The organism is Rhodococcus sp. 4CII, from assembly GCF_014256275.1.
Lineage (GTDB): Bacteria > Actinomycetota > Actinomycetes > Mycobacteriales > Mycobacteriaceae > Rhodococcus_F > Rhodococcus_F wratislaviensis_A.
In genome coordinates this window covers 3,137,051-3,252,393 of the sequence record NZ_JACCFE010000002.1, presented here as the reverse complement: position 1 = coordinate 3,252,393, position 115,343 = coordinate 3,137,051, and the positions used below count along the sequence as shown (strand labels likewise).

Genomic DNA, 115,343 nt, shown 5'->3' with positions numbered 1-115,343 from the left:
TTGGTAGTGGCTGTAACCAGAAAGGCGCACAGGGCCGTAGTAACCTTCGGACATAATGATGACCCGCCAGGATCGCTGCCCATGTTGAATGCCCTGCTCACCACGTATCTCCGTCCGTACAAGCGGGAGCTCACCGCGGTCGTCCTGTTCCAGTTGGTCGCCACCGCCGCTGCCCTGTACCTGCCGAGCCTGAACGCCGATCTCATCGACAACGGTGTCACCAAGGGCGACACCGCGTACATCCTGTCGACCGGTCTCACGATGCTGCTCGTCACCGTCGTGCAGATCATCTGCTCGATCGGTTCGGTGTTCTTCGGCGCCCGCGCCGCAATGGGTTTCGGGCGCGACGTGCGCCGCGCCGTCATGCATCAGGTCGGGAGCTTCTCGTCCCGTGAGTTCGGCCGCTTCGGCGCGCCGTCCCTGATCACCCGCAACACGAACGACGTGCAGCAGGTACAGATGCTCGTCGTCATGAGCTGCACGATCCTCGTGATGGCGCCGATCATGTGCGTCGGCGGTGTCGTGATGTCGATCCGGGAGGACGCCGGGCTCGCCTGGATCCTGGCGGTCACCGTGCCGGTACTCGCGCTGTCCATGGGTTTCGTGATCTCACGGATGGTGCCCGCGTTCCGGGAGATGCAGACCCGCATCGACGGGGTCAACCGGGTGCTCCGTGAGCAGATCACCGGTATCCGGGTGGTGCGGGCGTTCGTCCGCGAACGCTCCGAGATGCAGCGGTTCGGCGACGCGAACGAGCAGCTCACCCAGACCGCCCTGCGGGTCGGCAGGCTGACTGCCGTGATGTTCCCCCTCGTGATGGTCATCGCGAACATCACCAGCGTCGCCGTCATCTGGTTCGGTGGTCACGAGATCAACAGCGGCACGATGCAGGTCGGCTCGCTCACCGCGATGCTCAGCTACATCATGCAGATCCTGATGTCGGTGATGATGGCTTCGTTCATCGCGATGATGGCGCCCCGCGCCACCGTCTGTGCCGAACGCATCGGCGAGGTACTCGACACCGATTCCACCGTGGTCCCGCCGACCGACGCGATCACCGTGCTGGAGAACCCCGGCGTGGTGGAACTGCGCGACGCCGGGTTCAAATTCCCCGGCGCCGACGAACCCGTGTTGCGCGACATCAGCTTCCGCGCCGAACCGGGCAAGACGACCGCGATCATCGGCGGCACCGGTTCCGGCAAGACGACGCTGCTGTCGCTGATCCCGCGCCTCATCGACGCGACATCGGGTGCGGTCACCGTGTCCGACACGGATGTGCGCGGCATCGACCTCGACGTCCTGCGGGCCGGCATCGGACTCGTTCCGCAGCGGCCCTACCTGTTCTCGGGCACCGTCGCCACCAACCTCCGGTACGGCAAACCCGACGCCACCGACGACGAACTGTGGCGGGCCCTGGAGATCGCGCAGGCCGCCGATTTCGTCCGCGCCATGCCAGAGGGTCTGGACACCCCGATCGCGCAGGGCGGCACCACCGTCTCCGGCGGTCAGCGGCAGCGGCTCGCCATTGCGCGGGCGCTGGTCCGTCGGCCGTCGATCTACCTGTTCGACGACTCCTTCTCCGCCCTCGATCTCACCACCGACGCCCGGCTGCGCGCGGCGCTGAAACCCGAGACGTCGGACGCGTGCGTCATCGTCGTCGCCCAGCGGGTCTCGACCATCGTGGAGGCCGAGCAGATCGTGGTCCTCGAGGACGGCGCGGTCGTCGGAATCGGAACGCACGACCAACTGCTCGAGACGTGTCCGTGTTACGTCGAGATCGTCGAGTCCCAACGATCGGTCCAGGAAGCACTATGAGCGATCGCGCAACTACCACCACCGCCGAAAGGCCCGCCGGCCCGCGCATTCCGGGACCGGTCGCTCCGGGTGCCCCGGGGTCCAAGCCGAACGACCTGTGGCCGTCCATGAAGCGGCTGCTGCGGCGGCTGCGACCCCACCGCATCGCCGTCGGCGTCGTCTTTCTCGTCGCTGCCATCTCGGTGGTGCTCACCTCAATCGCGCCGCGCATGCTCGGTCAGGGCACGAACCTGATCTTCGACGGCATCATCGGCGCCCAGTTGCCCGCCGGGATGTCGAAGGACCAGGCCGTCGCCGCGCTGCGGGCCGACGGTCAGAACACGTTCGCCGACATGGTGTCCGGCATGGCCGTCGTGCCCGGTGTCGGTATCGACTTCAGCGCGCTCGGCCGGGTGCTGGCGATCGTGCTGGCCCTGTACCTGGGGTCGGCGGTGTTCATGTGGGTGTCGGGTTTCCTGCTGAACATCATCGTGCAGGGCGTCGTCAAGAACCTGCGCGCCGAGGTCGAGCGAAAGATCCACCGACTTCCGCTGCGCTACTTCGATTCCCACTCCCGCGGCGACCTGCTGAGTCGCGTCACCAACGACATCGACAACGTCTCGCAGTCGCTGCAGCAGACGATGAGTCAGCTGATCGTGTCGGCGATGACGGTGATCGGCATCCTCGTGATGATGATCGTCATCTCGCCGCTGCTCGCGTTGATCGCGGTGCTGACGGTGCCGCTGTCGATCCTGGTGACGGCGCAGATCGCGAAGCGGTCCAAGACCCACTTCGTGTCGCAGTGGAAGTCGACCGGAGCGCTCAACTCGCACGTGGAAGAGGCGTATACGGGCCACGAACTGGTCACCGTGTTCGGCCGCAGCCGCGAGGTGGAGGAGCGGTTCGAGGAGCAGAACGAGTCGCTCTACCAGGCCAGTTACCGGGCCCAGTTCATCTCCGGCCTGATCATGCCGGCGATCATGTTCCTCGGAAACCTCAACTTCGTGGCCATCGCCGTTCTCGGCGGGATGCGGGTGGCGTCCGGCACCATGAGCCTCGGCGACGTGCAGGCGTTCATCCAGTACTCACGCCAGTTCACCCAGCCCCTCACCCAGATCGGGGCCATGGTCAATCTCATGCAGTCGGGCGTGGCGTCCGCCGAGCGGGTGTTCGCCATCCTCGACGAGGACGAGGAGGAGCCCGACCTCACGGAAACGCCGACCCCGGCGAACCCGATGGGGCGGGTGGAGTTCGCCGACGTGTCCTTCGGCTACTCGCCGGAGCAGCCGCTGATCGAGAACCTGTCGCTGGTCGCGGAACCCGGGCAGATGGTCGCCATCGTCGGACCCACCGGCGCGGGCAAGACCACCCTCGTCAACCTGATCCTGCGGTTCTACGAACTCGACGGCGGCAGGATCCTCCTCGACGGCGTCGACATCGCCGAGATGTCGCGCGACGACCTGCGGTCCCGCATCGGGATGGTGCTGCAGGACGCGTGGCTGTTCGGCGGCACCATCCGCGACAACATCGCGTACGGACGTCCCGACGCCACCGAGGAGGAGATCCAGGCGGCCGCCCGGATCAGCTACGTCGACCGGTTCGTCCACTCGCTGCCCGACGGCTACGACACCGTCATCGACGAAGAGGGCAGCAACATCAGTGCCGGTGAGAAGCAGCTGATCACCATCGCTCGCGCGTTCATCTCGCAGCCCTCGATCCTGATCCTCGACGAGGCGACCAGTTCCGTCGACACCCGCACCGAGTTGCTGGTGCAGCACGCGACCGCGGTCTTGCGCAGCGATCGCACGAGTTTCGTGATCGCACACCGGTTGTCGACCATCCGGGACGCCGACCTCATCGTCGTCATGGAAGACGGCCGCATCGTCGAGCAGGGCAGCCACGAGGACCTGCTCCTCACCCGCGGCGCGTACTACCGTCTGTACAACAGTCAGTTCGTCAGTGCGTGACTATCCGTGAGTACTTGTTGACCGCGGGACGTTGAACAAGTACTCACAGGCACGCAGTGCTGCCTCCGGCTTCGAAGGTGGCGCTGTCGCAGTAGGCGGAGCGCGGATAGTACGGACCCATCGTGCTGGCGGGGTCGGTGTGATTGTTCTGCGACGCCTGGACCGACTGCGGGTAGAAGGCGTCGGACGGCAGCATGTACCGCAGGAAGAGGACCTTCTTCGCGACGTCGGTGGAACCCCAGGGGATGACGGTGACGGTGGGGTCGGCCGCGGCGCGGGTGGGGATGTCCTGTGGGGCGGCAACGACGTAGGTGTAGTTGCCGTCGCTGTCGGTGCGGGTCTGGAAGTCGGCGGCGCAGGCGACGACGGGATATGGCGTCGCCTGGTCGTTCTGGCACATCGACCAGTACCGCACCTGGCGGCCGGGCGTCGTGACGGGTTGGCCGGCACGGGTATCGGGGAAGGTGGGCGCCCGGCCCTGCACGACGACGATACGTCCGGGCCGGTACGTCAGGCCTGCCCCGACGTACTTGTTGTCGCCGTTCGGGAACAGGCCCGACGTGCTCGCGGGGTTCACGAACGTCGCCTCGGGGACGTTGCCGGGAAATGCGTCGGACGCGGCGCCGGCGATGATCTGATCGAATCCGGCTTCCGCGATCTGTCCGAGGGGGCCGTTGTCGGAGGCGGTGGGGTCGAATTCGGTCCCGCAGGTCGGCACCGGCGACGTTCGGCCCGCGGACGTCAGTGTCACGTCGGGCAGTGGGACGCCGCCCGACGGCGATGCCGGGTCGTCGGGCACGTACACCCGGATGATGAGGAAGCCGACGGGCACCGACTGCGCATCGACTCCGGCCGGGAGGGCCTGAATCTGGTTGCGCGCGTGATCGGCCGGTCCGGTCACGACCGTCGCGTGCCACCGCTTCTGCGCGTTGGGTAGGGAACCGGCGGCCGCGTCGGTGAACGGGTTTCCGTTGCCCGGGTCGGGCCCGATCTGGTTGTCGCGCAACGTGTCGACGGTGTCGAAGTTCGTCCCGTATGTGTTGAGCGAGAAGTAGCGGGCTGCCGGGTAGGTGCCGTTCAGTTCGATGGTGTCGCCGGGCCCCAGGGCGTAGGGCAGCACCCAGTACGTCGCGTTGGCGTCCGGGAAGGCCACGTTGAGCACGGTCGAGTTGGACATGAACTGCCACGCGCACGGCGCCGTCGGAGCGGGCGCCGCAGATGCGACCGACCCCGCGCCCGTCCACAGCAGCAGGAGACACACGGCGGCAACGACTTTCCCTGCCATGGTGGTCAGAACACCTCACCGAAAGCGGTCAGCTTCTCGATACCCTCACGGTCGATCTCGCCCGGAGTGTAGCGGTTGATCAGCTGGATGTAGGCGAGGTAACGCGCCATCGCGTCGGCACTCTGCTGAGCGAACGCCGGCGGTAAGGGAGCGGCCAGCTGGCTCGGCAGATACTGCGTCATCAGCTGGGCGGCCATCGCGGGGCCACGCGGGTCGTGATCGAAGGTGTTGTCGAGTTCCGCCCGGCCGCGCTCGGTCGCGTAGTCGTAGAACTCGTACTGGAACGACGCGGGGTCGAGGAAGGATTTGGGCCCCAACCACTTCGAATACACCGCGACCTTCGCCTCGGGGGTGCGGAGCACGTAGATGTGGGTGGGGGAGTTGTTCCAGTTGACCCCCTGCGGTGCGTGCTCGTTGGTGGCGAGGACGACGTGGTCGCGGCCGGCCGCGGCGTTGCTCCGCAGCAGCGGCAGGAGGTCGACGCGTTCGGCGTAGGTGGCGAACAGGTCCCCGGACATCCAGTTCCGGTCGCCGTGACCGAGCGTCGCAAGCAGTGGCACCACGTCGACGCTCGACGTGAGCTGGGCGCGCGGGGTGTCGGTGTCGCCGGTGAATCGTCCGGTCGGGTCGGCGACGATCAGAGGGATGTGGAACGCCTCGTCGTAGGCGGTGGACAGCTTGCCTGCCACGAAGCCGTGCGCCCCGGCGTACTCGCCGTGATCGGAAGTCATGACGAACACCGTGTTCGCCGCGACGTCTGCCGGCAGCGAGTTGATCACCGTGCCGATGTGATGATCGACCATCGACAGCACGTTGGTGTAACTGTCCAGGGCCCGCTCCCAGTACGTGTAGGGCGCGAACGCGATGTGCCGGTCGGGATCGGTGCCCTGACCGTAGGGCTGGAGATAGTAGTTCGACAGATTCTGGACGTCGTCCGTGACGCCACCCCACACCAGGGCCTGGAATTCCCGCGCGAAAACCTGGGTGCTCGGTTTCGACTGCAGCGCCCTCTCGGGTTCCCAGTTCGGCGGCACCGACGGAAATCCCAGGCGCGGGGGATCGCTCTCGCCGGTGGTCACCGACCAGGCCCGGGCGGGGCTGAGCGGGGGAACGTTGTTCGCGTACAGCGACTGGTAGCGTTCGGCTTCCGTTCCGGCCCAGAAGAACTGCTGATCATGGGGGTTGACGAAGCTCGCTGTGAGACAGAACGGCCCGTCGCCGGGTTTTCGCGTCGACAACCAGGCCGCCGCCTGGTCGGCGATGTGCCCGTCGAATTCGAAACCCTCACCGTTCAATCCGATGATGTCGGGCATGGTCAGTCCGTCGAACCCGTACTCCTCCAGATAGCCGGGGGCGAGCCCCGAGTCCTCGTCGGGCGACGGCGACAGATGCCATTTGCCGACGTACGGCGTGACGTACCCGGCCTGCCGCAGCAACTTGCCGTACGTCGGAAAGTCGCGTCCCATCGCGGGCGACGGAACGGGGGAGGCCCGATTACCGGTCCGCGTCTGCAACATCCAGTTCTGTAGCGGATACAGCCCGGTGACGAAGCATGCGCGGCCCGGACTGCACGCCACCCCGGCCGTATAGTGCTGCGTGAACTTCACCCCGGGCGCCCACAGCCTGTGGAGGTTCGGCATGAACCGCTGCAGGAACTGGTCCGCGGTGCTGATCCCGGCCGGAAAGACCTGGGGAAACCGCATCTCGTCGACGACGATGAACACGATGTTGGGCTGCACGTAATTGTTCGGCTGGCGGCGCAGCGGCGTCTCCGACGCGTCCGCTCGGCGGTCGAAGAGACCCGACATCACAGTCACCCCACCCGCGACCGCCGCACCCGAGAGAAACGTTCGCCTGTCGATCCGATGTCCTGACTTCTCGTCGGTCATGGCGGTTCCTCCGGTCGAAGGGATGGATCGTCTCACTCTCTGTACCCACTTTCGAACGAAGTAGTGATGTGTCGACGGAAATGTCGCGCGTGATTGGATACACCCGTGAATGCCGTAGTCCCGACCCCGCCCGATCCGTTCTTCACCGTCGGCACCCGACTCGACGGCCGGCTGGGGCGCACCGGGACCATTCACACCCCGCACGGCGACATCGCGACGCCGTCGTTCGTGGCCGTCGGCACCAAGGCCACCGTCAAGGCCGTGCTGCCGGAGAGCATGAAGGAACTGGGCGCGCAGTCGCTGCTCGCCAACGCGTACCACCTGTACCTGCAGCCGGGCCCGGACATCGTGGACGAGGCGGGCGGCCTCGGCAAGTTCATGAACTGGGACGGCCCGACGTTCACCGACAGCGGCGGATTCCAGGTGATGTCGCTGGGTGTCGGATTCAAGAAGGTCCTCGCGATGGAAGCGGTCGGGGTGCGCTCCGACGACGTCATCGCCAAGGGCAAGGAACGGCTCGCGACCGTCGACGACGACGGCGTCACCTTCAAATCGCACCTGGACGGGTCGCGGCACCGGTTCACCCCCGAGGTGTCGATGCAGATCCAGCACCAACTCGGCGCCGACATCATGTTCGCGTTCGACGAGCTCACCACCCTGTTGAACACCCGCGGCTACCAGGAGCAGTCGGTGGAGCGGACCCAGGCGTGGGCGGTGCGCTGCGTCGCCGAGCACGAGAAGCTCACCGCGGAACGCTCGCACCGCCCGTATCAGGCGCTGTTCGGGGTGGTCCAGGGCGCGCAGTACGAGGACCTGCGGCGGCAGGCGTGCCGGGGTCTGGAGTCGATCACGGGCGAGAGCGGCCGCGGTTTCGACGGGTACGGCATCGGCGGGGCGCTGGAGAAGCAAAACCTGGGCACCATCGTCCGCTGGTGCAACGAGGAACTGCCCGAGCACAAGCCGCGGCACATGCTCGGCATCAGCGAGCCGGACGACTTCTTCGTGGCCATCGAGAACGGCGCCGACACGTTCGACTGCGTCAATCCGTCACGCGTGGCGCGCAACGCGGCGATCTATCACCCGGGCGGCCGGTTCAACATCAACACCAGCCGCTTCCGTCGTGATTTCACACCGATCGACGAGAACTGCGACTGCTACACGTGCGCGAATTACACCAGCGCGTACATCCACCATCTGTTCAAGGCCAAGGAGATGCTGGCGTCGACGCTGTGCACCATCCACAACGAGCGCTTCACCGTGCGGTTGGTCGATCAGATCCGCGAGAGCATCGACGGCGGCTACTTCGACGACTTCAAGGCCGACACGTTGGGCCGCTTCTACCGCACGTGAGTGGGAATGCGTCCTCGGGGACACATTCCCAACTCACGTGGGGTCAGAGCTGGTAGGTGGGCTCGCGCTTCTTCACATAGGCGATGACGCGGTAGGTGATCGGCATGACCAGCACCTCCACCAGGGTCTTCCACAGGAATCCGACGATTACGTAGTTGACGAAATCGCTCCACGTGTCGATGCCGATCGCGCCGGCGGCGATGGAGCAGAAGATCAGGGTGTCGGCGAACTCGCCGACGATCGTCGAGCCGATGAGCCGCGCCCACAGGTGCTTTTCCTTGGTGCGCTCCTTGATCAGTACCAGCGTCACCGAGTTCAGCATCTGCCCGACGAGGTAACCGGACAGCCCGGCGATCAGCAGCCGCGGGTACACGCCGACGACGGTCCGCAGCGCTTCCTGGTTCTCGTAGAAGTCGGCGGACGGCAGTTCGATGAGGAGCCAGAAGCAGAACGCGGCCAGGATCAGGGCGCCGAAGCCCAGGTAGATCGCGCGACGCGTCGACTTGAACCCGTACACCTCGCTGAGGACGTCGCCGAGGATGTAGGCCAGCGGGAACAGGAAGAACCCGCCGTCCGTGATGATCGGCAGGATCTGCAGCGGCCCGAGCGTCAGCGACGAGTCGGCGAAGAATGCGACGCCTTTCGTCGCGCAGATATTCGAGATGAGCAGCGTCGCGGTGAAGAGCGCGACGAACGTGGGGTAGTACCCGCGGCTGACGTGCGCGAACGTCGCGTGGTCGTCTGGTTTGGTCTGCTGATCTGAGGCTGTCACGCCGCAATCCAAGCACCTGCAGGTGGAGGGGCGCGAATCAAGAACGGGTGAACGTACCTTTTGTCCGATCTGACGCGACGAAAGGTACGTTCACCCGCAGAGTTCGGACTAGCCCTGGACGACGCGCGTGCCGCCGGCCAGTTCGTCGTGCTTGCCCTGCTTGGTGGGGCTGCCGTTGATCGTCACGCCGATGACGACGGCGGCGACGACACCGAGCAGACCGAACAGGAACCCGAGGAACGGGAACCCGCCGAGCGCGCACAGCACGTAGAAGCCGTTCCGGGTCAGCGACTGCTGCTGGGTGGGCAGTCCGCCGTTCGGGCCCTCGACGCGCAGGCCCAGGAGCTGCTTGCCGAGGGTCTGACCCCGCGTCGTCTCGAAGAACACGAAGTAACCCACCGCGGCGGCCGCGGTGAGGATCGCCCCGAGAACGCTGCCGAGGAACGTGCCGAGCACCAGCGAGATGACGGTGGTGACCACGGCCAGCGGAATGCCGACGATCAGGCCGTCGATCACCCGCGCCCCGAGGCGCGGAAGGAGGTCGCCGGGCCGGGACGGGTCGAACCCGAAGTCGGGCTGAGTGAACGGCTGGGTGCCGAACTCCTGCGCCGAATCGAACTGCGGCTGTGCGCCGAACTGCTGCTGTCCCGCCCCGTTGTAGTGCGGCTGCCCGTACTGCTGCCCACCGAACGGCTGTTGTCCCTGGTTGGGATCGAATCCGCCAGAAGTCATGTGTTCCCCCTCGAATCGCGAGTCCTGAATGTCTCGGATGACGCCTGAGCACAATACGCAAGGGGTGGGAGTGACTCGAGTGACGGGAGTAGCAAAACGGGTGGGCGTGCTTCCGTCCCCGAGGACAGGAGCACGCCCACCCGTGGGGCGCGAACGGTCAGGCCGCGACGTAACGACCGGTGAGCACGCGGTAGGCGTAGGTCGACGCGATGATCGTGATCGGGATCGAGACGAGAAGTCCGACACCGCAGAGGACTGCACCGACGATGTTGATGCCGACGAGGGCCAGGGCCAGCAGCAGCACCGGGCCGACGTTCTGCGAGATCACGCGGAAACTCGACTTGATGCCGGTGATCGCGTCCTCGTTCTGGTCGATGACGAACTGCAGCGTCCACCAGGTCAGGAAGATCACGATGAGACCGGGGATGATGAGCAGGACGAAACCGATGGTGGAGGCCACACCGATGATGACGCTGGCGATGATGATCGCCCCGACGTTGGTGAACTGGAAGAACGAACCGAATGCCGGCTTGTTGCCGTCCACCTCGTGCAACGCGCCGCGGACGAGTGCGGCGTTGATCAGGTAGCCGACGATGGTGGTGACGATCGTGCCGATGATGCGCCACACCGAGAACGCCGCACTCATGTCGGACGACGTGCTGAACCCACCGAAGACGAGGTTCAACACCACCTCGATGACGACGGCGATCAGGAGAATGCCGATCCAGATGAGGGCGTTGTCCTTGAACTTGTTCCAGCCGTAGCCGATCGCGTCGCCGACCGAGAACTGTCCCGGCGTCTGCCCGGGGGCGCCGTAATTCGACATCGGCGGGGGCGGCGGATATCCGCCGGGCGGTGGACCCTGCGGCGGGGGCGGGTAATTACCCTGCGGCGGATAATTTCCGCCGGGCGGGGGTCCTTGCGGCGGGGGCGGGTAATTGCCGGGCGGCGGCGGATAGTTACCGCCGGGCGGCGGGGGATATCCGCCGGGCGGTGGACCCTGCGGCGGCGGAGGGTAATTCCCCGGCGGCGGCGGATAACCACCGGGCGGCGGGGGAGGGTTGCCCTGCGGGGGGTATCCGCCCTGGTCACCGCCTTGGGGTTTGTCGTTCGGGTCGTATCCACCAGTCGTCATGTGATCCCCTCAGCAAGAGTTGAGCGCTCGCGCGTGACAGTGCGAATAAACACTACGTGGACAATCCTTTACTCGCCTCCCTTTGGTCTGCTTCTTCTCCTGCGGTTTTGATGCTTTACGCTGGTTATCGTGACTAATTCTGGGGGATCGGACGATTCGAATCCGTACAACGGGCAGACACCACCGAGTTACGGTGAGGTGCCGGGATTGCCACGTGACGGTTACGGGGTCGACGAATCCGGTTATCCCACCTATTCGGCGCCCACCGAGAAGTACCCCGACTACCAGCAGCCGGGCGCGTACGGAACTCCCCCGAATCCGTATGCGGCGCCGAATCAGTACGGCGGCGACCAGTACGGCGCACCGACCCAGTACGGGGCGCAGGGACAGTACGGCGGTCCCGGTCCGCAGTACGGCGCCCCGAATCCGTACGGCGCGCCCTACCCGCAGTCGCGTGGGACGAACGGTCTCGCGATCGCGTCGCTGATCACGTCGATCGTCGGCGGGTGCTTCTACGGGGTCGGCTCCATCGTCGGCATCATTCTCGGCATCGTTGCGCTGGGCCAGATCAAGCAGTCCGGGCAGGAGGGCCGCGGCCTCGCAATCGCCGGAATCGCCATCGGCGGTGCCTACGTCGTCGGCTGGATCCTGTTCTTTGTCATCATGTTGATCGCGGCGGCGTCGGGGGCCTGACCACCCACGGTTCGCGCGGCAGACGGGCGGGCTCGAAGCGGTCGAGGAGGCTGCCGAGATCCACGACCTCGCCCGGTGCCGCGAGGCCGAGCGATGTCGCCAGCAGACCGAGGACGTCGCCGGGGGTGCGTCCCAACGCTTTCAGGTCGGTGAGGGTGACGGCGCCGTCGCGTTTCGCGAGCCGCTTGCCGTCCTCGTTGAGTGCGAGCGCGACGTGCGCGTAGGTGGGGGCGGTCGACCCGAGCAGTCCCGCGAGGTACGCCTGGCGGGGCGCGGACGACAGCAGGTCGTCGCCGCGCACCACCTGATCGATTCCCTGGGCGGCGTCGTCGACCACCACGGCCAGGTTGTAGGCGGGCGTTCCGTCTCCGCGGCGCAGCACGAGGTCGTCCACCGTGCCGGAATAGCTTCCGTGCAGGACGTCGTCGATCGTGAACGACGTGACGTCGGCGCGCAGTCGCAGTGCGGGTGGGCGTCCGCCGGCGAGCCGGTCCGCGCGTTCGTCCGGTGTCAGGTTGCGGCAGGTCCCCGGGTAGGCGCCCTGGGGGGCGTGCGGGGCCGAGGCCGCCTTCTGGATTTCCCTTCTCGTGCAGAAGCATTCGTAGGTGAGACCGGCGTCGTGGAGGTGCGCGATGGCATCCGCGTATCGCGGGATCCGGTGCGACTGCGACACGACGTCGCCGTCCCAGTCGAGGCCGAGTTCGGTCAGGTCGGCCAACTGCTGGTCCCGGGCGCCCTCGCGGACGCGGTCGAGGTCTTCGACGCGCAGCAGGAACCGTCGGCCGGTCGACCGCGCGAACAGCCATGCCAGCACGGCCGTCCGCAGGTTGCCGAGGTGCAGGTCGCCGGACGGACTGGGGGCGAACCGTCCCGCACCCTCCGCCGAATGTGACAGCGGTTCACTCTGACGAGACGGATGTGACATCGGGCGACGGGTTCAGCTGGCCAGTTCGATCGACGACGACGGCGCGGCGTCGGCGCCCTGCAGAATCATGCCGATCTGGATGTCGAGCGCGTGCTCGAGGTACTCCGGTGGGTACAGCGCCGGACTGCCGAGGGCGTCGAGGGCCAGGCCGTCGACGGTGGCGAGCAGAAGCGCCGCACGGGTTTCCGCTTCGGGTGTGCCGATCCCGATCAGCACGGCGGACAGTCCGGTGCGGATGGTGAACAACGTCTGGCGTCGGATCTCGGCGAGCGACGGGGAGGTCGCGGCCCGGACGGCGAAAGCCGCCAGTACGTGGGCCTCCCGCGACCTCGCCTCGTCCAGCGGCAGGAGCTGGGACATCGCCGCGAACAGGGCCGGCGCGGGATCGCCGCCGCGGTCGATCTCCGACAGCCGGGTGAGCACGGTGTCGACGAGAGTGCGCAGCGCGAACGCGAACATCTCGTCCTTCGTGGAGAAGTGGTGCTGGACGGCACCGATGGACACACCCGCCCTCTTGGCGACCTCACGTACGCTGGCACCCTCGAGACCGGACTCGGCCGCGACGTCGAACAGGGCTGCGGCCAGGTGCTCGGGGCTGGTGGACGAGTATCGGCGTTCGCGCATGCCCCGAACATTACTTACGTATTGATTCAATACGTGCGTCAGATGCCCGTGTCGCTCGAGTGACGGGTGTGTTTCCGGTTATCGGCGGACGTACGTCAGGAAAATCACCCCGCTCTCGAAGGCCCGGCTGTCCGCGAGCCGGAACCGCTGGGGTGCGAATTCGCCGTCGAACAGGGGAACGCCGGTGCCGATCGCGACGGGGTTGAGTCCTCCCGCGGGCTCACCTTCCGCGCGGTCGACGCGGAGGCCGAGGTACCGAAGGGGACGGCATCCAACTACTTCACCAACCGCGACGACCTGTTCGACCACGTGGCAGGCGGATTCACGAACGCATGGGGCCCGACCCGCGGTACTCGAGGACACCGTTCGTCGACCGCAGAACCTGGCACTCGTGATCGAGTACATGCAGGGACTGTTCGGCAGGATCACCCGCGACCGGTCGGGATACCTCGCGCTGCACGAGTTGCGCCTCGAGGCGGTCCGGCGTCCGAGTTGCGGGCCACGGTGACCCGCACGATCTCCGAGAATCTGGAGCGCGGCATCGGGTTTCCTCTCGACTCGGGGCTCCCCGACGCTCTCATCGCCGATCTCGTGACGCGCGCCCTCGCTATGCCGGACGCCTGAGCGCGTAGTCGTCCACGTACGCCGTCCGCGGCAGCAAGACAGCTTCGCCGCACAACTGATCGAGCTACATCTCAGGGCACAGGGATGACGGCGCGCGGCAGGTCGGCCCGCAACTCCACGTCGGTGACGAAGTCCCCGTCGCCGGGCTCGTAGCGTCGCTGCGGATCGAAGTCCTCCACCCGGAAGCTGCCCAACGTGGGGGAGTGCGTGGTGACCGCGAGCGCCCCGCCGTCCAGGTCGAACTGCAGGAGCCGCTGAAAACCGGTCTCGCGGCGGCCGTCGACGGCGAAGTACTGGTAGTCGGCCAGCAGTTCCACAACCTTCCGGTCCGTGTCGCCCACCTTCCGGTCGGTGACCGTGGTCTGCCCGTCGACATGCCCGGCGAGCACCAGGAACACCGTCTCGAACGGAACGACGAGCCGGTTCCAGATCTGCTGTCCCGCACTGCCCCCGATGTCACCGAACCCGCTCATCCGCAGCGAGCCGTCCTCGTCCAGGTAGTAGTGGCTGCCGATCACCACGTTGCGGTTCGGATGGTCGGCGAGCACATTCTCGGCCCACTTCAGGACGTGCTCGGGTGGGTTGTAACCGATGTAGAGCAGCAGGAATTTCGCGCCGGCGATGTCGAGCAGATCGTAGTGCGCCGAATTGTCCGTGTCCGTGACGGATTCGCCCCAGTACGGCTGATCGCGGAACCGCCACGGCCCGAAGAACTCGTTGTAGAGGGCGTGGTTCTTCTCGTGCTCGCCCGGGATGAGCCGTCCGCCGGCGTTCCACAGATTGTCGTGGTTGCCGGGCAGCACACCATAGGGAATGCCGGCGTCCTCGAGTGTGGCCATCGCCTTGTCCGCGACCTCGAACTCGGACCGGGCCCGGGAGTCGGGTGCTCCCGGGCGGATCCAGCTCTGGACGAGGTCGCCGGTGTGCATGGAGTAGGCGATCTTGCGTGCGCCGGCGTTGTCGGCGGTCCACCGGGTCATGTCGAAATACACCTCGGGCCGATCGCGTGACACGTACTGGGTGTCCGAGATGTGCTGCAGCGCGAAGTCGTACGTGCTCGGGTCGGCGAACTGCTGATCGGCCGTTCTGTTGGCCTCGCGAAAACTCCGGTCCCGCCGGGGACCGTCGACGACGAGGATCTGCGCGGAGTCCGCATCCTCGATCGTCGTGGTCAGCGTGACCGGGCCGCCCGGGGCGGACGGCTGCGCCGTCGCGACAGGCTCACCCCAGCGCTGCCGGTCTTCGTCCCACACGTGCATCGCGAGGTCGTCCAGATTCAGCGACCGGCCCTGCCACGTCACGTCGGCCCCGGAGGTGTCCGCAGAAAACCGGATCTCGTATCGCATGTAGGGGTACTCGTCGAAGTCGCGGCTGGTGGCCGACGTGCCGTCCGACTCGTCGCCCGGAATCCGCTGCGAGGGGGTGGCCTCGCCGGTGGTCCCGGCGAACATCACCGCCGACGTGAGCGGCACCGAGGTGGTGAGGCCGCAGGCCGGCAGTCCCGACGCGCCGCGGGGCGCGGGATCGGCGAGGGCGACCATGTCGCCCCCGAGCAGCGCCGCGGCGAGCGTCACCGCAGCGAGTGCGGCAAACCGTCCCGGCACGCTCATGATCCGAGGTTACAAGCGCGGCCGGGGCGGTGCCGACCGTCAGGCCTTGCGGCCGAGGAAGGCCAGGACCCGGGTCTGCTCGTCGGCGTCCGCGGGCACGTCCACGGCCGGGCCGCACACGCCGGCCGTGCGGATGCTGTCGCCCAACTGCTCGGCGACGCCGCCGACCCAGGTCAGGTCGTCGGCGGGAATGGTTTCGTCGAGACCGGTGGCCCGGGCCAGGTCCCAGCCGTGGACCACCAGATCGAAGCAGTGGAAGCTGTCGACCGTCTTTCCGAGTTCGGTGCGGCCGAAGTGCCCGTCGTATTCGCGGCCGGCGAGAGCGGGATCGTCCAGGATCTTCTGCATCTCATCGCGGGTGGACGCCCACGCGGCAGCCGGATCGTCGTCGACGGACGGGCCTTCCGGCAGTTCGAGATCCACGACGGTGACGATGTAGCGCTGCGTGTCGATCACGTGCCGCACGACGTCGCGGGCCGTCCAGCCATCGCACGGGGACGCGTCGTCCCAGCGATCGGCGGGCACGGAATCGACCCGGTTCGTGAACTTGGCGGCGAGATCGCGGTAATGGGCGGCGGGGGTTTCGGTTGTCGAGGTCATGCTGCCGATTCTTCTCCCGTCCACTGCCCGGGCGCTTGAACATTTCCGACATCGACGACGGAATCCGTCCCGTGCCAGTCGGGTGCCTCGCCGGCGAGGAGCGCGGACGGGGTCAGCGACGAGATCCGGCGGCATTCCCGCGACAGGTGTGCCTGGTCGCTGTACCCGGCGGTGGCGGCGAGTTCGGCGAGTCCGGTCCGCGTCCCGGATTGCGCCAGCGCCATGAACCGCTGCAGTCGCAGGATGCCGCGCAGTGTCGCGGGCCCGTACCCGAACGCGGCGTTGCACCGCCTCTGCAGTTGCCGCTCGGTGACCGAGGCGGCGTCGGCGAGGGCACCGACGTTCCAGGAGTGCCGGGCGAGGGCCTGCCGGACGTTGCCGATCAGCGGGTCGGCCTCGGGCCCGCGATCCCGCCACACCCGCACGGCGTTCTCGAACAGGGCGACGCGTTCCGCACAGCCGGACGCGTTGTCGAGACGGTCGGTCAGGGTCCGTTCCCACGTGGACCCCAGGACGTCCCCCAGCCCGACCCGGATGTTGCGGACCTCGGCGGCCGACGTGCGCAGCAGCGGCGCGCCGGCGCCGGGACGGAAACGGACACCGACGGAGTCGGTACCCGGAGGCAGCGTGAACGACCAGGCCGCGGTTTCGGGACCGCACACCCGGATCCCTACTCCCCGGATCCACAGAATGTCCATGCACGCGTCAGGCACCAGCAGATGTTCGCCCTCCGCGCGCGCCGACCATCCGCACACGAGGGTGTCGGTGAGGTCGGACGACGGCGAGGTCGGCGCGTACCAGCCCATGTCATGGAGCGTAATCACCGATACCGACACGTGCGGTCCGGGCACATCACCCGAAGTGCCCGCACCAGCACGCAACTCGAGGTGAACTGTATGCACGGGTCCGCAGAGGTTCCCCGGAGGCCCGCCACTTCGCCGTCACAGAGAACGAGGACTCCATGAGACGAACATGGGCGCTGGCAGCGATCGTCGCCGTCAGCCTGACCTTCTCGAGTTGCGCCTACGACCGCACCGACTCCGGCGACACGGGAGGAAACGCCCCGGTGTCGCCGACACCGACATCCCCGCCCGTCGCGCCCGGCACGCCGGTGCTCAAGATGGGGTCGACCACACTCGGCGACGTGATGGTCGACAACGGGGGCATGACCGTCTACGTGTACGACAAGGACGAGGTGGGTTCCGGCGCCAGTTCGTGCCGCGACACGTGCCTGCAGTCGTGGCCGCCGGTCACCTCGGTCACCGACAACCCGACGGTGCAGGGACTGCAGGAAGTCGTCATCGACACCATCCCCGCCGCGGACGGCACCCATCAGCTCACCGTGAACGGCCGTCCCGTGTACCGCTACAAGGACGACAACAAACCGGGCGACGCGTACGGGCAGGCGGTCGGCAGCGTGTGGTGGACCCTCGACTCCGCCGGCAACCCGGTCACGACAACTGCGGGCGGCGAGTAGGCCGGTCGACTCTCCGGTGGACGGTGGCGGTCAGCGCCGCCGACAGCGCTGCAGCGAACCACAGGGCGTCCAGCCCGATCCAGCGGTGCGCGAGTGTGCCCGTCACCGCCCCCACCACGAGGCCTGCCCACAACGCGAAGTGCCGCAGCCACGCCCACCGCGACCCGCCGAACAGTGCGCCGGCCAGCCGGTGTCCCATCTTCACGAGGGCACCCGTCATGTAGGTGAGGCCGACGGTGACCTCGCCGTCGCGCTGGAAGAACGAGTTCTCGGCGCCCATCGCGAGCAGCATCGCGCCGACGGCCACGATGCTCGCACCGAACGTCGCCGCCACCGAGCCGGCGATCAGCAGTCCCGACACCACCGCGAGCACCGTCGTCCGGACGGGCAGGCCCCGTCGGTCGGACAGGTGCACGACCACGGCACCCAGGACGCACCCGAGCACGAACGTGCCGATCACCGTCGCTGCCGTCAGGGCGGGCGCCCATCCGGCGTCCGCGAAGTCGACGCTGAACCGGGTGAGGTTGCCGCTCATGAAGGCGACGAAGAACCCGCCGAGCGTGATGAACCCCAGCGCGTCGACGTACCCGGCCAGCGTGGACAGCACCACCGCCAGGACGAGCATCCGCCTGCTGTCGTCGATCGGCACCCCCACATCAAACACCGCGGCGAACGACAGTGGCCCCCGATCCGAAGATCGGGGGCCACTGTCGGTGTACCGGGGTGAGCTCTTGCTAGGAGGTGCCGAGCGCGGGGGCGAGGGTGCTGGCCCAGGATTCGTGCAGCCGGTCCTGCCAGTAGTTCCACGTGTGGAGGCCCTCGTCGGCGATGTGCGTCTGCAGGTTGGCGCCTGCGGCCTTCGCCGCCGGGACGAACGTCCTACTGCTCAGACCCGAGGCGGTCTCGAGGGGAACCGTCTGCGAGAACTTGACCGGGTCGAACGATTTGCTGTCCGGGTCGACGGTGGGATCGCCTGCCGCCGAACCCGCACCGGACGAGATGTAGACGGACTTGCCGCGCAGTGCGCCGACGTTGAGCAGCGGGTCGTTGCGCAGCCACGTGGCCGACGGCCAGAAGCCCCACATGTTCAGCGCGTCGCCGCCCATCTGGGCGACCGAGACCTGGATGCCCTGGGCGAAGCCGGGCGAGCTGGCCGTCGGGTACCCGCTGTAGGAGGCGACGGCCTTGTAGAAGTCGGGGTGGTGGGTGGCGAGGTTCAGCGCCGAGGTGCCGCTCATCGACAGCCCGGCGACCGCGTTGTTCACTCCGTCGCTGCCGAACTGCGACGCCATCACCGGGGGCAGTTCCTGGGTCAAAAAGGTCTCCCACTTGACCCGGCCGAGCTTGGGGTCGTCGCGAAGCCAATCCGAGTAGAACGTGCCGCCGCCGCCGAACGGGATGGCAACGTTGACGTGCTTGCCGGCGAAGAAATTCTCCACGTCGGTCTCGATCAGCCAGCCGTTGTTGTCGTCCGGTGCGCGCAGGCCGTCGAGCAGGTACAGGGTCGGCGCAGGACCGCCGCCGGCCGCCTTCAGCACCTTGACCGGAATGTTCTTGTTCATCGACGGTGAATACACCGAGATCACGGCCGAGTCGGCATGCGCGATGCCGGTTCCGGCCAAGACGGACACGAGGCCCGATGCCAATACTGCGACGAGGCCCACGATCAGCGCGCGGGTGCGACGAATCGCCATACCAATGTCCTTTTATCTCGAATCGGCACACAGCACAGCGAACGCTGCACCGAAGACGATAACAGGGAGATAACGGATTGCGCCTGCTGTGGCCTGGTCTTCCGCTGCAGAGGGGTTTGCGTTCACGACGAAAGAAGCCCCTGCGAACCGCTTCTCGGCAGTTCACAGGGGCTTCCTGTGGCGGAGGATAGGGGATTTGAACCCCTGAGGGCGTTAACCCAACCCGCGTTCCAGGCGAGCGCCATAGGCCACTAGGCGAATCCTCCGTGGAGGAGCATACCCAACGACGGCTGCTCACCGTTAAACGGCCAGGTAGTCGCCAGTTCTACGACCACTTCAGCTGGTCGACGGCGTACTCGGCGAGGGGCACGGAACGGTCGCAGGACGTGTCCGGGTTCGCGGTGGCGTCGAGTCCGAACTTCGTCTCGATCGACAGGGTGCCGGCGTCGGTGCTGACCTCGAGGATGCACTGGTACTTGCTCTCGGCGAGGGCCCGGCCCTCGAGTCCGCCGACGGTGATGGTGCGCAACGGGTCGACCGGTTCCGGCGCGCTCGTCGTGGTGACGGTCACCGTGTTCAGGGCCTCGGGTTTGCCCCACGTGCACGCTCGACGTTCGGGACTGTCGGTGGCGGTGCCTTCGCCGGCGCCCGCCGTCAGGAGCGGCGCGAGCGTCGCATCGTCCGCGAGCGTGCACGGCTCGGCCGCGTCCCAGCTCACCGCGGCCGAGGCGGCCGAGGTGTCGTCGCCTCCGCCGCAGGCCGACAGTGCCGCCACGGCGACGGCGAGTACCGCCGCGTGTGCTGTCCTTCTCAGTTTCATCCCGATCCTTTGCCGACGGTGGCCGAATGCGGGGGCGACCGTAGCACTGGCCGTGGTCAGACGCTCGGCGTCGGCCGCGACCCGGGGTGGATCCCAGCCGCGGCCCGGGGCCGTCTACACTCTGTGGTGGATCCCGCGCGGCGCGCATCCTGTGAACTCCCCCAGGGCCGGAAGGCAGCAAGGGTCAACGGGCTCTGCCGGGTGCGCGGGGTCCCCTATCTTTCGCATACCCGACCCACGATGTCGGTGAGAGGCCGCTCCTGATGACCAACCAGACCCAGATCGGGTTGATGAGCCATGAGGAACTACTTTCGGAGCACGAGCGCCAGACTGCGAGTTACGCGCAGCTGAAGACCGAGAAGCTCACGCTCGACCTCACCCGCGGCAAGCCCTCGCCCGAGCAGCTGGATCTGTCGGCGGCGCTGTTGTCCTTGCCCGGTGACGGCGACTTCCGTGACGGCAACGGCACCGACACCCGCAACTACGGCGGGCTCGCCGGTCTGCCGGAACTGCGCGCCATCTTCGGTGAACTGCTCGGCATCCCCGTCGAGAACCTGCTCGCCGGCAACAACGCCAGCCTCGAGATCATGCACGACAACGTCGTGTTCGCACTGCTGCACGGCACCCCCGACTCCTCGCGCCCCTGGTCGCAGGAGGAGAAGGTCAAGTTCCTGTGCCCGGCGCCCGGCTACGACCGCCACTTCGGGATCACCGAGACCTACGGCATCGAGATGATTCCGGTGCCGATGCGCCCCGACGGCCCCGACGTCGCCGTCATCGCCGAGCTGGTGGCGAACGATCCGCAGATCAAGGGTCTGTGGGCCGTCCCCAACTACTCCAACCCCACGGGCGCGGTGTACTCGGAAGAGGTCACGCGGGCACTGGCGTCGATGCCGACCGCCGCCCCCGACTTCCGGCTGTTCTGGGACAACGCCTACGCCGTCCACCCGCTGGTTGGTGAGACGGCGCCGTCGCTGGACATCCTCGGGATGGCGGCGGAGGCGGGGCACCCCAACCGGCCGCTCGTGTTCGCGTCGACGTCGAAGATCACGTTCGCCGGTGCGGGCGTCAGCTTCTTCGGTTCCTCGACCGCGAACCTGGCCTGGTACCAGAAGTTCCTCGGCAAGAAGAGCATCGGTCCCGACAAGCTGAACCAGCTGCGGCACCTGCGGTTCTTCGGTGACGCCGATGGCGTGCGCGCCCACATGGAGAAGCACCGCGAGATCCTGGCGCCCAAGTTCGCGCTCGTCCTGAAGATCCTCGAGGACCGTCTCGGGGCGTCCAAGGTGGCGTCGTGGACGGAGCCGAAGGGCGGATACTTCATCAGCCTGGACGTCGTCGAGGGCACCGCGAAGCGCGTCATCGCTCTGGCGAAGGAGGCTGGGATCGCGCTCACTGCCGCCGGATCGGCGTTCCCGTACGGAATCGACCCGGAGGACAAGAACATCCGGCTCGCGCCGAGCTTCCCCTCGATGGACGATTTGGACAAGTCGATGAACGGTGTCGCGACGTGCGTGCTGCTCGCGGCCACCGAATCGCGCCTGGATCTTCCGAAGTCCTAGCGTCGCCGTCCGGCCGCTCACCATCGGGTGGGCGGCCGGACGTGTCTCTACATCCGGGCGTAGCGGGCCATCACGAAGCTGTACAGCCCGTACGCGGCGACGCCCAGTCCGGCGAGGACCAGCAGGAACTGCCCGAACGGCGCCGAGCCCAGGGTCTTCACGGCGCCGTCGATGCCGGTGGCCTTGGACGGGTCGGAGTTGAAGACCGCCACGATGACCAGCACACCCGCGCCGGCGATGACGAGCCCCTTGGCCACGTACCCGACCACGCCGAGGGGTTCGACGAACCTCGACGGGGTGCCCTTCAGGTCGTCCAGGAAGTTCTTCGCCGCCCCCTTGTAGATGTGGTAGATGCCGACGCCGATGGCGACCAGGGCGACGACGATCAAGACGAATTTTCCGCCGCCGGACTGCATCAGCCGGGCGCTGAGCCCGGCGTTCTGCTCGCCGCTGGACTTGCCGCCGCCGCGTGCGAACTGGACGGCCGAGAACGCGAACGCGAAGTAGACGACGGCCAGGCTGAACGCCTTGACGCGGTCCATCGCCGACGTTCCGTCGTTCTTCGTGTCGGACTGTTCGGAGGGGTGCGGCCCGACGATCGTCTCGGCGAGCCGCCACAGCGCCATCGCGACGAACGCGATCGCCGCCACCCACAACGCGAATCGGCCACCGGGTTTGGAGGCCAGCGTGCCCAGCGCCCCGGACTGGTCGGCGTTGCCACCGCTGCCGAACGCCAGCTGGATGATGATGTACGCGATCAGCAGATGTACGAACCCGCTCATTACGTGCCCGGCGCGGGCTACCCGTTCGAAGGTGGTGCTGTCGGTTGCACGATCCACGGCTCCGCTGATACCGCTGGCTCGGTTGGCTTCGTTCTGGGCCATCGGGTGTCCTTCGGGTCGTGCGATGGACCGGAGTCCCTTGACCGTAGTCGCGTACCCGGTATCGGCCGCGCCGACACCGGGTACGCGCTATCGCACTGCGCTTGTGACGCGGTCGATCAGGTCGGCGACGGTACGCGGCCAGCTCTGGTCGGACGCGGCGGTGTTGCGGGAACCGGGAGCGTACCGACCGGTAATGCAGTGATGTTGATAACTCTGTGAATAAACCGCGCGTCGAGGTGAAGGGAGCACCCGCCCGATCGCGGGATGGCAGGATCGAGCCCATGGCACGCACGCTGAATCTGGTAGGGGACCCGGACGCCGACGCACTCCTGGCGAATGATCCGCTGGCGCTGCTCATCGGGATGTGCTCGATCAGCAGGTTCCGATGGAGACGGCGTTCGCGGGCCCGAAGAAGCTGGATGACCGGCTCGGCGGGCTCGAGGTGCACCGCATCGCCGAGATGGATCCGGAGGAGTTCGCCGCCGTCTGCTCGCAGACCCCCGCCGTGCACCGATTCCCCGGATCGATGGCCACCCGCATCCAGTCGTTGTGCGCGTTCCTCGTCGAGAACTACGACGGCAGCGTCGAGGCGGTGTGGACGAGCGGCGACCCCGACGGCAAAGAGGTACTGAAGCGCCTGAAGGCGCTGCCAGGGTACGGCGATCAGAAGGCCCGGATCTTCCTGGCGCTGCTCGGCAAGCAGATCGGGGTGGAGCCGAAGGGCTGGCGGGAGGCCGCCGGCGACTACGGCACCGAGGGATCCCGTCGGTCGATCGCGGACGTCGTCGACGACAAGAGTCTCCACGAGGTCCGTGAGTTCAAGAAGGCCGCGAAGGCCGAGGCGAAGAAGGCCGCGGCAGCGAAGAAGAAGTAGCGGGTCTACGGCAGCGCCGAAGACCCGCTACTCGGGATCGGACGGCTTCTGCTTCTGTTCGGCGTCGAGTTGTCGCCGGCGTTCGGCCTCGTGCATCCACGGAAACACGCTGTTGCCCTGGCCGCCGCCGTGGGGGCCGTGCCCGAGCACGCCGTGTTCGTAGGCCGATTCGGCGTGCAGCGCGAGGTCGATGCCGGAGGACTCGTCCTCCCGGCTCACCCGGAAACCGAAGGTGCGGTCGATCAGTTTGCCCAGCGCGAACGTCACGCCGAACGCGTACAGGGCGACGACCACCACGGCGAGTAACTGCTTGCCGAGCTGGGCGAACCCGCCCCCGTACAGCAGGCCTTCCGGTCCGCCGGTCATCACCTCGGTGGCCAGCAGGCCGATCAGGATCGTGCCGACGATGCCGCCCATGAGGTGGACACCCACGACGTCGAGCGAGTCGTCGTACCCGAGGCGGAACTTCCAGCCGACCGCGAACGAGCAGACCACACCGGCCACCGCACCGACGACCACCGCGCCGACCATGCTCACGGTGCCGCAGGACGGGGTGATCGCGACCAGGCCCGCGACGACACCGGACGCCGCGCCGAACGTGGTGGGATGGCCGTCGCGCTTCTGCTCGACGAGCAGCCAGCCGAGCAGGCCGGTGCATCCCGCGACGAGGGTGTTCAGGAAGATCGCGGCGGCGGTTCCGTCGGCGGCGAGCGCGGAGCCCGCGTTGAAACCGAACCAGCCGAACCACAGCAGGCCGACGCCCAGCAGCACCAGCGGCAGGTTGTGGGGGCGCATCGACTCGGATTTGAATCCGAGCCGCGGGCCCAGGACCAGCGCCAAGGCCAGGCCGGACGCACCCGAGACGATCTCGACGACCAGCCCGCCCGCGTAGTCGAGGGCGCCGAACTGCGCGATCCAGCCCTGCGGGTTCCACACCCAGTGCGCGACTGGTGCGTAGACGACGAGTGCCCAGACGGGTACGAAGATCATCCAGGCCGAGAATTTGGCGCGGTCGGCGATCGCGCCGCTGATCAGCGCGGCCGTGATGATCGCGAACGTCAGCTGGAACGTGGCGAACAGGATCTCGGGGACCTGCCCGTGGACGGTGGTCGGGTCGATGCCCGCCATCCCCAGGTGCTCCAGCCCTCCGATCAGGCCGCCGCCGATGTCTTGGCCGAAGATGAGTGAGTACCCGGCCACCAGCCAGGCGACCGTGACCAACGCGATCGACACGAAGCTCATCATGATCATGTTCAGTACGCCGGTGGAACGGACCATCCCGCCGTAGAACAGAGCGAGCCCCGGGGTCATCAGCAGGACCAGCGCGGTACTGATCAGAAGCCAGGCGGTAGCTCCGGCATCGATTGCAGGCACGACATTCTCCTCACACACCCGGACGAAACCAGGCGCGGAAAATCACGATGACCGCGGGCGGTTTCCACTGTGATGCCGATGCGTTGCGAACGTGTTACGCAATTCGATCAGGCCGGATTTCTGCCTGTGAGTAGCGGCCCGACCGGGTGCTTCGACCACCGGGACCGAGCTGTCGGGGCCCGCCGGTAGTCTTTCCGCGTGGCCCTGTACCGGAAGTACCGACCCGCATCCTTCGCCGAGGTGGTGGGGCAGGAGCACGTCACCGAACCACTGAGCACCGCCCTCGACGCCGGACGGATCAACCACGCGTATCTGTTCTCCGGTCCCCGCGGCTGTGGCAAGACGTCGTCTGCCCGCATCCTCGCCCGATCGCTGAACTGTGTGGAAGGTCCCACCTCGACGCCCTGCGGCCAGTGCCCCTCGTGTGTGGCGCTCGGCCCCGGCGGGTCGGGCAACCTCGACGTCACCGAACTCGACGCGGCCAGCCACGGTGGCGTCGACGACACCCGTGAGCTGCGTGACCGCGCGTTCTACGCGCCCGCCGAGTCGCGGTACCGGGTGTTCATCGTCGACGAGGCGCACATGGTCACCACGGCCGGGTTCAACGCTCTCCTCAAGATCGTGGAGGAGCCGCCGGAACACCTCATCTTCATCTTCGCCACCACCGAACCCGAAAAGGTGCTGCCGACCATCCGTTCGCGCACCCATCACTACCCGTTCCGCCTACTGGCCCCGGCGACCATGCGGGGACTGCTGGAGAAGATCTGCCGGCAGGAGAGCGTTCCGGTCGCGGACCCGGTATATCCGCTGGTCATCCGCGCGGGTGGCGGTTCGCCGCGTGACTCGCTGAGCATCCTCGACCAGCTCCTCGCCGGTGCCGGAGACGAGGGTGTCACCTACCCCCGCGCGCTCGCGCTGCTCGGTGTCACCGACGTCGCACTGATCGACGACGCCGTGGACGCGCTGGCCGCCGGCGACGGCGCAGCGCTGTTCGGGACGGTCGACCGGGTGATGGACGCCGGGCACGACCCACGCCGCTTCGCCGTCGACCTGCTCGAGCGGTTGCGCGACCTCATCCTGATGCAGGCGGTGCCCGACGCCGCCGAACGCGGCCTGGTCGACGCACCCGGCGACGTGCTCGAGCACATGAGGGCGCAGGTTCAGCGGATCGGTCCCGCCACGCTCACCCGCTACGCCGAGGTGATGCACGCGGGTCTGGGCGAGATGCGCGGCGCCACCGCTCCCCGGCTCCTGCTCGAGGTGATGTGCGCCCGGATGCTGCTGCCCTCGGCGTCCGATGCGGAGTCCGCCGTGTTGCAGCGAATCGAACGCGTCGAACGCGGACTTCCGCCCGCCGGCGCAGCGCCGGCCGTCGACGGGGCCCGTCCCGCTGTGGCGCCGACTCGTGCGCCCGAACGTCCCGCGGAGCCGGAACCGGAAGCGAAGTTCCAGCGCCCGTCGATGCGCCAGGCCGCGGCCGCCACCATGCCCCCGCCGCCCGAGCCGGAACCCGAACCGATGCCGCGGCCCGCCCCGGAACCCGAGCCGACGCCCGAGCCTGTGCCGACTCCCGAACCGGAGCCGACGCCTGTACCCGCGCCCGAGCCCGAGCCGGCGCCTGTTCCCGTCCCGGAGCCGACGCCGCAGCCTGTGCCGACGCCCGAACCCGAGCCGGAACCGCCGCTCGCCCCCGAGGTCGACGCGGAGCCTGCCGCATCGGAACACATGGATGCTGCCGCATCGGAACACATGGATGCTGCCGCATCGGAACACATGGATGCTGCCGCATCGGCCGGCCCCGACGCGACCGCCTTGCGGGAGTCCTGGAATTCGCTGCGCGAGAAGGTGAGTCAGCGGAACAAGATCCTGCCTGCGATGTTGTCTGCCGCGACGGTGCACGACGTGCAGGGCAACCGCCTGATCCTGGCGCACCCCGTTCCCAATCTGGGCGCGCGCATCGCTTCGCCGCACAATGCCCGGGTGATCGCCGAGGTCCTGTCCGAGATGTTCGGCGGCTCCTGGGAAGTGGAGTATCAGGCCGGTGCTCCGTCGGCGCCGCCCCCGCCGGTGGCGAAGGTCGCCGCGGCACCGACGAAACCAGCCGGCGCCCCCCGGTTCTCCCGGCCCAGTCAGGAGAGGGCGGCGCAGCGCCCGACGCAGGAGCAGTCCGACACGCGACCCTCCGATTCGGGCGCGGCGCAGGCTCGTCCGTCGTCCGAGCCCGACGACGACATCCCGCCGCCGGAAGCACCCGACTACCCGGACGATCCCGGTCCCGTCGATTACGAGGCCGTGTCGTCGACGCCGCCCGTCTCCACACCGGAGGACGAGGAAGAGATGTTCGCCGAGGCGGCCGAGCCCGTCGACCCCGCCACCCGCCGCGACCCGGAAGATGTGGCGTTCGAACTGCTCAAGGACATGCTCGGGGCCAAAAAGCTCGAGGGCTGAACTCAGGCGCAGCTTCGCCGGTCCCGCAGCATCGGGACGGCCGGGGATCACAGTGAGATCCGCCGGTCGTGATCGCCTGGGTCACGATCCAGGATCGCTTCGGTCCTTCCTCTGGTTTTGCAACACGTTCTAAGGTGGACGTGCCGGGGTATGCCCCGTGCAGAGCGCCGTGTGCACGGTCGGCGTCGACGCAAATAAGGAAGGAACACTTCACAGTGACCACAGAGGCATTCATTTATGAAGCCATCCGCACCCCGCGTGGCCGCGGAAAGAAGACCGGTTCGCTGCACTCGGTCAAGCCGATCTCGCTGGTCACCGGCCTGATCGACGAGCTCCGCGCCCGCTTCCCCGACCTCGACGAAGATCGCATCTCGGACCTGATCCTCGGTGTCGTCACCCCCGTCGGCGACCAGGGCATGGACATCGCCCGCGTCGCGGTCAACGACGCCGGACTGCCCGACACCGTCGGCGGCGTCCAGCTCAACCGTTTCTGTGCGTCCGGCCTCGAGGCCGTCAACACCGCAGCGCAGAAAGTGCGCTCCGGCTGGGACGAACTCGTCATCGCCGGTGGCGTCGAGTCGATGTCCCGCGTGCCGATGGGCTCCGACGGCGGACCGTGGGCGCTTGACCCGGCCACCAACTACGACAACTACTTCGTTCCGCAGGGTGTGGGCGCCGACCTGATCGCCACCATCGAGGGCTTCTCCCGCGAGGACGTCGACGCGTACGCCGTCCGCTCGCAGGACCTCGCCGCGAAGGCATGGACCGGCGGCTACTTCGCCAAGTCCGTCGTCCCGGTGAAGGACATCAACGGCCTCACCGTCCTCGACCAGGACGAGCACATGCGTCCCGGCACCACCCTCGAGAACCTCGCGGGCCTCAACCCGTCCTTCGCCGGTGTCGGCGAGATGGGCGGCTTCGACGCCGTCTCGCTGCAGAAGTACCACTGGGTCGAGAAGATCAACCACGTCCACCACGGCGGCAACAGCTCCGGCATCGTCGACGGCGCCGCACTGGTTCTCGTCGGATCCGAGCAGGCCGGCAAGGACATGAGCCTGACCCCCCGCGCCCGCGTCGTCGCGACGGCCACCAGCGGCGCCGACTCCACGATCATGCTCACCGGCCCGACGCCGGCGTCGAAGAAGGTGCTCGCCGCCGCCGGTCTGACCGTCGACGACATCGACCTGTTCGAGATCAACGAGGCGTTCGCGTCCGTGGTGCTCAAGTTCCAGAAGGACCTGAACATCCCCGACGAGAAGCTCAACGTCAACGGCGGTGCCATCGCGATGGGTCACCCGCTCGGAGCCACCGGCGCCATGATCACCGGCACCATGATCGACGAGCTCGAGCGTCGTAACGCCCGGTACGCCCTCATCACCCTGTGCATCGGCGGCGGTATGGGCGTCGCCACCATCATCGAGCGCGTCTGACCGCCCGGACCATCAGGAGACTTGAAGCAGTGAGCGAGCAGAACATCATCAACTGGGAGCAGGACGCCGAGGGCATCGTCGTGCTCACCATCGACGATCCCAACCAGGGCGCGAACACCATGAACGACGCCTATATCTCCTCGATGAAGGCGACCGTCGACCGCCTCGTCGACGAGAAGGAGTCCATCACCGGTGTCGTCATCACGTCCGGCAAGAAGACGTTCTTCGCCGGCGGTGACCTGAAGAACATGATCAAGGTCGGCCCGGAGAACGCCGACGAGATCTACAGCCACAGCGTCGCGATCAAGTCGGACCTGCGCCGCCTCGAGACGCTCGGCAAGCCGGTCGTCGCCGCCATCAACGGAGCCGCGCTCGGCGGCGGACTCGAGATCGCCCTCGCCACGCATCACCGCGTCGCCGCGGACGTGAAGGGCGTCAAGATCGGTCTGCCCGAGGTCACGCTCGGCCTGCTGCCCGGCGGTGGTGGCGTCGTCCGCACCGTCCGCATGCTCGGCCTGCAGAACGCGCTCATGCAGGTGCTGCTCCAGGGTCAGCAGCGGGGACCGGTGCAGGCCAAGGAGGTCGGGCTCGTCGACGAGGTCGTGTCCTCCGTCGAGGAGCTCGTGCCCGCCGCGAAGGCGTGGATCAAGGCCAACCCCGAGGGCGGCGTCCAGCCGTGGGACAAGAAGGGCTACCGGATTCCCGGCGGCACCCCCTCCACCCCGGCATTCGCCGCCAACCTGCCTGCGTTCCCCGCGAACCTGCGCAAGCAGCTCAAGGGCGCCCCGATGCCGGCGCCGCGCGCCATCATGGCCGCCGCCGTCGAGGGCTCGCAGGTCGACATCGACAACGCGCTCGTCATCGAGGCCCGCTACTTCACGTCGCTGGTCACCGGCCAGGTCGCGAAGAACATGATCCAGGCGTTCTTCTTCGACCTGCAGGCCATCAACTCCGGGGCCTCCCGTCCCGAGGGCATCGAAAAGACCCCCATCACCAAGGTCGGTGTGCTCGGCGCCGGCATGATGGGCGCAGGTATCGCCTACGTGTCCGCGAAGGCCGGCTTCGACGTCGTCCTCAAGGACGTCACCATCGAGGCCGCGAACAAGGGCAAGGCCTACTCCGAGGGCATCGAGGCCAAGGCACTTTCGCGGGGCAAGACCACCGAGGAGAAGTCGAAGGCGCTGCTCGACCGCATCACGCCGACCGCCGACCCCGCTGATTTCGCCGGAGTCGACTTTGTCATCGAGGCCGTGTTCGAGTCGCAGGACCTCAAGCACAAGGTGTTCCAGGAGATCGAGGACATCGTCGACCCGCAGGCCCTGCTCGGTTCCAACACGTCGACCCTGCCGATCACCGGCCTCGCGACCGGTGTGAAGCGCCAAGAGGACTTCATCGGAATTCACTTCTTCTCGCCCGTCGACAAGATGCCGCTCGTCGAGATCATCCGCGGCGAGAAGACGTCCGACGAGGCCCTCGCCCGCGTCTTCGACTACGTGCAGGCCATCCGCAAGACGCCGATCGTCGTCAACGACTCGCGCGGCTTCTTCACCTCCCGCGTCATCGGCACGTTCATCAACGAGGCCATCGCCATGCTCGCGGAGGGCATCGAGCCCGCCACCATCGAGCAGGCAGGCATGCAGGCCGGTTACCCGGCGGCACCGCTGCAGCTGTCGGACGAGCTGAACCTGACGCTGATGCAGAAGATCCGCAAGGAAACCGCGGAAGCTGCGAAGGCCGAAGGTAAGGAACTGCCCGCCGATCCGGCAGGCGACGTCATCAACACCATGGTCGACAAGTTCGACCGCAAGGGCAAACTCGGCGGCGCCGGCTTCTACGACTACGCCGACGGCAAGCGCACCGGCCTGTGGTCCGGGCTGCGGGAGAACTTCGGTTCCAAGGAACTCGAAGTCCCGTTCCAGGACCTCATCGAACGCATGCTGTTCATCGAGGCCATCGAGACGCAGAAATGCTTCGACGAGGGCGTGCTCCTCACCACCGCCGACGCCAACATCGGCTCCATCATGGGAATCGGCTTCCCCGCCTGGACCGGCGGTGTGTCGCAGTACATCAAGGGCTACGAAGGCGGCCAGGCCGGCTTCGTCAAGCGCGCCGAAGAACTCGCCGCCAAGTACGGTGAGCGCTTCACCCCGCCGGCGTCGCTGAAGTCGTAGGCGGCTCCGCCGCCCGTGCGCCTTTTTGGTAGCTGCAACAGCCAAAAAGGCGCACGGGGCGAGTTATCCACAACTTCGCGGTTATCCACAGGCAAAGTGGATAACCGCGTTTTTGTCGGTTTCGGAGTCGGATGCGCATCGCACGATCCGCCGTATGACCGATATCGATCTCCCCGACTTCCAGCGCCTCGTCGACAGCCAGTTCGGGATCGTCACGCAGTCCCAACTCGAGCCCTTCGGCTTCTCTCGGAGCAGGGTTCGTCATCTCCTGGACTCGGGGCAGTGGCGCCGTGTTCTCCAAGGCGTCTACGCCGTCACCAACGGCCCGTTGACGCGCGACATGATCCTTTCCGCGGCTCTTCTCTACGGTGGCGGGCATTCGATGCTCAGCCACATCACAGCCGCTGAGGAATGGGGGATGGTTGTTCCCCGAGACGGCGAGTCGATCCACATCACGGTGCCGTACGGGAAGTCGTCACGGTGCCAGAGCGCTACGGGCATGCGTCCGTCACGTAAGCCGGGCAATCCGATCGCTTTGTCCACTCCGCTGCATCCCGGCGTCGTCGTACATCGATCCAGGGCACACGAATACATTGCCGTCGACACCGATCCGCCCCGCACGTCGCGAGCCGACACCGCACTCGACCTCGCGATCGCCGAGCCGACGGCGCGGGACGCCTACACCCGGCTCATCGCTCTCGTGACCAACGCCCGGATCCCACTGCGTGACATCCGGCGGCGTATGGAGGAGCGACGCCCGCGTCGATACCGGAAGGTGCTCATGGACGCGGTACGAATGCTGGCCGACGGAGTGCAGTCGGTGCTCGAATACCGCTACGCCGTCGATGTCGAGGACGCGCACGGACTCCCACGGGCGCGCCGCCAGTCACCCGTGGTCGTGGACGGACGCACCCTCTTCGAGGACTGCGACTACTCCGATCGCGGTGTACCGCTCATCGTGCGACTCGACGGTCGCCGCGCGCATGTCATGGCGGAGGTTGCATTCCGGGACCGTCGACGCGACAACGCCGCGGAACTGCAGGGGCGGCCGCGACTGGTCTACGGATTCGACGAGGTGACGAAGAATCCCTGTGAGGTGGCCCGTGAAGTGGAGGCCGTGCTGGTGCGGGAGGGCTGGATCAGGCTCGGTGAGAGGCCGTGCCCGGCCTGTGCGCCTTTCTGGTCGTCCTAGCTACCAAAAAGGCGCACGGGCGCGAAGCGCCTACTGCCACCACGGCCGGAGCGGGACATGCGCCTCGCCCTTGGGTCCGAGCTTGACGGCGAGGACCTGGTGCAGCTGAACGACGTTGCGTTCGAAGCCGAGTCGCGATCCGGCCATGTAGAGGCCCCACACGCGGGCGGTTCCCTCGCCGACCTCTTCGACGCAGGCGTCCCAGTTGTCGACGAGGTTCTGGCACCACCCGGCGAGGGTGAGCGCGTAGTGCTCGCGCAGGTTCTCTTCGTGCCGGACTTCGAGGCCCACGTTCTGGATCTCGCTGATGATGCGTCCGGAGCCCGTGAGTTCGCCGTCGGGGAAGACGTACCGGTCGATGAAGCCGCCGGCTCGGGCCTGGCTCTGATTGTCGGGGCGGGTGATGCAGTGGTTGAGCAGCCGGCCGCCTTCTCGGAGTTTGCTCTGCAGCAGACCGAAGTAGGCGGGGTAGTTGCCGACGCCGATGTGCTCGGTGAGGCCGATCGAGGAGATGGCGTCGAATCCGGTTTCGGGGACGTCGCGGTAGTCGGAGAACCGGACCTCGGCGAGGTCGGACAGTCCCTCGTCGGCGATGGCCTTCTGCGCCCATTCGGCCTGCTCGCGGGACAGGGTGGCGCCGATGACCTTGACGCCGCGGCGGGCGGCGTACCGGACCATCGATCCCCAGCCGCAACCGATGTCGAGGAGTCGGTCGCCGGGCTGGAGGCCGAGCTTCTCGAAGACGAGGCGGTATTTGTTGTCCTGCGCCTCCTCGAGGGTCTGTTCGGTGTTCTCGTAGCAGGCGCACGTGTAGGTCATGGAGGGGCCGAGGACGTACTCGTAGAACGTGTTCGAGACGTCGTAGTGGTGGTGGATCACCTCGGCGTCGCGGGACTTGGAGTGCCGCAACCCTTCCGCGACCCGCCGCCACCGCGGAAGGTGTTCCTGCGGGGGAGGGGCGATGGGACGCAGCAGGTCCCAGCCGAGCGAGCGCGTGATGGCGGCGAGGGTGAGCGCGGACGGACGACGGAAGTGCAGTTCGTCGCCCATGACCCGGAGGATCTCGTAGGGGTCGCCGGGGTGCACACCCTTCGCCTCGAGGTCGCCGGACACGTAGGCGCGGGCCATGCCGAGGTCGCCGGGGGCGGTCGCCAGATAGGTGGTGCCGCGGGTCGTCTTGAGGTGGAGTCCGTAGGGGGCGTCCTCCGGGCCTGCGGCGCTGCCGTCGTAGGCGGAGAACCGCAGGGGGAGCATGCCATCGGACAGAGTTTCGAGAATCTCTGCGATGGTGAGCTTGTGGTCTTGGGAGCGTGAAGCTTTCAGGGTCGTCATCGACGTTGCACCGCCTTGGAGAAAAGGTCCAGTAATCGTGATTTAGGGTCGTAGCGTTTTTTCAGTTCCGTATATCGATCGCCGCCGTAGTAGAGGCGCTCGAAGTCTTCTCGTGAATAGTACGAATCCGAGTAGAGGGACTTGTGTCCGTCGAAGTCGCTGACCTTGTCCTCGATCAGCCGATTCGCCGCCCCCTCGGGCCGGCCCGGAACGATGGGTACCGACGACCAGAATCCGATGTTCACGTACGTGCGTTTCGGTTCGAGGGGGTACAGGGGCCACGGGCGCTGCGACGACGCGCCCGCGGGGGCGGGTTCCCGCAACCGCAACGGGCACAGCCACAGCGGCTCGATCGGGATCTCGTCGAGGAACCAGCGGACGAAGTCGGCGGTGCGCTCGATGGGCACCTCGACGTCCTGGACGACGCGTTCGCGCGGCGGGTTGCCCTTGCGCTTCTCGATCCGGTCGCCGATGTCGTATTTGTGGTCGAGGGCGATGAGCTTCCAGTAGAAGCTGCTGCGGAGGAGGCTCTTGGGCCACATTCGGCGGATGGTGGGGTTCTGGGCGCCGAACGCGCGTGAGCACCAGAACCAGTCGGTGTCCCAGCGCCACAGGTAGTCTCGAATGGTGAGTTTGTCCGTTTTGGGATGGTTTACCGATGCGTGCTGGATCGACCGGTAGAAGATGTTCGATCCGGTGTAGTCGCTGACGGGGCCGCCCTCGTCGGTCTGGTGGCCCAGCGTGAGGTAGCTCTCGGATTCGGTGAAGACGACGCCGTCCAGGTAGTCGACGGGAATGCCGTCGTGCTGGCGCTCGGTGACGATGCGATCCATCGCCGACTGCAGGTCGTCGAGGGAGTCGAACCGCAGGTGACGCAGTGCCACATACCGTTTGACGGGTTCGAGTTGGATGCGCAGGCGGGTGGAGTAGCCGAGAGTGCCGTAGGAGTTGGGGAAACCCCAGAACAGGTCGGAGTTCTCGCCTTCCGGTGTTGCGGTGACGATGTCGCCGCTGCCCGTGAGGACGTCGATCTCGAGCACCGACTCGTGGGGGAGTCCGCTGCGGAACGACGTCGACTCGATGCCGAGACCGGTGACCGCGCCGCCGAGGGTGATCGTCTTGAGCTGCGGAACCACCAGCGGCGCCAGCCCGTACGGCAGGGTGGCGTCGACGAGGTCCTCGTACGTGCACATTCCGGCGACGTCCGCGGTCCGGGCCTGCGGGTCGACGGAGATGACGCCGCCGAGTCCGGAGACGTCGAGGCCGGGTGCGGTGGTCTGGGCCCGCGCGCGGAACAGGTTGGACGTCTTCTTCGCGAGGCGCACGGTCGCGTCCGCGGGAATTGCCCGGTAGGACGCGAGGAGCCGTTCGACGCCGGCGCGGTGAGCGTCGGTCCCCGTGACGGGCAGAGTGCGATGCGCACGGAAGGGGCGTCCACCCTCCCGCATGCTTTTCAGTAGTTCAACCGAAGAGGCAGCCACACCTTGACGCTATCCCTCTCCCGGGGTTCAAGCCACGCATATCGGCCCGCTCATCCGAAGATTCACACAAATGTCTCATCAATCCGCGGGTCGCGACCACCGTGAGGTGACCTACCTCACAATGGATTGCCACGTCGTCGCCCGGACTCGCGCACGGCAGGCAGGATGGGAGGTGGAAGCAGTTTCGTACAAATCGTACAAGAGGAGTCAGAACAGTGGGCCAGGTCAGCGCGAGCAGTTCGATCACCGTCGCAGCCACACCGGAGAAGACGCTCGCGGCGTTGGCGGACTACGAGACGGTGCGCCCGCGCATTCTCTCGGAGCAGTACCTGGACTACCGAGTCCTCGAGGGCGGGCAGGGCGGCGGCACCGTCGCGCAGTGGACGCTGAAGGCCACCGAGAAGCGGTCCCGTGACATCAAGGCCACGGTCACCGTGGCGGGCAACACGATCACGGAGACGGACGCGAATTCGTCGCTCGTCACCACGTGGGTCGTCGCCCCGAGCGGCAGCGGTTCGACGGTCACCACGACCACCGAATGGAAGGGCGCCGGCGGAATCGGCGGCTTCTTCGAGAAGACGTTCGCCCCGCTGGGTCTCAAGAAGATTCAGGGGCAGGTTCTGGCGAACCTCGAGCGCGAACTGGCCTGACGCAACCGGCTCCGCTCCGGCGTCGTCGACGTGACCACTCGGTGGCGGCGTCGGCGCCGGACCGCACCGACGGTCACGGTCTACGCTGGCAGGGGAAACAGCAGAAAGGACCACGTCAGTGCAACCAGGTGGACAACCCGACATGTCGCAGCTCCTCGCGCAGGCTCAGCAGATGCAGCAGCAGCTGATGGCCGCCCAGCAGGAGATGGCCGAGGCCGAGGTCACCGGGCAGGCCGGTGGCGGACTCGTGATCGCGACGGTCAAGGGGACAGGTGAAGTGGTCGGTCTGAAGATCGATCCGAAGGTCGTCGATCCGGACGACGTCGAGACTCTGCAGGACCTCGTGATCGGTGCGATCGAGGACGCGTCGAGCAAGGCGCAGGACATCGCGGCGCAGAAGCTGGGTCCGCTCGCGGGTGGATTCGGTGGGGGAGGCCTGCCCGGTCTCCCCGGTTTCTAGAGGCACGGCGTGTACGAAGGTCCGGTTCAGGATCTGATCGACGAACTCGGCAAGCTGCCCGGCGTCGGGCCGAAGAGCGCTCAGCGCATCGCGTTCCACCTGCTGAGTGTCGAACCGCCGGAGATCGACCGGCTCAAGAATGCGCTGCAGCGGGTGCGTGACGGGGTCCAGTTCTGCGTGGTGTGCGGCACCGTCTCCGACAAGGAGCATTGCCGCATCTGCGCCGATCCGCGCCGCGACCGCACGGTGATCTGTGTGGTCGAGGAGCCGAAAGACGTCCAGGCCGTGGAACGCACCCGTGAGTTCAAGGGCCGCTATCACGTCCTCGGCGGCGCGCTGGATCCGTTGTCCGGGGTGGGGCCCGATCAGCTCCGCATCCGGGAGTTGCTCGCGCGCATCGGCAATCAGGAGGACGGCGTCGACGTCTCCGAGGTGATCATCGCGACCGACCCCAACACGGAGGGGGAGGCCACCGCGACGTATCTGGTGCGCATGCTGCGGGACTTTCCCGGGCTGACGGTGAGCCGGCTCGCGTCGGGTCTGCCGATGGGCGGCGACCTCGAGTTCGCCGACGAGCTCACCCTGGGCCGGGCGTTGTCGGGGAGACGCACGCTGTGACGTCGGAGCCGGGCACGGCCGCGCCGGTGAAGCGGACGGCCGAACAGTCGCGGTCGCTGATCGTCGACGCGGCCGGCCGGGCATTCGCGACGCGCCCCTACCGGGAGATCACGCTCAAGGACATCGCCGAGGACGCCGGGGTCAGCGCACCGCTGATCATCAAGTACTTCGGGTCGAAGGAGCAGCTGTTCGACGCGCTCGTCGATTTCCGGTCCGCCGCGGAGGTGCTGTTCAGCGGCCCGCTGGACGGCCTCGGGGAGCGGATGGTGTCGATGTTCGCGCGGCCGCTCGAACCGTACAAGCCGTTGTCGTTGAGCATTCTGTTCATGAGCGGGCCGAGCGAGGAGGCCAGCCGGAAGCTGCGTGCCAACTATTCGACGCAGATGATCGACACGCTGGCCGAACGACTGCCCGGGCCGGGCGGCCGGCTGCGCGCGGAACTGGTGATGTCGATGCTGACGGGTCTCGCCGTCATGCGCCGCAAGATGATGCAGGAGCACGCGACGGGCACCCCGGACGAGGTGGTGGCGCAGTACGCCCCGCTGGTGCAGGAGTTGCTCGACGGCTGAGGGCGAATCGTCCGGCTTGCGGGGTAAATGGTTGTTCACCTAATGTGGTGAACAACCATTTACCAGTTGCGCGAGGGGTGACGCTTGACGATTTCGTTGCCGCGCCCACTGTCGGCGCTCGCGGATCAGCCGGTCGCACCGCCGGACTCGGCCGGCGGATCGCGTTACCTCTTCCCGATTCTCGCGTTCGCGGGCGTGTTCCAGGCCGTGTTGCAGACGGTCATGGTGCCCCTTCTGCCCAGCATGCCGACGTTCACCGGCGCGAGCCAGACGTCCGTGTCCTGGCTGATCACCACCACCCTCCTGGTCGGCGCGGTCGTCACCCCGATCTTCGGCCGCCTCGCCGACATGTTCGGCAAGAAGCGGATGCTTCTCGTCGCGTTCGTCTTCATGACGGTCGGCGCGCTGATCTGCGCCGTGACGTCCGACATCGCGTTCCTGATCTTCGCGCGCGGACTGCAGGGGGCCGGCGCCGCCGTCATCCCGGTCGGAATCTCGATCCTCCGTGACGAATTGCCGCGCGAGAAGGTCCACGGTGCCATCGCCATGATGAGCTCGACGCTCGGAATCGGCACCGCCCTCGGGCTGCCGTTCGCGGCCTCCGTCGCCGAGTACTCCAACTGGCACGTCCTCTTCTGGGTCATCGCGGGAATCGGCCTCGCCGTCACCACGGCCGCGGCGCTGTTCATCCGCGAGTCCGAGGTGCGGTCCGGCGGACGGTTCGACGGGGTCGGCGCCGTCGGCCTCACCGCGGCCCTCGTCTGCCTGCTCGTCCCGATCACACAGGGCAGCTCCTGGGGGTGGGGAAGTCCAGCGGTGCTGGGGATGTTCGCGTCCTCGCTGTTCCTGTTCGCGCTGTGGGGTTACCAGCAGCTGCGCAACGTCAATCCGCTCGTGGACCTGCGGGTGTCGGCGCGACGGTCCGTGCTGCTGCCCCATGTCACGGCGCTGCTCGTCGGTTTCGCGTTCTACGGGAACGCCCTCATCACCACGCAACTACTGCAGGCGCCCCGCGGCGACGCCGGCTACGGCCTCACGATCCTCCAGGCCGCGGTGTGCCAGCTGCCGACGAGCCTGTCGATGATCGTTTTCGCGCAGGTCGGTGCCCGGGTGTCCGAACGCTACGGGTCGAAGGTGACGATCCTGTCGGGCGCGATCTGCCTCGTCCTCGGCTACGCGCTGCACACCGTGCCGCACAAGGAACTGTGGATGGTGATCGCGGCCCTCGGCGTCGCTGCGATCGGCACCGCGCTGGTGTACAGCACGCTGCCGATGCTGATCGTCCGGGCCGTGCCGTCCACGCAGATGGCCGCGGCCAACGGCGTCAACGTGCTGCTCAGGACGATGGGCACGACGATGTGCAGCGCGGTGGTCGCAACCGTACTGGCGGCGAGCATGGTCGGCGGGGTCGCCTCGGCCGCCGGATTCTCGATCGCCTACGGGGTGTGCGCGGCGCTGGCGGTGCTGGTGTTCGTCGTATCACTCGCGCTGCCCGGGCAGCGCGAACGCCGGGAAAAATTCCGCGGAACCTCTTGTGACGTAGATCACTCGTGCGTATAGTCAGTGATGCGGATCGAGGAAATGTACCTGTGAGCAGAGAAAACTCGAGAAGCAGAGATCCGGCCGAGAATGCAGAAGCATTCCCGGCCGAACCCCTGTCTGGGGGTAGTCACTTCTCCATCGATTCCGCGATCTCCTTGATGGCCGACAGTCGCCGATCCCATTCGGCGCCGATCCGCTCCAGCGTCCGCGCCGTCTTGTTGAGTTCCGCGCCCAGCGCGCGGTAGCGAACCTCGCGGCCCACCTTCACCGACTCCACCAGGCCGCACGCCTGCAGTGCGTTCAGGTGCTTCGCGATGGCCTGCCGCGACACCGGAAGTCGGGTGGCCAGCGACGACGCCGACTGGTCGGCCCGGCCGAGTTCGGTGAGAATCTCCCAGCGGGTCTCGTCCGACAGGGCCGCGAACACCGAGGCCAGTTCGGAGTGGGTGCTCATGCCTTCACGCCGTGCAGGTAGGCGACCAGTTCGTCCAGTTCGGCATGCCAGCCCTGGATGTTGCCCTCGCGGGCCCGCTTCTGGTCGGCGACGTCGCGGTCGAGGGTGTCGAATCCGGTCTCGACGACGGTCAATTCGGTGCCGGAGTCGTGCTCCGACAGCGTGAACCGCACCAGGGTGGAGTTGCCGATCACTGGGTCGGCGTCGATGTCGGCCGCCCAGCGGAAACCGAACGCGTTCGGTTCGTCGACCTCCGTGACCACGGCGCGGGCGGTGCCGTGCTCGTCCCACGTGAAGGCCGCCTTGCCGCCCACGCTGAGGTCGAGGGACGTGCGCTGTCCGAACCACTGGCTGATCTTGTCGGGATCCGTGATCGCCGCCCACACCGCCGATCTCGGGGCATTCACGACAACGGTCCGGGTGATGCTGCTCGATGCGTCCATGGTGGGCCACCTTCTCGACGACGATTGATGTGCAACTTCATGGTTGCACTCTCGTCGAGTTTCTGCAACCCCCTGGTTGCACTGATGCGTGAGTGCGAAAGCGTGCCCGAGGACGCCTTTCGACTCACCTGGGTTATGCATAGCGGCCGGCAACGCTCTCCGCCGCGGCCGGATTCTGTACGAGGACGTCGACTGCAGCCCGACCGGTGTCCCGCTGATCGTCCGGCTCGACGGGCAGCAGTACCTAGACGCGCAGGCGCTCCCGGCGCAGCTGATCGACCTCCGGGAGGTCGAGGGGGGCGAGTTCGTCGACGCCCAGCGCCCGCATCAGCAGCAGGTCGGCGAGTTCGGGGTTGCGGGCGAGGACGGGTCCGTGCATGTACGTGCCGATCACGGAACCCTGGACGACGCCTTCGAGCCCGTCCCCGACACCGTTGCCGACGCCGTGCGTGACCCGGGCGAGGCCGCGGGCGTCGGCGCCGAGTGTGGTTCCGCCACGGTGGTTTTCGAATCCCGACAGCGGCTGCGTCAACCCGTCGATCAGAGGGGTGGTGACGACCTCGCCGATGGATCGCGTCGCCTGCGGGGACGTGGTGACGTCGAGCATCGACACGCCGTCGACGCGTTCGCCACTGGACGTCTCGTACCAGTTGCCGAGCACCTGGATCGCGGCACAGATCGCGAGGACGGGGGCGCCGCGTTCGGCGGCCTTCTGCAGTCCCGGGTACTGGGTGAGGTGGCGGGTCGCGAGCCGCTGCGCCGAGTCCTCCGCGCCGCCGAGCGTATACACGTCGAGGGAATCGGGAACCGGGTCGTTCAGGGTGATCTCGACGATCTCCGCGTCGTACCCGCGCATGCGCAGCCGCTGCCGGAGGATGAGGGCGTTGCCGCCGTCGCCGTAGGTGCCCATCACGTCGGGCAGCACCAGGCCGATGCGGACGGTCGACTCAGGCATTGCGGGCCTCCTTCGCGATGGCGGTGTTCAGGTCGCGGAAGGCGGTGTAGTTGGCGAGCACCTCGACGCGTCCGGGCGGGCAGGACGCGATGGCCCGCAACGGGTTCGGGTCGAGCGTGTGCTCGACGCCGGCGTAGGTGAGGCGCACGGCCAGGTCGGTGCCGCGTTCACCTGCCGCCACCACCTTGACGCCCTCGAAATGCTCGAACCGGACGTCCCACAGCCAGGACAGGTCCTCGCCGTCGGGGACCTGCCCGTTGACGGCGATCACGAGTCCGTCGACGGTGGGGTCGATCATCGACAGCGCCTCCTGCCAGCCGGCGGGATTCTTTGCGAGCAGCATGTGCACGGAGTGCGACCCGACCTCCACGGTGCTGTAGCGACCCGCGACCTCCTGGACGGTGGCCGCGGCGGCGACCGCGTCCTCCGCCTTCGCGCCCATCGCGACGGCCGCCGCGACGGCCTGCGCGGCGTTACCGCGGTTGGCGCGTCCGGGCAGGGCGAGGGTCATCGGGATCTTCAGGCCGTCGGGCCCGTACAGGTTTTCGTCGTCCAGCCACCAGTCGGGGGTCGGCCGCGCGAAGTCGGAACCGGTGCTGCGCCAGTGCGAGCCCTCCCACACGATGGGTTCACCGGTGCGCGGACAGCTGGCGGCGTCGCTGGCCCACCCGCCGCCGGCGGCGACCCAGACGACGTTCTTCGCGTCGTAGGCCACGGAGGTGACGAGCACGTCGTCACAGTTGGCGATGACGACGGACTCCGGGTGCGCGGCGACGCAGGCGCGGAGTTTGCGTTCGATCATGTTGATTTCGCCGACCCGGTCGAGTTGGTCGCGGCTGAGGTTGAGCAGAACCAGGGCTTCGGGGTTGACGGCGTCGCTGACGTGCGGGACGTGCAGTTCGTCGACCTCGAGCGCGGCGAGGGGCGCGTGCACGCGGGTGCTCAGCGCCGCGACGATGCCGGCATCCATGTTGGCGCCGTCCGCCTGCGTCGCGACCTCACCGAGGGTGGAGAGCGCCGCCGCGGTCATCCGGGTGGTAGTGGACTTGCCGTTGGTGCCGGTGATCACCGCGGTGCGTCGGTTGGCGCCGAGCTGCTCCATCAGTGTCGGGTCGATCTTCAGGGCGATCAATCCGCCGATCATCGAGCCCTTGCCGCGGCCTGCCTTCTGCGACGCCCAGGAGGCCGCGGCCGCCGCGCGCAGGGCGACCTTGCCGCGCGTCGTGATCCCAGTTCCAGTACTCACTCCGCGAGTTTTGCACAGGCTCCGGTCAGACGCCGACTCGCGCGGGGGCAGGTGGGTGCGGAAGTGTGCGCGGACGCACATTGCCACTCACCTGGGTGGCGGCGGCACCGGCGATGACCACGGCCCCGCCGATCAGCGACAGGACGCTCGGCTCCTCGTGCAGCACCAGCCAGGACGCCCCGATCCCGACGATGGGAACCAGCAAGGAGAACGGCGCGACCATGCCGGCGGGGTAGCGGCTGAGCAGTGCCGTCCACAGCCCGGAGCCGGCGATGGTGCCGAGGATCACGATGTAGGCGAGGCCCGCGAGGGCGAGCGGGCCGTTGCCGTTCAGCGACGAGGTCAGGGAAGTCCACCCCGCGGTCGGGCCCTCCACGACGAAGGACAGCGCCAGCATCGGCAGCGGCGGAATGACGCACATCCACAGCATCAGGCGCATCGGCTGATCCGACGCGGCCTTGCGATTGCCGATGTTGCCCACCGCCCACGACAGTCCCGCGAGCAATGTCAGGGCCACCGGCAGCAGGGCGGCGTGCTGGGCGCGGTCCCAGCCGATGAGCGCCATCCCGGCCATCGCCACGAGCAGTCCGCCCACCTGCGTGGGCCGGAGGCGCTCCCGCAGCAGGACCGCGCCGAGGACCACGGTGAACGGTGCCGACGACTGCAGTACCAGCGACGCCAGTCCGGTCGGCATCCCCACGTGCATGCCCCAGAACAGGAACGCGAACTGGCCGACCCCGAACCCGAGGCCGTACACCAGCAGCCATTTCAGCGGCACCTGCGGCCGGGGGACGAACAGGATCACCGGGATTGCGATGACGAAGAACCGCAGCGCGGCGAAGAAGAACGGCGGGAAGTGATCGAGGCCCGCGCGAATGGCGAGGAAGTTGAGCCCCCACAGGACGACGACGGTGAGTCCGAGCATCCGGTCACGTGAGGTCATGCCTTCCATCGTGAGGGCCGGAAACAATCAGGACAAGCACATAAAAGTGCATCATCGATGTAGTTTTGCTACATGGATGCCACCCGGTTACGCGTCCTGCGCGAGCTGGCGGACCGCGGGACGGTGGCGGCGACCGCGCGGGCGTTGTCGATGACGCCGTCGGCGGTGTCGCAGCAGCTCAAGATCCTCTCGCGGGAGGCTGGGGTGACGCTGCTCGAACCCGCCGGCCGACGGCTGCGGCTCACCGATGCCGGTCAGGCCCTCGTCGTCCGCGCCGACGACGTCGTGGCCGCCCTCGACCGCGCGGCGGCGGAGATGACCGCCTACCGCGGTTCGCCGCGCGGCCGGGTGCGGGTGGCGCTGTTCCCGTCCGGTGCCGCGCTGCTGCTGCCGGGACTGCTGGACGCGCTCGCGGGCAGCGGAGTGGACGTGCAGGCGCGCGACGAGGATCTCCCGGCCGCCGCGGTGCCTGCCCTGCTCGCCGATTACGACGTCGTCCTGACCCATCGCGACGAACGGGCCCCGGACACGTCGTCGCCCAGGGTGACGGCGGAACCGCTGATGCGCGAACCCATCGACCTGATCCTGCCGCCCGGTCATCCGCTCGCCGGACAGGATGCGGTCCGGCCGGACCAGTTGGCGGACGAGCGGTGGATCAGCGTGCGCGGCGGATTTCCCGTCGACGACGTGCTGATGTCGGTGGCCGCCGCGACCGGTGTGCAACCGCACGTGGCGATGCGCATCAACGACTTCCGCGTCATCGAGGAACTCGTCGCCGGCGGTCACGGCGTGGCCCTGCTGGCCCGGCATGCGGTGACCAGCCGCGCGGTGGTGCAGCTGCCGCTGGCCGGGGTGCGCGCGGCCCGGATCTACGAGCTGGCCCGGCGACCCGCCGCCGACGACGTTCCCGCCGTCGCCACGGTGCTGCAGGCGTTCCGGGACGTCGCGGCCCGCATCGGGGACTGAACGGGCCGCACACGGAAGAAGGCCCGCCGGGTGGGCGGGCCTTCCGGGGAAACGGGTGCTCAGCTGCTCAGTGCCTTCGCCTTCAGCGTCTCGTACTCCGCCTGCGTGATGGTGCCGGAATCGAGGAGTGCCTTCGCGTCGGCGATCTGCTCGGCCGAGGACTTGCCCGCGACGGAGCGGATGTAGCTGTCCTGCGCCTGCTTCGCCTCCTGTGCGGCGGCCATCGACCGCTCGGCCATGCCCTTGCTCCGGGTGATGAGATACACGAGCGCGGTCAGCAGCGGGACGAAGAACAGGAAGACGATCCAGATGGCCTTCACCCAGCCCGACGTCGTATGGTCGCGGAACAGGTCGGTGATGATGGAGAACAACAGGATCAGGTAGGCCACGAAGCCGAAGGTGACGATGATCACCCAGAGAAAGTCCCAGAAAGAGTCCATTGCAGCGCTCCATTCACAGTCGAATTCACTCTGCGCTGACTATCGCACCGGCTGCCGCGGCCCGCGTCATCCGAAACAGGTGAAATGCGGCGACCGATGTGACATCGGTGCAGCGTGACCAGACCGCGGTGACATTGGGCCACACCCCGCAACACACCCCCGCGAAACACCGAACGGCCGCGACACCGGTAGGTGCCGCGGCCGTTCGGGTGGGGACTACTTGCCGGCTTCGACCGCCCGGCGCATGCCGCGCTCGACCGCACCGATGATGTACGGACGCAGCTCCACGGCAGGGATGACGGCGTCGACGGAACCGACCCGCTGTGCCCGCTGGATGTTGTGCACGGCCTCGAACTCGGCCGCGACCTCACCGAGCTTCTCGTTGCGCACCGCAGCCTGCTGGGCTGCCAGCTCGACCCGCAGGTGAGCCTGCTGGGCGTCGTTCTGGGCGCCCGCCAGGTTGGCCTCGAGCTCCCGGATCGACGGGTCGGCTGCCACTCGCGAGTTGACCTCACGGGTGAACACGACGGCCGCGGCGGGGGCACCACCGAGGACGGACGCGAACGAGCCCTCGACCGCGAGGACCTCCATGTTGTCGTTCAGTGCTCCGGAGAACACCACGAACGCGCCACCGTGGTAGCGGGAGACGACGCAGAACACGATCGGGCCGTCGAAATTGACGATGGCGCGGCCGATTTCGGCACCGTACTCGAGCTGGATGTGGCGGAGCGAGTCCGGGGACCCGTCGAAGCCGGACAGGTTGGCCAGCACCACGAGCGGACGGCTTCCGCTGGCGGCGTTGATCGCCCGGGCCGTCTTCTTCGACGACTGCGGGAACAGGGTGCCCGCGGTCCACTGGTCGGGACCGTTGGCCGGCGACCATCCCTTGCGGGCGATGGCCCGCGACTCGATGCCGATGACGCTCACCGGGTAGCCGCCGAGGTGTGCGTCGAACACGACGGACGTGTCGGCGTCCGCCATGTCGGCCCACCGCTCCAGCACCGCGTGGTCCTGGTCGACGAGCGAACGCATCACCGTGCGAATGTCGAACGGCTTCTTGCGTTCCGGGTTCGTCTCCGAGGAGAAGATGTCGCCGACCGTGGTGAAGTCGCTGGACGGGTGGACGTGCGGGAAGGACCGCACGTCGCGCCCGATCGGGTCGCTGGTCTGCGCCCGGCGCGGGAAGCGTTCCCCGGCAACGACGTACGCGTGGTCGTAGTGCGCGAACAGGATCTCGCACGCGGCGGGCAGGTTCGGCGCCCAGTACTGCGCCTCACCGTTGGGGCCCATCACGCGGTCGTAACCACCGATGCCGAAGTTGTCCTCGGCCGAGACGCCACCCGAGTAGTCGAGCGAATTCTTGCCGGTGAGCACCATGGCGCTGTCCGGCGTCATCACCAGGATGCCCTTGGTGTGCATCAGCATCGTGGCTTCGGCGTTCCAGTAGGGCTGCGCACCGACGTTGATGCCGGCCACGATCACGTTGACCTCGCCACCGTCCTGCGTGAACGTGATGAGGCGACGCAGACCGCGGGACACCCAGTCCATGTTCTCGGTGCCGCTGTCCATGGAGATCGTCGCGCCGGAAGACAGCGCGAACCACTCGACCGGGACACCCAGCTTCTCGGCCAGGTCGACACCGGCGACGAGGCGGGCGCACTCGGCTTCCGCGACGGTGCCGAGGGCCTTCGTCGGGTCACCGAACAGTGCGACGCGGGTCATGCCCTCGGGGTGCCGGTCGGTGCGGGCGGTGACCAGACCGACGACGAGGCCGGCCTTGTTCTGCCCGTACGGACGCTCGACGGGTACCAACTGGCCCGACTCGTCCAGGTCGTGCTCGACGAAGCTGCCGTCGCGGCCGGTGAGCAGCGGGATCAGCTCGTACGGGTAGACGGTGCCGCGAGCACGGGAGCTGCGGACCTTCTGGGTGTACGCGTCGAGCGGCTGCAGCGGCTCGGTCGGCGGTTCGGTGACCTTGACGACCACGCCCGCGCCGGTGCGGTAGGAGAAGCGGAGAGCCTTCTCCCGCGACTCCGTGCCGGGCTCACCCTGGAGCCGGGCGATGACGGTGATCTCCTCGAGGCCGGCGCCCGCGGTGAGCGGTGCCGCGACCCGGGCGAACGCCTCGAGGTCCTCGACCGGGACGTCGATCTTCGGCCACACGTACAGCACGACGCGGTTGGCGTCGAGCTTGCGCTTGCTGCCGCGGGTGGCCTGCGCCCGGCGGATGCCGTCGAGGCACGACTGCAGCACGCGTTCCGCGGCGGGAACACCGACGACCTGGCCGTCCTCGTTGCGGACCGGCGTGATGTCGCGGACCTCGGCGAGCGCGATGAGGCGTTCGTCGGTGGGGTTGTCGCGCGAGACCAGGTTGAACAGGAACGTCTCGGCGACCGCGGGGAGGCGGGTGCCGTCGAAGTTCTTCAGGCGCCACAGGTCGAGTCGCTGGCCGGTGAGCGGGTGCATGTCCCGGATCAGCGTTTCCTCCGCCAGGACACCCGCGTCCGGACGGAATGTGAACTTGCGGACATCGACGTCGGTGCCGCCGAAGACGGAGACCGTGACGCGGCGGCAGGTGGCGGCCAGCGGCAGGGACGCCAGGGCCTTCCGCAGGTCGGCGGACATGGTGTCCGGGTCGGCGGGCGGTGCCGTCCACGACAGGTACAGGTCGAGGACGAGGTTCTCCGGGTTCACCGCGGCGACAGCGTTGATCTCGTCGAGTGCACCGGGCAGCTCGGCGTAGTCGGCGACGGCGGAGACGAGGTTCAGACGCTCCCCGCGCAGGTCGAAGTTGCCGGTGACGAAACGGCGTCCGTCGCGGTCGAAGGACGTGACGTCCTCGAGCGTGCGGATGTCGTAGTAGCGGCGGGTGACGACCTCGAGCAGCGGCCCGACGGTGTTGCTCTTGCGCGCGATCCGCTGTCCGAGGAGTTCGGTCAGCGACTGCGGGGTGGCGACCAGGGCCTCGAGACGTTCCTGGTAGTCCGGGGCGCCGGGGTTCTCGGCGAGGTACTCGAGGCTGCCGCGGACACCGTCGTACACCTGCTCGCGGGCCTTGCGGATCTGCGGCTCGTCGAAGTACCGGAACCGTACGTTGCGGGCGACGTTGCCGATCACCGGGTAACGGACCTGGGTGGCGATGATGAGCCGGTCCAGAACCTCGCCGAGTCCGCTGGGTGCGCGGACCGAAGCGTTGCCGTCGTTCAGCCACCGGTCGAGCAGGGCGGCGATGACGGGAACCTGGTTGTCCATGCGCTGCTGCGCGAGGAACAGGCGGTAGACCGCCTCTTCCAGCTCGGCGGTGCGCTCGAGGTCGGTGACGTCGTAGTGACGCAGCGCCCGCGACAACCGAGTCGTGAACGACTCCGGCAGGCCCTCGAGTTCGACGTCGAGGGTGTGGAGGTAGGTGTGGAAGTGCTCGCGCGGGCTGTGGACGCGCTCGTCACCGTCCTCCTCGGCTGCGGTGGGGCGGTTACGTCCGATCTCGCAGATGTCCGCGAACGTGTTCAGCAGGGCGAGTTCCGCCTGCACGAGGTCCGGGTCGCCCGCGATCTCGGCGCGCAGCTTCTCGTAATCGGCGAGGAGCACTCCGGCCCGCTTCGCGCTGACGTCGTAACCGGTGAGCAGCGCGGCGAGCGCGTCGATCTGCTCGAGGGCGTCGGCCCGGGTGTTGCCGTGCGACGCGGGTGCGCCGAGCTCGAACTGGACGCGGGGCGCCTTCGGAGCGGTGGACTCCTCGGAGCTCTCCTCGACGCGCAGCAGCGCGGTACCGGCGTCGACCTGGGAGTTGACCATGGCGAGAACTTCCCGCACCCGGCCTGCGACGGGGGCGCGGACCGCGGTCTCCATCTTCATGCTTTCGAGCACGACCAGCGTGGCGCCGACCTCGACCTCGTCGCCGACGGACACGGGCACCGCGACCACGACTGCGGGAGCGGGGGCGCGGACGACACCGGCCTCGTCCTGGCTGATCTGGTGGCTGATGCCGTCGACCTCGACGAGGTACTGGGCGCGGCCTGCGACGGAGACGACGTGGTGACGGCGGTCGGCGATCACCAGGCGGCTCTCGAACTCGCTGAGCCGGTCGACCTCGACCTCGGTCTCGGGGGCGTCCCCGTCGACGCGGTAGCTGTGGGCGCCGACCTGCGTGACGGTGAGGCCGTAGGCCTGACCCTGGTAGCTGAGCTCCACCTTGCGGCCGATGGCGTGACCCGCGCGGGGGCGTCCACCGCGAGCGGACGAGAGGAACGCCTCCCGCTCGAGTTTCTCCTCGGCGTCGTAGACGTCGATGGCGGCGGCGATCAGGGCGACGTCCGCGGTCCGGGTCGGGACGTTCGAGGTGCCGGCGTCGGTGCGGTCCAGCCAGCCGGTGTCCGCAGACGCGGAGATGACCTCTTCGCGGTCCAGCAGGTCCAGCAGGAACGACTTGGTGGTGGTGCCGCCCTGCAGCACGACGGTGGTCTCGCGGAGAGCGGTGCGCAGACGCGCGAGCGCCTCGGAGCGGTCGCGTCCCCAGGCGATGACCTTGGCGACCATCGAGTCGTAGTCGGGCGGGATGACGTCGCCCTGGGCGATGCCGGTGTCGACGCGGAGTCCGCTGCCGAGGGGGAACTTGAGCAGTTGCACGGCGCCGGGCGCGGGGGCGAAGCCGTTGGCGGCGTCCTCCGCGTTGAGGCGGGCTTCGACGGCGTGACCGAACTCGGGCGGGCAGTCGCCGACGAGCGGCTCACCGCTGGCGACGAGGATCTGCAGCTTCACCAGGTCGATGCCCGTGGTGGCCTCGGTGATGGGGTGTTCGACCTGGAGGCGGGTGTTGACCTCGAGGAACGTGAACGTCTTCTGCTCGGGCTGGTACAGGTACTCGACGGTGCCCGCGCCGCGGTAACCGGCGGCGCGCACGAGCTCGGCGGAGACGGCACGCAGGTGGTTCGACTGGTCGGCGGTGAGGAGCGGCGAGCTCGACTCCTCGATGACCTTCTGGTTCTTGCGCTGGATGGAGCAGTCGCGAACACCGGGAGCCCAGACGTTGCCGAAGTTGTCGGCGATCACCTGTACCTCGACGTGGCGTGCGTCGGTGACCAGACGTTCGATGAACACGACCGGGTCGCCGAAGGACCGCTGGGCCTCACCCTGGGTGCGCTCGAGCGCGACTTCGAGTTCGTCCTCGGACCAGACCTTGCGGATGCCGCGGCCGCCGCCACCGGAGCGGGCCTTGATGATGAGCGGGTAGCCGATGGCCTGGGCGTGGCGGCGGGCGTCGGCGCGCGTGGAGACGGGGCCACCGCTCCACGGTGCGACCGGGACGTCCACCTTCTCGGCGAGGAGCTTGGCCTCGACCTTGTCGCCCAGCAGGCGCATCGCCTCGGCGGGCGGGCCGATGAACGTGATGCCCAGCTGCTCGCACACCTCGACGAACGCGGGGTCCTCGGCGACGAAGCCCCAGCCCACCCACACGGCGTCGGCCTTGCTCTCGCGCAGCGCGCGGGCCAGCTCGGCGTGATCGAGGTAGGCGGTGCCGGTCTTGACTGTGCGCAAGCACACACCTTCGTCGGCTTGGCGAACGAACATCGCGCGGCGTTCTGCCTCGGTGTGAAGGGCGATCGTCCGGATGCCGTAGTTGTGTTCGGCGTTCAATTCGCGCACGGCACGAATCAGGCGGACCGCCGCCTCGCCGCGGTTGACTATCGCTATTCGCTTGAACATCTGTTATCGCTCCGTTTCCGTAAAACTCATTGATCCGCAGAGTGTTTCGATGGCCAAGGCCATGTCCGCCGAGGACTGGGTGCCGCCTTCGCGGACACGTGCACCCCTGCACAACCCACTCGAACTAACACCAGGGGCGCCCCGAACGCGATCGTCGAACCTGCGTCATTGCAGGACCGATGCTCGGGGAATGCGAGCATAACGTCGAAAATTTGTACCCGCGCGTAACTTCCGCGAGGCCCCGATCGGCTTGTCAAGTCTTCAAGGACTTGCGTGTCGACCCTACGAGAGAGTAAGAAGGCTGAATTTCCGTCGAGCTGGGCGTCCGCCGACGAGGTGTCTGCAACCCGTTGTCACAGAGTCGCTTTCGTCCGGTTTGTCGAGATGTTCTCGGGGAAGCGAACTTTCACGCAGAAGTTACTGGCGGTTTACCTTCGGGTCCGCGGACGCCGGTTCGGTTGCGTGCGCCACCGCGCCCCGCACGCCCACGTGCGCTTCGCGGTGCATCCGGTCGACCATGTGCGGGTAGTGCAGTTCGAACGCCGGACGCTCGGAGCGGATGCGCGGCAACTCGGTGAAGTTGTGCCGCGGCGGCGGGCAGCTGGTTGCCCACTCGAGCGAGTTGCCGAAACCCCACGGGTCGTCCACCGTGACCACCTCGCCGTACCGGTAGCTCTTGAAGACGTTCCAGACGAACGGCACCGTCGACGCGCCCAGGACGAACGCGAACACCGTCGAGACCGAGTTGAGGACGGTGAACCCGTCCGAGGGCAGGTAGTCGGCGTAGCGACGGGGCATCCCCTCGGCGCCGAGCCAGTGCTGGACGAGGAACGTGCCGTGGAAACCGGTGAACGTGGTCCAGAAGTGCCACTTGCCGAGCCGTTCGTCCAGCATTCGCCCGGTCATCTTCGGGAACCAGAAGTAGATGCCGGCGTAGGTGGCGAACACGATCGTCCCGAACAGGACGTAGTGGAAGTGGGCGATCACGAAGTAGCTGTCCGTGACGTGGAAGTCCAGCGGCGGGCTCGCGAGGATGACGCCGGTGAGGCCGCCGAAGATGAATGTGATCAGGAAGCCGAGCGAGAACAGCATGGGCGTCTCGAACGTCAGCTGCCCCTTCCACATGGTGCCGATCCAGTTGAAGATCTTCACACCCGTCGGGACGGCGATCAGGAACGTCATGAACGAGAAGAACGGCAACAGGACCGCGCCGGTGGCGTACATGTGGTGCGCCCACACCGCGATCGACAGGGCCGCGATGGCGATCGTAGCGTAGACGAGACCGCTGTACCCGAACAGCGGCTTGCGGCTGAACACCGGGAAGATCTCCGACACGATGCCGAAGAACGGCAGCGCGACGATGTACACCTCCGGGTGGCCGAAGAACCAGAACAGATGCTGCCACAGCAACACACCACCCGTCGCCGGGTCGTAAAGGTTGGCGCCGAGGTGACGGTCGACGAACAGGCCCATCAGCGCTGCAGTGAGGATGGGGAACGCCACCAGGATGAGGATGCTGGTGATGAAGATGTTCCACGTGAAGATCGGCATCCGGAACATGATCATGCCCGGGGCGCGCAGGCAGATGACGGTGGTGATCATGTTGACGCCGCCGAGGATGGTGCCGAGACCGGACAGTGCCAGCCCCATGATCCAGAGGTCGGCGCCGACACCCGGCGAATGCAATGTGCTCGTCAGCGGCGAGTACGCCGTCCAGCCGAAGTCCGCGGCGCCACCCGGCGTGATGAACCCGGCGATCGCGATGGTGCCGCCGAACAGGAACGCCCAGTAGCTGAACGCGTTGAGGCGGGGAAACGCCACGTCGGGGGCGCCGATCTGCAGCGGCAGGATGTAGTTGGCGAACCCGAACACGATCGGCGTCGCATACAGCAGCAGCATGATCGTGCCGTGCATCGTGAACAACTGGTTGTACTGCTCGTTCGACAGGAATTGCAGCCCCGGGACCGCGAGTTCGCCGCGGATCAGCAGGGCCATCAAGCCACCGGCCATGAAGAACGCGAACGACGTGATCAGGTACAGAATGCCCAGGTCCTTGGGGTCCGTCGTCGTGATCATCTTGTAGAAGAAGCCACCCTTGCGGCGGCGCCGGGCCGGATACGGACGGACCGGGAGATGCTGTGGAATTGCCAGATTCACGACGCCCCCCGAAGGGTCCGAGGCGGTTCGGGTCCGGTGTGGACTCCGTTACCAGGGTAGTCACCCGGAGCCGGAGAAGGAGCCTTTTTCCGGGCCGGATACGACGCTGCCGCAGGTGCGCGGGGTGCGCGCCTGCGGCAGCGGGGGAGCGAGAGCGGTCAGTGCGCCCGGTTGACCGCCGAGACGACGGCGCGCAGCGACGCGGTGGTGATCGACGTCGCGATGCCGACACCCCAGACCACGGTGTTCCGTCCGTCGGGAGCGGTCACGGCGCACTCGACGTAAGCGGCCGCCTGGGCATCGTCGCCGGCCGACATGGCGTGCTCGGAGTAGTCGAGCACACGCACGTCGAAGTCGATCGTCGCGAGGGCGTCGACGAACGCGGCGAGCGGGCCGTTACCCGAACCCGAGATCTCGTGCTCCTTGCCGTTCACCTTCACCGTCGCGGTGATGGAGTCGGTGCCGCCGTCCTCCTCGGCCGCCGTGACCTTCTGCTTCATCCGCTCGAGCGGAGTGATCGGCGCCAGGTACTCCTCGTGGAAGACGTCCCACATCTCCTTGGGCGACACCTCGCCGCCCTCGCCGTCCGTGATCCGCTGGACGGCCTGCGAGAACTCGATCTGCAGGCGGCGCGGCAGCACCAGCCCGTGATCGGCCTTCATGATGTACGCGACGCCGCCCTTGCCGGACTGCGAGTTGACGCGGATGACGGCCTCGTACGTGCGGCCCACGTCCTTCGGGTCGATCGGCAGGTACGGAACCGCCCACAGGATGTCGTCGACGTCGGCGTCCTGGGAGTCGGCGTCGAACTTCATCGCGTCGAGGCCCTTGTTGATCGCGTCCTGGTGGCTGCCGGAGAACGCGGTGTACACGAGGTCGCCGCCGTACGGGTGACGCTCGTGGACGGGCAGCTGGTTGCAGTACTCGACGGTGCGGCGGATCTCGTCGATGTTGGAGAAGTCGATCTGCGGGTCGACGCCCCGGGTGAACATGTTGAGCCCGAGCGTGACCAGGCACACGTTGCCGGTGCGCTCACCGTTGCCGAACAGGCAGCCCTCGATGCGGTCGGCGCCGGCCTGGTAGCCGAGTTCGGCTGCGGCCACGCCCGTGCCGCGGTCGTTGTGGGGGTGCAGCGACAGGATGACCGAGTCGCGACGCGCCAGGTTGCGGTGCATCCACTCGATGGAGTCGGCGTACACGTTCGGCGTCGCCATCTCGACGGTGGCGGGCAGGTTGAGGATCACCGGGTTCTGCGGCGTCGGCTGCAGCACCTCCGTGACGGCGTCGCACACCTCCTTGGCGTACTCCAGTTCGGTGCCCGTGTACGACTCGGGGGAGTACTCCCAGCGCCACTGCGTGTCCGGGTACTTCTTCGCCTCTTCGAGGGCCAGGGTCGCCGCGTCGGTCGCGATCTTCTTGATTACGTCGCGCTCGGCCTTGAACACCACCCGGCGCTGCAGGATGGACGTCGAATTGTAGAAGTGGACGATCACCTTGTTGGCGCCCTCGCAGGCCTCGAACGTGCGCTTGATCAGCTCCGGCCGGGACTGCGTCAGCACCTGGATGGTGACGTCGTCGGGGATCGCTCCGTCTTCGATGATCTCGCGGACGAAGTCGAAGTCCGTCTGACTCGCGGACGGGAACCCGACCTCGATCTCCTTGTAGCCCATCCGCACCAGCAGTTCGAACATGCGGCGCTTGCGGGCGGGGCTCATCGGGTCGATCAGCGCCTGATTGCCGTCGCGGAGGTCGACGGCGCACCACTGCGGGGCGCGGTCGATGACCTTGTCGGGCCACGTGCGATCCGGCAGCGACACCGGCTCCACTTCCTCGGAGAAGGAGCGGTAGCGGAACGTCGGCATCGACGAATTCTTCTGCGTGTTCCATTCCGGCTGATCGGAGGGAGCAGGCTTGGAAGGCGGCGTGATGGTGCGCGTTCCGGAGGTAAAGGCGTCAGCGGGGGACATGGGATTGATCTCCAGGTTCGATGTGGACTTTCTGAGTCCAACGGCTGTGTCGACCGGCGCACGAAAAACCCCGCGACGGGAAGCCAGTCTGGATCAGACCCCGTCGCGGCAACCAAGGAGGAGTGCGCGCTGCATACTCAGCACTGTACTCCGGGCGTCGTCGTTCGCGTGCCGGGGTTCGAAGTACGAGTGAGGAGAGACCGGTGGGCCGCAGCGCGACGGTGGTATCTCCGCTGGTCATCGCCCTTTTTGTGGTACTCCTGGTGGCGTGTTCCGGCACGGTCGAGGGGTCGCCGGGCGTCGTCGGAGTCGGTGAGCCGATCTACGGCAGGCCGGTCAGCGAACACACCCGGGCGGAACTGGCCGTCGCCGCCGCGGCCCGCGGGATCGCGCCGTGCGGGCTGCTCGACGAGGATCTGGTGGGGTCGTTCGGACAGGTCACCGCCTTCGGGCTCGTCGGCGACCTCTCGACGTGCCACGCCGAGTTGGTGCCTCCGCGTGGCACCCCCGCCAACCCCGTCTGGGTGGAGGTGACGGTGGGCGAGCGCGAACCCACCGAGCGCACCGGAGCCGGGACGGCGACGGACGGCATCGAGGTGCGGCCCGCGGTCGGCGCGCTCCCGGGGACGTGCACCCTCTACTTCTCGCTGCCCACGGTGCCGGGACCGCAGGTCGGTGTCGCGGCGCGCTGGGGCCATGTGTCGTATCTCGACGGGGCGGGCGGGACGGGTGATTCCGCCGCCGGCGACGACTGCGCCGAGGCGCGCACGGTGCTCGGATCCGTGACGGACCGACTGCGTTCCCCGGCCCGAACAGGCTCGGATATCCCTCTCGCGCAGCAGGATCCGTGCCGCGTGGTCGAGAAGATGTCCGAGCGGGGCATCGAGACGTTCGCGCCGGGCAGCCGCCCCTACGAATGCCTGCTGACACTCCGAGGCGGCACCGACGCGTCCGTGCAACTGGCGTTGTCGCCGGAACCGCCACGCATCGGCGGACCCGAGGCGGTCGAACTCGACGGCAAGCCGTTCACCTTCTTCCGGGACGCGCTCTCGTGCCACTACTACTTCTATCCGGGTGCCGTGTTCGACACCAACCTGCCGTCGAGCCCGGTCGGTGAACGGGACAAACGCAGCAATCGGCTCACGGCGTCGGTCGCGGCGTCCGCGCCCAGCTGCGGCGACGCGGAAACCCTGGTGCTCGCGTCGGCCGAGATGTTCGACTACTGACATGAACACACAGGTCGATGTCGCCCGGGCCTACCTGGACGCGTTGCTCAGCCACGACGGAAACGCGGTGCCCATCGAACCGCGGGCGGTCCGGTACGAGGTGGGCCTGAAGACGGCATTCTCCGGAAATCACCTGCGCCGAAGCCTGTCCGGCGGCCCCCAGTACCGGCTGATCCGGGCGATCCGCGACTGCGTGTGGTCGGTCGACGGCGACGACGTCACCGCCGACTACCTCCTCGATGCCGGACTGTTCGGCCGCACCCTCGTCACGGTCCGGGTTGTCGAGACGTTCCGGATTCCCCCGGACGATCTGCGAATCCACCGCATCGACGCGAGAATCCACCTCCGCACGTGAGTGGCACTGTGTGCTCCGGCACGCATTGCCACTCACCTGGCGTCAGCTCAGCGTTTCGTGCGCCGCGGGAACGGAACCCAACCGCCCGGCCTGGAAGTCCTCGAACGCCTGCATCACCTCGGCCCGGGTGTTCATGACGAACGGTCCGGCCATCGCGACTGGCTCCCGGATCGGCTTGCCGCCGAGGACGAATACCTCGAACGACTCGGTCCGCGAGTCCTGGGTGTCGGCCGCGGCGATCGTCAGGGTGTCGCCGCGCCCGTAGACCGCGGTCTGGCCCATCCGGATCGGCCTGCGCTCCGGGCCGACGAGTCCCTCGCCCGCGAGAACGTAAGCGAGCGCGTTGAATTCGGGGTTCCACGGCAGCTTCAGGCTCGCGCCCGGCGCGACCGTCGCGTGGACGAGACTGATCGGCGTGTACGTGGACCCGGGACCATGGTGGCCGTCGACGTCACCGGCGATCACGCGAACGAGAGCGCCGCCGTCCGCCGACGACAGCAGGGCCACCTTCTGCCCCGTGATGTCCTGGTAGCGGGGCGCGGCCATCTTGTTGTCGCGCGGCAGGTTGACCCACAGTTGGACGCCGTGGAACAGGCCGCCGCTCAGCACCAGGTGCTCGGGCGGGGTCTCGATGTGCAGGATGCCGCCACCCGCGGTCATCCACTGCGTGTCGCCGCCGCCGATGGTCCCGCCGCCGCCGTTGGAATCCTGGTGTTCCATGATCCCGTCGATCATGTAGGTGACGGTCTCGAAGCCGCGGTGCGGATGCCACGGCGTGCCCTTGGGTTCGCCGGGTGCGTAGTCGACCTCACCCATCTGGTCCATGTGGATGAACGGGTCGAGGGCGGACAGGTCGATGCCGGCGAACGCGCGGCGCACCGGGAAGCCCTCGCCCTCGTATCCGACCGGTGCTGTGGTGAGCGACCGGATCGGGCGGTCGACGGCGCCGGGGGCAGGTGCGTCGATACGCGGCAGGGCAAGGATGTTGTCGACCGTCACGGCAGGCATGGGGTGTCTCCTCGTACTCAGGTAATTGATTCTTCAACTACTTCATGGTGTGTAACACCCGCTCGGGAAATAAATTCCCGTGCGCCTTTTTGGTAGCGGCAGCAACCAGAAAGGCGCACGGGCGCGAAGCGCCTACTAGTTGAGGACGTTCTCGTGATCGGGGCAGTACCGGGTGATCGCGCCGATGATGTACGGGTAGACGCCGTCGTTGGTGAGCATCGGCACCCACTCCTCACGCACCTGGTCGAGGGTCTTGCCCGCGTCGAGCGCAGTGCAGATCTCGCCGGCCTGATGCACCGCCAGGTCGTCGTCGGTGACGGTCTGGCCGTTCGCGCGCAGGTAGGTCAGGTAGTCGGCGGCGGTCTGCGGGTCGTCGGCGACGGCGAACACGCGGCTTCCGGGGGCCGTCGCAGCGGTGGTCCGCGCCGCCACGGAGGCGGAAGCGGAGGTCGTCTCGGATGCTGCGGTGTCGGTGTCGCCACCGCACGCGGTGAGGATCGCCGCGGAGCAGACGGTGAGGGCGGTCAGAGCAAGGGTGCGGCGCATGGGGCGTGAGATTCCTTTCGAGGCCTGTGACGGCGACGATCGTATCGTCCGCGCGGCCGCGGGTCCCGGCGGCGAGCAACCGGGGGTGACCCGGTAATTCCGCTGCCCGGCGGCGGTGGGTGCCGGTAGTGTGGCCAGTCCGAGCAGGATCCCAATCGAGGAGGTGAGACCCGTGTCCGTTCGTCCAGGTCGGGTGCTCTCACTCCGCGACCGCGCGGTCTTACCGACATAAGGTGACCGGGAGAGCGCCCATCGGCATTCCGAAAGGCTCTCCCATGTCAGTGTCTCTGTCACCGTCCCTCGAATTCGTCCTCGTCACGAGGCTGCGCGCCGCCGGTTGTGTGTTCGCCGAGGACGAGGCCCGGTTGATCGTCTCGGCCGCCCGGACGTCGGACGAACTTTCCTCGATGCTGGACCGTCGCGTCGCCGGCGTGCCCCTCGAGCACGTCCTCGGCTGGGCCGAGTTCTGCGGGCTGCGGATCGAGGTGGATCCGCGGGTGTTCGTGCCCCGCCGCCGCACCGCGTTCCTCGTCGAGCAGGCCGCCGCCCTCGCGCCGCCGAACGCTGTCGTGGTCGACCTGTGCTGCGGTTCGGGGGCGGTCGGGGCCGCGCTGGCCGACGCCCTCGATCGGATGGAGTTGTATGCGGTCGACATCGACCCCGTCGCCGTTCGGTGCGCACGGCGCAACGTTCCGGACCCCGGCCGGGTCTTCGAGGGCGATCTGTACGCGCCGTTGCCGACCTCGTTGACGGGACGCGTCGACATCCTGGTCGCCAACGCGCCGTACGTCCCCACCGAGGCGATCCGGTTGATGCCGCCGGAGGCGCGGCTCCACGAACCGCGGGTCTCGCTCGACGGCGGCACGGACGGCCTCGACATCCAGCGCCGGGTGACCGCCGGGGCGCGGAGTTGGCTCGCGCCCGGCGGGCATCTCCTCATCGAGACCAGCGAGAGGCAGGCGCCGCGCACCGCCGCGGCATTCGCGGATGCGGGGTTGACGACCCGGGTCGAGAGTTCGGACGAGATGGGCGCCACCGTCGTCGTCGGCACCAACCCCAGGTGAGTGGCAAAGCGTCACGGAGCACTCGTTGCCACTCACGTGGGCAGGACGTGAGATGCACCTCATCGCCTGTCTGGAGGGACCCGCCCCCTCGTATTCTGTGTGCTCGTGTCGGTAGGTGCGCAGGATCGAGGAACCGGGTCGCGGGACCCCGGTGTGCCGATCCCTGCGCCGGCCCCGGCACGATCGTTGCTTCTCGGGGTGCCCCGGCAGGGGCGCCGGTGGCCGGGTGTGGTGCGTGCCGGGGTGGCCGTCGCGTTGCCGGCGCTCGCCGGAGTCGCGCTCGGACATCCGGCGGTCGCCGCGACCGCGACGTTGGGTGCGTTCGCCGTCGTCTACGGCGAGGGCCGTGCCTACCGGGTGCGGTGGCGTGTGGTGTCGATCGCGGCCGCGGTGATGGTGCTGCTGGCCGGTGTGGGCGCCGCGGTCGGCGCTTTCGTGCACGACGCGACAGCGGCGGGCGGCTCCGCGCTGTGGTGGATGGCGCTGGTCCTGGCGATGACCGTCGTCGTCGCGGTCTGTGCTTTCGTCGTCGACGGACTGCGACTCGGGGCGCCGGGTGCCTTCCTTCCCCTGCTCACCGTGGAGATCTCGTCCGCGCTGCCCGCGCTCGGTGTCGCCGTGACGGAGGTGCTGGCCTGGTCGGCGGTGGGGGCGGCGTCGGCGTTGATCGTGTCGATGGCGGGTGCGGTGGTGCGTCCGCGCACCCCCGAGCGTGTCGCTGTCGGGACCGCGGTCGCTGCCGTCGACGCCGCGCTCTCCGGCACGCGGTCGCCGACGGCCCGCCGGGACGCGGTGCGGTCGCTGCACGCCGCGTGGCAGTGCCTCCACGACGCCGCCCTCGTCGGCCGTGACCACCCGCTGACTCGCTCGTTGCGGTCGGCGCATCTGCGCTTCGCGGCCGCAGTGACCGGCCGCGAATCCGATCACGCCTCGCCTGTCGACGACCTCCGACCGCAGGTGCCGCTGGCGCGGTCGTCCATCCGCTACCGGCTCGCGCGGGCGGCCCATCTGCGGGGGCGGTCCTGGACCATCGTCGCGCGACTGCTGGTTGCGTGCCCGGCGGCCGGTCTCCTGGCGCTGGGGCTGGGTGTCGGACGGCCCGACTGGGCGGTGATCACCGCGGCGATGATCCTGCATCAGGGTCCGGACCGTGTGCTCGGAACGTATCGCGGGCTGCACCGGTTCGTCGGAACGGTGCTCGGTCTGGTTCTCTTCGCGGCGCTGGCGTCGCTCGATCTGTCGGCGGCCGCGCTGGTGCTCGTCGTGGCGGTTCTGATGGCGGGGATCGAGGCGTTCCTCGTCCGCAACTACGGGCTGGCGATGATGTTCATCACCCCGCTCGCTCTCGTGCTCGGCGGCCTCGGGACCCACGTCGACCTCATGGTCGTCACCCGGGACCGGCTTCTCGAAACCGTGCTCGGCGTGGCGGTGGCGATTGCGGTGCTGTGGGCAGTGCTTCCGGGTTCGTACCGCCGGATCCTGCGGGACGCGGACGAACAGGTCGCCACCGCGATCGGGCGGATCGGCGACGCCCGCGACCCGGTTGCCGTCGCCGAACTCGGCCGCGATCTGGAGTTCGATCTGCACGCGTCCACGACGGCCGCGATCATCGCCGCCCACACCGATCCGGTCTGGACCCGCACCCGCTGGCCCGAGCACCACCACCTTCACGAACTGGGCTACCGAATCCTCACCCGGCACTTCGGACCTCGTCTTTAGCCGGTATTCGCCGGATCCCCGCTGTTAGGGTTCATCGATGGGTCCTGTGACGGGTATCGGAACAGCAATTCGGGCCTCGTTGGCCGCCGCCCTGTGCGTCGGCATGCTGGCCGCGTGCGCGTCGGACGAGGAGCCGCAGAGCGACCCCGCGGCCACGTGCGCGGACGTTCCCAACGGCACCCCGATCACCGCGGCGCCGCCGCCGGGTCCGGCGCCGGCCACCCAGAATCTCGCGACCAACCCCGAGATCGCGACGGTGTACCGCTCCGGGATGACGCCCGTCGATACGGCGTCGTACGCGGTGTCGACGGCCAACCCGGTGTCGACGCAGGCCGCGTGCGAGGTGCTGCGGGACGGGGGAACGGCCGCGGACGCGCTGATCGTGGCCCAGACGGTGCTCGGTCTCGTCGAACCGCAGTCCTCCGGGATCGGCGGCGGGGCGTTCCTGCTGTACTACGACGCCGGGCAGGACAGTGTCGAGGCGTACGACGGGCGCGAGGTCGCGCCGATGGCGGCGACGGAGAACTACCTGCGCTGGATCAGCGACACCGACCGCACCGAGCCCAGGCCCGACGCCCGCGCGAGCGGACGGTCCATCGGAGTTCCGGGCGTGGTGCGGATGCTCGAGATGGCACACCGCGAACACGGACGGGACCAGTGGCGGGACCTGTTCGACCCGGCCATCGCAATCGCCGACCAGGGCCTGGAGATCAGCCCCCGGATGGCCGGGCAGATCGCCGAGTCCGCGCCCGACCTGGCCGTCGACGAGGCGTCGAAGGCGTACTTCCTCAATCCGGACGGCAGTCCGAAGCCGGCCGGGACCAAGCTGACGAACCCCGCCCTGGCCAAGACCCTCGGGGCGATCGCGGCGGGCGGCGCCGACGCCTTCTACACCGGTGCCATTGCCCAGGGCATCGTCGATGCGACGGCCACGGCGACGGGCGGTCGCACCCCCGGCCAGATGACCCTCGACGACCTCGCCGCGTACCAGGCGAAGAAGCGGACACCGCTGTGCACGCCGTACCGGGACCACGAGATCTGCGGCATGCCGAACCCCTCGTCCGGTGGCACGGCGGTCGCGGCGACGCTGGGCATCCTGTCGCACTTCGACCTGTCGCAGTACGGTCCGGCGAACCTCGACGACAACGGCGGAAAGCCGACGGCGGAGGCAGTCCATCTCATCTCGGAGGCGGAGCGCCTGGCGTACGCAGACCGGGACAAATACGTTGCGGACTCGGATTTCGTTCCGATGCCCGGCAATTCCGTCGACACGCTGCTGAACGAGGACTACCTGAAGCAGCGGGCCGCCCTCATCGACCCTGGCAAGAGCATGGGCACCGCGCAACCCGGCAACTTCGGGCCCGTTCCGCTGGGCGTGCAACCGCAGGACAAGGAACACGGCACCAGCCACATCTCGATCGCCGACAAGTACGGCAACGTGGCGTCGATGACGACGACGGTGGAATCGGCGTTCGGGTCGTTCCACATGACGGACGGCTTCGTGCTCAACAATCAGCTCACCGACTTCTCGGCTCAGCCGGTCGGACCGGACGGCGCACCGCTCGCGAACCGGGTCGAACCGGGTAAGCGTCCGCGGAGTTCGATGGCGCCGACGCTCGTCTTCGACCGCGGCAGCGACGGTTCGCGCGGAGACGTCCAGTACGTGACGGGTTCCCCGGGCGGTTCGGTGATCATCCAGTTCGTCGTGAAAACGCTCGTGGGAATGCTGGATTGGGGTCTGAACCCGCAGCAGGCCGTGTCGGCGGTCGACTTCGGGGCAGCGAACACCCCGGTCACCGGTGTCGGCGGTGAGCATCCGAACATCGATGCGGTCGACGACGGTGCCGGCGACCCGCTGGTCGCGCAACTCCGGGCGATGGGACACCAGGTGTCGGTCGCCCCGCAGTCCAGTGGGCTCAGTGCGCTGCAGCGCCGGGACTCGGGGTGGGTCGGCGGCGCGGACCCGCGACGGGAGGGCGCCGTGATGGGTGACGGCACGGGATAGCCGGTTCGATGATTCAGACCCCGGCGGGCGGGGAACCCGACGACCATGGCGAAATATCGAGTGATCGATCCGCAGGGCAGCGTCGTCGACACGAAGGAGATTCCGAGCGCCGGCGACGCGCACGCGTGGTTCGTCGACGTCCGCGCAGATAATTCCGAACTCGGCTGGCGGATGGAGGTCGACGAGGACGGCACCTGGGCGTTCTTCGACGACACCGAGGGTGCCACGGAGCGATAGAGACGCATCGTGCACGCCAGCGGCCCACGCAAAGTGGGTGTCGAGGAGGAATTCCACCTCATCGATCTGAAGACCCGGCGCCTGACCACCCGCGCGCCGGAGTTGCTGGCACGACTTCCCGACGACGCGTACGTCGACGAACTGCAGCAGTGCGTCGTCGAAGTGAACAGTGGCGCGTACACCGACCTCGGCGAGTTGCGCGGCGACCTGGACAAGCACCGGGCGCTGCTCATCGCCGCGGCGGAGGGGATCGGCATCGGCGTGGCGGCGGCGGGCTCGATGCCGTTGGCCCTGCCCGCCGAAATGCACGTGACCGGGTCGCGGCGTTACCGGCGCATGCTCGCGGACTATCAGATGCTCGCCCGGGAACAGCTGATCTGCGGCACCCAGTTTCACGTCGACCTGCCCGATCGCGACGACGCCGTGCAGGTCGCCCACCGGGTGGCCCCGTACATGCCCGTGCTGCTGGCGCTGAGCGCGAGTTCCCCGTTCCGGTCGGACGGCACGGACACCGGCTACGCCAGCGCGAGGACGCTGCTGTGGTTGCGCTGGCCGAGCACGGGACCGGCCGCGCCCGTCGCCACGGCCGCCGAGTACGACGCCCTGATCGACGCCCTCGTCGCAAGCGGAGTGATCAGCGATCCCGGCATGGCCTATTTCGACGTCCGTCCGTCGGTGAAACTGCCGACTCTCGAACTGCGGGTGTGCGACAGCTGTCCCCGACTCGACACGGTCGTGCTCATCGCCGCGCTGTTCCGCGCGCTCGTGGAGCGCGAGGTGGCGGGGCTGCACGCCGGGACGAAGGGGATTGACGTCGTGCCGACGCTGACCCGTGCGGCGCTGTGGCGGGCCGCTCGGTCGGGCCTGGAGTCGGACCTCGTCGACATGACGGTTCCGCGGGCGCGGCCGGCGTCGGAACTCGTGGACGACTTCGTGAACTCGCTGCGTCCTCAACTCGAGGAGTCGGGCGACTGGAACAATGTGGTGGCGCTGACCGCGGACGCGACGGCCCACGGGAGTTCCGCAGCCCGGCAACGTCACGCGCTCGGGCGCCGCGGTCGGCTCACGGACGTGGTCGATCTGCTGCTCGCGGAGACGGCGGGCCGCACCGAGCACCTCCCCGAGGTGGAGCCACCGCGGGCGCCGATTGCGCCCGGCCCGACGTCGACCGGCGCCGGGCGGACCCGGCGGTATTGGAGCGCCCGGCTCTGGGACCGCGGCGGCACCGCCGACATGACGTGGACGGAGTCGACGGAACTCGACGAGAAGAAGCTGATCGAGTGGCGCCGCGACCTGCACGCGCATCCGGAACTGTCGTTCGAGGAACGCCGCACCACGAAGGTGGTGCGGGACCACCTCGTCGGTCTCGGCCTCGAACCTGTCCTGTTACCCGGCGGAACCGGTCTGTGGTGCGACCTCGGGCCGGAGACGGGCGATCGTGTCGCGCTACGTGCCGACCTCGACGCGCTGCCGGTCGCCGAGACGACCGGCCTGCCGTTCGAGTCGACGGTCCCCAGCGTGTCGCATGCGTGCGGCCACGACGCCCACACGACGATGCTGATGGGGGCGGCATCCGTGCTCGTGAAATACCCGCCGCCGTCCCCGGTCCGACTGATCTTCCAGCCCGCGGAGGAGACCACACCGGGCGGCTCCGTCGACACGATCGCCGCCGGCGCACTCGACGGGGTCTCGAAAATCTTTGCGCTGCACTGCGACCCGCACCTCGAGGTCGGCAAGCTCTCGACCCGGACGGGGCCGATCACGTCGTCCAACGATTCCGTCACGGTGCGGTTGTGGTCGGCGGGCGGACACACCGCTCGACCGCACCTGACCGGCGATCTTATCCACGCCGCCGCGGTCCTGGTGACGGGACTCGCGTCGGTCCTCGACCGCCGCGTCGACGCCCGCACCGCGACCGTCCTGACCTGGGGCAAGGTGGCCGCCGGGCAGGTCGCGAATTCGGTACCCGAGTCGGGCGAGCTGGTCGGCACGCTGCGCAGCGCCTCCCGCGAGACGTGGGCCTCGCTCGAACCGCTGGTCACGGAGACGATCTGCCACCTGCTCGCCCCGTACGACGTGCGGTACGAGCTGTCCTATCTGCAGGGCGTCCCGCCCGTCGTCAACGATCCCGACTGCACCGCGGACCTGCGGGAAGCGATCGAATCGGTGGTCGGATTCGATCATCTGGACGAGGCCCAGCAGTCCAGCGGAGGCGAGGATTTCGCGTGGTACCTCGAGCGGGTTCCGGGTGCGATGGCGCGGCTCGGGGTGTGGAACGGAACCGGACCCCGTCAGGAACTGCACCAGCCGGGGTTCGATCTCGACGAGCGCGCCCTGATTCACGGGGTCCGGACCCTCGTCGCGCTCACCCGGCTCGAAGACCAGTCGAAGTGAGTGTGCGTCAGGCGAGTCTGCCGGAGGCGTCGAGTGTGTCCCGGGCCCCCTCTGCGGGTCGTTCGGGACTGCGGTCGTGCCCGTCTCGTGTCTGACCCCCGCCAGGTCGAGCCGGCACGCACAGTCAGGAACTCGAGACGGTCGTGCGTTCGCTTCAACGTACCGTAGGTGAGCCTAACCTACCGGGAAGGGTTCGAACTGCGCATTTGCGGCGGAAACGGAGGTGTCGGGTCGGGAATCGGTGGCGTGGGCGGCTGAGGCGGTCCAGGCGGCCCCGGCTGAGGTCCGGGCTCGGGAGGTGCGGGTTCGGGGCCGGGCTCGGGCGGAAACGGGTGGGGCGGCGTCGGCGTCGGCGGCACAGGTGGAGGACCCGGCTCCGGCGGCACAGGCTCCGGATTCGGCGAGGGATTGCCGGGCTCGTCGTGGGCACTCGCCATCAACTGACCACCTTCCGATCGGGTGATTATCGGGTGATTGAGGCGTACCCGGAACGGGCATCCCGCAATCACCGGGCGAGTCGCCGTCACTCGGGAACAAAATGCGGGATCGATGCGTTGTCTAGCAACCATGCCCCGCAAGTGGAGATTTTCACTACACGGGGAACATGAGCCAAAGGGAGGAAGTCATGGCAACCGACTACGACGCACCACGGGTTACCGTCGACGACGAACTCGCCGCGGACTCGCTCGAAGAATTGAAGACACGGAGGAACGACTCGCAGTCGTCCGTCGTCGACGTCGAGGAGACCGACACGGCGGAGTCCTTCGAACTGCCCGGCGCCGACCTGTCCGGTGAGGAACTCACGGTCCGCGTCGTTCCGAAGAGGGCCGACGAATTCACTTGCAGCAGTTGCTTCTTGGTCCATCATCGGTCGCGCCTCGCGTCCGAAGAGGGCGGACAGCTGATCTGCCGCGACTGCGCATAGGAGGCCGGAGTGGCCGAAGTCCGTCGAACGTTCACCGTCGCCGCACCGCTCGAGAAGGTCGTCGCGTACCTACGGGACTTCGCGAACACCACCGCCTGGGATCCCGGGACCGAACGGTGCGAGCAGACCACCCCCGGTCCGGTGGCGGTGGGCACGGAATGGCACAACGTGTCCTCGTTCTTCGGGCGGACCACCGAACTCACCTATCGCATGACCCGCGACGACCCCGATCACGTCGTGTTCGAGGGGCGCAACAAGAGGGCCGCCACGTCGGACGACTTGGCCTTCCAAAAAGTAGACGACAACTCGACGTCGATCACCTACCGCGCCCGGCTCCGGTTCACCGGCCTGGCGCGATTCGCCGACCCCGTCGCGCGCCTGGCATTCGAGGTACTGGCGGCCAAGACCGTCAAGCAGTTGACCGGGGTCCTCGAGGCGAGGTGAGCAAGGCGAACGCCCTCACGCTTCGACCTGTGCGGATCAGGGAATGATCCGGTCTTCGTGATCCGAGAAGATGCGTCGCACACTGTATTTGCGGGTAACAGGGTCGAAACTGCGGGTGGGGATCCAGAAGATGAAATACATCGTCCGAACCAGCCACACGCCGATCCACGAGACGCGCGCCTGCTTCGTCAGCCCGTGGGCGCGCAGCGTACGGGGAAGCGATGCGGTGTACTCGAAGTACGACTTGCGAGACGACAGCATCCGCCGGCCGGACACCTGCACCTTCATGCCGGGCAGCATCGCGATCTTGATCCCCGCACCATGGAGCGAAAGCGAGATGTCGGAGTCTTCCCAGATACCGCGGCCCTCGTGTAGTGCGGGCAGGATGGTTTCCCATGCGGTCTTGCGCACCGCCATGTTCGCGCCGTACACGCCGCGAGCTTCTTGGATGCCGGCGTCCTTCTTCGTGTCGGATGCCACGCGAACCATGAATCGCTGGACGCCCTGCAGGGGCATGTCATATTGCTCGAACGGACCGAGTGCGGCCCCGAATCCCGCGTCGGCGGTGGCGAAGAATTCGCGGATCGCCTGCGCCCAGCCGGGCTGCACGATGGTATCGGCGTCGATGCGCGCGACGATCGGTGTCTTCGCCGCCGCGATGCCCGCGTTGCGGGCGGGGATCAGACCGGGCAGTTCCTCGGTGATGATGCGGATCTTGCCTGCGGCTTCGTGGGCCTGGGCCACGGCCACGGTGTCGTCGGTGCAGTTGTTGTCGACCACGATGATCTCGTCGATCTGGTCGGCCTGCGCGACGAGCGCGTCGAGCGCTCGGCCGATGGTGGCCTCTTCGTTGTAGGCCGGTATGACCACGGTCAGCATTGGCGCGGTGGGGTGTGCGGTCGGCCGGGGGGCCGACTGCTCCCCGGGGGCGGAGGGCTGCGTCATCGCGCTCGATCCTTTGGTGTAGAGGTAGGAGCCTGTGATTTCCCTGAGAATCTTCACATACTTTCCAGTTTGTTACAGTGCGGAGGGGGTGCTCGGCGGACTCGAACAGCGATGTGCGAGGCGGAGGTGGTGACGAAATTCGCGGCGATGGTCCGCCCGCGAGGGTGCGGTATCGGGCGAGCGCTCGCCAGCTCGAATTATGTTACCCGCGAGTAATTTACAAGTATGTCCCGTTCTGTTCGCGTGGCTGTCCGCCGGTGTCACCCACGAGTTTCGCGAACCTGGGCAATCGGTGGTCTGCCGCCGACACTGGTCGCTTGTTCAATCACTATTCGCTCGCGGATCGGCGAACGTCGTCGCGAGGGACTCGCGCTTTCGGTGGCTCTTGTGCTAGCGCTCGTCGGACGCGCGGCCCCGAGTCGATCGATCGTCGTCCAACCAGAAGGAGCCCGAAGAAGTGAAGCTGTACCCCCGCGACGCCGCATGGGTGTATCTGGAGCAGGCGAACACCCCGCTGCTCAGCATCGCGATGTACGTCTTCGACACGTCGACGGATCCACGAGGTGCGATGACGTCGGCCGAGGTCAGGGCGTTCGTGGCGGAACGAGTGCAGGCGGTCGACGTGTTCACACGCCGGCTGCGACGGGTTCCTCTCGACCTCGACCACCCGAGCTGGGTCCCGGACCACGACTTCGACATCGACAACCATCTCGAGGTCATCGATGCGCGCGGCGGAGGGTGGGGCGAGTTCCGTCGCATCGCCTCGGAGTTCGTCGGCAGCGGGCTGGATCTGCAGCGTCCGCCCTGGGAGATGAGGGTCGTCACCGGGTTGACTGACATCGACGGTGCCGCGGAGGTGTCCGCAGTGCTGCTGAAGTTCCACCACGCGGTAGGCGACGGCGCGGTCACCCTGGACATGACCCGCCGACTCTTCTCCGGTCGGGTGGAGCGACAGCCGGGGACGGGGCCGCAGAAGCCTGTCGGCCCGCGATCGGTCATGCAGGCGCTTCCGACCGTTTCCCGGCAGCTGCGGACGTTCGTGCGAGGCATCCGGCACGTCTCGACCGCGGGCAAGGAAGTGAAGGCCGCGGTCGACAGTGGGGCCGTGCGGGTGCCGCCGCGGATGCGGCCGGCCACCCGGTTCAACGGGAGCGTGAGCCCGGAGCGGACGTTCGATGCCGCGTCGTTCCTGCTGGACGACGCCCGGGCGATCCGGTCCGCCGCCGGAGATGTGACCGTCAACGACTTGGCCTTGACGCTGGTGGCCGGCGCCCTTCGCGACTACCTGCGGGAGATCGGCGAAGAACCCGAACAGTCGCTGGGAGCGAAAGTTCCCATGTCGATCCGGTCGCTCGGACACCTGGAGTCGGCGAACCAGCTCACGGTCCTGCAGGTCGACCTCCACACCGACATCGCCGACCCCGTGGAGCGTCTTCGGGCGATCCACGCCTCCGCAGCCGCGGAGCGGGACCGCAAACAGCGCGCCGAGGTGCTGCGTTCCGAGTCGCTGGTCGACGTGACTCCGGGTTTCATCGTGCGGCCGATCAGCTGGATCGCATCCCGGCTACCGTCCCCGTCCTCGTCCGTTCCGTACTTCAACGTGGGGACGACCAACGTCGCACGCGGTGGCGAAGACCTGTGGTTGCGGGACGCGCAGGCGGTGTCGACGTACGGTGCCGCGGCACTGTCGGAGCGGCAGGGTCTGACGCACGCGGTCCATTCGCTCGGCAACTCCCTGACCATCTCGGTGCTCGCGGATCCGAACATGATGGACGACCCCGAGCACTACGTGGCGCTCATCCGGGCGCAGTTCGATTCCCTGGCGGCCGCAGTCGGCGCGTCGACGTCGGCCGGGTGAACCGGAGCACGGCAGCGGCGCCCCCGCACGATGGGGGGCGCCGCTGCCGTGCCGGTACCGATCAGCTGAGGTGATGCACCTCCTGCAACCCGTAGACCGGCGTCGGGATCTCCTCGTGCCGGGCCTTGAGCTGCAGGGCGAGGTACAGCGAGTAGTGCCGCGACTGGTGCAGATTGCCGCCGTGGAACCACAGGGCTTCCTGCTGGGTGGGCTTCCACATGTTCCGTTGCTCGCCCTCCCAGGGGCCGGGATCCTTGGTGGTGTCGGAGCCGAGGCCCCAGCACTTGCCGACCTTGTCGGCCACGTCCTGACCCATGAGATCGGCCGCCCAGCCGTTCATCGAGCCGTAGCCCGTCGCGTAGACGACCAGGTCGGCGGGCAGTTCCGTGCCGTCGGTGAGTACCACCGCGTCCTCGGTCAGCCGATCGACCTGTCCGGACACGAGGTGGATGCTGCCGTCGGCGACGAGCTCGGACGCGCCGACGTCGATGTAGTAGCCCGAACCGCGGCGCAGGTACTTCATGAACAGACCAGACCCGTCGTCACCGAAATCGAGCTTGAACCCGGCCTTTTCGAGCCGATCGTAGAAGTCCCGGTCTCGTTCGGCGATCTTTTGATAAACCGGGATCTGAAATTCGTGCATGATCTTGTACGGCAGCGACGCGAACGTGAGATCCGCCTTCTCCGTCGTCATGCCCGCCGCGAGGGCGCGCTCCGAGTAGAGGTCGCCGAGGCCGAGATCCATCAGGGAATCCGACTTCACGATGTGCGTGGACGACCGCTGCAGCATCGTCACGTCGGCACCGGTCTCGAACAGCGCCTTGCAGATGTCGTGCGCGGAGTTGTTGGCCCCGACGACGACGACGCGCTTGCCCGCATACGCGTCCGGACCGGGGTGCCGGCTCGAATGGTGCTGCTCGCCCTTGAAGACGTCCTGGCCCGGGAACGTGGGAACATTCGGTTTGCCCGACATGCCCGTCGCGAGCACCAACTGCTTCGGGTGCAACACCACGTCCTCGCCGTCTCGATCGAGGACGACGGTCCACTCCTTCGTGTCGTCGTCGAACGTCGCGGACGTGCAGGTGGTGGACGACCAGTACGGAATTTCCATCACCTTGGTGTACATCTCGAGCCAGTCGCCGATCTTGTCCTTCGGCGCGAACACCGGCCAGTTGTCGGGGAACGGCATGTAGGGCAGGTGGTCGTACCAGACCGGGTCGTGCAGGCACAGCGACTTGTACCGATTGCGCCACTGGTCGCCGGGCCGCTCGTTCTTGTCGACGACGATGGCGGGGACCCCGAGTTGACGCAGCCGCGCCCCGAGGGCGATACCGCCCTGACCTCCACCGATCACGAGCACGTACGGCTGTTGGGTGTAACCGAGTTCTTTCTCCTCGATCTCGCGCTTCTCCGCCCAGCTGAGGGTGTCGCCGCCGGAGCCGTGGACGGCGCCCTTGACCCGGTTCCGTCCCCGGCGTTCCTCGTGGCCCTTCAACTCCTGCATGGTGGTGAGGAAAGTCCAGGCCTCGTCGCCCTTCAGGCGCAGATGCCCCTTGCCGCGGCCCGTCGCCGTCTCGAATTCGATCCACGCGGACGTGACGCCGTCGGCCTCGTCGGGGGTCTCGCTGGTGCGGAAGTTCGCGGGATCGGTGTCCTCCAGCCGTGCGTGCAGCATTGCGGCGACCGCGTCCCGGCCCTCGACTGTCTTGAGGTTCCAGGTGAACGCCACCAGATCCCGCCAGAAACCGTCGACCGCGAACATCCCCGCTGCGCGGTCGATGTCACGCGAGGCGAGTGCGCCTTCGAAATTCGCCAACCACAGGTCGACCCGCTCCTGAGGCGTCGAGGACGTCTGCAGCGTGGGCGGCTGGACGGTCTGTGTCATGAGCCTCTCCTTCGTTGTCGTTGTGACTCACAGCACACCCCTCCTCGCGGTCGGTAACAAGCGTTGCATCGTGTTGCAATCCCCCCTCACGGGTGCTTGTGGTCGCCGAACGGTTCGTCGCGTTCCCGGACGGCCTCACGGAATCCGGCGGTGGCCGAGCGCAGTTGGAACGCATACCCTTCGCGGGTGTGCCGGGAGACGCCGTCGAAGACGGTGCTGACCATGGCCGAGTTGGTGACGCCCTGGGTGAGCAGCGCGCTGTTGAGGGCGAGTTTGACCATCATCAGCTGGTTGATCGGCATTTGCGCGATCCGTCCGACGAGGTGCTCCGTCCGCTCGTCGAGTTCGTCGACGGGCGCGGATTCCACCGCGAGTCCCCATTCAGCCGCCTGCCGGCCCGTGATGCAGTCACCGGTGAGGAGCAACCGCTTCGCCCGCTGGTCGCCGAGGCGATGCGCCCACATGCCGGCTGCAGGAACACCCCACACCCGGGTCGGGGGATAACCGATCTTCGTGTCGTCCGCGGCGATGATCTGGTCGCAGTACAGCGCGATGTCGGTGCCGCCGGCCACACAGAAACCGTGGATCTTCGCGACCGTCGGCTTGTTCGCGTGGAGCAGACTCGCGAAGCCGCGGTTGAACCGGCTCATCATCGCGTAGTCGGCCATCGGATCCCAGTTGCCGAACGGATTGTGGTTGCGCGCCTGGACCACCGGGTCGAGGACGGTTCCCGCCGTACGGTCCGGTGCCTCGCCGGGAGCGCCGCCGTGTTCGGCGAAGACATTCAGGTCGTATCCGCCGCAGAATCCCTTCCCGCGTCCCGACACCAGGATGACGTGGACGCGGGGGTCGAGGTCGGCGCGTTCGACGGCGTCGGCGATCTCGAAGGGCGTGTCGCCGGTGATCGCGTTGCCGTGTTCCGGTCGATCGAATGTGATTCGGGCGATCCGGCCGGTCACCTCGTAGGTGAGGGTCCGGTACCCCGAGTTGTCGTCTCCGCGAGCCGGTGCACGATCCGCGAACAGGGAGTCGCCGCCCTCGTCCCAGCCGTCGCGCCACGCGGCCGGACGGGTGCCCGCGTGGTCGTCGTGGCCGGTCACGATCCCACCTTGGGTGTGGCGCGGTCGATGATGGCGGCGGTGTCGACGCCGGTCGGCAGTGTGCCGAACACGGTGCCCCAGTCGCCGGACAGCCTGCTGACGCAGAACGCGTCGGCCACCGCGGGGTGGCCGTGGCGGATCAGCAGCGAACCCTGGAGGGCGAGCGCCATGTCGCCGACGACGCGACGGGCCCGGTGCTGGAGCGTGTCGATGTCGCCGAATCCAGCTTTCAGGTCGGCGACCGCGGCGTCGAGTCGCGCGTCGACACCGGCGGTGGAATCGAGTTCGTCGAAGAACACCTGAAGTGTCTCCGGCTGTTTCGCGATCGCGCGCAGGGTGTCGAGGGCGGCGACGTTGCCGGAGCCCTCCCACACGGACAGCAGGGGAGCCTCCCGATACAGCCGCGGCATCCGCGACTCCTCCACGTACCCGTTGCCACCCAGACATTCCAGGGCCTCGGCGGCGTGGATCGGCCCGCGTTTGCACACGAAATATTTGCTGACCGCCAGCGTGATCCGCCGCAACGTGTTCGCGTGCTCGTCGCCCGCGGTCGCCCGGTCGGTGAGTGCGGCCAGCCACAGGGCGACGGTGGTGGAGGCCTCCGACTCGACGGCGAGGTCGGCGAGCACGTTCCGCATCAGCGGCTGATCCACAAGGTGGGCGCCGAACGCACTGCGGTGCACGGCGTGGTGGGCGGCCTGAGCCGTACCGACGCGCATGCCGGTGGCGGTGCCGAGGGTGCAGTCGAGGCGGGTCATGTTGACCATCTCGATGATGGTCGGAACGCCGCGACCTTCCTCGCCGACCAGCCAGGCCACCGACTCGTCGTACTCGACTTCGCTGCTGGCGTTGGAATGGTTGCCGAGTTTGTCCTTGAGGCGCTGCAGGTGCATCCGGTTGCGGGTGCCGTCCGGCAGCACCCGGGGCAGGAAGAAGCACGACAGCCCGCCCGGTGCCTGGGCCAGTACGAGGAACACGTCGGACATCGGCGCCGACGTGAACCACTTGTGCCCGGTGAGAAGGTAGCTGCCGTCGGACTGCGGAACGGCGCGGGTGGTGCCCGCGCGGACGTCGGAGCCGCCCTGCTTCTCCGTCATCGACATCCCGGCGATCAGGCCCGCCTTCGTCAGCGGCGGATGCAGCGCCGGGTCGTACACCCGCGCGGTGAGCAGGGGTTCGTACTGTTCCGCCAGTTCACGATTGTGCCGCAGGGCGGGGACGACGGCGTACGTCATCGAGATCGGACAGCCGTGGCCGGCGTCGACCTGGCCCCACACTGCCATCTTCGCGGCGCGGATCAGGTGGGCGTGCGGATTCGGGTCGGCCCACGGCGCGCCGTGCAGGCCCATCTCGACGGCGGTGGTCATCAGCAGGTGGTAGGCGGGGTCGTAGTCGACCTCGTCGATGCGGTTTCCGTAGCGGTCGTGGGTGCGGAGGACGGGCGGGTGCGCCTCGGCGAGGTCGCCCCAGCGCTGGGCCTCCGCGCTGCCCGCGAGGCGTCCGACGTCGTGCAGTTCCTCGAGCGCGTCGTGTGCGCCTTCGCGTTGCAGCGCTTCGAGGATCGGGGGGTAGTCGGACGCGTCGAAGTCGGTCAGCGGCGGCACCTGGTTGAAGACCTCGTGTGTGGCACTCATGTCGGACTCCCGAGAGATCGAAGGGTGAAGGTGAGCAGTGCGGGGATGATCGCGGCGTCGGCGGCGCCGCGCGCGAGGGGCAGAACGAGCGCTTCGCCGATGGCGCCGACGAGGCAGGCCGCGGTCACAGAGGCGTCCTGTTCCGGGATCTCCCCGGCCTCGACGGCGGCGGCGATCGCGACGGCGAGGGCGTCGCGGAACGATTCACGGAACAGCAGGCGTTCCGTGTCGACCTGTGGGTCGACGGGTTCGACGAGCAGCGCGTACGCCAATGTTGGTGCGCGCAACGCACGTTCGGCGAATGTGCGGACCGATGCGGTCACCGCCGCCACCCTGTCGCCTTCCGCGGTGAGGGCGCAGTTGCCGGATTCGACGGCCGCGCTCACCTCGCGGCTGCAGACGATGCGGAAGACCTCGGCGAACAGTTCACCCTTGTTCGCGAAGTGCCGGTAGACGGTGCCGGTCCCCACTCCCGCCTCGGCTGCGACAGCGGAGATCGAGCACCCGCCGTAGCCGTGGCGGGCGATCAGCCCGATCGCGGAATCGATGAGCGTGGTGCGGAGAGCGTCCAGTCGTTCCTGGACTGCGGGCGTGCGCCGATAGGCCATACCCAAGAAGTGAACACCGGTTCCGTTCTTCCGTCAAGAGTGCTACCGTCGCTCGTACCAGTGAGGAAAGGCGCACTCGATGACTTCCGACGTGGTACTCGTCCGCACCGACGGCCCGGTCACGACGATCAGCCTGAACCGGCCCGAGGTGCGCAACGCCGTCGACCGGCCCACCGCCGAGGCGCTCACCGCCGCATTCCGCGCATTCGACGCGGACGCCGACGCGTCCGTCGCCGTGCTCCACGGCGAGGGCGGAACATTCTGCGCCGGAGCCGATCTCAAGGCCATCGCGTCCGGCAACGGAAACCGGGTGGCTCCCGACGGCGACGCACCGATGGGCATCTCGCGGCTGCGGCTGTCCAAACCGGTGATCGCCGCGATCGACGGACACGCGGTGGCCGGCGGGCTCGAACTGGCGCTGTGGGCCGACCTGAGGGTCGCGGGTGACGACGCCGTCCTCGGAGTGTTCTGCCGCCGCTGGGGCGTACCCCTCATCGACGGCGGCACCGTCCGCCTGCCGCGGCTGATCGGGGAGAGTCGCGCGCTGGACCTCGTCCTCACCGGCCGGGCCGTCGACGCCGACGAAGCCCTGAGCATCGGGCTGATCAACCGGAAGGTCGCGGCGGGCGGCGCCCTCGCCGCGGCCCAGCAGCTCGCCGCCGAGATCGCCGACCTGCCCCAGGTGTGCATGCGGCAGGACCGGTTGTCGCTGCTCGAGCAGAGCGGGCTCACCGAGGATCAGGCGCTGCTCAACGAATTTCGGCACGGCGCGATCTCGCTGGCCAACGGAATGGTCGAGGGTGCCGCACGCTTCGCCGCCGGGGCCGGACGGCACGGGGATGCTGCACCCGCAAGTACTTGTTAACCGCGGGCGGTTGACAAGTACTCACGGGCGGCGGAGCTGTACGGGGCGGAGGAACGGCAGGATCCGGTCGGTGATCGCGTTGTTGTAGGCGACGGGCTGCTGGTTCGGGTTGGCGTGGCCGGTGCCGTCGAGTTTCGCGACGAGCAGTGTCCCGTCGGCGCCGCCGGACTGCTCGACGAGGATCTTCTGCGTGTAGTCGACGTCGACCACCGGGTCCTTCCATCCCGCGCGGGGGCGCACGAAGACGATTCCGGGCCGCGGTTTGTCGTCCGTCTCCACGGCCAGCGACTTCAGGTTGTCGATCGCGCCGGACGCGACGATGGTCTTGAACTGCGATTCGATCAGCCCGTTGCTCGCCACGTCGTGCGACAACACCTTCTCGGTGAGGACCTCGTCGAGGACGTCCCGGAACTCGGCGACGTCGATGTGCGGGTACCAATCCGACTCGGTGTCCAGGAACCGGCTCTGACGCGCCGCGGTCTCCACCACCAGGCGCATCGTCCTGCTCTCCCGGGCACCGGGCAGCCAGCCGATCCAGCGCAGCATGTCCTCGCCGCTGTCGCGGCTGCCTGCGCGGACGGCGTGCAGGTCGACGGGCGTGCAGTCCAGCACGACACCGAGGAGGTCGGCATCCGTGTCCTCGTAGATGTGCTGCGCGACCTCCAACGCGACGACGCCGCCCATGCTGTGGCCGGACAGGACGATGTTGTCGATGCCCTCCTCGGCGGCGCGGGTGGCGATGAGTTCGCTGATGACCTTGGTGTCGATGCCGCCGTTGTCGTACCGGACCGCCCACACCCGCCCGATGCGGTCGTACGCGGACAGCGTTCGAGCGGTCTCGGTGGCGTCCTTGTTGCCCAGCCCGACCAGGTCGACGACCGCGGTGTCGTGGTCGGCGGGGGAGTGCGCGTCGTACACCTCGGAGATCTGGGGCTGGGTCAGCGCGAGGCGTTCGCGTTCGGGTTGCACGTCGTGCACCCAGTACTGGCCGCCGGCCAGGAGCAGGGGAACGGTCCCGAGCGCGACTGCGGTGAGGAAGCGCCGGGTGCGACCGAATTTCTGCCAGTGGTGCCCGAGCCGCGTCGCGTGGAGACGCGCCTTGCGGCGGTCGTTGCTCCAGTCGGCCACGGTGGACGGATGGCGTGTCATTCTCTCCGACATCTACTCCGATGGTACGCGCGGGAGCCGAGTCGTCGAGTGGGGTGGAAGTGACGGCGCGTTACAGCAGTAGGACATTCGTGCATCAACGACCCGTGAGTACTTGTCAACCGCGGGCGGTTGACAAGTACTCACGGCGGAAGCGGCTGGACTCGCGACACAGGGCGGCCACCGGCGCGACGTCGGTCGCGTAGTCGACGTCGCGGAGTGTCGGCAGCGACAGCACCTCGGCGCCGGCGGCGAGCAGCGCGTCCCGGGTGAGCCGGCCGGTGTCGGGACTCGACGTGGGAACCGGGCGTATCGCCTCCGCGGCGTCCGCGTCGGGGACGCCGAGGATCCACCACCCGCCGTCTTCCGCGAGCCCGAGGACGCATCGGCCCGGCCTCTCGGTGAGCAGACCCGCCGAGTCCGCCAGCAGACCCGCGGTCACCTGCGGTGTGTCCATCCCGATCTGGAGGACGGGCAGGCCGAACGCGGCGAACGCGTCGGCGTGGGCGTTGACCAGTCGTTCGGCGAAGTCGTCACCCCGCTGCGGCACGACCGTGAAACGTCCCAGCGCGGCAGTGATGTCGGGACTTTGGACGGCTCGGTCGAGGTCGCCGGTGATCGCCACCACCCGCTGTGCGACGCGGGCGTCGAGGACGGCGTCGAGGGTGTCCAGCAGCGAGGCGGCGGCCAGGTCGGCGGCCCGGACGTCGCCGACCTCCCGGGCGAGCCGCGTCTTCGCGAAACCGGGAACCGGCGCCTTCGCGACCACGAGTACGGCGACGTCGAGACTCACCCGATCACCTTCCAGAAGTCGTGGACGGCGACGACGGTGCCCTTCAGCGAACCCGACACCTTCGACGTGCCCGCGGTGCGCGGACGGTAGGTGATGTCGCGTTCCGCGACCCGCCAGTGGGCGCGGCCTGCGAGGACGAGGAGTTGCAGGGGATAGCCGGACCTGCGGTCGGTGACACCCAGGTCGAGGAGGTCCTGCCTGCGCACGGCTCGCATGGCCCCGATGTCGTGAATGGGCAGCCCGTACCGGCGCCGAAGGCGTGCGGCGAGGACGGCGTTGCCGATTCTGCTGTGCAGCGGCCAGGTTCCGCGCCGGTCGGCCCGCCGCCGTCCCACCGCGAGATCGGCGCCAGAGTTCAGTGCTGCCACCAGTTCCGGGAGATCGCCGGGGTCCATCGAACCGTCCCCGTCCAGCACACAGACCGCGGTCGTGCGGGCCGCGAGCACCCCGGCGTGCACGGCCGCACCGTAGCCGGGGACCTGCTCCCGGACGACCGACGCACCGTGGTCGCGCGCGACGGCGGCGGTTCCGTCGGTGGAGTTGTTGTCCACCACCATCGTCCGATAGTCGTGGGGTACCGCTGCCAGCACCCCGGGCAGGGATCCGGCCTCGTTCATGCACGGGATCACCACGGTGACGTCCGGCGGAGTGATCGGGGCACGCTCAGACACAGGGAGGTCCTGCCGCCGCCGCGTTCCGCAGGGGTGCGTGCGCGAACGCCGCGATTCCCTCGGCGGGCATGATGCGTGCCCGGAACCCCAGTTTCTCTCTGGCCGAACGGGGATTGGCGACGATGTGCCGCACGTCGCCGGGACGGTACTCGCTGGTGACGAGGGGCGCGGGGCCGCCGCAGGCTCGAGCGAGGGTGGCGGCCACCTCGCCGATTGTGATCGGTTGTCCCGAGCACACATTGAACGCCGAGAACCCCGGCAGTGCGCGGTCGACCGCGGCCACGTTCGCCGCCGCGACGTCGCGGACGTGCACGAAGTCCCGCGTCTGCCGGCCGTCCTCGAATACGCGCGGTGGTTCGCCGGCTTCGAGGGAGGACCGGAACATCGCGGCGACACCGGAGTACGGGGTGTTGCGCGGCATGTGGTCGCCGTATACGTTGTGGTACCGCAGCGCCGTCACCGAACCGCCGGTGGCCAGCGACCACGCGAGGGCATAGTTTTCCTGCGCGACCTTGCTGGCGGCGTAGAGGCTACGTGGCCGCAGCGGCGAATCTTCCTCCACCAGTGCCCAATCGAGCGGCTCACCGGTCTCCGGGTCCGCATCGTCGAAGATTCCCGCGTCGAGGTCCGCGCGCCTGCGGGGCGCGGGAGTCACCAACTCGCCCCGTGCGTTGCGGTACCGCCCCTCCCCGTACACGACCATGGACGAGGCGAGTACCAATCTATTGCAACCGGATTCGTGCATCGCCGCCAGCAGTGTCGCCGTACCGAAATCGTTGTGGCTGGCGTAGGCAGGTGCGTCGCCGGCATCCACCCCGGCCCCGACGACTGCGGCCTGATGGCACACCACGTCGACGCCCCGCAGCAGCGCCGTCAGCGCGGGAAGGTCGCGGACGTCGGCGCGCCGGACCCCGTCCGGTGGTTCGGCGTCGGCCCCGTGCGCGGAAGGCAGCAGTGCGTCGACGGGCACGACGTCGAAACCGGCGTCGCTCAGCGCACCGCGAACGTGCCCGCCGATGAATCCGGCTGCGCCCGTAAGCAGTACCCGCGCACAGGTCACGGCAACTCGATCGGCAGGGTCACGTCCTCATGGGCGCGGCAGGCTTCGCAGGGCCCCTCGGGGGCCGCGGCGATCGCCGACCGCACCAGCGTCTTCAGCGACCCCAGGTTGCGCTCGAACTCGGCGAACACGTCGACCGCGCGCACCCCGGCCCCCGCCTCGATGCCCGCATCCAGATCGGTGACCAGAGCGACGGTGGCGTAACACATCTCGAGTTCGCGAGCGAGAACCGCCTCGGGGTGGCCCGTCATGTTGACCAGCGTCCAGCCCTGCCGGGCGAACCAGACGCTCTCCGCGCGGGTGGAGAATCGCGGTCCCTCCACCACCACCAGCACTCCGCCCTCCACGGTGCCCGGCCGGGAGGCGGCCTTGCGCAGGTCGTCGCAGTACGGGTCGGCGAATTGGACGTGCACACCGCCGCCGTCGAAATACGTCTGCGCGCGACCGCTGGTGCGATCGACCAGTTGGTCGGGTACGACCATCGCCCCCGGACCGAGGTCGGGGGTGAGGCTGCCGGCGGCGCACGGTGCGAACACCTGCCGCACGCCCAGCATCCGCAGCGCCCACAGGTTCGCGCGGTAGGGGATCGTGTGGGGTGCGAATTCGTGCTGCACGCCGTGCCGGGGAAGGAACGCGACCCGTCTGCCCTCGACGTCTCCCACCGTGATCGGGGCGCTGGGGCTGCCGTACGGCGTGTCGATCGTGACTTCCGCGGCTCCCTCGTCGAAGAACGAGTAGAAGCCGCTCCCTCCGATCACGGCGACGTCCGCGCGGGGCGTGCCGGGTGAACTCGTTGCGGTCATACGCTCCATCCTCCGTCGTTATGCTGGGCGCGAGTGCGACTTTCGCCGAAAGGAGATGACGTCATCGGATCTCCACCACGCGCCGAGGAGCGGAACTTTCTCTACCGCGACTTCGCCGGCGCCGGGCTCGCCCTGGTACTCGTGGTGGTCGCGTTCGTCGTTCCCCGCCTCGGAAACGAGACGATCACCCCCATCGTCCACCGCACGGCGAAGAGTGTGCGGGACTTCGCGGACGCGGCGCCGCTGTTCGGATTCCGCGACGTCCACGTGGGGTGGGGGACGCCCGTCGCGATCGCCCTCGCGGTGGCGGTCGTCGTATGGGGGCCCGGGCTGGCGCAGACGCTGTCGTGGCGCCCTCTCACCGTCGGCGTGTGGTTCGTGTCCGCGGCGTGGGCGATGGCGCTCGCGCTGGTCGACGGCTGGCAGCGGGGGTTCGTCGGCCGCCTGACCTCCACCGACGAGTATCTGCACGAGGTCCCGGGCATCACCGACATCCCGGCGACTCTGCGGGGCTTCGCGGATCGGATCCTGGACCACCAGCCCGATTCGTGGACCACGCACGTGTCCGGGCATCCGCCCGGTGCGCTGCTGACGTTCGTGTGGCTCGACCGGATCGGGCTCGGCGGCGGGGTGTGGGCGTCCGCGTTGTGCGTGGCGGTCGGGTCGAGTGCCGGCGCCGCCGTGATCGTCGCCGTCCGCGCGCTCGGTGACGAGGTGACGGCTCGCCGGGCGGCGCCGTTCCTCGCCCTCGCTCCGGCCGCGATCTGGGTGGCCGTGTCGGCGGACGCGCTGTTCGCCGGGGTCGTGGCGTGGGGGGTCGCCCTGCTCGCGCTGTCGGCGGGGCGCGCCGTCCGGCACCCCGGTGCGGTCGCCGTCGCTGCCGGCGTGCTGCTCGGGTTCGGCGTCTACCTCAGTTACGGACTCGGTCTGATGGCGATACCGGCCGTCGCGGTCCTGGTGATCGCCCGCACCGCCCGACCGCTGGCGGGAGCGCTGGTCGGGGCAGTCGCGGTGGCGGCCGTCTTCACGGCGTACGGATTCTGGTGGTTCGACGGCTACAACCTGGTCCAGGAACGTTACTACCAGGGCATCGCATCGGATCGCCCGTTCGCGTACTGGGGATGGGCGAACTTCGCCTCCCTCGTCTGCGCCGTCGGCCTGGCGGTGCCCGCCGCGCTGCCCCGGGCGTTCGCGTGGTCGCGGATCCGGGCGCTGTCGCCGGTCCCCGTCCTCGTGCTGTCGGCGCTCCTGGCGGTGGTGATCGCCGACCTGAGCGCGTTGAGCAAGGCCGAGACCGAGCGGATCTGGCTGCCGTTCGAGATGTGGCTCCTGGCCGCCCCCGCACTCCTGCCGAGGGGCAGCCATCGGTTCTGGCTTGCGGTGCAGGCTCTCGGGGCGCTGGCCGTCAACCATCTGGTGTTCACCAACTGGTGACGACCGGCGCGTCCGAGTTGCCATTTCGCGGGCCGGCGATCACTTGGTGGCGATCGTGATGGTGGCGACACCGACGAGCAGGCCCGGCGTCACGGCATCCGTCTTGAACGTCTGGTTGAGCAGACCGGCCGCATCCGCCGACATCTTCACCTCGGTTCCCTGCAGGATCGCGGTGTCGTTCGGACCCGTCTGCAGGGGCTTCAACGTGCGACCGTTGAGATCGAACAACACCACATCGGTGGCGGCCGAGGCACCGTTGACGCTCACGTCACCGGTGAGGAGTGAGGTGCCGGGGTCGATCGTGAAATCGGTCAGCTCGACCGTGGTTCCCGGTGCGGCGAGCGACAATCCGCTGCCGTCGTGCATGATTTCGCCCTGAACGTAGGGGTCGACCGTGCCCGGCTCCCAATACTTCACGTTGCCGCCCGTGATGGGGAAGCTGACCGACCCGTCGGCGAGGGTTGCCGTTCCCACCACCCCGGGTGTGAGACCGAGGGTCGTCAGCGCGCCGGTGAATCCGGGATCGAGTGCGACGGCGGTACTGACGCCGGTCAGGTTGTCGACCTGTGCGGCGGGTTCGGGCTGTGTGGAAGTCGCTGCTGCGCTGGTGGCCGCGGACGTACTCGAATCGTTGCTCGAACATGCGGCCAGCGGGGCGAATGCCAGTGCGCCGATGGCCGCGGTGACGAGTGCATTTCGATAGTTCGACATGATGATCAAACAACCTTTCCTGCGGAAGGGGTTTCGGGTGGATGTTCACTAGGTATTCGACGCAACTCCCACATCGGATGGGAGAGAGTGCCCTACGCCCGTTCCATCCGCACGAAATACCGATTCGCGTGGTCGAGAACGTCGATCACGCGAAGTCCGGCCGCACGTGCGACCGCGGCCATGGCCGTGACCCCGACGCTCGCCCAGGCGAACCACTCCCCGACGAGATGTTCCGTCTCCCACCGCAGGAGGTCGTAGCGGACGTCGGGGATGGTCGGCGGATCCACCTCCGCGATCACAATTCCGTGTGGTTGCAGCAGTTCTCGCGCGCGGCGAAGCACCCGGACCGGTTCTCCGCCGATGCCGATGTTGCCGTCGGCGAGGAGCACCCTGTCCCAGTGGCCGGAGCGCGGCAGCGGCGCGAAGATGTCCCGATGCAACGCGAGACCTCCGCGTCGGATCGTCAATTGGACTGCAGTGAACGAGGAGTCGACACCCAGCGCCGTGACACCGGCGGCCACGAGCGCCGCGGTGAGCCGGCCCGGACCGCACCCCAGATCGACGGTGGGGCCGCGACACCCGGTGAGCATGATCCGGTCGGCGATCCGGTCGGAGAGGGAGGACGCGTCGCCGCCCATCCACCGGTCGAGCGGCAGGGCCCGGCGCGTTCCCCGCGCATCACGCACCCAGCACGGCAGCCCCGCCGACGCCCGTCGCAGCAGAAGGTCCGTGGAGACGTCGGGTCTCCTCACGATCCCCGCACCCCGTCACCGGTGGTGCGGGACAGCGCGAGTCGGACGGCATACGCCACGGCGGACACCGCGAAGAATGCGGCGGTGAGCAGAAGCCAGCGGCCCTGGAACGGTTCCTGCGTCAACCCCGTCGCCGCGACATACGAGTCGGCGCCCTGCCCGATGATCCCCGGCAGGAACAGCAGCAGCGTGAGCCCGGACGCGAGCGCCGGAATGCGAATGTAGTTCAACGCCGGAACCGACCGGGGTCGCGGGCGTCTGCGACCCCGCATCGCGTCGAGGCCGGCGCTCAGGGATCGGTCGGCGAGCGCGTACAGCGGAAACAGCACGAGGTCGTGGGCGATCACCGCGCCGAGAAACCACACGGCGATCGACTTCCACCACGCGTCCGGATTCCACAGCGTGTCCGGGCCCACCACCACGACCGCGTAACCCGCGAGTGCGAAACTGAACAGCACGGCCAACAGGTGCAGAGGGTTGGCGCCGTAGAACCGGGCGAACCGATTCATCTCACGCCTCCCGGAATTCGATGGCCTGCACCCACTTGGTGTTGTGGACGCCGGGCAGGGCGGGGACGATGATGCGGGCGGGATAGCCGTGGTCGAGGGACAGTTCCGCGCCGTTGACGGCGAGGGCGAGAAGCGCGTCGGCGTCCCGCACCTGATCCGCGGTGAGCACCGCCTGGTTGAATGCGCCGGACCGTTCCAGCGACGTCACCTTCGCCGAACCGATCGTCGTCACCCCGGCGGCCGCCGCGAGATCGCGGAGCCGGACGCCGGTCCACGTCTCCGTGGTGGACCATCCCTCGACACACGCGATGGGGAGCGACGCGCTGTGCAGTGTCATCGCGTGCAGTTGATTCCGGCTCAGCTGCACCGGTTCCGCACCACCCGTCACCGACAGCCGCCAGGTGTCGCCCGTCTGCTCCGGGGTGATCTGCGCGGCCGCTGCGGTGCGGTTGATCTGAAAGTCATTGGGACCGTTGCCGTACGAGCGGCCTCGGGGGAGCAGCAGCGCGGCGTTGCGCAGGAATCCGCCGGTGGTCTGCCCGGCCGACAGGACGGCGACGAGGACGGCGCCGCCGCCGACCAGGGCGAGGGCGCCGCGTCGGCTCATCGTCGGCGGGGTCGGATCGTCGGCGACGAGACCGTTCTCGTCCGGCGGTTCGGGCAGTGTGTCTGCGCGGGACGTGCGCAGCACGGCGCGGAACGAACGCGACCGCAGCGACCGCACCATCAACGGCACCTTCAGCACGGTGTGCGTCACGAAGCCGGCAATGAACACCCAGGCGCCCCAGTAGTGGGCGGTGTAGAAGTCGAAGCCGAAGATGTAGTCGTACTGGATGTTCAGTACGCCGGTGATGATCTCGAACAGTGCACCGCCGACCAGGGCGATCAACGACAGCCGCTCGAGAGCCTGGGCCGCCGACCGCACCGGCGGGAACACGAACAGTTTGGGGATCACCGACCACAGCTTGGCGAGCACGATCGGGATCAGGACCAGTCCCAGACCGACGTGCAACCCCTGCGTCAGCCGGTACAGCCACGACGGCCGGGTGGGCCAGGCGAAGTACGGAAGGTGTAGCCATCCGACGTCGCCCGGCCGGGCCTGCCCGAACTGCGGTCCGTACGCGACGTACGACAGCAGGCCCGTGACGATGACGACGGGCAGACCGATCAGCAGGACGAGGCCGAACACCGAGGTCAGCCACGGTCCGCGCAACGGACTGCGGAGCCGGGGGCCGCGAGAGTGGTCGGTCATGATGTATCAATCCCTCCGGCTCGATCGTCTCGAGCCTCAGAGGTAATTCGGTGCAGCCTGGGCGCCGGACTGCTTCGCCCGTGAGTACTTGTCAACCGCCGGGCGTCGACAAGTACTCACGGATGGCCGTGCCGGATCTCGTCCCGGGGCTGGTCGTAGCGCACCATCTCGTATCCGATCATCGCGAACAGGACCGCGGTGAGCACCCCGAGGGTGGCGAGGGCCGGGATGTGCCAGACGACGGGTATCAACGCGATCAGCACGATCGCCGTCACGACCCGCGGCACGGTGACCGACCTCGTCGCGTACGCCTTGAAGGCGACCAGCGCCAGCAGGTACAGCGCCGCGCCGCCGAACAGCGCGACCAGCGGCCAGCCGTACAGCGGGTCGGTGAGCCGGTGATGGTTGCCGTCACCGACGTAGGACAGGATCTTCTTCAGCCCCAACGACAGCATGACGATCCCGATCACCATCGGCAGGTGCAGGAAGCTGTAGCAGTTGCGGGCGATCTTGATCTGACGCGCACCGGTTGCCTCCTCGAACGCGTGTTCCACGGCCAACGACGTGACGTCGAAGTACGACCACCACAACAGTCCCGAAATCGCGAGACCCAGCAACGAGGCGACGATGATCGCCCAGGAGATCGGCAGGCTGGCGACGCCGATGCCGATCGACACGATCGACTCACCCAGCGCGACGATGACGATGAGCCCGTGCCGTTCGGCGAAGTGACTCACCGATCGCAACCGCCAGTCGGTGCCGCCGACGAGGGTGCCGATGTAGTCGCCGGCGAGAGCCAGGATCCACATCACTGTCTGCGCCGTCCCCGACAGTTGCGACGCGACGAGCAGGAACACGGTGCCGGTGACCATGCTCGGTGCGAAGCGCAGCACCTGGCCGCGCAGTTGCGGGTCGGTGCGGCTGATGACCCAGAACATCACCAGGTGCAGCAACCGGACCACGAAGTAGCCGAGCGCGAAGATGACGGGACCGTCGAGTCCGCCCGGCAGGTCGTCGAACGCCTCCGGGATCGTCAACGCGGTGACGAACATGGCGCCCATCGCACCGAACATCACCACCCGCACGATGCCCTCGTCGGCGCGCACGAGGTTGCAGAGCCAGGCGTACCCCACCCAGCTCCACCACAGCACGGCCATCACGAGTGCGCCGCGCAGCAGATTGACCCCGGTGGGATCGTCGGCCATCAGATCGGTGACGCGGGTCAGAGCGAAGACGAAGACGAGGTCGAAGAACAGCTCGAGCGGCGACACCGACGCTCGTTCTTCGACGAGGCGGGGACGCAAACGATGGGCGAAGGTCACAGGGAGAATGCTGCCACCGGAGGGCGGCGCAGGGAAGTCGGCCCGTGAGTACTTGTTGACGTCGGGCGGTTGACGAGTACTCACGGGTGGCGGAGCCGCACTACTTGACGCCGCCGGCGGTGAGGCCGGACACGATGCGCCGCTGGAGCAGCAGGACGATGATGACGAGGGGGATGGTGACGACGGTGCCCGCGGCCATCACGGACGTGAAGGGTTCCTCGTGCGGTTTGCTTCCGGCGAATTGTGCGATGGCGACGGTGGCCGGCTGGGTGATGTCGTTGGACAGCTGACTGGAGATCAGGTATTCGTTCCACGACGCGATGAACGCGAGAATCGCGGTGGTGAACAGTCCAGGTGCGGCCAAGGGCAGCAACACCATTCGGAATGCCTGGCGCCTGCTGGCCCCGTCGATCCGGGCGGCCTCCTCGAGTTCCCACGGCAACTCCTTGAAGAAGGCCGTGAGGGTGTAGATGGTGAGGGGCAGCACGAACGAGATGTTCGGGACGATCAGCGCCTGGTACGTGCCGAACCAGCCCAGGGACGTGAACAGCTGGAACAGCGGTGTCAGGACGGCGACACCGGGGAACATCGACGCGGCCAGGATGATTCCGAGGACGACGTGCTTGCCCCGGAACTGCAACCGCGCCAGCGCGTACGCGGTGCCGATGCCGACCACGAGGCCGATCAGTGTGGTGACGGCGCCGATGATCGTGCTGTTGACGAGCGCTCTGCCGAAGTGGTTGCCCACGTCCGTGGAGAACACGCTCGCGAAGTTCTCCAGCGTGACGTGGGTGGGCCACGGGGTGGTGTCGAACGTGTAGTCGGAGTGCCGGAAGGCGGTGACGACCATCCAGTAGACGGGGGCCAGACCCCAGACGACGATCACCGCCAGGCCCAGGTAGTTGCGGAGGGATGCGAGCGACGGTCCCCGGCGCCGGCGTGCCACCGTGGGCCGGGGCATCCCCGGTGTGACGACTGCTGTGGACATGGGTCAGGCCTTTCGCTGCTGCTCTTGGGTGTCGATCACGTTGACGCCCATCACCTTCACCAGTGCGTACGCGACGGCGAAGATGAACAGGAATGTGATCGTGGAGAGGGCGGACGCGCTGTTGAAACCCTGGCGCATCTGGTCGATCACCAGGATCGACAGTGTGGTGGTGGCGGTGCCGTCGCCGCCACCACCGCCGGTGAGGATCGCCGGGAGGTCGTAGATCCGCAGGACGTCGAGCACGCGGAACAGGACTGCCACGAGGATGGCCGGCTTGATGAGGGGCAGCGTGATCGACCGGAACCGCTGCCACGCGCCGGCGCCGTCCATGCGCGCCGCCTCGTACACCTCGGCGGGCACCATCTGCAGTCCGGCGAGGATCAGCAACGCCACGAACGGTGTGGTCTTCCAGGCGTCGGCGATGACGACGGCGAACCGGGCCGGCCACGTGTCACCCGTCCACAGGATCTCCGTGCCGAGCAGTTTATTGGCGATGCCGTCGTAGGCGAAGACGAAGTACCACAACTTCGCGGTGACGGCGGTCGGGATGGCCCAGGCCACGAGGATGCTGGTGCGCAGCAGTGCCCGACCGCGGAACGCCCGGTTCATGATGGTGGCGAACCACAACCCCAGCGCCACCTCGATGGCAACCGTGACGACGGTGAAGAACACGGTGACCCACATCGACTGCCAGAAAAGCGATCCCAGCGTGCCGCCGGGGCAGGACACGGAGGCGCCGGTCGTGTCGGTGCACCGCTGGAACAGCCAGTGCGTGTAGTTCGACAACCCCGCGAAACCCTGGTCGACGAACTTGCCGGTGGCGGGGTCGATCGTCGGGTCCTTGAACAGCGACATCACCATCGCGCTGAGCACCGGGTACAGGACGACGATGCCCAGCAGGATCATGGTCGGCAGGATCAGGAGCATCGCTGCCGTGCTGCGTCCCTTCCGGGGCCGTGGAGGCGTGTCGTACGAATCTTGTTGTGGGACAGATTTGGTTGTCTGTTCCGAGAGTTCGGAAACGGTCATCGTCTTGACTCCTCTAGGACCCGGCCGCGGCGATCGCGGACTGGATGTCGGCGGCGGCCTGGTCCACCGTCTTCTCGCCTTTGATCGCGGCGTAGGCGTTGTTCTGCACGGCCCGGGTGACCGCGGGGTAGAAGGGGGTGACCGGCCGGGTCACGGCATTCTCGATCGACGTCTTCAACGTGGGGAGGTAGGGATACTGCGCGATCAGTTCCGGGTCGTCATAGACGTCGGCGCGGACGGGGGCGAGCGATCCCTGAGAGAGGAAGAATGCCTGAGATTTCCTCTCGAGGAAGAACTTCAGGAAATCGGAGGCGGTGGCCTTGTGTTCCGAGTAGACGTTGATCGCGGCACTGTGCCCGCCGAGCGTCGAGTGGCCGGGCCCGTTCTTCCCCGGCAGCGGTGCCACCGCGAACTTGCCCGACACCGCGGAACCACCCTGACCGTCCATCAGGCTGTATGCGTACGGCCAGTTACGCATGAACATCAGGTTGCCGCTCTGGAACGCCTGCCGGGCCTGCTCTTCCTGGAACGTCACGGATTCGCGGGGGATGGCACCGGAACGGTAGGCGTCGACGAGCGACTGCAGGCCGGCCTTCGCCTCCGGGGCGGTCATCGTGGGGGTCACGCCGTCCGGGCCGAGGATCGATCCGCCGGCCGTGTTGACGGCCTCGGACGTGTTGACGGTGAGCCCCTCGTACTTGGCGTACTGCCCGGCGTAGCAACCGATTCCGGCGTGCTGCGCCGTCCCGCACGAGCCGATCAGCTCGTCCCAGGTGGCGGGCGGACGGTCCGTCAGGTCGGTGCGGTAGTAGAGCAGGGCGCCGTCGCTGGTCTGCGGTGCCGCGTACAGGACGTCGCCGTACGTGGCCCCCGCGACCGTCGCCGGGAGCAGGCCGGACGTGTCGATCGCCATCGGCCCCTCGAGAGGTTGCAACCACCCGCGGGCCGCGAACTCGGCGGTCCACACGACGTCGACGACCGCGACGTCGTATCCGGAGTCACGCGACTGGAAGTGCTGCACCAGGTCCTCGTGCTGCTGGTCGGCCTGGTCGGACTGCTCCTTGAACGTCACCTCCTCGCCGGGGTGGGTGGCGTTCCACTCGTCGATCAGCGGCCGGACGACGTTCGAGTTGTCCTTGCCCTGCACGTAGGTGATGGGCCCGCGACCGTCGAGGTTCTGCTTCTCCGCCTGCGCGGCCGCGTCGATGCCCTGATCGGCGCAGGACGTCGCCGCGAACAGGACACCGACGGCCACCGCGGCGGCGGCAAAGCGCTTCATCGTGATTCACCCGTGCCCGGTTCCGACAGCCACACTGCGGCGTCGGACGGGAGGACTCCGCCGGTGATGCCGGCGACGGAACCGAGAATCACGGTCGACCCGGCGGGAAGGGCGATCGGTTCGGTGCCGGTGTTCACCCAGCACTGGACTGCGCCGCGCGCGAAGGCCAGCACGTCCCGCGGCGAGTCGAGCCACGCGACGCCGTGCGCGGTGTCGAAGAACTCGCGTCGCAGCTCCAGTGCCTCGCGGTACAGCGTGAGGAACGACTCGGGGTGACCGGCCTGCGCCTCCGCCGTGTGCGGGGCCCAGTGTCCGGGCTGCGGGAGCCAGGTGTCCTCCTCCGCGTCGAACGGCGAGAATCCGTACGGCACTGCGTCGTTCGACCACGGGATCGGCACCCGGCAGCCGTCGCGGCCGCAGTCGGTGAACCCGGTCTGGAACCACGTCGGGTCCTGCCGGACGTCGTCGGGAAGGTCCTCGACCTCTTCCAGTCCGAGTTCCTCACCCTGATAGATGTAAGCGGTGCCCGGCAACGCCAGTTGCAGCAGCGCGGCCGCGCGGGCGCGGCGCCTGCCCAATTCGTGGTTCGGCTCCTCACGCGCCCAGCGGGCGCGTTCCCAGTCGGTCTCCACCAGGTGGTCGGGCTGGGAGCGTGCGTAGCGGGTGACGGTGCGGGGCACGTCGTGGTTGGACAGCACCCACGTGGCCGGGGCGCCGACGGTGGCCGCCTGCTCCAGCGCGTCGTCGATCACCGCGCGGATGCTCGCCGAACGCCAGGGGGCGCGCAGGAAGTCGAACTGGAACGCGGTGTGCAGTTCGTCGGGGCGCAGGTAGCGGGCCAGGCGGTCGTTGCCGGGCACCCAGGCCTCGGCGACGAAGACGCGGTCGGCGTACGCGTCGGCGACGGCCCGCCAGCCCCGGTACACCTCGTGGACGGCATCCTGGTCCCACGCGGGGTGGGGATCGGTGTGCTGCGAACCGGGAAGGCGCTCACCGGCATCGGGGAGTGCGGGATCCTTGGCCAGGCCGTGGGCGACGTCGATCCGGAAGCCGTCGACGCCCTTGTCGAACCAGAAGCGCAGGATGTCCTCGAACTCCGCCCGGACCTCCGGGTGGTCCCAGTTCAGGTCGGGCTGCGCGGGAGCGAACAGGTGCAGGTACCACTCGCCGGTGTCGAGGCGGCTCCACGCGGGACCGCCGAACGCGCTCTGCCAGTCGTTGGGCGGCTCGTCACCGGCCGGACCGCGACCCGGCCGGAAGATGTAGCGGTCGCGGGCTCCGGGCTCGTCGCGCAGCGCCGCCTCGAACCAGCGGTGCTCATTGGAGGTGTGGTTGGGCACGATGTCGAGGATCACGCGGATCCCGAACTCGTGGGCCTCGGCGATGAACGCCTCCCCCTCGGCGAGCGTGCCGTAGGACGGCTCGATGTCGCGGAAGTCGGCCACGTCGTAGCCGGCGTCGGCCATCGGCGACGGGTACCAGGGGTTGATCCACACGGCGTCGACGCCGAGGTCGGCGAGGTAGGGCAGCTTGGATCGCAATCCGGTGAGATCGCCGATGCCGTCACCGTTCCCGTCGGCGAAGCTGCGGATGTAGACCTGGTAGACGACGGCGGTCTTCCACCAGGCTTCGGGGTGCCGGCTCGCGACGGTGGTGGCGGTCGACTCCACGGACTGGGTCATCGAATCTCCTCGGTGCGGGGACGGGATGGGGGAATGTGATGCGTAAACGTTTGCGTAAAGAGCGTGAGGCACATCACAGGGCGCTGTCAACTCGAAGCCGGAGATTCTTTTTTCGCACCACAGAGGCGTGGATGGTGCGAGAAATCTACGCAAATATTTGCGTAGTTCGCCTACTGTGAAAACGTGATCCCCAAGCAGTCCGTCAACATGGCCGACGTTGCACGTCGGACCGGAGTCTCGATCGCCACCGTCTCCCGCGCACTGCGGGGCGAACGGGGCGTGTCCGAAGCGACGCGACTGCGCATCCAGCGGGTCGCCGACGAGTTGGCATACGTCATCTCACCCGAGGCATCGAAGCTGTCGGGCGGCGCGACGGGCCGGGTGGCCGTCGTGGTGCCGTGGATCGATGCCTGGTTCTACTCGGCGATCCTCGCCGGCGTCGAACACGAACTCCGCGCCGCCGACCTGGACGTGATGCTGTACTGCCTCGAGGAGTCGTCGCAGCGAGAGTCGTTCTTCGAACGGCTTCCGTTGCGCCGCAAGGTCGATGCGGTCATCGCGGTGGCGTTTCCACTCACCGCGACGGAGCGGGCGCGACTCGAGGAGATGGACGTGACCGTGGTCGTGGTCGGCGCGCACGCCGGTGAGTTCCCGTCGGTCCGGATCGACGACGAACTCGCCGCCCGCCAGGCCGTCGGGCACCTGATCAGGATCGGCCACACGAGGATCGGAATGATCCGCACCGTGGACCCGGAAGGTCGCTCCTGGGAGGGTGACATCGCCCGGGTGGCGGGTTTTCACGCGGCTCTCACGGGCGCCGGACTCGACGACGACTGCACCGTCAGCGTTCCCTGGGGGATCGAGGGCGGCGAGCGTGGCATGGAACTGCTGCTCAGCCGTGCCGACGTGCCCACCGCGGTGTTCTGCCATTCCGACGAGGTCGCGGTCGGGGCCCTGCGCACGCTGCGACGTGCGGGGATCCCCGTCCCGGCCGGGATGTCGGTGATCGGCATCGACGACCATCCGACCGCCGAGCTGGCCGACCTGACGACGGTCCGGCAGCCGGTCGTCGAGCAGGGAGCGGCGGCCGGCCGGGCGGTGGTGGACCTGCTCGGCGGCCGGGAACCGGCAGAACGGGCGGTCGTGCTCCCGACCCACCTCGTGGTTCGGGGCTCGACCGCCCGGCCTCCGGAACTCTGAGGTCAGCGCACCAGACGCTCGCCCGCCGCGTCCGTCGCGAAGAGGTGGGCGTGGGCCTCGTCGACGCGGACGTGCACGACCTGCCCCTTCTCGGGCGGATTGCGCCAGTCGACCCGGGCGACCAGGCTCTCGGTCTGTCCGTTGACCGTGGTGCGGCCGAACACGAATGCCTCCGAGCCGAGTTCCTCGACGACGTCGATCTCGAGTTTCAGTCCGCCCGAGTCGGCGATCTCGACGTGCTCGGGCCGGATCCCGAAGATCACCTCGCCGCCCGCGGCGGTGAGAGCGTCGCGGGGAACGGGAACCAGCTGGTCGCCGACCTGCACGCCGCCCTCGGTCACCGGGACGGTGAACAGGTTCATCGACGGGGAACCCATGAAACCGGCGACGAAGACGTTCGCCGGCCGGCGGTACAGCTCGCGGGGGGAGGCGCACTGCTGCAGCACGCCGCCCTTGAGGACGGCCACGCGGTCGCCCATCGTCATGGCCTCCACCTGGTCGTGCGTGACGTAGACGGTGGTGGTGCCGAGGCGGCGCTGAAGCTGGGCGATCTGCGTCCGGGTCTGCACCCGCAGCTTCGCGTCCAGGTTGGACAGCGGTTCGTCCATGAGGAACACCTGCGGTTGCCGGACGATGGCCCGCCCCATGGCAACTCGCTGCCGCTGCCCGCCCGACAGCGCCTTGGGTTTGCGGTCGAGGTAGGCGCCGAGGTCGAGCATGTCGGCGGCTTCCCCTACGCGCTTGCGGATTTCGGACTTGTCGGTGCCCGCGAGCTTGAGGGCGAAGCCCATGTTCTCCGCGACGGTCATGTGCGGGTAGAGCGCGTAGTTCTGGAAGACCATCGCGATGTCGCGGTCCTTGGGTTCGGAGTGCGTGACGTCGCGGCCGCCGATCAGGATCCGCCCGCCGTCGACCTCCTCGAGGCCGGCGAGCATCCGCAGTGACGTGGACTTGCCGCAGCCCGACGGGCCGACGAGGACGAGGAATTCGCCGTCCTCGATGTGCAGGTCGAGTTGATCGACAGCGGGGACGTCCGAGCCGGGAAAGAGCCTGGTCGCGCCCTCGTAGGTGATTGTTGCCATGAGAAATGAATCCCTCCACCGGCAGGAACGTGCCGGACGATCCGAGTGTCAGGGGTGCATCGGCAGGTGCCGACGGAGAAGAACTATGGCCCAGATCACATGTCTTGTCCACTCAGGCCCTCTTTTCGGACGAACGGGACGCTCGTCGCGTCAGATCGAACGGGCGTCCCTTTCTCCAGGGCGCTCGCCGACTGCGCCACCACTTTGTTCTCAAAAAAACCAAAGTACGTATTGATAACGCGCCAAAGGTCCTCTAGTGTCAGCGTGACACCGCTCACTCGAAGACTTGAAGAGGACACGAAACATGGCCCTGACGATTGGCGTCGACGTGGGTGGCACGAAGATCGCGGCCGGAGTCGTGGACGCCGACGGCGTCATCCATCGGATGGAGCGCCGGGAAACCCCGTCCCATGACGCGCGGGGGGTGGAGAACGCCATCGCCGAACTCGTTCGCGAACTGGCGGCCACGCACCCCGTGCAAGCGGTCGGTATCGGCGCGGCCGGGTTCGTGGCCGCCGATCTCAGCACCGTGCTCTTCGCTCCGAACCTGGCCTGGCGCAACGAACCCCTCGGCGACGTCGTCCACGCCGCCTGCGGATTGCCGACGGTCGTCGAAAACGATGCCAACGCCGCCGCCTGGGGTGAGGCGCGCTTCGGGGCCGGACGCACCGGACGCACCGTCGTCGTGCTCACGGTCGGAACCGGAATCGGCGGCGGCATCGTCGTGGACGGGGTGCTGCACCGCGGACGCTTCGGCGTGGCAGCGGAATTCGGTCACCTCAACGTCGAACCGCACGGCCGTCGCTGCGGCTGTGGCAACCACGGCTGCTGGGAGCGATACGCCAGCGGGCGGGCGCTCGTGCGCGAGGCGCAGGACCTCGCCAACGTCTCGCCAGGTTTCGCCGTCGATCTCCTCGACCGCGCGGGCGGACGGGCCGACGCCATCACCGGTCTGCACATCACCGCGGCGGCGCAGGACGGCGACCCCGCCGCACTCGAGTGTTTCCGGGTGATCGGCTCCTGGCTGGGGCACGGCATGGCCGACATCGCCGCGTTCTTCGACCCCGACCTCTTCATCATCGGCGGAGGTGTGTGCGAGGCAGGCGAACTGCTGCGCGCCCCCGCCGCCGCCGCGTTCGAGAACCGCCTCACCGGACGCGCACACCGCCCGGTCGCCGAAGTGCGACTGGCTGAACTCGGCGCGAACGTCGGCATCGTCGGCGCCGCCGATCTGGCCCGGGAGCACATGCTCGGGCTCGCACATGACGGCTCACGAGTATCTGGAGGAGTGCAATGTCCAATCGGCTGAGTCTTCCCATTCCGGTCGCCGAGGTGTGGGACTGGCAGCGAGAGGCCGCATGCCGCGGCTTCGAGTCGTCCACCTTCTTCCATCCCGACCGGGAACGCGGCCGGGCGCGCGAGATGCGCGACTTCCGGGCCAAGATGATCTGCCACAGCTGCCCGGTGCTGGTCCAATGCCGCGAACACGCGCTCAGTGTCGGGGAACCGTACGGAATCTGGGGCGGGCTCTCCGCGGCCGAACGAGAAGAACTCCTCGCCAACCACGAGGGCAGGGTGGGCGACGCCGTCGCCGAATCGTTCGGTTTCGATCTGGCCCGCCACGCCTGAGCGTCAGCTACCGGCAGGGAGCATGAGCACCCGGCCGTTGTCGGTGTCCGCGACGTACACGTCGCCGCGGCTCGACACGGCGATGCCCTCGGGCGCGCTGAGACCGGTGAACGGGAGAACCTCCTGTTCGTCCGAGCCCGCCTGCAGTCGCAGCACACGGTGGTGGTTCTGGTCGATCGCGTACACGGTGCCGTGGTCGTCGACGGCCACCCCGCCCACGCTCTGCAGGTCCGTCAGGGGCAGGAAGCTCTGCGCGCGGGTCGCCGCGTTCCACACGAGAACCTTGTTCGGAGTGCCCACATAGAGGTCGCCCTGCTTGTCGACGGCCACGGTGAACGGGCCGATCACCGTCAGCGGGACGTCGACAGGGCTCGCCGTGACGTCGTGCAGCGACACCACCCGGTTGTTCAGCGTGTCGGCGACGTAGACGGTTCCGTCCGGCCCCACCGCGACGCCGAACGGCTGGTCGAGTCCCGGCAGCGGCAGTGGCAGCGTGATGCCGTCGTGCAGCATCGTCACCGTGTTTGCCACGAGATCGGAGACGTACACGTCGCCGGCAGCGTTGATTGCGACACCCTGCGGCACCTCGAGTCCGGTGAAGGGAAGGACGGTCTGCTCGCCGGAATCGGCCCGCACCCGCACCACCTGCTTGGCCGAGCTGTCCGCGACGTACAGGTCCCCGGCGGCGCTGACCGCGATCCCGGCGGGACTCGCCAGGCCGGTGATCGGCAGGACCACCTGCGGGCTCGACGGCTGATCGCCGGGCCACGCGACGTAGGCGACGCCCGCCAGGATCACCGCCCCGGCCAGGGCCGCGGCCGCCGCCACCGGTGTGCGCCACCACCGCCGTCGTTTCGGTTCCTCGACCGTCTCGGTGAGGGTCCCGCCGCTCACCCGGGTGGTTGCCGCGGGATCGACCGGCCGGGACGGACCCGGGTCGCGGGCGGGTGCAGTGCGTGACGCCGCGTCGATCGCAGCGCTGAACTCCCGGCAACTCGAATAGCGGTCGTCCCGGTCCTTGGCCATGGCCCGCGCGACGACGTCGTCGAATCCGGCCGGAAGGTCCGGCCGCAGCGTGCTCGGTTTCGGAATCGGACCGTTGAGGTGCCCGTGCATAACCGCGGATGCGGTGGTGCCGGGATACGGCGGTTCGTTGGTCAGCAAGTGAAAGAACGTGCATCCCAGCGCGTAGATGTCGACTCGGTGATCGAGCGTCTCACCCTCGATCTGCTCGGGTGCGGCGTAGTGCAACGTGGCGACGAGCATCCCCGTCCGGGTCAGCTGATGTGTTTCGTCCAGCGCCTTCGCGGTGCCGAAGTCGGCGAGCAGCACTCGCTCCGGGTCACCCTCGGCGAGCAGGATGTTCGCCGGCTTCACGTCGCGATGCAGGATTCCGGACCGGTGCGCATGGTCGAGGGCGTTCCCGGTTTCGGCGACGATCCGCACGGCCCGCGCGACGTCCAGTCCGCCGGACGCGAGCGCCTTCCGCGCGTCGACGCCGGGCACGTACTGCATCGCGATCCACAACCGGCCTCGCTCACGGCCGCGGTCGTGGACGGTCACGATGTTGGGATGTTCGAGCTTTGCGGCGTGGTCGGCCTCCGACTCGAAGCGCGAACGGACGTACTCGTCGCTCGCCCACGCCGAGTCCAGCAGTTTGAGGGCGACCTTGCGTGGCAGATTGGGATGCTGGGCGAGGTAGACGGTACCCATGCCGCCTCGTCCCAGAACCCGTTCGATCGTGTAGCCGGCAAACACCGTGCCCGGTTCGAACTCGCCGCTCACATCGGCTTCACCGCCTCCCGGGACCCTTCACCATTGAACCCCGACGCCAGGTCAGTCCGGTAGCCTGCGCATCTCGATGACGGTCAGTCCCAAAGCATCGAAGCGGGCCAGCAGGCCGCGGAGATCCGTCGGGTCGTGGACGGGGCCGTAGAGCGTGGTGTCGCCGGTCGTGACGTCCGAGACGTCCAACTCGGGGAAGGCGGCCAGCACCCGATCGGACAGGGCACCGCTGATCAGGAAGGCATACCTGACCTTGCCGGGCCAGTTCGATTCAGGACGCACCACGGCGGGCTCCTTCGATTACATCGTCATTCCAGAACACGGTCAGCCGTAGATTTCAGGGTGACCGACAGAACGGCGATGCGCCTCACCCGCAAGTGGTGAACCGCCTCAGAGCAAGCCGTTGTGTTGCGCGGCGGCGATGGCGTCGCGGCGGGACGTGACGCCGAGTTTGCGGTAGATCCCGCGCAGGTGGGTCTTGACGGTGTTCACCGACACGCACAGATCTGCCGCGATCTGTTCGGCGGTGCGCCACGACGGAAGCTCCACGAGGAGTTCCAGCTCGCGCGGTGTGAGCATGTCGGATGCGGCGCTCTCCGACCTCGGGAACGATGCGCGGAGCCTCTCCGCGAAGGGTTCGAGCACGCCGAAGCGGCCGGTGCTTCGCACGAGGAGGTCTCTGATCTGTGGTCCGCAGTCGTGGAACGGGCGCAGCACCGACTGCGGCTCCGCGAGTCGCAGCGCCTCGGTGAGTGCGCTGTGGGCACGTGAATCATGTTTGCGGGCAAGCGCGATCGACGCGTCGACGAGCCATGCCGCGATCAAGCTGGTGCCCGCCGCGCAGTCCTGTTCGCCGTCCAGGACGGGCTGGAGCGTTTTGCGGGCCAGGTCGAGGCGGTGCAGGTGTAGATGGATGATCGCCTCCACGAGGGGCGTGTCGCCGGTGGGCCCGAGGACGGCAGGTGTCTCGGTGGCCAGCTCGTGTGCCCACCCGATCTCCCCGGCGGACAGGTACGCGTACTGGATGGCAGGCAGCAGGACCGCCCGGATACCCGGCGGCACCGGCAGCGAGGCCGACACGGGACTGTCCGCGTGCACCGTCGTCACCGAGTTGTGCCGGTGCTCGGCCTCGTCGAGACCGAACAGGGCCGCGGCACCGTCGGCGAAACCCGCGGCAGCGGTATCTGTGCGCCGCAGCGCCTCGGCCGATTCTGCGGCGATCCGCGCGGCATCGGGGTCCATCCGGATGTAGCGGCACCAGGAGTCGATGAGCTTCGTCATGAGGAACGTCGGATCGCTCGTCGCCGACTGCGCGCGGCCGATCGCGAGTGCCTCGTCCACCAGTTCGGACGTGCCCAGCACCTCTCCCCGCGACATCGTGACGGCGCCGAGCGTTCCGAGGCAGTACATGACGCTCAGTGGCGTGTCGCCGAGCCGCGCGTGCGCGAGCGACTTTCGGAGCACGATCTCCGACTCGTCGTGTCGTCCGAGGAAGAGCAGCGCGCGCCCCTCCTGGAGCAGCACGAACGCGTCGAGGTCGGGATCGCCACTCGATCCGGCGCCCACCCTCCGCAGCCGGGTCAGGGCGGTGTCGATGTCGCCGATGCGGATCGCGGTCTGCACCCGCAGCGATTCGCGGAGCAACAGGTGAACGCGCGATTCGGCGGCGCCGTCCACCAGCAGACCCGACCGCCTGCGGTCGAGAAGGTCGAGGGTGGACGCGGCAACCTGAACGTTGCCCGATGCGAGCGCCGCGGCAGCGCGGAGAAGTCGAGCCGACGGGTGATCCTGCGACGCCCGGGGCGCCCGCGTCAGAAGCCGGTCGACGGCCTGGCCATGACCCCCGACGATCAGGGCCATCGACGTCCGGGCCAGCAGCGCCACGATCTCGTCGTGATCGCCGGAATTCACCGCGTGCTCGAGTGCGGGCAGTGCGTCACCGAATTCGTCGTGCCAGTGGGCCGCCGTCAATTCGAGATGCTCGACCTCCACGTGGCCGATCCGGCTGATCTCGGCGCGTAGATAACTCCGCAGCAGCGGGTGGTAGCGATACTGCGTGGGGTTCTCGGTGATGCGGCTGATCAGGAAATTGTGGTGTTCGAGCCAGTCGATGTTTCCGTGCGCGTCCGGGCAGCCGGTGAGCTTCTCGGCGAGTTCGACCGTGAAGGAGGCGGGTACGGACGTCCGCAGCAGGAATTCGCGCATCTCGTCGGTCTGGCCGGCGAGAACCTCCTCGATGAGATAGTCGGCGACGGCCCGGCGGTCGCCCGTGAACTCGGCGATCAAGCCGCTCGGATCCGGATGCCCTTCCAAAGACATTCCCGCCAGGCGGATTCCGGCGGCCCAGCCCTCCGTGCGATCCATGAGGGCGTCGAGGTCGTCCGGGCGCAGCACCACACCGTGCTCGTCGAGCATCGCGGCCGCCTCGTCGGACGTGAACGCGAGATCCGTTGCGGTGAGCGTGAACAGCTTGCCGTCCAGGCGAAGTCGTTGCAGAGCGAGCGGCGGCTCGAACCGTCCGATGATGACCGTTCGCAGCATCGGAGGCTGCCAGCGCATGAACGACTCGAGGTCGGTGAGCACGTCGGTGTCCCGGAGGAGATGCGCGTCGTCGATGATCATCCAGACGTTCTCGCCGAGGTCGTGCAACGCGGCCGACAACTTCGCGCCGAGGCCCGGTGACTCGGAATCGAGCCCGGCGCACGCCGACTGCAGTCGAGGATTCCCGGTGTCGGCGAGTGCGCGGAGGATCGCCCGGTGGACGACGTCGAGGTCGTTGTGCCGCTCCTCGATGGTGAACCAGGCAATGGTCGGAGCGTCGTCGGCGGCGAGCAACTCCCGCGCCCAGTCCGCCACGGCGCGCGTCTTCCCCGACCCGGCCGGCGCGCAGACCAGTGCGACCGGGTAGGGGCGGGCCTCGTCGGTGAGCGCCTCGGTGAGCATGGTGTGCAGGCGGGTTCGGGTGACCGTTCGACCCCCTGCACGCGACGGTATTCGAGTGCTCAGATGAAATTCCCCCAGTGGTGCTGCCGTCACGCCGACCCCCAAATCTCGCTGCCCCGAGAAACGACCTTCGACAAACGCCAATCTCCGACGCGGAGAGCCCGTGCGTCTCCGACGCCGTGGGCCGGTGCTGCTTCGACGCCGTGGGCCGGTGTGATGATTTTAGCGAGAACGGGTTGTTTTGTGTGGCTGAACGTTTTTTCTGCAATCCGACGGCCACCCCAAGTTCATCGGGAATCACACGCGACGGGTGAGTCCGTCGCGATTGAATCGGCGGACGATTGCCGGGAACCACATCAGGCGCTTCGCGCCTGTGCGCCTTTTTGGTAGCGGGAACAGCCAGAAAGGCGCACGAGCGCGAAGCGCCCGAGAGGAGTGAGCATGAAAGTTTTCGCTGCTGCGCTGGTGATGTCGGTGGTGTGCACGGTTGCGGGGTGTTCGTCCGGCGACGACACGTCGGAGGCGGGCCCGTCGTCGACTGCGGCAGGTGGGACGGGGTCGGTCACCGTCCCCGACGCGTACACCGGACTGACCCTGATCCCGATCGGTGATCCGACCTTTCCGTTCCTGGGCACCGACGGGAAATACCACGTCGCGTACGACCTCCAGTTGACGAACGCGACACCGGTCCCGGCGACCCTCGACAAGTTGGACGTCGTCGACGGGACCGACCCGTCGACGGTGATCGCGTCGTTCTCCGGTGCGGCGCTCGTCGAACCGAATTGTCCGTACGGTGACTGCAACCGGCTGCGGATGCTCACCGCACCACCCGCGACGTCGACAGCGATCCCGCCACAGGAGACCCGCATCCTGTTCGTCGACTACACCTTCGATTCGCTCGACCATGCCCCGAAGACGGTGCTCCACCATCTGTACGGCAGCGCCGCCGCGGCTCCGGCGGCGAAGGAACCGTCGCCCGTCGACTATCTGGTGACGGCGCTCGACATCGACGCCGGGACGCCGCGCGTCATCTCGCCGCCGCTGAAGGGCGACAACTGGATCGCGCTCAACGGCTGCTGCCTGCCCGGGTTCCCGCACCGCACGTCGCCCCTGCCGGTCGACGGCAAGATCAACAACAGTCAGCGGTTCGCGATCGACTGGAAACGGACCAATGACCAGGGCGAGTTCTACACCGGCGACCGCACGAAGAACGAGAGCTACGTCGACTACGGTTCCGACGTGTACGCCGTCGCCGACGGAACGGTCGTGGCGACGCTGGACAACGTGCCCGCCAACGCCCCGGGCACCCTGCCCGCCGAGGTGCCGGAACTCGCCGCGAAGCTCACCGTGGAGAACGTCGACGGCAACCACGTCGTCCTGGACCTCGGGGGCGGTGTGTACGCGATGTACGCGCACTTCATCGAGGGGTCGCTGGTGGTGAAGCCGGGTGACCAGGTGAAGAAGGGCGACAAGATCGCGCAACTCGGGAACACCGGCAACGCCAACGCGTCGCACCTGCACTTCCAGTTGATGAACGGCCCGAGCCTGCTGTACGCCGACTCACTGCCGTACGTGTTCGACAGCTTCGAGTACGAGGGGCAGGTGGCGCCGCAGCAGATCCTCGACGCCGACGACTACCTGTCGGGGCAATTCCTGCAGGGCAAACTGCCCACCGGTGAGCCGCGGACCGACCAACTTCCGACCAACCTCGCGATCGTCGACTTTCCGTAGGCGGCTTCGCCGCTCGTGCGCCGTTCTGGTTGTTCCAGCTACCAAAAAGGCGCACGGGCGCGGAGCGCCTACGGCGTGACGATCGGGAACGCGTTGTCGGGTGGGTCGAGTAGTTCGGTGAGCGCGAGGAGCTTCGACGGGTCGCCCGTCACCTCGATGCCTTCGAGTCCCTGGCCGGCAAACAGGGCGAGCAATTGCATCTTCGTCAGGGTCAACGACACGTCCGGTTGCGTCGTGGTCCTCGGCGCGAGCGTCTGGATGAGCGCCCCGTTGGACAGCGTCGTCCGGTAGTGCGCTTCAGGATCGGTGAAATGCCACTCCGCGACGAGGGTCTTGTCCCAGGCGCGGGGGCCGTTGATGCGGAGGGCGACGGAGTCGAAGATCTGCTCGATCGTCAGGGCGCTCAGCATGTCTGCGCCGAGGTCGCTGAGCGGTGGGGCGGTGATGCCGCTGCGCAGTTCGAGTGCACCCGTGAGGTAGAAGTTGCGCCATGTCGCGTTCTCCGCGCCGAACCCGAGTTGTTCGTACGTGCGGGCGAGGAGGTCCTTGGCTGCGTCGTCGGAGGGGTCGGCGAACACGGCGTGCTTGAGCAGTTCGGCGGCGAACCGCAGATCTCCCTGCTCGAGGTATTGGGCCGCCTTCGACCGGACCTCGTCCTGGCCACCCATGCACTCGACGTAACGCGTCGCCAGATTTTCGGGTGGATGCTGCCACAGCGACGTCGGGTTGCCGTCGAACCAGCCCATGTACCGCTGGTAGATCGCCTTCACGTTGTGGCTGACCGATCCGTAGTATCCGCGTGCGTGCCAGGCGGATTCGAGGGCGGGTGGCAGCGGGAAGTCCTCGGCGATCTCGATGCCGGTCATGCCCGCGTTGAGCATCCGCAGGGTCTGGTCGTGCAGGTACTGGTACAGGTCGCGCTGCTGCGACAGGAATGTCACCACCCGGTCGCGTCCCCACGTCGGCCAGTGGTGGGAGGCGAACGCGACGTCGTAGCCGCCGTCGAACATCTCGATCGCCTGGTCGAGATATCGCGACCAGGCGCGAGGATCCCGGACCAGCGCGCCCCGCAACGTGAGGAGATTGTGCAGATTGTGGGTGGCGTTCTCGGCCATGCACAGTGCCCGGTGGTCGGGGAACAGGAAGTTCATCTCGGCAGGCGCCTCGGTTCCCGGCGTCACCTGGAAGAGGATCCGGATGCCGTCGACGGTCTCCTCCTGACCGGTGTGGGTGATGTCGACGGTCGGCGGAATCAGACCGGGTCGCCCCGTCGACGTGTTCGTGCCGAGCCCCGCACCGAGGTGTCCGCGCGGGCCCTTGGGAAGCAGCGGCCCGTACATGTAGGTGGCACGCCGGCCCATTGCCGTTCCGGCATAGATGTTCTCGGAGACGGCGTGCTCGAGGAACCCCTCGGGTGCGAGGATCGGGACGTTGCCGCGACCGTCCGGGAGTACGCCGACGACACCACCGAAGTGGTCGATGTGGGAGTGGGTGTAGATCACCCCGGTGACGGGCCGGTCGCCACGGTACTTCCGGTACAGCGCGAGCGCGGCGGCCGCGGTTTCCTGCGAGATCAGCGGGTCGATCACCAGGATGCCCGTCTCGCCCTCGACGATCGTCATGTTGGACAGGTCGATTCCGCGTAGCTGGTAGATGCCCTCGGTGACCTCGTACAGACCGTCCTTCGCGCACAGTTGCGACTGACGCCAGAGACTCGGATGGGCAGTGTCCGGACAGTCCCCGGAGAGGAACGAATACTCCTGCATGTCCCACACGACGCGGCCGTCCCCGTCCGGAACGGTGCAGGGGTCGAGGCGGTCGACGAAACCACGGTCGGCGTCCTCGAAATCGGTGGTGTCGGAGAAATCGGGTGTCATGATTCGTCCTTCTCGTGTCGAGGTTTGGCAGGGGCGGCGATCGGTGCGGGGGGAGAGGGAGCGCTGCTGAGAATCGTGTTCACCCACCGCGTGGACGGGTCGATGTCGATGAGCAGCGCCTTCGTCATCAGCGTCAGCGGGATGGCCAGGATCGCGCCGAGGGGACCGAGGATCCACGTCCAGAACACCAGCGACAGGAACGTGAACGTCACGGACAGACCCACCGCGTCTCCGACGAACTTCGGCTGGATCACGGACTGGATGATGACGTTGATGACGCTGTACAGGACGATGACCGTCAGCATCAGTCCCGGGCCGCCCTGCAGCAGTGCGAGGATCGCCGGCGGAACGAGTCCGAGGACGAAGCCGACGTTCGGAATGTAGTTGGTGATGAACGACAGCAGTCCCCACAGGACCGGCAGCGGGATGCCCAGCGCCCACAGCGCTCCGGTGTCGATGACCGCGACGATCAGCCCGAAGACCGTGGTCACGATCAGGTACTTGCGGGTGCCGACCGAAAAGGAGGAGAGGGCGGTGGCGATCTCGGGGCGCATCTGCGTGACGATGCGCATCCGCGAACCGTACGAGCTTCCGTCGACGGCCATGAACAGCAGTAGTGCGAGCAGGAACAGCAGGTTCGAGAAGATCCCCAGCATCGCTTGCAGGATCCCGTCGACGAGGCCGAAGACCTTGTTGTAATCCACCTGGGAGAGCAGGGTCTGGGCGTCGGCCGAGTTCACGCCGACGCTGTTCAGAAAACTCTGGGCGCTGTCGATGAGGGCGCCGAAGTCGTCCGCGTACTCCGGCAGGAGCGTCGCGAGCTGGGCGACCGACAGGGCCAGCGACAGCACGAGGACGACGAGGATCCCGTTGACGACCAGGATCGCCGCGATCGTGGCGAGCCAGGGCGGGACCCCTTTTCGGTGAAGCCATTCGGGGAGGGGGTGGACCGCGACGGTCAGCATGAGAGCGAGAAAGATCGGGCCGACTATCGCCGCGGCCACCTGGATCCCGGCCACGGTGACGACGAGCGCGGCCAGACCGAGAATCACGATCAGGCCCCGGGGCATCGACCACCGAGAATCCGGCGCCGCGCCGGCAACGTCCTGCGGATCGGTCATCGCGTGTCCTTTCGCAACAATCGGCCAACCGGGATGCCCATACGCGACTCTCGCACCCGGACGGCGGCGGCACATCATCCGTTGCAGATGAGGATCACCCGGCGCGGATGATGCCGACACTGCCGCGAAGCCGCACGATTCCACTGTTCGAGCACATCCTTTCGAGAAGGGCATGGACATGACGACAACTCCGGAGTACAGAACGAACAGCCCTGTCAAACAGGGTTTTGCCGCGGGAACGTCGCTGGCAGCGGCGATATTGCTGCTGACCGTCGGCGTGATTTCCTTCTTCCAGGGCATCGCCGCAGTCGCATCCGACAACCTGCTGGTCGTCGGCGTCGAGTACACCTACCAGTGGGACACCACCGCGTGGGGATGGATTCACATCGTGCTGGGCGTCGTCCTGGTCATCAGCGCGATCGGACTGATGACGGGTGCCACGTGGGCTCGCGTCGTCGCGGTCTGCATTGCCGCGCTGTCGATCCTCGCGAACTTCCTGTGGCTGCCGTACTACCCGCTGTGGTCGATCCTGATCATCGCACTCGACGTCGTCGTGATCTGGGCCGTCACCACGTGGGACACCGCCAGGGACTAGGGCGGTGACGACGTGGTGAGGTCGGCTACCGGCGTCTGGCCGGTGTTCGACTCGCTGCAGGACTACCGGCGGGGGTGGGTCAGGCCCGATGTGATTGCGGGCCTGACCGTGTGGGCCGTGCTCGTGCCCGAAGCACTCGCCTACGCCACCATCGCGGGAGTGCCCCCCGTCGTCGGCCTCTATGCGGCGGTGCCTGCCCTGATCCTGTACGCGGCGGCCGGCAGTTCGCGGCATCTCGTCGTGGGACCGATGTCGGCGACCGCCGCCCTGTCGGCGGCCATCGTCGCGCCGCTGGCGGGTGCGGACGGCGGAAAGTATGCGGCCCTGTCCGCCGTCCTCGCGATCGCCACCGGCATCGTGGGGTTGGTCGCCGGTCTGCTGCGTCTCGGATTCGTCGCGTCGTTCATTTCCGAACCGGTGCTGAAGGGGTTCATCGTCGGCCTCGCCCTCACCATCATCGTCGGGCAGGTGCCCGCGCTCTTCGGTGTGGAGAAGTCGAAGGGCAATTTCTTCGAACAGGCCTGGGGGGTGATCACCCACCTCGGGGACACCGACGGGGGCACACTCGCCGTCGGCGTCGTCAGCCTGGTGGTGGTGCTCGGATTCAAACGGTGGCTGCCACTCGTCCCGGGATCCCTGCTCGCGGTGCTCCTCGGGATCGCGGCGGTGACGCTGTTCGGGCTGGACGGCAAGGGGGTCGACATCGTCGGTCACATCGACTCGGGTCTGCCCACGGTCGGATTGCCCGGCGGTGTCGGGTTCGACGACTACGTGGACCTGCTGGGCCCGGCGGTCGGTGTGCTGCTGATCGGATTCGCCGAGGGGCTCGGGGCCGCGAAGACGTATGCCGCCAGAGAGGGCTACGACGTCGACGCGAACCGGGAACTTCTCGGCCTCGGCGCGGCCAACCTCGGTTCCGGGCTGTGCTCGGGAATGGTGGTCAACGGCAGCCTCTCCAAGACGGCGGTCAACGGCGGAGCGGGCGCCAAATCGCAGGTCAGCGGTCTCGTCGTCGCCGCGCTCACCGTGGTCACGCTGCTGTTCCTCACCGGTCTGTTCGAGAAGCTGCCCGAGGCAACGCTTGCGGCGGTGGTGATTGCCGCCGTCATCGAACTCGTCGACATTTCCGCGCTGCGCCGGCTGTACGGGGTGTGGACCGAAAGGCTCGGCAGCATCTACGGATACGCCGCCCGGGCCGATTTCGCGGCCGCGCTCGCCGCGATGATGGGCGTGCTCCTGTTCGACACCCTGCCCGGACTGGTCATCGGCATCGGCGTGTCCATGCTGCTGCTGCTCTACCGGGTGTCGCGTCCCCACGTCGCGGCCCTGGCGAAGGACGGGTCGCGGTGGGTCGACGCCGAGCGTCACCCCGACCTCACAACCACACCGCACGTGGTCGTGGTGCGCGTCGAGGCGGGACTGTTCTTCGCCAACTCCGACCACGTCAAGGACGGCATCGAGGCGCTGTGCACCGACGACACGCGCATCGTGGTCCTCGACGCCGAGACGTCGCCGTTCATCGATGTCAGTGCCGCGCAGATGCTCGTGCAGTTGCGGGATGCGCTCGCACGCCGGCGAATCGAACTGCGCGTGGCGCGGGACATCGGACAGTTCCGGGACACGATACGACGCTCGGGTTCGGGCGCGACACCTGTCGGCCTGTATCCGACCGTACGGGAGGCTCTCGCCGGACCGGACCGGCAGTAGGAGCCGGCGGAGCCGCCTCACACGAGAGACCGCGGGACAGGAGAGAGTCGTGAGCGCTGAATTGCAGGAACTCGCCGCCAAGGCGTGGGTGTACGGCTTCCCGTTGGTGTTCGACCTGGATCAGGTGAACCGGTTCGTGGCGGAGGGGATGGGGAGTCTCGACGCTGCACCGTTCAACACGTTCAGCCACGCCCGCACACTCGCCGGGCCGCAGGACACCTTCGTCTCGGTCAACAACGACACCATCTATTCGATCGCTCAGCTCGACCTCGCCCACGGACCGCAGTTGCTGCGAGTGCCCGACAGCGGCGGCGCGTATTACGTGCTGCAGTTCGTCGATGCGTGGACGAACAATTTCGCGTACGTCGGCAAACGTGCGACGGGAACGGGGGCCGGGCGCTACCTGCTCACCTGCCCCGAATGGTCCGGCGAGGTCCCGGCCGGTGCGACGCGGATCGCGTGTCCGACTGCGGCGGCCACCATCGTCGGCCGGTGGGCGTGCGACGGCGAGGACGACCTGGGGCGGGTGCGGCAACTGCAGTCGGCGCTGACGCTGGAACCCGTCGGCGACCAGGACCCGGCGGAGGGACTGCCCGCGCCCGACCCGAACGTCCCCGACGAACTTCGATTCTGGGAGAAGCTGCGGGTGTACTCGCAGGCGTACCCGCCGGCACCTCGGGACCTCGTCGTGCAGCAGGCGTTCGCCCCACTCGGACTGCTCGAGACCGGGTCGTCGCCGTATCTCGAGGCGCCGCCGGACCTCGCATCGATGCTGACGGCCGGAGCCGAGGCCGGGCATCGATCGCTCGACACCGCACTGAAATCGGGAGCCGGCGGAACGGTGGTCAATGGCTGGCAGCCGATGTACCACGCCTTCGACTACAACGACGACTTCTTCGAGGTCGGCACCCTCGACTCACCCGAGTGGCGAATCGCGGATCGGTCGCGGGCGCTGGGCATGCGGGCCGGCGCGGCGAGGGCGGGCCTATGGGGAAACCACGGATACGAGGCCGCGTACGCGCCGGTCTACCACGACAGCGACGGCAACGAACTGTCCGGCGAACACACGTACACACTCACGTTCGCGCAGACGCCGCCCGTCGACGCGTTCTGGTCGATCACCATGTACGACCTCCCGGACTTCTTCCTCGTGGACAATCCCCTCGACCGCTATTCGATCGGCGACCGCACGCCGGGGTTGGTGTTCGCCGACGACGGTTCGCTGACGATCACCCTCGGTGCCGCCGCCCCGGCCGATCCCGCCGCCCGCGCCAACTGGTTGCCCACACCGGACGGCGGATTTCGGCCGCTGCTGCGGATGTACAGCCCGAAGCCGCAGGTGTTCGACGGGACCTTCGAGATCCCGCCGTTCGTCCGGACCACCTGATCAGGGGGCACACGGGAGCGAGGAGATCTGGTTGCTGGTCCCCGAGATGATCGGTCTGGTCATCACGCCCGCCGCCGTCATCGCCTGCGTGCTCCTGCTCGAATGTTGCGGGGACTGCTCGCCCGCGTGTGACCGAACCTCGTCGGCGGGTCGGCGGTAGTGTTCGGGCCGATTCGAGGGGGGATCGAGTGAAGACAGTTGCCGCGGCGCTCCTGTGCGCCGCGATCACGTCCGGATGCGCGCACAGCGTGTCGGGAACCGCGGGGGCTTCGCCGCTGGAGGTGCTGACGCCGGAACAGCAACGCCACGTCGACGTCGAGGACGTCCTGCGCGCCGCCGATCCGTGCGGGCTCGTCGACGAGGTGGTCGTGCGGAGGGCCGGGGCGGTCTGGCAGTTCGGGTCGGCGGTGCAGTTGCCGGTGTGTTCGGCCCTGATGGCCCGGCCCGGCGGTGCGACCACCTACGTGGAGATGTCCCTGCTGCCGTCGATGCTGCCCGGCACAGCACTGACCGGGCAGGACACGGTCGACGGCGTGACCGTCTACCGCGGCGCGGGCCCCGACCTCGCCCGCGGGACGTGCGAGCGGGCCTTCCGGCTGAACCTCGGAACACTCCAGGACCGGGTGGCACCGCAACTCGCGACCGTCCGCACCGGGACCGTGGCCGGGGAGGACGCGTGCCCGCTTGCCGACGCGGTGCTGGAGGCGGCGATCGACAGGATGCGGTCCGGGCTGCCCGTCCGCGCCGCCGCGTCCGCGGATCAGGTGGGGCTCGCGGTCCGCGACCCGTGCGAGGTGCTCGACGTGCTGGGGAGCGCGGCGGGTGGGCGCGTCGTCGATCCGGCGGCGCCGCCCACCCCGTTCGACTGCGTCCTGTTCCCGAACCCGAATCGGGTGCCCGGGAGCGAGGTGACCGTGTCGTTCACGATGTCCCCCGTCAAGGAAAACCGACCACCCGTTCCCGCCGAGCCGGAGACGGTCGGTGACCGCTGCCGTTGGACGAGTCCGATGGGCGATCCGATCGACATCACACGGCCCGGGGCGGGCGTCGACGAGTTCACCCGCAGGCTCGGTCACGCGGGCGCAGTCGTCACTGTTCACGGCCCGAACTGCGCGGCCGTGGCGAGGGTCGCGGACGCCGCGAGCACGGCATTCGGATAGGCGCCCGAACGGACTCACCCGGGATCAGATTGGACTCCGCCGGTAAGCTCGACAGCTGGACCAGTACAGATTCATCGACCTGGAGGTAGAAACGCGTGGCTCTCGTCGTCCAGAAGTACGGCGGATCCTCGGTGGCAACCGCCGAGAGAATCCGACGAGTGGCTGAACGGATCGTCGAGACCAAGAAGGCCGGCAACGATGTCGTCGTCGTGGTTTCAGCGATGGGGGACACCACTGATGAGCTGCTCGATCTGGCTCAGCAGGTGTGCCCAGCCCCACCCGCCCGCGAAATGGACATGCTGCTGACCTCCGGTGAGCGCATCTCCAATTCTCTCGTCGCAATGGCAATTCATTCGCTCGGTGCGGAGGCCCGTTCGTTCACGGGTTCGCAGGCGGGCGTCATCACCACCGGTGCTCACGGCAACGCCAAGATCATCGACGTCACTCCGGGCCGCGTCCGGGATGCGCTCGACAAGGGCTCGATCGTCCTCGTCGCCGGGTTCCAGGGCGTCAGCCAGGACAGCAAGGACGTGACGACCCTCGGGCGTGGCGGTTCGGACACCACCGCGGTGGCCCTCGCAGCAGCCCTCGAGGCCGACGTCTGCGAGATCTACACCGACGTCGACGGCATCTTCACCGCCGACCCGCGCATCGTTCCCGACGCGCAGCGTCTCGAGACGGTGTCGTTCGAAGAGATGCTCGAGCTCGCGGCGTGCGGCGCGAAGGTGCTCATGCTCCGCTGCGTCGAGTACGCCCGCCGATACAACGTGCCTGTGCACGTCCGTTCGTCATACACGACCAAGCCGGGCACCATCGTGTCCGGATCGATGGAGGACATCCCCGTGGAAGAGGCAATCATCACCGGAGTCGCGCACGATCGCGGCGAGTCCAAGATCACCGTCGTCGGCCTGCCCGACACCCCGGGTTACGCCGCGCAGGTCTTCCGCGCGGTGGCCGAGGCGGAGATCAACATCGACATGGTGCTGCAGAACATCTCGAAGGTCGAGACGGGGAAGACGGACATCACGTTCACCCTGCCGACCGCCGACGGCCCCCGCGCCGTCGAGAAGCTGACCAAGCTGCAGGGCGACATCGGATTCACCCAGGTGCTGTTCGACGACCACATCGGCAAGGTATCGCTCGTCGGTGCGGGAATGAAGAGCCACCCGGGCGTCACCGCGACGTTCTGTGAGGCGCTCGCGAAGGCCGGGGTCAACATCGACCTCATCTCCACGTCGGAGATCCGCATCTCGGTGCTCGTCAAGGACGTCGAGCTGGACAAGGCCGTGAAGGCGATCCACGATGCATTCGAGCTCGGCGGCGACGAAGAAGCCGTCGTGCACGCAGGAACGGGACGGTAGATCATGACCACCATCGCTGTCGTCGGTGCGACCGGACAGGTCGGCATCGTCATGCGCACCCTCCTCGAGGAACGCAATTTTCCCGCGGACAAGGTGCGGTTCTTCGCCTCCGCGCGGTCGGCGGGCAAGAAGCTGCCGTTCCGTGGCGAGGAGATCGTCGTCGAGGACGCGTCCGCGACGTCCGACGAGGACCTGAAGGGCATCGACATCGCCCTGTTCTCGGCGGGTGCGACGCTGTCCCGTGAACAGGCGCCGCGTTTCGCGGCGGCCGGCGCCACGGTCGTGGACAACTCGTCGGCGTTCCGCAAGGACCCCGAGGTCCCGCTGGTCGTCAGCGAGGTCAACCCGGAGCAGGCGAAGAACCCGCCGAAGGGCATCATCGCCAACCCCAACTGCACCACGATGGCCGCGATGCCGGTGCTGAAGGTTCTCCACGACGAGGCAGGGCTGCAGCGTCTCATCGTGTCGAGCTACCAGGCCGTGTCCGGCAGCGGCATCGCCGGCGTCGAGGAACTCGTGGGCCAGGCTCGCGCCGTCATCGGCGACGCGGAGAAGCTGGTCCACGACGGCGGCGCCGTCGACTTCCCGGCTCCGAACAAGTACGTCGCGCCGATCGCGTTCAACGTGCTGCCGCTCGCCGGCTCGCTCGTCGACGACGGCAGCGGCGAGACGGACGAGGACCAGAAGCTCCGCAACGAGAGCCGCAAGATCCTCGGTCTCCCGGACCTGCTGGTGTCGGGCACGTGCGTACGCGTCCCCGTGATCACCGGTCACTCGCTGTCGATCAACGCCGAGTTCGAGCGACCGCTTTCGGTGGAGCGGGCACAGGAGATCCTGTCGAAGGCTCCCGGTGTGAAGCTGGTGGACGTCCCCACCCCGCTCCAAGCCGCGGGCAGCGACCCGTCGCTGGTCGGCCGCATCCGCCAGGATCCGGGCGTGCCGGAGGGCCGCGGGCTGGCGCTGTTCGTGTCGGGTGACAACCTGCGGAAGGGTGCCGCCCTCAACACCATTCAGATCGCCGAACTGCTCGTCTGATCTCCCCACGTGAGTGGCAAAGTGTGCTCCCGCACGCTTTGCCGCTCACGTCGGTTGCGGGTGGATACTGGGCCGATGAGAGTGGTCGGGGTCGCGCTGATGGCGGTCCTGGTGCTGCTCACCGGCGCGACCGAGGTGTCGGCGCAGCCGAGAACCCTGCTGTCGCAGGAAGAACTGCCGCCCGCCGTCGTTCCGTCCCACGCGGGCGAGAGCGTGCGGGTCCGGTACTCGACGCTGCGTACCGCGACTGTGACCGGTGAGTCCACCGGATCGATCTTCCTTCCCCGGGGCGAACCCCCGGACGGCGGCTGGCCCGTGGTGTCCTACGCCCACGGCACGGTCGGGGTCGCCGACCAGTGCGCACCTTCCGTCGCCGGGTTCAACTACGTCGAACTACCCGCGATCGAGCAGTGGCTTGCGGCCGGGTATGCCGTCGCCGCAACGGATTACGCGGGAATCGGCACCAGCGGTGTCAATGCCTACCTCGACGGTCGCGCGGCCGGAGCGAACGCCGTCGACATCGTCCTGGCCGCACACGAAGTGTACGGCGACCTTCTCGGCGACCGGTGGATCGTCACGGGACTGTCGCAGGGCGGGCAGGCGACCTACTTCGCCGCCCACGAGGCGACCACCCGGGCGCCCGCACTCGACTTTCGAGGCGCCGTCGCCGTGGCCGCGCCGACGCACCTGGAACAGCTCTTCCCGGCCGCGGGCCCCGCGATTCCCGCCCTGCCGACCAGCGGAATCGTGAACTACGCGTTGCTGACTCTCGCCGGTATCGACGACCAGCGTCCCGAGGTCGGCATTCGGCGGTACCTGTCGCCGAAGGGGATCGAATTGATGGAACTGGCGAAGGTGACGTGCAGCCGGGAAATCGGCCGGTACCTGCTCGCCCATCCCACTTCGGTCGGGGACCTGTTCGTGGCGCCTCTGTGGACCGAGCAGTTCCGGGACCTGTTCCGGGAGATGCAGCAGGTGCCCGTCGACGGGTTCGACGGTCCGCTGCGGGTAGTGCACAGTCTGTCCGACACGTCCGTGCCGATTCCGTTGACGTGGGCGCAACTCGCCGAGATGCAGCAGCACGGGGTGAACGTCGAATATCAGCAACTGACCGACGAGGACCATCGCGAATCGCTGATGGCGTCCATGCCGGAGTCCCTGGAGTTCGCGGCGCGCGTGCTGACCGCCAGGTGAGTGGCAAAGAGTCCTCGCGCACACATGTCCTCGCGCACACATTGTCACTCACGTGGGGTTCACCCGGCACGTGCGAGGCGGGGCCGGCGTCCCGGCCCTACGGTTCGGACATGGGCTCAGTCATCGGAGATGTGTTACCGCTTGCCGTGGGTGTCGCGATCTCGCCCATCCCGATCATCGCCGTCATCCTCATGTTGCTGTCCAAACGCGCGGGCGGTGCGAGCGCGGGATTCGGTGTCGGCTGGATCGTCGGCATCCTCGTCGCGACAGGCATCTTCCTGCTCCTGTCCGGTGGCATCGACAAGGCCGACTCCGACGACCCCTCCGCGACGGTGTCATGGGTGAAGGTGGTGCTCGGTGTGCTGCTGCTCCTGCTCGCGGCGAGGCAGTGGCGAAGCCGCAACGCGAACGCGGAACCGCCGAAGTGGATGCAGGCCATCGACGAGTTGAACTTCATGAAGTCGACGGGGCTCGGATTCGCTCTGGCCGCGATCAACCCGAAGAATCTGCTGCTCTGCGTGTCGGCGGGAGTCGTCATCGGCACCGCGAAAGTGAGCGGCGGCGAACAGGTGGTGGCCCTCGTCGTCTACACGCTGCTGGCCGGGTCGACGGTGCTGGTCCCGGTCCTCGCCTACGCGGTGGCCGCCGACAGGATGCGTGGCACCCTGGACACCCTCAAGGTGTGGTTGCAGGCCAACAATGCCGCGGTGATGAGCGTGCTGTTACTCGTGATCGGGGCCGTCGTCCTGGGCAAGGGATTCGGCGGCTTGTTCTGACGCGACCGCGCCGGGACCGCGGAGGTAGCGTCCGACGTAACCCTCGTCGAGCGCGACGGCCTTCACGATCACCGCGGACCCCACGATCACGACGGACAGGACGAACAGCCAGCTGATCGCGGTGAACACGAGGCCGAGCGACCCGAACTGGTGTTGCGCGGCGGCGGTGATCCGGGGCAGGACGAGCCGCCCGGCGGTGTGGAGGATGGTCAAGGCGGCGGCGGTCAGCGCCCCCGTGGCCCAGAGCACGCGACCCCTGAGGGTGCCCATCGTCAGCAGGTAGGGGCTGAGCGTCCACACGACCATCCACACCGCGAATTCCCCGGCGAGTGCGAGAGGTGGGCCGATGAACCGGACGTTCGTGAGCTCGCCTGTCAGGCCGATCGCGGTTCCCGACATCGCGACGGTGAACAGAACCACCAGCCACCGCCAGGCGTCCCGGATGGTGATCGACGGTATGTTCCAGATCTTGCCGTAGATGCGGGCGAGGGCCCGGGCGAACGACGTGCCGCTGATCGCGATCATCAGCAGACCCACCACACCGAATGCCGCGAAGGAGGGGTCGGTGGTGTCCACGGCGCCGGACGCCGGCGACAACTGCGAGGGGTCGAAGCCGAACTGGGTCTTGATGGTGCGGGCGGTCACGTTCCAACTGCTGAGCGTCGAGGCGGCAATCATTACGGGGAGGACCGACGTGAAGATCCTCGCGGCGAGCGTCATCGACCGGTCGACGAGTTCGATTTCGATCAGCCCGTCGATGACGCGTCGAACCGTCCGGCCCGGAGGTGTGCCCTGCAACCAGCCGTTGGCCGTTTCGGTTCGCGCGATCAGCGCTTCCCGGGCCAGCGCCACAGATAATTTGGTGGGTCGCACATGTCGAGCGAACACCGATCGGGCCCGCGTGTCTTCATCCCCGTGAGGTGAGAACGGCTGTCAGGGGCGGATGATGCACCGGAACCCGATGTGGCACGTCGACGTCTCCTCGGTGTCACCCTGCCGGGCCGAGGGCCGGTAGCGGAGGCAGTAGTTGGGTGCGCAGAGGTGCGAGCCGCCCTTGATCACCCGGCGCGCGTACGGTTCGTCCGGGTGCTCGACGCGTGCCGTGTCGATGCGCGGGTTTGTGGGAATGCAGCAGGAACTGGCAGGTGCGACATTCTTTCCGCTCGCGGAGTGATCCGCGGTGAAGTAGTCGGTGGTCCATTCCCACACGTTGCCGGCCATGTCGCTGAGTTCGTAACCGTTGGGCCGGAAACTGCCGACCGGCGACGTTCCCGCGAAGCCGTCCTCGAGGAGGTTCTCCCACGGGAACCGTCCCTGCCAGACGTTGCCGCCGGGCCGCCCGCCCGGTTCGTGCTCGTCGCCCCACACGAACGGTTTCCGGTCCAGTCCGCCTCGCGCGGCGAACTCCCATTCCGCCTCGGTGGGCAGGTCCTTGCCCGCCCACTCGGCGTACGCCTGCGCGTCGAACCACGACACGTGCGTGACGGGATGGCGTTCACGTCCGCCGACGTTGCTGCCCGGACCTTCCGGGTGCCGCCAGTCGGCGCCCGGCGTGAACGACCACCATCGGGTGACGTCGTCGAGGGGCACCGGTCCGGGCGGCGGGGTGAAGACCAGCGAACCGGGTACGAGCAGCGTGGGATCGGCGCCCGGGTACTGGGCGGGGTCGGGGGCGATCTCGGCGGTGGTGACGTGGCCGGTGGCTTTCACGAAGCGCCGGAATTCGGCGACGGTGACCTGGTGCGAGTCCATCCAGAATCCGTCGACCGTCACCTGGTGGGCTGGGCGTTCCTCGGGGTAGAAGTCCTCCGAACCCATCCAGGACGTGCCCCCGGGGATCCATGCCATGTTCTTCGGCACTGCACGAGTCATGAGGTCAGACTCGCACGACGGCGGTCGCCGTGCGGCGGGACGCCCCGTAAACCCGATGCGAGCGGCGACGGTTGGGGTACCGTCGGCTACTCGAGTCGCAACGTTGGCCGCATCGTGCAGGGGGCTCCGCCGAATGGATGGACGAATTCCGCGTAGGTCGTTCGTTCGTGGACTCGCGCTGACAGCCGGTCTCGGCGCCGTCGGGGTGGGGTCGGCGAGCGCCTACCCGTTCGGGATCGATCCGTTGCGGCCGCTCGTCTTCTCGTCGCCGCCGCTGCAGCCGTTCCGGGAACAGTTGCCGCCGCTGCCCATGCTGGGCGGGAGCGCCGTCGAGGTGCACGCGACCAGCACGACTCACGTGTTCCACCCCGACCTGCCTGCCTCCCCGGCCCTCGGATACGGCGGCATGGATTACCTGGGTCCGACGATCGAAGCCCACGTCGGACAGCGGACGTCGCTCACCTACCGCAACGACATCACGAGCAACCCCATGGCCGCCGACGTCGACGCGAGGATCCACGGCGTCACCGACCAGGACCGCACTCAGGTGCCGACGTCGCTGCACCTGCACGGCGGTCGCACGCCCCCCGAGTTCGACGGCCATCCCGAGGACATCATGCGGCCGGGGCAGCAGATGGTTCACGAATTCCCGAACCGGCAGGACGCCCGTGCGCTCTGGTACCACGACCACGCGATGGGCGTCACCCGGCTCAACATCTACGCCGGGCTGGCCGGCCTGTACCTCCTGCGCGACGAGTACGACACCGGTCGGGCCGGCAACCCGCTC

Annotated in this window: 98 protein-coding genes, 1 tRNA gene, 1 other RNA gene and 1 pseudogene (1 of these 101 cut by a window edge); 44 read left to right on the top strand and 57 right to left on the bottom strand. The window is 67.9% G+C overall.

Going from position 1 to position 115,343, the window contains the following annotated elements:
• Positions 1 to 81: 81 nt before the first annotated feature.
• Complete coding sequence (locus H0B43_RS15730; RefSeq protein WP_185727079.1) at positions 82 to 1,815, top strand: ABC transporter ATP-binding protein; 1,734 nt, start codon at positions 82 to 84, stop codon at positions 1,813 to 1,815.
• Positions 1,812 to 3,761, top strand: coding sequence for an ABC transporter ATP-binding protein (locus H0B43_RS15725; protein ID WP_185727080.1), 1,950 nt, complete (start codon positions 1,812 to 1,814; stop codon positions 3,759 to 3,761). The genes H0B43_RS15730 and H0B43_RS15725 overlap by 4 nt, the downstream gene beginning before the upstream one ends.
• A 43-nt stretch (positions 3,762 to 3,804) precedes the next feature.
• Here H0B43_RS15725 and H0B43_RS15720 read toward each other — a convergent pair whose 3' ends face one another.
• Together H0B43_RS15720 and H0B43_RS15715 are read right to left on the bottom strand one after the other, a co-directional pair.
• Positions 3,805 to 5,046, bottom strand: coding sequence for a hypothetical protein (locus H0B43_RS15720; RefSeq protein WP_185727081.1), 1,242 nt, complete (start codon positions 5,044 to 5,046; stop codon positions 3,805 to 3,807).
• A 5-nt stretch (positions 5,047 to 5,051) separates the two neighbouring features.
• Positions 5,052 to 6,935, bottom strand: coding sequence for a sulfatase-like hydrolase/transferase (locus H0B43_RS15715; protein ID WP_185727082.1), 1,884 nt, complete (start codon positions 6,933 to 6,935; stop codon positions 5,052 to 5,054).
• A gap of 105 nt (positions 6,936 to 7,040) precedes the next feature.
• On the opposite strand from H0B43_RS15715, the gene tgt reads away from it, so the two are divergent.
• Positions 7,041 to 8,285 (top strand): tRNA guanosine(34) transglycosylase Tgt, encoded by a 1,245-nt coding sequence (gene tgt / locus H0B43_RS15710; protein ID WP_185727083.1) that lies wholly within the window; start codon positions 7,041 to 7,043, stop codon positions 8,283 to 8,285.
• A gap of 43 nt (positions 8,286 to 8,328) precedes the next feature.
• On the opposite strand, the gene H0B43_RS15705 is transcribed toward tgt, so the two are convergent.
• From H0B43_RS15705 to H0B43_RS15695, 3 genes are all read right to left on the bottom strand, one after another.
• Positions 8,329 to 9,057 (bottom strand): queuosine precursor transporter, encoded by a 729-nt coding sequence (locus H0B43_RS15705; RefSeq protein ID WP_185727084.1) that lies wholly within the window; start codon positions 9,055 to 9,057, stop codon positions 8,329 to 8,331.
• A 108-nt stretch (positions 9,058 to 9,165) separates the two neighbouring features.
• On the bottom strand, positions 9,166 to 9,789 hold the full coding sequence (locus tag H0B43_RS15700; RefSeq protein WP_185727085.1) for an RDD family protein: 624 nt from the start codon (positions 9,787 to 9,789) through the stop codon (positions 9,166 to 9,168).
• 157 nt (positions 9,790 to 9,946) lie between these two features.
• Positions 9,947 to 10,615, bottom strand: coding sequence for a hypothetical protein (locus H0B43_RS15695; protein WP_185727086.1), 669 nt, complete (start codon positions 10,613 to 10,615; stop codon positions 9,947 to 9,949).
• 516 nt (positions 10,616 to 11,131) lie between these two features.
• Between H0B43_RS15695 and H0B43_RS15690 the strand changes: the two genes are divergently transcribed.
• On the top strand, positions 11,132 to 11,617 hold the full coding sequence (locus H0B43_RS15690; RefSeq protein ID WP_185729944.1) for a DUF4190 domain-containing protein: 486 nt from the start codon (positions 11,132 to 11,134) through the stop codon (positions 11,615 to 11,617).
• Here H0B43_RS15690 and gluQRS read toward each other — a convergent pair.
• From gluQRS to H0B43_RS41570, 3 genes are all read right to left on the bottom strand, one after another.
• Positions 11,586 to 12,542 (bottom strand): tRNA glutamyl-Q(34) synthetase GluQRS, encoded by a 957-nt coding sequence (gluQRS, locus tag H0B43_RS15685; protein WP_185727087.1) that lies wholly within the window; start codon positions 12,540 to 12,542, stop codon positions 11,586 to 11,588. The genes H0B43_RS15690 and gluQRS overlap by 32 nt on opposite strands.
• Before the next feature lie 12 nt (positions 12,543 to 12,554).
• Positions 12,555 to 13,166, bottom strand: a complete 612-nt coding sequence (locus H0B43_RS15680; RefSeq protein ID WP_185727088.1) for a TetR/AcrR family transcriptional regulator — start codon at positions 13,164 to 13,166, stop codon at positions 12,555 to 12,557.
• A gap of 78 nt (positions 13,167 to 13,244) precedes the next feature.
• Positions 13,245 to 13,475 (bottom strand): hypothetical protein, encoded by a 231-nt coding sequence (locus H0B43_RS41570; protein WP_252189780.1) that lies wholly within the window; start codon positions 13,473 to 13,475, stop codon positions 13,245 to 13,247.
• 82 nt (positions 13,476 to 13,557) lie between these two features.
• Between H0B43_RS41570 and H0B43_RS43155 the strand changes: the two genes are divergently transcribed.
• Positions 13,558 to 13,674 carry a hypothetical protein gene (locus tag H0B43_RS43155; protein ID WP_397517466.1) on the top strand — a complete coding sequence of 39 codons (117 nt, stop codon included), beginning with the start codon at positions 13,558 to 13,560 and terminating at the stop codon, positions 13,672 to 13,674.
• A 187-nt stretch (positions 13,675 to 13,861) separates the two neighbouring features.
• Here the strand turns inward: H0B43_RS43155 and H0B43_RS15665 are convergent, their stop codons facing one another.
• The 3 genes from H0B43_RS15665 to H0B43_RS15655 are packed head-to-tail and all read right to left on the bottom strand — an operon-like array spanning position 13,862 to position 16,806.
• On the bottom strand, positions 13,862 to 15,400 hold the full coding sequence (locus tag H0B43_RS15665; RefSeq protein ID WP_185727089.1) for a metallophosphoesterase: 1,539 nt from the start codon (positions 15,398 to 15,400) through the stop codon (positions 13,862 to 13,864).
• A 39-nt stretch (positions 15,401 to 15,439) separates the two neighbouring features.
• Entirely contained in the window at positions 15,440 to 16,000 is a 561-nt protein-coding gene (locus H0B43_RS15660) for a TIGR03086 family metal-binding protein (RefSeq protein WP_185727090.1), read from the bottom strand.
• Positions 15,997 to 16,806: a helix-turn-helix domain-containing protein gene (locus H0B43_RS15655; protein ID WP_185727091.1), complete on the bottom strand. Its 810-nt coding sequence runs from the start codon at positions 16,804 to 16,806 to the stop codon at positions 15,997 to 15,999. Before H0B43_RS15655 ends, H0B43_RS15660 begins: the two co-directional genes overlap by 4 nt.
• A gap of 155 nt (positions 16,807 to 16,961) precedes the next feature.
• Here H0B43_RS15655 and H0B43_RS15650 point away from each other — a divergent pair, with 155 nt between their 5' ends.
• Positions 16,962 to 17,477, top strand: a complete 516-nt coding sequence (locus H0B43_RS15650) for a hypothetical protein (RefSeq protein WP_185727092.1) — start codon at positions 16,962 to 16,964, stop codon at positions 17,475 to 17,477.
• Here H0B43_RS15650 and H0B43_RS15645 read toward each other — a convergent pair.
• From H0B43_RS15645 to H0B43_RS15630, 4 genes are all read right to left on the bottom strand, one after another.
• Positions 17,452 to 18,102, bottom strand: a complete 651-nt coding sequence (locus H0B43_RS15645; RefSeq protein WP_185729945.1) for a YoaK family protein — start codon at positions 18,100 to 18,102, stop codon at positions 17,452 to 17,454. The two genes, H0B43_RS15650 and H0B43_RS15645, sit on opposite strands and share 26 nt — an antisense overlap.
• A 109-nt stretch (positions 18,103 to 18,211) precedes the next feature.
• Positions 18,212 to 19,171, bottom strand: a complete 960-nt coding sequence (locus H0B43_RS15640; protein ID WP_185727093.1) for an alpha/beta hydrolase family protein — start codon at positions 19,169 to 19,171, stop codon at positions 18,212 to 18,214.
• A gap of 178 nt (positions 19,172 to 19,349) precedes the next feature.
• A tRNA-Ser gene (locus H0B43_RS15635) sits at positions 19,350 to 19,437 on the bottom strand.
• Between the two features lie 59 nt (positions 19,438 to 19,496).
• Positions 19,497 to 19,991 carry a DUF3558 family protein gene (locus tag H0B43_RS15630; RefSeq protein ID WP_185727094.1) on the bottom strand — a complete coding sequence of 165 codons (495 nt, stop codon included), beginning with the start codon at positions 19,989 to 19,991 and terminating at the stop codon, positions 19,497 to 19,499.
• Between the two features lie 125 nt (positions 19,992 to 20,116).
• Here H0B43_RS15630 and ffs point away from each other — a divergent pair.
• Together ffs and H0B43_RS15620 are read left to right on the top strand one after the other, a co-directional pair.
• Positions 20,117 to 20,211, top strand: an RNA gene (ffs, locus tag H0B43_RS15625) — signal recognition particle sRNA small type.
• 43 nt (positions 20,212 to 20,254) lie between these two features.
• Positions 20,255 to 21,553, top strand: coding sequence for an aminotransferase class I/II-fold pyridoxal phosphate-dependent enzyme (locus H0B43_RS15620; protein ID WP_185727095.1), 1,299 nt, complete (start codon positions 20,255 to 20,257; stop codon positions 21,551 to 21,553).
• Positions 21,554 to 21,600: 47 nt separating this feature from the next.
• On the opposite strand, the gene H0B43_RS15615 is transcribed toward H0B43_RS15620, so the two are convergent.
• Positions 21,601 to 22,437, bottom strand: coding sequence for a DUF1206 domain-containing protein (locus H0B43_RS15615; protein ID WP_185727096.1), 837 nt, complete (start codon positions 22,435 to 22,437; stop codon positions 21,601 to 21,603).
• A 281-nt stretch (positions 22,438 to 22,718) separates the two neighbouring features.
• On the opposite strand from H0B43_RS15615, the pseudogene H0B43_RS15610 reads away from it, so the two are divergent.
• Positions 22,719 to 23,311: pseudogene (locus tag H0B43_RS15610) on the top strand (HhH-GPD-type base excision DNA repair protein).
• A gap of 27 nt (positions 23,312 to 23,338) precedes the next feature.
• On the opposite strand, the gene H0B43_RS15605 reads toward H0B43_RS15610, so the two are convergent.
• Entirely contained in the window at positions 23,339 to 24,685 is a 1,347-nt protein-coding gene (locus tag H0B43_RS15605; RefSeq protein WP_185727097.1) for an ammonium transporter, read from the bottom strand.
• 198 nt (positions 24,686 to 24,883) lie between these two features.
• On the opposite strand from H0B43_RS15605, the gene H0B43_RS15600 reads away from it, so the two are divergent.
• The 4 genes from H0B43_RS15600 to H0B43_RS15585 all read left to right on the top strand — a co-directional run bounded on the left by H0B43_RS15600 (position 24,884) and on the right by H0B43_RS15585 (position 31,926).
• The gene (locus H0B43_RS15600) at positions 24,884 to 27,133 is read left to right on the top strand and encodes a DNA polymerase III subunit gamma and tau (protein WP_185727098.1); all 2,250 of its coding nucleotides are present in this window, start codon (positions 24,884 to 24,886) and stop codon (positions 27,131 to 27,133) included.
• A gap of 215 nt (positions 27,134 to 27,348) precedes the next feature.
• Entirely contained in the window at positions 27,349 to 28,563 is a 1,215-nt protein-coding gene (locus H0B43_RS15595; RefSeq protein ID WP_005253367.1) for an acetyl-CoA C-acetyltransferase, read from the top strand.
• Between the two features lie 29 nt (positions 28,564 to 28,592).
• Positions 28,593 to 30,734, top strand: coding sequence for a 3-hydroxyacyl-CoA dehydrogenase NAD-binding domain-containing protein (locus H0B43_RS15590; RefSeq protein ID WP_185727099.1), 2,142 nt, complete (start codon positions 28,593 to 28,595; stop codon positions 30,732 to 30,734).
• Positions 30,735 to 30,888: 154 nt separating this feature from the next.
• On the top strand, positions 30,889 to 31,926 hold the full coding sequence (locus H0B43_RS15585; RefSeq protein ID WP_185727100.1) for a type IV toxin-antitoxin system AbiEi family antitoxin domain-containing protein: 1,038 nt from the start codon (positions 30,889 to 30,891) through the stop codon (positions 31,924 to 31,926).
• A gap of 30 nt (positions 31,927 to 31,956) precedes the next feature.
• Here the strand turns inward: H0B43_RS15585 and H0B43_RS15580 are convergent, their stop codons facing one another.
• Positions 31,957 to 33,258 carry a class I SAM-dependent methyltransferase gene (locus H0B43_RS15580; protein WP_185727101.1) on the bottom strand — a complete coding sequence of 434 codons (1,302 nt, stop codon included), beginning with the start codon at positions 33,256 to 33,258 and terminating at the stop codon, positions 31,957 to 31,959.
• Positions 33,255 to 34,706: an FAD-binding oxidoreductase gene (locus H0B43_RS15575; protein ID WP_185729946.1), complete on the bottom strand. Its 1,452-nt coding sequence runs from the start codon at positions 34,704 to 34,706 to the stop codon at positions 33,255 to 33,257. Before H0B43_RS15575 ends, H0B43_RS15580 begins: the two co-directional genes overlap by 4 nt.
• 248 nt (positions 34,707 to 34,954) lie before the next feature.
• Between H0B43_RS15575 and H0B43_RS15570 the strand changes: the two genes are divergently transcribed.
• The 5 genes from H0B43_RS15570 (at position 34,955) to H0B43_RS15550 (ending at position 38,596) form a co-directional block, all read left to right on the top strand.
• Positions 34,955 to 35,389 (top strand): SRPBCC family protein, encoded by a 435-nt coding sequence (locus H0B43_RS15570; RefSeq protein WP_073359020.1) that lies wholly within the window; start codon positions 34,955 to 34,957, stop codon positions 35,387 to 35,389.
• 142 nt (positions 35,390 to 35,531) lie between these two features.
• Entirely contained in the window at positions 35,532 to 35,849 is a 318-nt protein-coding gene (locus tag H0B43_RS15565; RefSeq protein ID WP_213015149.1) for a YbaB/EbfC family nucleoid-associated protein, read from the top strand.
• A gap of 9 nt (positions 35,850 to 35,858) precedes the next feature.
• Positions 35,859 to 36,467, top strand: coding sequence for a recombination mediator RecR (gene recR, locus H0B43_RS15560; protein WP_005248644.1), 609 nt, complete (start codon positions 35,859 to 35,861; stop codon positions 36,465 to 36,467).
• Positions 36,464 to 37,036 carry a TetR family transcriptional regulator gene (locus H0B43_RS15555; protein WP_185727103.1) on the top strand — a complete coding sequence of 191 codons (573 nt, stop codon included), beginning with the start codon at positions 36,464 to 36,466 and terminating at the stop codon, positions 37,034 to 37,036. Before recR ends, H0B43_RS15555 begins: the two co-directional genes overlap by 4 nt.
• A gap of 84 nt (positions 37,037 to 37,120) precedes the next feature.
• Positions 37,121 to 38,596 carry an MFS transporter gene (locus H0B43_RS15550; RefSeq protein WP_252189781.1) on the top strand — a complete coding sequence of 492 codons (1,476 nt, stop codon included), beginning with the start codon at positions 37,121 to 37,123 and terminating at the stop codon, positions 38,594 to 38,596.
• Positions 38,597 to 38,705: 109 nt separating this feature from the next.
• Here the strand turns inward: H0B43_RS15550 and H0B43_RS15545 are convergent, their stop codons facing one another.
• From H0B43_RS15545 to H0B43_RS15525, 5 genes are all read right to left on the bottom strand, one after another.
• Positions 38,706 to 39,032, bottom strand: coding sequence for a metalloregulator ArsR/SmtB family transcription factor (locus H0B43_RS15545; RefSeq protein WP_185727104.1), 327 nt, complete (start codon positions 39,030 to 39,032; stop codon positions 38,706 to 38,708).
• The gene (locus H0B43_RS15540) at positions 39,029 to 39,475 is read right to left on the bottom strand and encodes an SRPBCC family protein (RefSeq protein WP_185727105.1); all 447 of its coding nucleotides are present in this window, start codon (positions 39,473 to 39,475) and stop codon (positions 39,029 to 39,031) included. Before H0B43_RS15540 ends, H0B43_RS15545 begins: the two co-directional genes overlap by 4 nt.
• A 244-nt stretch (positions 39,476 to 39,719) precedes the next feature.
• Positions 39,720 to 40,430 (bottom strand): type 1 glutamine amidotransferase, encoded by a 711-nt coding sequence (locus H0B43_RS15535; RefSeq protein WP_185950067.1) that lies wholly within the window; start codon positions 40,428 to 40,430, stop codon positions 39,720 to 39,722.
• Positions 40,423 to 41,676, bottom strand: a complete 1,254-nt coding sequence (locus H0B43_RS15530; RefSeq protein ID WP_185727107.1) for a Mur ligase family protein — start codon at positions 41,674 to 41,676, stop codon at positions 40,423 to 40,425. Before H0B43_RS15530 ends, H0B43_RS15535 begins: the two co-directional genes overlap by 8 nt.
• 25 nt (positions 41,677 to 41,701) lie before the next feature.
• Entirely contained in the window at positions 41,702 to 42,619 is a 918-nt protein-coding gene (locus H0B43_RS15525) for an EamA family transporter (RefSeq protein ID WP_185727108.1), read from the bottom strand.
• A 72-nt stretch (positions 42,620 to 42,691) separates the two neighbouring features.
• On the opposite strand from H0B43_RS15525, the gene H0B43_RS15520 reads away from it, so the two are divergent.
• On the top strand, positions 42,692 to 43,585 hold the full coding sequence (locus tag H0B43_RS15520; protein ID WP_185727109.1) for a LysR family transcriptional regulator: 894 nt from the start codon (positions 42,692 to 42,694) through the stop codon (positions 43,583 to 43,585).
• Between the two features lie 59 nt (positions 43,586 to 43,644).
• Here H0B43_RS15520 and H0B43_RS15515 read toward each other — a convergent pair whose 3' ends face one another.
• From H0B43_RS15515 to leuA, 4 genes are all read right to left on the bottom strand, one after another.
• Positions 43,645 to 44,025, bottom strand: coding sequence for an SHOCT domain-containing protein (locus H0B43_RS15515; RefSeq protein ID WP_185727110.1), 381 nt, complete (start codon positions 44,023 to 44,025; stop codon positions 43,645 to 43,647).
• Between the two features lie 216 nt (positions 44,026 to 44,241).
• The gene (locus H0B43_RS15510) at positions 44,242 to 49,728 is read right to left on the bottom strand and encodes a biotin carboxylase N-terminal domain-containing protein (protein WP_185727111.1); all 5,487 of its coding nucleotides are present in this window, start codon (positions 49,726 to 49,728) and stop codon (positions 44,242 to 44,244) included.
• 417 nt (positions 49,729 to 50,145) lie between these two features.
• Positions 50,146 to 51,885, bottom strand: coding sequence for a cytochrome c oxidase subunit I (ctaD, locus tag H0B43_RS15505; RefSeq protein ID WP_185727112.1), 1,740 nt, complete (start codon positions 51,883 to 51,885; stop codon positions 50,146 to 50,148).
• A 158-nt stretch (positions 51,886 to 52,043) separates the two neighbouring features.
• The gene (gene leuA, locus H0B43_RS15500; RefSeq protein WP_185727113.1) at positions 52,044 to 53,852 is read right to left on the bottom strand and encodes a 2-isopropylmalate synthase; all 1,809 of its coding nucleotides are present in this window, start codon (positions 53,850 to 53,852) and stop codon (positions 52,044 to 52,046) included.
• A 203-nt stretch (positions 53,853 to 54,055) separates the two neighbouring features.
• Here leuA and H0B43_RS15495 point away from each other — a divergent pair, with 203 nt between their 5' ends.
• Together H0B43_RS15495 and H0B43_RS15490 are read left to right on the top strand one after the other, a co-directional pair.
• Positions 54,056 to 55,078, top strand: a complete 1,023-nt coding sequence (locus tag H0B43_RS15495) for a hypothetical protein (protein ID WP_185727114.1) — start codon at positions 54,056 to 54,058, stop codon at positions 55,076 to 55,078.
• A 1-nt stretch (position 55,079) separates the two neighbouring features.
• The gene (locus H0B43_RS15490; RefSeq protein WP_185727115.1) at positions 55,080 to 55,433 is read left to right on the top strand and encodes a hypothetical protein; all 354 of its coding nucleotides are present in this window, start codon (positions 55,080 to 55,082) and stop codon (positions 55,431 to 55,433) included.
• 42 nt (positions 55,434 to 55,475) lie between these two features.
• Here the strand turns inward: H0B43_RS15490 and H0B43_RS15485 are convergent, their stop codons facing one another.
• Positions 55,476 to 56,441: a pirin family protein gene (locus tag H0B43_RS15485; protein ID WP_185727116.1), complete on the bottom strand. Its 966-nt coding sequence runs from the start codon at positions 56,439 to 56,441 to the stop codon at positions 55,476 to 55,478.
• Positions 56,442 to 56,576: 135 nt separating this feature from the next.
• Positions 56,577 to 56,987, bottom strand: coding sequence for a DUF732 domain-containing protein (locus H0B43_RS15480; protein ID WP_185727117.1), 411 nt, complete (start codon positions 56,985 to 56,987; stop codon positions 56,577 to 56,579).
• Positions 56,988 to 57,262: 275 nt separating this feature from the next.
• Between H0B43_RS15480 and H0B43_RS15475 the strand changes: the two genes are divergently transcribed.
• The 7 genes from H0B43_RS15475 to H0B43_RS15445 all read left to right on the top strand — a co-directional run bounded on the left by H0B43_RS15475 (position 57,263) and on the right by H0B43_RS15445 (position 65,775).
• Entirely contained in the window at positions 57,263 to 58,051 is a 789-nt protein-coding gene (locus tag H0B43_RS15475; RefSeq protein WP_185727118.1) for a putative protein N(5)-glutamine methyltransferase, read from the top strand.
• Between the two features lie 153 nt (positions 58,052 to 58,204).
• The gene (locus tag H0B43_RS15470) at positions 58,205 to 59,770 is read left to right on the top strand and encodes an FUSC family protein (protein WP_185727119.1); all 1,566 of its coding nucleotides are present in this window, start codon (positions 58,205 to 58,207) and stop codon (positions 59,768 to 59,770) included.
• Between the two features lie 37 nt (positions 59,771 to 59,807).
• Positions 59,808 to 61,775 carry a gamma-glutamyltransferase gene (gene ggt / locus H0B43_RS15465; protein ID WP_185727120.1) on the top strand — a complete coding sequence of 656 codons (1,968 nt, stop codon included), beginning with the start codon at positions 59,808 to 59,810 and terminating at the stop codon, positions 61,773 to 61,775.
• A 45-nt stretch (positions 61,776 to 61,820) separates the two neighbouring features.
• Complete coding sequence (locus tag H0B43_RS15460; RefSeq protein ID WP_185727121.1) at positions 61,821 to 62,012, top strand: hypothetical protein; 192 nt, start codon at positions 61,821 to 61,823, stop codon at positions 62,010 to 62,012.
• Between the two features lie 9 nt (positions 62,013 to 62,021).
• Positions 62,022 to 64,406 (top strand): glutamate--cysteine ligase, encoded by a 2,385-nt coding sequence (locus H0B43_RS15455; RefSeq protein ID WP_185727122.1) that lies wholly within the window; start codon positions 62,022 to 62,024, stop codon positions 64,404 to 64,406.
• 625 nt (positions 64,407 to 65,031) lie between these two features.
• The gene (locus tag H0B43_RS15450; RefSeq protein ID WP_005248611.1) at positions 65,032 to 65,331 is read left to right on the top strand and encodes a DUF4193 domain-containing protein; all 300 of its coding nucleotides are present in this window, start codon (positions 65,032 to 65,034) and stop codon (positions 65,329 to 65,331) included.
• 9 nt (positions 65,332 to 65,340) lie between these two features.
• On the top strand, positions 65,341 to 65,775 hold the full coding sequence (locus H0B43_RS15445) for an SRPBCC family protein (protein WP_185727123.1): 435 nt from the start codon (positions 65,341 to 65,343) through the stop codon (positions 65,773 to 65,775).
• Between the two features lie 36 nt (positions 65,776 to 65,811).
• Here the strand turns inward: H0B43_RS15445 and H0B43_RS15440 are convergent, their stop codons facing one another.
• Positions 65,812 to 66,720, bottom strand: coding sequence for a glycosyltransferase family 2 protein (locus tag H0B43_RS15440; RefSeq protein WP_185727124.1), 909 nt, complete (start codon positions 66,718 to 66,720; stop codon positions 65,812 to 65,814).
• A gap of 457 nt (positions 66,721 to 67,177) precedes the next feature.
• Between H0B43_RS15440 and H0B43_RS15435 the strand changes: the two genes are divergently transcribed.
• The gene (locus H0B43_RS15435; RefSeq protein WP_185727125.1) at positions 67,178 to 68,578 is read left to right on the top strand and encodes a wax ester/triacylglycerol synthase family O-acyltransferase; all 1,401 of its coding nucleotides are present in this window, start codon (positions 67,178 to 67,180) and stop codon (positions 68,576 to 68,578) included.
• A gap of 61 nt (positions 68,579 to 68,639) precedes the next feature.
• Here H0B43_RS15435 and H0B43_RS15430 read toward each other — a convergent pair whose 3' ends face one another.
• The 4 genes from H0B43_RS15430 to H0B43_RS15415 form a co-directional block, all read right to left on the bottom strand.
• Positions 68,640 to 70,463, bottom strand: coding sequence for an NAD(P)/FAD-dependent oxidoreductase (locus tag H0B43_RS15430; RefSeq protein WP_185727126.1), 1,824 nt, complete (start codon positions 70,461 to 70,463; stop codon positions 68,640 to 68,642).
• Between the two features lie 86 nt (positions 70,464 to 70,549).
• Positions 70,550 to 71,563 carry a crotonase/enoyl-CoA hydratase family protein gene (locus H0B43_RS15425; protein WP_185727127.1) on the bottom strand — a complete coding sequence of 338 codons (1,014 nt, stop codon included), beginning with the start codon at positions 71,561 to 71,563 and terminating at the stop codon, positions 70,550 to 70,552.
• Positions 71,560 to 73,197 (bottom strand): acyl-CoA dehydrogenase family protein, encoded by a 1,638-nt coding sequence (locus H0B43_RS15420; protein WP_185727128.1) that lies wholly within the window; start codon positions 73,195 to 73,197, stop codon positions 71,560 to 71,562. The genes H0B43_RS15425 and H0B43_RS15420 overlap by 4 nt, the downstream gene beginning before the upstream one ends.
• Positions 73,194 to 73,805, bottom strand: coding sequence for a TetR/AcrR family transcriptional regulator (locus H0B43_RS15415; protein ID WP_185727129.1), 612 nt, complete (start codon positions 73,803 to 73,805; stop codon positions 73,194 to 73,196). The genes H0B43_RS15420 and H0B43_RS15415 overlap by 4 nt, the downstream gene beginning before the upstream one ends.
• A 79-nt stretch (positions 73,806 to 73,884) precedes the next feature.
• On the opposite strand from H0B43_RS15415, the gene H0B43_RS15410 reads away from it, so the two are divergent.
• A complete protein-coding gene (locus H0B43_RS15410; RefSeq protein WP_185727130.1) occupies positions 73,885 to 74,670 on the top strand; it encodes a crotonase/enoyl-CoA hydratase family protein in 786 nt (261 codons plus the stop codon).
• Positions 74,671 to 74,691: 21 nt separating this feature from the next.
• On the opposite strand, the gene H0B43_RS15405 is transcribed toward H0B43_RS15410, so the two are convergent.
• The 5 genes from H0B43_RS15405 to H0B43_RS15385 all read right to left on the bottom strand — a co-directional run bounded on the left by H0B43_RS15405 (position 74,692) and on the right by H0B43_RS15385 (position 79,143).
• Positions 74,692 to 75,831: an alpha/beta fold hydrolase gene (locus H0B43_RS15405; RefSeq protein ID WP_252189783.1), complete on the bottom strand. Its 1,140-nt coding sequence runs from the start codon at positions 75,829 to 75,831 to the stop codon at positions 74,692 to 74,694.
• A 103-nt stretch (positions 75,832 to 75,934) separates the two neighbouring features.
• On the bottom strand, positions 75,935 to 76,609 hold the full coding sequence (locus H0B43_RS15400) for a DUF2064 domain-containing protein (protein ID WP_185727131.1): 675 nt from the start codon (positions 76,607 to 76,609) through the stop codon (positions 75,935 to 75,937).
• Entirely contained in the window at positions 76,606 to 77,280 is a 675-nt protein-coding gene (locus H0B43_RS15395; RefSeq protein ID WP_185727132.1) for a glycosyltransferase family 2 protein, read from the bottom strand. Before H0B43_RS15395 ends, H0B43_RS15400 begins: the two co-directional genes overlap by 4 nt.
• Positions 77,273 to 78,340: an NAD-dependent epimerase/dehydratase family protein gene (locus H0B43_RS15390; protein WP_185727133.1), complete on the bottom strand. Its 1,068-nt coding sequence runs from the start codon at positions 78,338 to 78,340 to the stop codon at positions 77,273 to 77,275. The genes H0B43_RS15395 and H0B43_RS15390 overlap by 8 nt, the downstream gene beginning before the upstream one ends.
• Complete coding sequence (locus H0B43_RS15385) at positions 78,337 to 79,143, bottom strand: S-methyl-5'-thioadenosine phosphorylase (RefSeq protein WP_185727134.1); 807 nt, start codon at positions 79,141 to 79,143, stop codon at positions 78,337 to 78,339. The genes H0B43_RS15390 and H0B43_RS15385 overlap by 4 nt, the downstream gene beginning before the upstream one ends.
• A gap of 63 nt (positions 79,144 to 79,206) precedes the next feature.
• Here H0B43_RS15385 and H0B43_RS15380 point away from each other — a divergent pair, with 63 nt between their 5' ends.
• Positions 79,207 to 80,577 (top strand): hypothetical protein, encoded by a 1,371-nt coding sequence (locus H0B43_RS15380; protein ID WP_397517512.1) that lies wholly within the window; start codon positions 79,207 to 79,209, stop codon positions 80,575 to 80,577.
• Positions 80,578 to 80,616: 39 nt separating this feature from the next.
• On the opposite strand, the gene H0B43_RS15375 is transcribed toward H0B43_RS15380, so the two are convergent.
• From H0B43_RS15375 to H0B43_RS15335, 9 genes are all read right to left on the bottom strand, one after another.
• Positions 80,617 to 81,288 (bottom strand): hypothetical protein, encoded by a 672-nt coding sequence (locus H0B43_RS15375; protein ID WP_185727135.1) that lies wholly within the window; start codon positions 81,286 to 81,288, stop codon positions 80,617 to 80,619.
• A gap of 92 nt (positions 81,289 to 81,380) precedes the next feature.
• Positions 81,381 to 81,926: a methyltransferase domain-containing protein gene (locus H0B43_RS15370; protein WP_213015857.1), complete on the bottom strand. Its 546-nt coding sequence runs from the start codon at positions 81,924 to 81,926 to the stop codon at positions 81,381 to 81,383.
• A gap of 110 nt (positions 81,927 to 82,036) precedes the next feature.
• Positions 82,037 to 82,549, bottom strand: coding sequence for a hypothetical protein (locus H0B43_RS15365; protein ID WP_185727137.1), 513 nt, complete (start codon positions 82,547 to 82,549; stop codon positions 82,037 to 82,039).
• Between the two features lies 1 nt (position 82,550).
• Entirely contained in the window at positions 82,551 to 83,801 is a 1,251-nt protein-coding gene (locus H0B43_RS15360; protein WP_185727138.1) for a molybdopterin-dependent oxidoreductase, read from the bottom strand.
• Between the two features lie 116 nt (positions 83,802 to 83,917).
• Positions 83,918 to 85,123: a low temperature requirement protein A gene (locus H0B43_RS15355; protein ID WP_185727139.1), complete on the bottom strand. Its 1,206-nt coding sequence runs from the start codon at positions 85,121 to 85,123 to the stop codon at positions 83,918 to 83,920.
• A 100-nt stretch (positions 85,124 to 85,223) separates the two neighbouring features.
• On the bottom strand, positions 85,224 to 86,111 hold the full coding sequence (locus H0B43_RS15350) for a carbohydrate ABC transporter permease (protein ID WP_185727140.1): 888 nt from the start codon (positions 86,109 to 86,111) through the stop codon (positions 85,224 to 85,226).
• 3 nt (positions 86,112 to 86,114) lie between these two features.
• Complete coding sequence (locus H0B43_RS15345; RefSeq protein ID WP_185727141.1) at positions 86,115 to 87,140, bottom strand: carbohydrate ABC transporter permease; 1,026 nt, start codon at positions 87,138 to 87,140, stop codon at positions 86,115 to 86,117.
• A 13-nt stretch (positions 87,141 to 87,153) separates the two neighbouring features.
• A complete protein-coding gene (locus H0B43_RS15340; RefSeq protein ID WP_185727142.1) occupies positions 87,154 to 88,419 on the bottom strand; it encodes an ABC transporter substrate-binding protein in 1,266 nt (421 codons plus the stop codon).
• Positions 88,416 to 90,101, bottom strand: coding sequence for an alpha-amylase family glycosyl hydrolase (locus H0B43_RS15335; RefSeq protein WP_185727143.1), 1,686 nt, complete (start codon positions 90,099 to 90,101; stop codon positions 88,416 to 88,418). The genes H0B43_RS15340 and H0B43_RS15335 overlap by 4 nt, the downstream gene beginning before the upstream one ends.
• A gap of 183 nt (positions 90,102 to 90,284) precedes the next feature.
• On the opposite strand from H0B43_RS15335, the gene H0B43_RS15330 reads away from it, so the two are divergent.
• A complete protein-coding gene (locus H0B43_RS15330) occupies positions 90,285 to 91,301 on the top strand; it encodes a LacI family DNA-binding transcriptional regulator (RefSeq protein WP_185727144.1) in 1,017 nt (338 codons plus the stop codon).
• Positions 91,302 to 91,303: 2 nt separating this feature from the next.
• Here H0B43_RS15330 and H0B43_RS15325 read toward each other — a convergent pair whose 3' ends face one another.
• Positions 91,304 to 92,383 carry an ABC transporter ATP-binding protein gene (locus tag H0B43_RS15325; protein WP_185727145.1) on the bottom strand — a complete coding sequence of 360 codons (1,080 nt, stop codon included), beginning with the start codon at positions 92,381 to 92,383 and terminating at the stop codon, positions 91,304 to 91,306.
• 304 nt (positions 92,384 to 92,687) lie between these two features.
• Here H0B43_RS15325 and H0B43_RS15320 point away from each other — a divergent pair, with 304 nt between their 5' ends.
• Both H0B43_RS15320 and H0B43_RS15315 read left to right on the top strand, forming a co-directional pair.
• A complete protein-coding gene (locus tag H0B43_RS15320) occupies positions 92,688 to 93,692 on the top strand; it encodes an ROK family glucokinase (RefSeq protein ID WP_185727146.1) in 1,005 nt (334 codons plus the stop codon).
• Positions 93,677 to 94,012, top strand: coding sequence for a WhiB family transcriptional regulator (locus H0B43_RS15315; RefSeq protein WP_185727147.1), 336 nt, complete (start codon positions 93,677 to 93,679; stop codon positions 94,010 to 94,012). The genes H0B43_RS15320 and H0B43_RS15315 overlap by 16 nt, the downstream gene beginning before the upstream one ends.
• Before the next feature lie 3 nt (positions 94,013 to 94,015).
• Here the strand turns inward: H0B43_RS15315 and H0B43_RS15310 are convergent, their stop codons facing one another.
• From H0B43_RS15310 to H0B43_RS15300, 3 genes are all read right to left on the bottom strand, one after another.
• Positions 94,016 to 95,797 (bottom strand): serine/threonine-protein kinase PknD, encoded by a 1,782-nt coding sequence (locus tag H0B43_RS15310; protein WP_185727148.1) that lies wholly within the window; start codon positions 95,795 to 95,797, stop codon positions 94,016 to 94,018.
• Between the two features lie 51 nt (positions 95,798 to 95,848).
• Positions 95,849 to 96,082 (bottom strand): hypothetical protein, encoded by a 234-nt coding sequence (locus tag H0B43_RS15305; protein WP_185727149.1) that lies wholly within the window; start codon positions 96,080 to 96,082, stop codon positions 95,849 to 95,851.
• Positions 96,083 to 96,187: 105 nt separating this feature from the next.
• Positions 96,188 to 98,740, bottom strand: coding sequence for a LuxR C-terminal-related transcriptional regulator (locus H0B43_RS15300; RefSeq protein WP_185727150.1), 2,553 nt, complete (start codon positions 98,738 to 98,740; stop codon positions 96,188 to 96,190).
• A gap of 441 nt (positions 98,741 to 99,181) precedes the next feature.
• Between H0B43_RS15300 and H0B43_RS15295 the strand changes: the two genes are divergently transcribed.
• Complete coding sequence (locus H0B43_RS15295; RefSeq protein WP_185727151.1) at positions 99,182 to 100,471, top strand: M23 family metallopeptidase; 1,290 nt, start codon at positions 99,182 to 99,184, stop codon at positions 100,469 to 100,471.
• Between the two features lie 68 nt (positions 100,472 to 100,539).
• Here the strand turns inward: H0B43_RS15295 and H0B43_RS15290 are convergent, their stop codons facing one another.
• Both H0B43_RS15290 and H0B43_RS15285 read right to left on the bottom strand, forming a co-directional pair.
• On the bottom strand, positions 100,540 to 102,348 hold the full coding sequence (locus H0B43_RS15290; RefSeq protein WP_185727152.1) for an alkyl/aryl-sulfatase: 1,809 nt from the start codon (positions 102,346 to 102,348) through the stop codon (positions 100,540 to 100,542).
• The gene (locus tag H0B43_RS15285; protein WP_185727153.1) at positions 102,345 to 103,469 is read right to left on the bottom strand and encodes an AI-2E family transporter; all 1,125 of its coding nucleotides are present in this window, start codon (positions 103,467 to 103,469) and stop codon (positions 102,345 to 102,347) included. Before H0B43_RS15285 ends, H0B43_RS15290 begins: the two co-directional genes overlap by 4 nt.
• Before the next feature lie 172 nt (positions 103,470 to 103,641).
• On the opposite strand from H0B43_RS15285, the gene H0B43_RS15280 reads away from it, so the two are divergent.
• The 8 genes from H0B43_RS15280 (at position 103,642) to H0B43_RS15245 (ending at position 112,684) form a co-directional block, all read left to right on the top strand.
• Complete coding sequence (locus H0B43_RS15280) at positions 103,642 to 104,064, top strand: hypothetical protein (RefSeq protein ID WP_185727154.1); 423 nt, start codon at positions 103,642 to 103,644, stop codon at positions 104,062 to 104,064.
• A 12-nt stretch (positions 104,065 to 104,076) separates the two neighbouring features.
• Positions 104,077 to 105,771, top strand: coding sequence for a SulP family inorganic anion transporter (locus H0B43_RS15275; RefSeq protein WP_185727155.1), 1,695 nt, complete (start codon positions 104,077 to 104,079; stop codon positions 105,769 to 105,771).
• Positions 105,772 to 105,820: 49 nt separating this feature from the next.
• On the top strand, positions 105,821 to 107,158 hold the full coding sequence (locus tag H0B43_RS15270; protein WP_185727156.1) for a DUF1254 domain-containing protein: 1,338 nt from the start codon (positions 105,821 to 105,823) through the stop codon (positions 107,156 to 107,158).
• A gap of 188 nt (positions 107,159 to 107,346) precedes the next feature.
• Entirely contained in the window at positions 107,347 to 108,318 is a 972-nt protein-coding gene (locus H0B43_RS15265) for a hypothetical protein (RefSeq protein WP_185727157.1), read from the top strand.
• A gap of 95 nt (positions 108,319 to 108,413) precedes the next feature.
• Positions 108,414 to 109,679 carry an aspartate kinase gene (locus H0B43_RS15260; protein WP_185727158.1) on the top strand — a complete coding sequence of 422 codons (1,266 nt, stop codon included), beginning with the start codon at positions 108,414 to 108,416 and terminating at the stop codon, positions 109,677 to 109,679.
• A 3-nt stretch (positions 109,680 to 109,682) separates the two neighbouring features.
• Entirely contained in the window at positions 109,683 to 110,714 is a 1,032-nt protein-coding gene (locus tag H0B43_RS15255) for an aspartate-semialdehyde dehydrogenase (RefSeq protein WP_185727159.1), read from the top strand.
• 75 nt (positions 110,715 to 110,789) lie between these two features.
• A complete protein-coding gene (locus tag H0B43_RS15250; RefSeq protein WP_185727160.1) occupies positions 110,790 to 111,908 on the top strand; it encodes a S9 family peptidase in 1,119 nt (372 codons plus the stop codon).
• Positions 111,909 to 112,018: 110 nt separating this feature from the next.
• On the top strand, positions 112,019 to 112,684 hold the full coding sequence (locus tag H0B43_RS15245; protein WP_185727161.1) for a GAP family protein: 666 nt from the start codon (positions 112,019 to 112,021) through the stop codon (positions 112,682 to 112,684).
• Here the strand turns inward: H0B43_RS15245 and H0B43_RS15240 are convergent.
• Entirely contained in the window at positions 112,631 to 113,536 is a 906-nt protein-coding gene (locus H0B43_RS15240; RefSeq protein WP_185729950.1) for a hypothetical protein, read from the bottom strand. The genes H0B43_RS15245 and H0B43_RS15240 overlap by 54 nt on opposite strands.
• Positions 113,537 to 113,617: 81 nt before the next feature.
• On the bottom strand, positions 113,618 to 114,556 hold the full coding sequence (locus tag H0B43_RS15235) for a formylglycine-generating enzyme family protein (RefSeq protein ID WP_185727162.1): 939 nt from the start codon (positions 114,554 to 114,556) through the stop codon (positions 113,618 to 113,620).
• 133 nt (positions 114,557 to 114,689) lie between these two features.
• Here H0B43_RS15235 and H0B43_RS15230 point away from each other — a divergent pair, with 133 nt between their 5' ends.
• Positions 114,690 to 115,343, top strand: the 5' portion of a protein-coding gene (locus H0B43_RS15230; RefSeq protein ID WP_185727163.1) for a multicopper oxidase family protein. It continues 1,122 nt past the right edge of the window; only the first 654 of its 1,776 coding nucleotides appear in the window; it begins with the start codon at positions 114,690 to 114,692; its stop codon lies beyond the right edge, outside the window.

What these genes read in the sequence shown, in the direction of transcription:
- H0B43_RS15420 (WP_185727128.1), bottom strand. Translation starts at nt 73,197, where the DNA reads ATGAGTGCCACACACGAGGTCTTCAACCAGGTGCCGCCGCTGACCGAC.
- H0B43_RS15360 (WP_185727138.1), bottom strand. Translation starts at nt 83,801, where the DNA reads ATGACCGACCACTCTCGCGGCCCCCGGCTCCGCAGTCCGTTGCGCGGA.
- H0B43_RS15650 (WP_185727092.1), top strand. Translation starts at nt 16,962, where the DNA reads ATGAGACGAACATGGGCGCTGGCAGCGATCGTCGCCGTCAGCCTGACC.
- H0B43_RS15665 (WP_185727089.1), bottom strand. Translation starts at nt 15,400, where the DNA reads ATGAGCGTGCCGGGACGGTTTGCCGCACTCGCTGCGGTGACGCTCGCC.
- H0B43_RS15660 (WP_185727090.1), bottom strand. Translation starts at nt 16,000, where the DNA reads ATGACCTCGACAACCGAAACCCCCGCCGCCCATTACCGCGATCTCGCC.
- H0B43_RS15370 (WP_213015857.1), bottom strand. Translation starts at nt 81,926, where the DNA reads ATGGGCGGCGACGCGTCCTCCCTCTCCGACCGGATCGCCGACCGGATC.
- H0B43_RS15730 (WP_185727079.1), top strand. Translation starts at nt 82, where the DNA reads ATGTTGAATGCCCTGCTCACCACGTATCTCCGTCCGTACAAGCGGGAG.
- H0B43_RS15295 (WP_185727151.1), top strand. Translation starts at nt 99,182, where the DNA reads ATGAAAGTTTTCGCTGCTGCGCTGGTGATGTCGGTGGTGTGCACGGTT.
- H0B43_RS15405 (WP_252189783.1), bottom strand. Translation starts at nt 75,831, where the DNA reads ATGTCGGAGAGAATGACACGCCATCCGTCCACCGTGGCCGACTGGAGC.
- H0B43_RS15315 (WP_185727147.1), top strand. Translation starts at nt 93,677, where the DNA reads ATGTCCAATCGGCTGAGTCTTCCCATTCCGGTCGCCGAGGTGTGGGAC.
- H0B43_RS15340 (WP_185727142.1), bottom strand. Translation starts at nt 88,419, where the DNA reads ATGAAGCGCTTTGCCGCCGCCGCGGTGGCCGTCGGTGTCCTGTTCGCG.
- H0B43_RS15640 (WP_185727093.1), bottom strand. Translation starts at nt 19,171, where the DNA reads ATGGCGATTCGTCGCACCCGCGCGCTGATCGTGGGCCTCGTCGCAGTA.
- H0B43_RS15290 (WP_185727152.1), bottom strand. Translation starts at nt 102,348, where the DNA reads ATGACACCCGATTTCTCCGACACCACCGATTTCGAGGACGCCGACCGT.
- H0B43_RS15245 (WP_185727161.1), top strand. Translation starts at nt 112,019, where the DNA reads ATGGGCTCAGTCATCGGAGATGTGTTACCGCTTGCCGTGGGTGTCGCG.
- H0B43_RS15655 (WP_185727091.1), bottom strand. Translation starts at nt 16,806, where the DNA reads ATGGGCTGGTACGCGCCGACCTCGCCGTCGTCCGACCTCACCGACACC.
- H0B43_RS15525 (WP_185727108.1), bottom strand. Translation starts at nt 42,619, where the DNA reads ATGACCTCACGTGACCGGATGCTCGGACTCACCGTCGTCGTCCTGTGG.
- H0B43_RS15615 (WP_185727096.1), bottom strand. Translation starts at nt 22,437, where the DNA reads ATGGCCCAGAACGAAGCCAACCGAGCCAGCGGTATCAGCGGAGCCGTG.
- H0B43_RS15580 (WP_185727101.1), bottom strand. Translation starts at nt 33,258, where the DNA reads ATGACGACCCTGAAAGCTTCACGCTCCCAAGACCACAAGCTCACCATC.
- leuA (WP_185727113.1), bottom strand. Translation starts at nt 53,852, where the DNA reads ATGTCCCCCGCTGACGCCTTTACCTCCGGAACGCGCACCATCACGCCG.
- H0B43_RS15725 (WP_185727080.1), top strand. Translation starts at nt 1,812, where the DNA reads ATGAGCGATCGCGCAACTACCACCACCGCCGAAAGGCCCGCCGGCCCG.
- H0B43_RS15415 (WP_185727129.1), bottom strand. Translation starts at nt 73,805, where the DNA reads ATGGCCTATCGGCGCACGCCCGCAGTCCAGGAACGACTGGACGCTCTC.
- H0B43_RS15440 (WP_185727124.1), bottom strand. Translation starts at nt 66,720, where the DNA reads ATGACGCAGCCCTCCGCCCCCGGGGAGCAGTCGGCCCCCCGGCCGACC.
- H0B43_RS15285 (WP_185727153.1), bottom strand. Translation starts at nt 103,469, where the DNA reads ATGACCGATCCGCAGGACGTTGCCGGCGCGGCGCCGGATTCTCGGTGG.
- H0B43_RS15720 (WP_185727081.1), bottom strand. Translation starts at nt 5,046, where the DNA reads ATGGCAGGGAAAGTCGTTGCCGCCGTGTGTCTCCTGCTGCTGTGGACG.
- H0B43_RS15235 (WP_185727162.1), bottom strand. Translation starts at nt 114,556, where the DNA reads ATGACTCGTGCAGTGCCGAAGAACATGGCATGGATCCCCGGGGGCACG.
- H0B43_RS15410 (WP_185727130.1), top strand. Translation starts at nt 73,885, where the DNA reads ATGACTTCCGACGTGGTACTCGTCCGCACCGACGGCCCGGTCACGACG.
- H0B43_RS15515 (WP_185727110.1), bottom strand. Translation starts at nt 44,025, where the DNA reads ATGGACTCTTTCTGGGACTTTCTCTGGGTGATCATCGTCACCTTCGGC.
- H0B43_RS15510 (WP_185727111.1), bottom strand. Translation starts at nt 49,728, where the DNA reads ATGTTCAAGCGAATAGCGATAGTCAACCGCGGCGAGGCGGCGGTCCGC.
- H0B43_RS15630 (WP_185727094.1), bottom strand. Translation starts at nt 19,991, where the DNA reads ATGAAACTGAGAAGGACAGCACACGCGGCGGTACTCGCCGTCGCCGTG.
- H0B43_RS15475 (WP_185727118.1), top strand. Translation starts at nt 57,263, where the DNA reads ATGTCAGTGTCTCTGTCACCGTCCCTCGAATTCGTCCTCGTCACGAGG.
- H0B43_RS15520 (WP_185727109.1), top strand. Translation starts at nt 42,692, where the DNA reads ATGGATGCCACCCGGTTACGCGTCCTGCGCGAGCTGGCGGACCGCGGG.
- H0B43_RS15485 (WP_185727116.1), bottom strand. Translation starts at nt 56,441, where the DNA reads ATGCCTGCCGTGACGGTCGACAACATCCTTGCCCTGCCGCGTATCGAC.
- H0B43_RS15700 (WP_185727085.1), bottom strand. Translation starts at nt 9,789, where the DNA reads ATGACTTCTGGCGGATTCGATCCCAACCAGGGACAACAGCCGTTCGGT.
- H0B43_RS15565 (WP_213015149.1), top strand. Translation starts at nt 35,532, where the DNA reads ATGTCGCAGCTCCTCGCGCAGGCTCAGCAGATGCAGCAGCAGCTGATG.
- H0B43_RS15480 (WP_185727117.1), bottom strand. Translation starts at nt 56,987, where the DNA reads ATGCGCCGCACCCTTGCTCTGACCGCCCTCACCGTCTGCTCCGCGGCG.
- H0B43_RS15365 (WP_185727137.1), bottom strand. Translation starts at nt 82,549, where the DNA reads ATGAATCGGTTCGCCCGGTTCTACGGCGCCAACCCTCTGCACCTGTTG.
- H0B43_RS15430 (WP_185727126.1), bottom strand. Translation starts at nt 70,463, where the DNA reads ATGACACAGACCGTCCAGCCGCCCACGCTGCAGACGTCCTCGACGCCT.
- H0B43_RS15450 (WP_005248611.1), top strand. Translation starts at nt 65,032, where the DNA reads ATGGCAACCGACTACGACGCACCACGGGTTACCGTCGACGACGAACTC.
- H0B43_RS15350 (WP_185727140.1), bottom strand. Translation starts at nt 86,111, where the DNA reads ATGTCCACAGCAGTCGTCACACCGGGGATGCCCCGGCCCACGGTGGCA.
- H0B43_RS15585 (WP_185727100.1), top strand. Translation starts at nt 30,889, where the DNA reads ATGACCGATATCGATCTCCCCGACTTCCAGCGCCTCGTCGACAGCCAG.
- H0B43_RS15545 (WP_185727104.1), bottom strand. Translation starts at nt 39,032, where the DNA reads ATGAGCACCCACTCCGAACTGGCCTCGGTGTTCGCGGCCCTGTCGGAC.
- H0B43_RS15345 (WP_185727141.1), bottom strand. Translation starts at nt 87,140, where the DNA reads ATGACCGTTTCCGAACTCTCGGAACAGACAACCAAATCTGTCCCACAA.
- H0B43_RS15300 (WP_185727150.1), bottom strand. Translation starts at nt 98,740, where the DNA reads ATGCTCACCGAGGCGCTCACCGACGAGGCCCGCCCCTACCCGGTCGCA.
- H0B43_RS15460 (WP_185727121.1), top strand. Translation starts at nt 61,821, where the DNA reads ATGGCGAAATATCGAGTGATCGATCCGCAGGGCAGCGTCGTCGACACG.
- H0B43_RS15575 (WP_185729946.1), bottom strand. Translation starts at nt 34,706, where the DNA reads ATGCGGGAGGGTGGACGCCCCTTCCGTGCGCATCGCACTCTGCCCGTC.
- H0B43_RS15250 (WP_185727160.1), top strand. Translation starts at nt 110,790, where the DNA reads ATGAGAGTGGTCGGGGTCGCGCTGATGGCGGTCCTGGTGCTGCTCACC.
- H0B43_RS15255 (WP_185727159.1), top strand. Translation starts at nt 109,683, where the DNA reads ATGACCACCATCGCTGTCGTCGGTGCGACCGGACAGGTCGGCATCGTC.
- H0B43_RS15695 (WP_185727086.1), bottom strand. Translation starts at nt 10,615, where the DNA reads ATGTCGAATTACGGCGCCCCCGGGCAGACGCCGGGACAGTTCTCGGTC.
- H0B43_RS15325 (WP_185727145.1), bottom strand. Translation starts at nt 92,383, where the DNA reads ATGGCAACAATCACCTACGAGGGCGCGACCAGGCTCTTTCCCGGCTCG.
- ggt (WP_185727120.1), top strand. Translation starts at nt 59,808, where the DNA reads ATGGGTCCTGTGACGGGTATCGGAACAGCAATTCGGGCCTCGTTGGCC.
- H0B43_RS15535 (WP_185950067.1), bottom strand. Translation starts at nt 40,430, where the DNA reads ATGCCTGAGTCGACCGTCCGCATCGGCCTGGTGCTGCCCGACGTGATG.
- H0B43_RS15490 (WP_185727115.1), top strand. Translation starts at nt 55,080, where the DNA reads ATGAACACACAGGTCGATGTCGCCCGGGCCTACCTGGACGCGTTGCTC.
- H0B43_RS15540 (WP_185727105.1), bottom strand. Translation starts at nt 39,475, where the DNA reads ATGGACGCATCGAGCAGCATCACCCGGACCGTTGTCGTGAATGCCCCG.
- H0B43_RS15320 (WP_185727146.1), top strand. Translation starts at nt 92,688, where the DNA reads ATGGCCCTGACGATTGGCGTCGACGTGGGTGGCACGAAGATCGCGGCC.
- H0B43_RS15385 (WP_185727134.1), bottom strand. Translation starts at nt 79,143, where the DNA reads ATGACCGCAACGAGTTCACCCGGCACGCCCCGCGCGGACGTCGCCGTG.
- H0B43_RS15335 (WP_185727143.1), bottom strand. Translation starts at nt 90,101, where the DNA reads ATGACCCAGTCCGTGGAGTCGACCGCCACCACCGTCGCGAGCCGGCAC.
- H0B43_RS15620 (WP_185727095.1), top strand. Translation starts at nt 20,255, where the DNA reads ATGACCAACCAGACCCAGATCGGGTTGATGAGCCATGAGGAACTACTT.
- H0B43_RS15680 (WP_185727088.1), bottom strand. Translation starts at nt 13,166, where the DNA reads ATGCGCGAACGCCGATACTCGTCCACCAGCCCCGAGCACCTGGCCGCA.
- H0B43_RS15375 (WP_185727135.1), bottom strand. Translation starts at nt 81,288, where the DNA reads ATGTCGAACTATCGAAATGCACTCGTCACCGCGGCCATCGGCGCACTG.
- H0B43_RS15280 (WP_185727154.1), top strand. Translation starts at nt 103,642, where the DNA reads ATGGACATGACGACAACTCCGGAGTACAGAACGAACAGCCCTGTCAAA.
- H0B43_RS15715 (WP_185727082.1), bottom strand. Translation starts at nt 6,935, where the DNA reads ATGACCGACGAGAAGTCAGGACATCGGATCGACAGGCGAACGTTTCTC.
- gluQRS (WP_185727087.1), bottom strand. Translation starts at nt 12,542, where the DNA reads ATGTCACATCCGTCTCGTCAGAGTGAACCGCTGTCACATTCGGCGGAG.
- H0B43_RS15645 (WP_185729945.1), bottom strand. Translation starts at nt 18,102, where the DNA reads ATGCTCGTCCTGGCGGTGGTGCTGTCCACGCTGGCCGGGTACGTCGAC.